Here is a 96844-nt window from a genome sequence, read left to right as displayed (position 1 = left end):
CCGGCAGTGCGGAGATATTTCACATCTTGTTTTATTTCTGCCATCTCCACCGCGGTAATACTGCCATAATCGCTTTTATCCGGAACCTGAACGTTGCTAAGCTGACTTTCAGGAACCAGACCGTTTTCATCCAGCGTAGCAACGCCCCCTGCGGCTCCCTTTTCGCGCGCCATCAGTGTGGCATGCCCGCCTTCAGTCGTACCGTCATGCACACGGAGGTTATTGTTCGTTGTGTCGTGTGTAATTTCACTCATCGCGCCAATGAATGCCTCATGCTGTGCGGCGGTGCCTCGACGCCAACGTACTTCGGTGCTCATGTGAATTCCTTTCGGGCAATAAAAAACCGCCTCATGGGCGGTGAAAAATGATCAGTTGAATTGACGAAATTAGGCGTCTGTCAGCGTTCCGTAATCAATAGTCGTTTCCAGCTGCATAACCTTACTGGGATCAAGCAACTCAAGTCGTTCAGACTCCGCAGTCGTAAACGCCTGATAGCCGTTTGCAAATGCGAATGTCAGAGTTCCCGAGCCAGTAACCGGCTCGCTAGAAACGTCGAAACCATCCGGTGCCGACAGATCAACAGAGGTCACAGTCCCACTACCGCCACCTTCGGGCAATTCATCCAATCTGGCTAATGGAATGCCGCCTTGTGTTGTTCCATCGTGTAAATGCAGCCTGCCAGTTGAGGTGTTATGGGTTACCTCACTTTGTGCGCCAGTAAACGAGGTATGCTCAGCGGTTGTCCCTCGACGTAAGCGTAAAACAGTTGCTTTTGCCATTATTCCAGTTCTCCAAAATCATTCTCGAAATATTCCATTGGCGTTGTTACAGACCCAAAATCATAACTCTCCGAATCTGAAGCTATCTCTCCGGCATCGATGTCCTCTTCCCCTGTCATGAGATACCTCCGAAATCCCTGTCAAAATATGTGCTGGTGTCAGAAGTCCATCCAAAGTCATAAGCTAACCCTGGCTGAAACCCGATAGACCCAGACACGGCAGCCTCCACAAGGTCTTGAGCTGTCTGCGCAGCTGCTTCTGACGAACTGGCCGCAGCCTCAGCACGTGCAACCAAAGCATCAAATTGACTAAGCTGATGGACAATCGCGTCAATCTGGGATTGGAGCTGCCGATCTCCGGCGATGCGTTCAGTGCGCTCCAACGCATCCGCAGCTATGCGCTGCACCCTCTCTAATAAATCAGCCGCAATGCGCTCTAGTCGTTCCCTAACAAGGCCATCGCCAATCAAAGAAATTCGATTGTCCCGATCTTGTATCGCCATTGTCAGGCGATCAAGCTGAAGCTCAACTGCCTTCGCATCATTCCTCTGTTTGTTCTCTAAATCAACGGACTGCTTGGCCTGCGTCATACGGGTGCGGACGACTTTTAGACCGGCAGCGGGCGCATTGTAGAAAGACACAGCGCCGCCATTTGGCCACGAGCTGCCAGCGATTGAGTAATGCTGATTTAAGTATTGCGGCGTGTCTGCACCATCATCACTCCGAAGAACGACAACAATCTCATCCTTTTGTAAAAACCGGCGCGGGTATGAAAACTCTTTGGTAACGCCGTTTCCATCTGAGATGAATTCAAGCTGGTCTGGTACAGGTACAACCATTTAAGGCCTCACATAAAAAAGCCCCGCGTGAGCGAGGCAAAATATTCAGATTGTGAAAAGAATTTAACAATCAGACGCAAAGCGTCCGTATGATCGGCAACCATCTGACATATACGGTTTACCCTTGGGTGCCATGACGACAATCAAAAGACATACAATAAAGATAGCGCCTGATTTTATGGCGAAGTCATATTCCTTTTTGCGGACAGCTGAAATGGTCATCAACCCTGCAAAGATCATAGGAAAAAATGCGAGGACGGCGAGAAGGGTTAGCAAAAACAATCACTTTTTCCTTGTCTCTGGCAGTTTCATCGCATCGCCTGCTTCATCTTCAACTTTATTCAGAAGACCTCGAACATAAAACAAATTTTGAAACGGCAGCAAGCCTCTGATCTTATGCAAATCGGCCTTTGAGGTATCACCTGCGAAGATAGACCCTGACACTTGGAATATGTCCGAAACTGCATCGGGGGTCGGGCCGAGGAATGCGCCAATCACATTACGCGACTGATAGCGGCTCATTTGCTCACCGGTGAGACCGGACAACCCTACCCGCCCACGGCTGGCCTTCTCAGCAATATTATTTACATCCATCATCCAGCCGCTCAGACCAGACCAGTCAAATGCGTTGGTTGCCCAAACCATCGGATTGTCTGAAAGCTCTCGTTCTGCTGTCAGCTGCTTGGCCATATAAGTCATCGCGCCGAGTGAGAGAGCTGTAACAATACCGGCCAATGTATCCGCATCGCGCTGCTGAATAGCTGAGAGGGTAATTTTCTGCATGGCAGACACATTGAAGCTTTTAAACTGGCCAATCGTCTTGCCGAGTTCTGTACTCATCCAGAGCGGCTTATCTTGCCCGGGCGTTACAATGATGCGATCAACATCTCGCACTACGGCCGTTCGAAAGGCTTCTCGCGCCAGACGATCATCCCAATCTCCCGCTTTTGCCAGCAGCACGCCGTCCTGTGTTTCGCCATACTTCTTAAACTGTTTATGAATTCGCTCAGCAAGATCGGTGCTGATGCCAGCAGCGCCAAGTTTCCTGATCTGTTTTGCTGTGGCAGTGCCTCTGGCAATGGCTTCGGTTGCATGAAGCATATTGGTCATAACGATCATACCGCTGAACTGCTTCATAGCGGCGTTCCACGGAGCCATGAGTGACACCACGCCAAATCGCGTCCCGGCAGATTTAACGGCACGTTCAAACTTGCTGCCACGGCCAAAGTCATCGCCAATTTCAGCGAGTGACATAGCGCGACTATCAAGGATCATATCAAGGGCTGTGCCTGCGGCCTTCACTTCCGCTCCGGCTTTTCTGACAAGATTGTCCTTGGCTAGAAGATTCATATTCCGAACAAGCGGCACAAACCCATCACGGAAAGTCGAGGTCAATCCATGTTTAAAAACGATACCGGCCATATCCGGAAAGGCTGAAAGGGTCATGCCTCCCAGCAAGCGCAAGTAATTCAGGTTACGTGCTACGCGACCGGCGCGAAGCACAATGCCATCCGGATTTGATGGCAATGCATACTGACCACGGATACGGTCGCGCATGCCCTCAATGTCCCGCACAGCGCTTTTACGTGCTTTCTCAAGTCGTGCTCGTTCCTTGGCTTTCACTTCGGGAGTAGCTGCCTTCCCCTCTTTATCGAGCATACCGTCGATGGCAGCAATCTTACGATTGGCTTCATCGTTGATCTTGCGGATTTGCTCTGCCATATCCGGTGAACCGAACTTATTGGTCAGTTCAATATCTGCTGACATGGTGCGCACCTGAGCGTGGAGCACCTCTTCAATGTCGGTATTGAGGAACTCCTGTATCTTCTTGCTTTCAATGCGCAGAAGACGCTCTTTCAATGGCCCACGTGGCCCCGAGACAATGCTGTCATATGGGATGCGACCATCAGCATTACCCAGAATTGTATCTATAGTCTGGTCAACGATATCTGTGATCTCATCGTCCGACAGGCGTGAGAATTCATCCGCCTTCTTGGCAGCTGCATCAGCCTTTACATTAGCTTGCCTCGCGACGTTTTCAGCGTCACTGATCCGCGCTGCAGCATCTCGTTTCGACACAAAATAATCATTCAGGATACGCGCAAAATCAGTTCTGTACGCCGCGATTTTATCTTTGTTGTACATGCGAAACAGGTGCGATACATCGCCTGCAGCGGCAATATCCTCGGGCAGCAAGCGGGCCTCAATGGCGGCTCGCTTCATTGTATCATCAATCTGCCGGTAGATTTTTGCCGCTTCCGCAATTTCAGGAACAGCATGCGCATCGCCGCTAAACGCTGCCCGCCCCACTTCCTCTTTAAACTGCTTGAATGTCATCTTATCGCCACCGGTTATGCGCTGCATTTCGGAGCGCATAGGAGCAAGACGGCGCTGCCATCCGGTCGGATCTGGTGCGTTGTGAAAATATTTAGCGTATGTTGTATCGATCTGTTGCAGTGTATCCGCCAGCGGTGCCTGCCACATCTTCATGCGGGTCTCAACAGAACCACCTATTTCTGTCGCAACGCCTTCAGCATTGGCTTTGTATTCCAGCGGGGTTTCTGCAAGCTGCCGTGCAGTCGATCTCGCCTCATCAAAATCTGATAGCTGTGAACGGATAAGAGGGTCTTGAGAGCGTACGCCCCAGAACTTCTTGATCAGTGCTTCATCTTTAATTTCAGTTGGGCCTTTGTTTACGGCCGCAGCACCAGCTGATTGCGCGCTGCCGCCACCAAACACTGCCATGTCAGCTTCTTCAAAAGCTTTATTCTGCTGTTCTATCTTACGACTAAGCCCAGACAGCTCAGTGGATGATAGATACCGGCCTGCCAGCGTTCCAAGCGCTCCACCCAGCAGAACTGAACCACCAATATTAAAGACGCTTTCTTCGCCAGTGCGTGTCTGCTGTGTCAGCTGCAAACCAGCTTCGGACACAGTGGCGTCAATACCAGCACCAATTGCTGCCCCTGCCGCAGTTCCGGCCGCGCTCTTTGCTGCACCAAGCACGCCACCGCCAATAGGTAAAAGCGTTGGAAGGTCAAACACGCCAGCAGCTAGTGAAGCAATTGTACCGTGGATGCCAGCAGCATCCAGAGTTCTGCGATCCGAGACTTCGCGTTGAATTTGGATTTTCAACGCGTCCGCCGCTCTCTGATTAAACACGCCTGAGAAGCGTTCCACATATGGTGCAAAATCCGGATCATCCTTGACATAATCGATGGCATTGAAGCCTTGTTCAATTTCGTAAGGGTCTGACATGCCTCGCGAAGTGATATAAGATGTGACCATGTTATCCGAACGAAAGGCTGCTGCCATTGTCTCGCCCATGGTCGGGTCTTGCGGTACATCAGCAGGCGCAACATTTGTCAGATTTTGCACACGAACTGCAGGTTCATAAAAAGGCATCAGTTCCCACCTGCATTCAGTAAACCGCTAGCTTTAGCGTTTTGGAATAGTTGAGTGCGCTGCTGATCAAGACCGGATTTCACAGTCGGCGTTTGGCTTGCCGGCACAGGAATATTAGGAACTGTTGGCTGAGGTAAAACTTGCTGTGCCTCCGGATTATCCCATGCAGAACTTGCACCCATTGGGATATCACCGCCGTTCATATACTCAGCCATTTCGAGGCCGCTGACTTGATTTCGCGCAGCTGTTTCAAGTCGCTTATCTTGTTGTTTTCGTGCTGCAGCTGACACAACAGACAAGTCTGGTCGCCATTGTTTGCCATAAAGGGTTTGCAAATTTCCCTGCTCATCCTTGTAAAGAACGGCGTAGCCGGGCAATTGATTGGATTTCACTTCTGAGCCGGTTTCAGGTGTTGATACCAGTACAATACGGCTCATGATGCTATCGCGTGTCATTGTGCGATATTCCGTCAGCCCGCCTTCATTACGGATAAAAACTTCGCGCCCTTCAACTAACCCGCGATAGCCATCATTCCCCTTTGTTGGATTGAGCAATTGATCATTCGGAAATGCCTGCGCCAGATCATTGATAAGCTGATCTTTCACATATCCATACGGGTCGCCGTCATTTGGCTTTGCTGGCCAGAATTTTTCCGGCGGGTATTTCATCACGGACTTCGTGCCAGTGATTTCTGTTGTCCCGTACAACCGCTTCATTTCAGCATCGGCGCGATTCTTTGCAAGTTCCGGATTGCCGCCAGATGCGTAAAACTGCTCTTCTGCAATCGCTAGATAATCAGCCGCAATCCCCGCAGCTTGCTGCTCGTTGAAACCTAATTTCGGGTCATTGAAAGGCAACCAGCTATCATCGAAAATTGCGCCAATATCCGTGTTCTCGATCTGCTTCCTGAACTCTTTGGCAGCTGGTTCTAATGCTTTACGCTCACGAATTTTATTCGGATCATTCTGCTCAGCGATGCGCCGCGCTGCATCAGACGACGACAGATTAAGCGTATTTACATAATAGTCAAAGTCATCAACTTTCTTCTGAACTGCACTCCCGCCGTCACGGCGACTAAGTGCAGACGGATTGATCTGTGAAAATCGTGAGGCTGCTTGTAAAGCGGTTTCGACCTCGGCAGGAACCTGACTTTCTGCTCCGGCGCGGAGTTGGTTCATCGTTGATTGCGGCACTGTGCCAGACTGAACCACCAATGATTCAAGCGCTGCCTGTCTATTCTCCGGCGCAACAGCCTGATTGATAACCCCGCCAATTGCATCCACCTTCTTCTTTCCATCCGACGAGTACGGATCAAGGCTGAGCACACCATTCTGGAAGTCAGCCATCGCCTGAGCTGTCATAACCTGATCGCCCTGACGGGATCGCAAAGCCGACAGAAGCGTAGCTTTATCGCTATCATTCATCCGGCTCGATAAGATTTGCTGGGCGCTGGAAATTTCACCCGTCTGGATACCAAGCTGCAAAGCACCTTTCTCGCTATTGTAGGTGGCGGTTGCCTGCGCATCGATAGCTGTCTGCCCCCGCTGTGCGGCGGCATTCATTTGATCATATAGTGATAGACGTTGAGACAGCGACAAATTAGCAAAGCGCGGATCAGCAGGTGTCTGCCCCGCCGAAGAGGCTTTGCCTCCCATCTTGCCTGCTGACCATGCGGCTACATCACCGGCAGACTTACCTCGGAGAAAACCATTCGCCTGAACAACCGCTGGCCCAACAATACTTTCTATTGAAGCATTCGGATCAGCCTTAAGAACTTGAGCAGCGCCGCGTGGCCCCAGAAAATGGGCAAGGTAAATATTCCCTGGGGTTTGCTGAATGCCTTGATTTGCAAGAAATTGAGCGTTTTCCCGTGTATAGGCTGTTGTCATCTCGCGGGAGAGTTGCGGGTTTGTTTTTAGGGCAATGAGTTCCGCATTAGATTTTCCGCCGGCAATATCTGGGCGGTATTTACGCACCATATTGAGCCATGTGCTATCAATGAACTGCCCCAGACCGGCTGCTGATGAGTTCGGATTTTTTGCCTTGGCATTGCCACCGCTTTCAACACCGATGATTTTCCCGACCACAACACCAATCGCATCGCTACCTACTGCAGGCACCCCAAGCCGATCAGCTGCACCAGTAATTGAAGCAGGATTTGCCTGAGCTTCACGCACTTCCCGCTCACCAATGGTCAGCGAAAACATTTCGTCAGCCTGTTTTTTAAGCTTTTCTTTTTCAGTTGGTGACAAGCCAGAAGCATCGATAGTACGGTGGGCATCCTGCTTTGCCGCATCAAACATGGCCGGATCGTTAAAAACCTGATTTTGCAGTGTCTGCTGGCGCTCTGTAATACTTGTGCGATACCAGTTATTTCGCTGATCGATTTCTGCAGCCGCTCCTTTGTCAATCCATTGGTTTCGTGCAGTGGAAACCAGCTCAGCAAATTTGGGTTTGAGGCTGACCGGTACAGATTTCAAAAATGCTTCTGACCGCTTGGTATAGATGCCCGACACATTATCAGTGAACCCTTTACCTGAAGGGGCCATGCCTTCCTGCTGCTTAGCGAAATCTAATGCATTATCATCCTGCCAGCGCTGAAAAGCTTGATTGGTAGCAAAATCATCAACCTGCTGCTCCATCTGCTGACGACGCAAAGCCATCTGGTTCTGCATGTCTGCATGATTGTTGATTGCGTTACCAACCTGCGCCAAGCCCTGACCAATGCTGTTATCTACGCGTGTGTCAGGAATGCCGCCAATATCAATGGTACGGCCAGCTTCAATCGGACGGATTTGAACCATTAAAACATACCTTGGATCGCGCCACTACGAGCACGTTGATATTGAGTATAAGGATTTGAAATCATTGTGCGCTGCTGGTTCGTCTGGCTTACTCCTGTGAAAGCATTAACACCGGTCGCTAATGCCCCCATATACCCGCCAGTCATCGCGCTCTTTGCATTTGACCGAGCGAGACCTGATTGGAACCGGTAATTGTCGCTTTGTACCTGAGCGCCGTAGCGAATAGCCTGCTCATCTAGGCTTGCCTCAGTTGCGCTGTCCTGCAGCACATCTATCGCGGAGCCGGAAAGCGCGATACCGCTTGATAGATATTGCCCCCGCATAGATGCGAGTTGCCGGTCACTGGAGCGGCTTTGAAGGTTCGCATCATAGTTCCCCTTCTCCGCTGCCATTTGCGCCTGACGGTCAGCATATGCTGCTTGTGATTTATATGAGGCAGATTGCGCGCTGGCTCCGGCTACCTGTCCCGCCATGGAGACACCTGCACCTATGAGCGTCATTGAGAGTGGGTCGAAGCACATTAAGGGGTACTCTCCAATTGCAAGACCAAAGATCGGACGAGCAAAGGCAGCGGCTCATCTGTTTCAAAGATAAGTTTGCCCCCACCCTCCATCCATGATCCGGATAAGTCGCAAGGCACAAAGCCCGTATGGAGTTCAATCGCGCTTCCGAAAAGGCTATCACCTGTTTTCAGCAGCTGTTCATGTAAACTCGACTGCCAATTCTCACCGCCAGCTGCTCCGACTTTTGCCGCGCCTGAGTTCAAAACATCTATGCTTGCCGCAATGATAGTGCGGTTACGACCGAATAGTGTGCCATCTTGTTGAGGTCCTGCTACAGGCTGCGTGATCGCTCGACTTTGAAATTTAAGGCCAATGCTAATTTTCGCAGCGGGAAAAGGAAGCGTTACGCTCCCGCCTACAACCTGCAAGTCTTTGACCACGCTGCCATCAGCCAGAGCCACAACTGCTTCACCCTCAAGGTGTCCAAGTCCGGTGATTACACTGATCTCAGTACCGCTATACTTGGCCCCGCAATCGACGTGAAATGCGTTTTCGACAGTATCAATGTCACCATCAAACGGTCGCTCAAGAACTTCGATGTAGCGCTTTAGCTGTCCATTGATTAACCGGCGGACGCAGAGATAAACATCGTCAAAGCCCTCTTCCTCCCCCGGAATAATTGCTAAGCTTTCAACGACGCCGCCAGAGATTTCATGTTTTGCAAAACCGACAACTTTCTGCTCCCTGTCATAAGTGACGGAAACGAGAGAGCCGTCTGCCATCGCACAGTAAATTTGCGGGTCAGGACGCTCACAATACCCCCAGTCGATTATCCCGCTTTTAAACAGATGCTCCCCAAGCAGAGATAATTCCGGTGCAACATACCGGTTTTGGTCACCCAAAACGAGTTCACGTATCTTCGTCGCGCCTACACCGGCATAAATTGTAACGCCACCAATCGACAGAGGCTTGAGAGCTGCAGCACCACTTGTAGGGCCTTTGCGCTGAGATATATTCACCGCCGAGAATGTTTTATTCAGATCAGCGGGGCCAACGGTTCGAATTTGACCTGCTGAGCCTGTTACCAAATCCTCGTCGTCGGCCAACCATAGGATTTCATTCTGATTTGATGAGAGTAGTGTAATAGCTAAACCATCGGTTTCTACATTTGGTTCACTCAATCCATAATCATCAAAGACACCTTGCTTGGAGCCGAATACCGTCACCGGCTGACTATCTGTCCTCGCCCACATCAAACGCTCATTGAACAGCCTGACACAGGCTGGCCAGCCGGAGGACGGTGAAAATGATCCCATACGCCATGATGCAATCGGGGCAGTGTTGAGCAGCTTATGTCCGTACAGTTGGACTAAAACCTGTGTTGCTGAAATATAGCCTGTAATTTTTGCCCACTGCCACCTTGCCGATGGCCCGACATACCGAATTGTGCGCCCTACATCTGTGGCCTGGAATCCATTACCGTTATTGATACCGGCTGTTGATGATGCAGTTAGCGTTGTTGGTACCTGTTCAGTTGCCAACCGATGAAGGCCAATATCACCCCAACGCAGTTCAGTTGAATCATTTCCCTGCGGCCCCATCCAATTGAAACGATACTTTGAAAATGCTCGCTTGTTGTCGGTTTCAAAATAATGTCGTCCACGGCGTGACCAGCCGCTTTCGCCCTCAACGACATGCAACACGACCCAGTCAGTACCGTCCCACCCTTGGAATTCCCAGCCATTCGGACTGTCATACATGAATTCTGAGTTTGCCCCTGTTACCCAGTAATTATCAACGGCTTCCGGACTTGCCAGATCAAACTGTTGGAATCCTGTCCCTGTATTGGTGCTAGAACTGTGTCCCACAATATTAACGCCACCATCACCTCCCGGGCGCAGAGTTGTAGAGACGTTTTCTTTGTCCATGCATGGGCCGTCATTGAAAACGACATCCTCCATTGACCAGTTCACATCACCGGCGCGGAGCAGTTTTTTCGGGCTTACATCTTTGTGGGCAAAATATGCAGCATCATTGAACTGATCGTAGCTCAATCTTTGCAGGCTCGATGCGGAATAAGGATGCGAAATGGTATACGGAGAAGCGCCAGAATATAACTGTGCTCTTTCAGACAGGAAGCGCATCGTCCCGTTTCCGTTTAGCGCAAGGACATATGCTTGTTCTTCTGAAAAACGGAATGGTAGCAATCGCGTTAACTGGTTGCTGTCTGCTACTTCTGCAATAAATACCGTACCAGACCGGCGACGAAGCCCGCCATGTGTCAGTACATTAAAATTCACACAGTACGACAGTGACGATAGCCAGAAATCAACGTCAGACCGAGACCCTAGAAGTGGGGTCGTCCAGCCTTTATCAAATGTAGCCGTATGTGAATAATAAGCCATTAGCGCTGTGCCACCCAATCATCATCAGCGGCACGCGGACTGGTGCCTTCTATTGCATCTATGCGCCATGCTGCATCAATCGCTTCACGGTAGAGGCCTTGGGCTACTTGCACATAGGACACTTTCCCAGTGACCCAGTGGCCGCATTTCATCGCAATGTATGCTGCCAGCGCCTCAACAAATGCGGCTGGATACCGATCATAATCCTCGGTACGTCGAACATACCGAACCTTGAGCGGGCCTTGCGCATCTGTGAGAATCCGAGAGCCTTCAACCTCATGACGGATCGGTGTGCCTTCTGACTTTCCGCAAGCTGTTACCGGCAGCACTCTCAGGCAGTCGTGCGGAACTGTAAAAGCACGTTGCCAGCCAAACGCAGGCGCAACCGTATCGGCAGCCAGTGCGACACGCTGAAGAGCGAAATTCCAATCATAACGAGAGAGCAAGCTATCTCGTGATGTATCAAAGTTGCGCTTCATCCAGCGAACAATTGGCCGATTATCATTCTCAAGACTGGTAATCTCAGCCTCTTTGAGAATGTCGAGAGCCTGATTGCAGATATCAGTGGGGGTCATTCTTCCTCACCTTCCGGCTCTTGTTCAGGAGGCGGTGGCGGCTGGTCCTGCTGTGCGTCACGACGCTGCTTCTGCTTTTTCAGATACCACCATGATAACGAAGGGCTATATGCCGCCATTGCACTATTCCGTCACCGGTGCACGGACGGGTTTCTGCATGCGCTTACCGTCTGGTCTGTGTCTATTCAAAACATCGAGAGTGGCTTTGCCTGCTGCATTAGCCGCCTCGATATTCGTTTCACGAATAGAACGGTCGATTTCGCGCTGCTCCAAATTTAATTCGTGCAGTGTCTTTTCACGATGAGGCTCGATATCTTTGCTCATGGAAATCTCCAAAAAGAAAAGGAGGGCAATTGCCCTCCAGTTCGATTAGCCGTTGGTGACGAGGAAGCTGATCGGAATCTGCTTGCGCTCTGGATAAACGCGACCCCAATTCGCAGCCGTTGCCATTTCGGCGGTTGTCGGGAACTCTCCCGCCACACTGGCATCCGTCCACTTGATGCCGTAAGGGTGCAGTACAAACTGACGGCGCGTATAAAGAATATCACCGCCAACGCCGTTACCCTGTTCAGGCTTGCGGTCAATTTCGATATTCGGACTTGTGCTCATCGCCTGTTCGTTGAAGCAGATTGCTTCATTCCCCAACAGATATGTCACATAGCTGGTTGGGTTGCCCGTACCGTTGCTGATGATTTTTGCAGTATCAGACACAACAACGCGATAGCCGAGATATGTAGGGAAGCGAACTTCGCCGCGCGCATCAGGGATAAAGTCGATGAGGTTCTGTTTCTGCAAACGGGTGTAAATTGCCGAGTGCATAATCAGCGTCGACAAATCTTCCGCCGCATCACCCATTGTCTGCTTTGTATCAAGGATAGCTTCAGCAGAAATCAGATTTGCGTCTGTTGGTGTGCCGGTTGTGATCCCGATATTGTTGACCATATCACCGGAATCGTTGGCCACATTGTCCAGATACACACCATGGAGCGAGGCAACCAACAGCGTATTCAGATTGCGGATCCACCAGTCTGAGACAAGATTACCAATTGCCTTCATTGGGTCATCACCGGCCAATACACCAGACAGACGCATAGATGACCACGACTTGGTGCGAACATGACGAGCTGCCACATCTTTACCGGCTTCGATTTTGCCCGGAACGCTGAGCTGTGTCGGATCATCAGAACCAATATCACTATCAACATCGGTCAGATCACGCCAAAAAGGCACGTTCGACGTCTTGCCCCCACCGATCAGGAATTTAGCCATATTGGCATCGTTCCGAAGAATACCGGACTGGAAGATTGCACCACGCTGTTTTGTGCGCTTGATCATGTATGGATAGAAAACTTCTGGGACGATAACGTCCGAAATGCGGGTAGTAGCCATTGCTATAACCTTTCCTGAATGGCTGCCGTCACTTACAGTCCGTAATCAGCAGGGTTACCACCTGCTGCACGGATTAGTGATCTGGCTTTTGACGGATCGTCACGAACGAGCTGCCCCTGTTGTGTCAGGTTTTCATGCTCGGCTGAGAATGGATTGCTGATTGTGCCACCGGCATTGAGAAAAGTTGTGTCCTCGCCGTACATTTCCTTGCCAACTTTGGAGAGCGCAAAGGCGATCTTCGGGCTGAGTACAGCACCATCGACCGACAAAGCCCCAAGGCGGGTAAGCTCATCCTTCAGACCCAACTGGCCAATAGCTCGGCTCGTGTATTCGAGGTTCTGCTTGTAGCCGTCAGTATCCGGATCGCCCCACTGCATAACGATTTCCCGATGGGTATCGCCTTCGGCTTTTGCCATGGCATCGCGCGCAGCGGTAAATCCTCCGGCTTGCATCCCAACGAATTTGTCATGCAATGTCTGGGCTTGCGCAGGCGTTAAACCGGCTTCATGCGCCCATGTACGGAATTCAATCGCGCTCTTTTCGTCATAAGGGAAACCTTCCGGCACAGCATCAGTATTGAGCTTAAGCTCATACTTATCCGGCGTTTCAGGTCGTCCTAACTTGCCGTAGAACGCATTCCAATCATCAGCCGAGGCATCTGCCTCTGGCACTTTCAAGGCCTTGCTTGCGTGGGTTTCCAGCTCACGATACGAACGGATCGCATCATCTGCCGTCTTCCACTGCTTCGCTTCGACTAAAGTGCGGTTATCTTCGTGTTGAAGGCCAGCCACCCAGTCAACGCTGTTACCATTTGACCCTTGATCAGTAACAACGGTTGCGTTCGGAGCGGTTGTAGGTGTTTCCACCTGCCCATTCTCGTCTGCCATAATGATTATCCTTGTTTAGAGGTGCTCGGCTTCTGCGCGAGCGGCTTCTTCCAAAGCTCTCAATTGTTCATCACTGAGAGACAGGAAATGAAAAAGCCGCCCGAAGGCGGCTCGCTGACCGGCGCTATAACCGGCTTGATAAAGTGAGAGATCGGCATCAGGCGGCTCAACCATGTAAAAACCGGTCTGCGCAGCCAGATCAGCCAGCACAATTTCAACCGCCTCAGTCTGTTTTCCGAACACTTCAAGATAAGCGGCATGAAGTTGCTGCTCTGTTTGTGCCGGAAGTATTTGGCGGGTTTTGGAAACGTTGCGCCACGTCATCCTGGCATCATCCCGTTAGCTTGCGCCATCGCCTGCATCGCTGGCGTTGCATCCTTGGCGGCGGTTGCAGCTCCCTGCATCATGGCAAGAGCTGCTTGGCTTTCCTGCTGCTGTGCCATTGCTTGGCGCTGCTCAGCCACTTCCTCATCACGTTTGAACATCTTACGTGGTGCGCCGTTGATTTCACGGGTTAGTTCGAGCGTTTCGTCACCATCGATTTTCATTAGCGTTGAACGATCGTATTCCCCAACAACAGTTGCCATTTGCAAAACACGTTCGATGCCCTGCATTTCTGCCATGCGGCGCATACGAGCCAGAGGGCCGGTGAATTTCACACCGACATTCTTGCCACCAACAGATGAAGGCGGTTCAAGCGGTGAGCCTTGTTCAAACGCGCCCTTTCGCTGAACGATATCAACCTCACGATCAATTGCACCAGCAATGCCGGTTTCTATCTTTGCACCAGCAGGGCCGAGCAATTCACCCTTCTCATTCGCCCGTAGCAATGCCTCGGTCGCTGTCATCTGAGGGTTATCAACCATTGTCTGGAAAAGGTTAATGTACATGCTCTCACGGACGGACAGGCGTTTGGCTTCGATCAATCGCTCGGCAAATGTCGGGTTTTGCGCCTGAATAATTGGCTGTGCCAGCAAGCGCCCCTGTTCATCCAGCATACCGGCATTAACTGCCCCAGCATTCAGATTGAGACGCTGATTATAAATACCCCGCATAGTTGCCATCGGCGGTTTAATCATCTGCTGCGAGACTTGAGCAACAGTCTTGCCCATCACCTGCAGCATTTTGATTTCAGAGAGCGCAGCCATGACAGGAGACTGGCCATAAGGCGAACCGTCCGTCTGATCCCACCACATCACCTGATACGGGAATGTGAAGAAGCCGCTCGACCGGATCAGATGACGGCTTTCAACCTCTAACCAGAATGAGGCATATGGCTGATGACGACGCTTGTCTTTATGCTCTCCTGCTTCCTCACGCGGCATAACACAATGAATGAACGTGAATGGCTGGTCTGGTTTGTTGGTGAGAGCGGATTTCACCTTTTCCGGCAGGCTGTCGCCTTCTTGTGAGAAATAGCCCTCAGCAGCCCGCGCTGTCAGTTCAAAGACGCGGATACACTTATCAACATCGTCGTAAGCATCAATGCCCAGATATGTTTCAACCACCGGTATAGAGCGGTAGAAAAACGGTACTTTGACCGTATCAATGCCACGGCGGCCGATATTCTCTTCCAGATACAGAACACCTGTGCCAAGTCCGCACGCCCCGCGAATTGCCTTCTGATTAGCCAGCGCGAAATTGCTCTTCGCATCATACCGCGCTGTGAAATGGTAATCCCGCAGCCGGTCAAGCCATTCCTCTTCAAGATCAGTCGGATCTGGTGAAAACGGATCATCAAGCGAGAACGCGTGCCATTTCTGGGCACGCGGTGCAATCAGGCTTTCCATTCCAGCATTCAACCGGTCAAGAGACCATGCTGCGGTTGCATCGAATATTTCTTTGCTCCGCTGAGCTGCTTGCGGTTGTTGCGCTGTACCGGTCAGCGATGAAGCAATGTTCATCCCGTTCAATTCGTATTTATGGGAGGCATAAGGCATGCACAGAGTGACAACATCGCGCCATGTGGCTTCCCAATAATAGCGCTCAACAGCCATTTGCTGCTGCATACGCATGATGTCGTCAGCAATACCCATATTACATACCGCCGATTGTTGTGCGCTTCAGGTTCTTACCGTAATCCTGCGCACCGAGCGGCGTGGTAATGATTGTTGCTGCACGTCCCTGCTGTTGCTCTGCAGCGGCCATTTCATTGGCACGACGAGACTTTGCTGCCTCTGCATCCGCGTCAGGCACTGCCGGTGCATCAGGGATTTTCGGGGTATCAGGTTTAAAGCACATCTTGCCAGTCCTCTTTCAACCACGCCCAAAGCTCGAAAGCCTCACCATTCACGCCATAATTTAGCATGTCAGCTTCTTTTCGCGCTCTGATGCTGGATAACCATTTATGCGCGAGGTCATGATCAGCTATTGATCTGATCTCAACGCGCGTTACGCCCTCAGCGATTAACCGCTCAGGCCATTCATTTAAGCAAAATCGTGTGATTGCAGGCGTTGCCCGCTTGAACTTATCCGTGCCGTAAGCCCACGCATATCGCAGATGCGGCTGATATATGTAATTGCCAATGGATACACCAAAGGCAGCGACCGGTTGCTCATCAATCCAAGCAGTCCAGCACCAGTTAGGCGATGAGAGATAAGACGTTGCGCCTGCCTGTGTGCCGCTTTCCAGCAGCGCAGTTGCGAATATCTCGCGCCGGTCTTGCTCACGCAGGTTTGCCGCCACGAAACAAATGTCTCGCAGCGTTCCGGCTCTGATTTCGATTTTCACCAGTTATCCAGTATGTTTTCGTCAGCGGCTACGAACTGAGGCTCATAATAGCCCACGTTTTGATGTGGCGCTGCCACAGGCTCCGCGAATGTGAGTGACAATGCGTCAGCCAGATCAGGCGAACGTAGCCCTCGCTTCTTCATATCATCCTTCTTTTCCAGCATAATGCGGTTGGAAGGATCAAATTTGTATTGTGGCCCCGTTAATTCAGCGGCGAGATCAATATCCGAACTATGTAGAACGCCACGCTCACGTAACCATTCCCGCATACGCCCCCACATCTCAGCGCGTTTATTGTAATAGCGGTTGTCCTGCCCTGCTTTCGCACCGCCATTTACCTCGATCACATTGAGGCCGAGAACACGCAACCGGTCAACAACACCGCCACCAACGCCGACGCCATCAACGAATATCGCCTGTGGGCCTCTGCTGCGGGCAACTTCAACGATATAGCCGGATAGTTGCTGCGTATCCAATCGTTCCCATTTCATCAGGTCTGTGAGAACATCGCCTTCACGGATTGCCAGCACTGACCGGTCATCACCAAATCGCGCAACATCGATGCCGAACAAAACCGGCTTTGCACCGCGTCGAAACTGTCGTTGCTGCGCCGCGTTCACATCATCCCATGAGATGAATTGCATATCGGCAAGCGTCTGATACTCACCGAGCCAGACATGAGCATATTTTGCAGGATCAGCACGTTTATCGCGCTCCATATCCTCGCGGAGAGCGGAAGGGAAAAACGGATTGTCTGAGTAATTTGCGCGAACCACAACAGCATTGTCATTCGCTGAGTTGCGTAAAAGCTTATCAATCGGATCTGTCGGCTGGTCAGGGTTCCATGAGAACCACAATTCAGAACCGGCAGCGCGAAGTGTAGGAATGAGCAAATCAAGAGATTTCTGGGATACCGTCTGCGCTTCTTCTACCCACGCGCGGTTGAAACCCTCCAGCGATTTGATGGATGCAGCATTATGGCTCTTTAAGCCACGGAAGATTATCAGACTGTCATTTGGCCCGCGTATTTCCTGATCAGTGATATCAAAGTCATCAAGAAGGCCATATTCAGCAATCTTATCCTCAATCAGCTGCTTAACGGAATCCTTGATTGAGTTCTGCACTTCACGAAGACACACAGCACGGATTTGCTGGTTTGCACACTCAAGCACAAGACGGGTTGCGAATGCATGGGATTTACCTGAGCCGCGACCACCCCATGCTCCATAGTAACGAGCGCCAGAACGAAAGAGCGGCCTGAATACCTCAGGTATCCGTATCCGATGTTTTAGATTGCTCGACAAATTCAACCTCAAAGCGTCTCACAGGAATTGGCCCACCATCGGGACCAGAATGCTCATTCATTACCTTGTCGCCGTATTTTTTAGGCGCCATCTTTGACATGAGCCATTTGCGCGTATCGATGCGAAGTTTGGCACGTTGCGTGTCTTCTTCGTTCTCTTCATCTGCGATCGACAAGATATCTTCAGCCATCGCATCCATTTGAGCATCGCGCGCACGTGCGTATTGCGCAGAAAATCCATTACGATTTTCTGTTACCCAAAGTCTAACCGTGCTTTCAGCTGGCATATCCTCGGCAGTGCATATTGATCGCAATGAGCTACCTGATGCCAACTCCATGCAAATGTATGAGGCTAAGGCTTCTGTATATTCTGTTGGCCTGCCGCGCCTTGGTTGCTGCCCTGCTCTTGCCTCAGCCTTATCAGCAATCTGTTTTACGCGATCTGGTGGGATGCTCATGCGTTCACCTTATAGGCTCCAGCCAAAAGCAATACCGAGGATGAACACGACACAGATCATCAGCGTAGCATGCCAACCTGAAAATCCGATTTCGATGTCACGATTGTTGCGTGTGTATTTAACTGCCATCACTTACCCCTTACTGCGGCTGCAATCCATGCAATGCCAGCGAGAGCCATCCACATGAGAATGACTATACCGCTAAAGTGCCAGAATGATTGAAAGGTGAATTCGAGGAAGGACATTACAATCACACACCAAAAGCCCGCGCCAAACGATCAAGCTCTTCCCCTGCGCATTTAATATCACTACGCACATGTCGTGACCGGTCGGCCAGCTGGTTCAGAACACCCGATGCCATTACATTCTGGTCTTTGCTGCAACCGGCGGAGGGAGCACCACCAACAATTGCCGCTATAATCCCAACAACTTTCTCAGAAAGAAAGCGAGCATCTTCAATTAAACAACTGATCTCATCGGCTTCAGAGTGCTTATCTTTTACAAAACCCATTGCCTCGCCAATGGAGCCAATCTGAGAAGCGCTTAGACTGTCAGCTAAATTTCTGTGAGTATGCATTCACACTCTCCAAGTTTGGACAATAAAAAACCCCGCACTAAGCGGGGCACCAAGAATTTCATACATATTTACTTAAGAAGGTTATATTAGTAATATATAAATTCACGGGGTAATTTTTATTACTTTGGAAGGTTGATTATGCATCATTCAAATAATGAAAATCAAACAAATCATTCAACTCCACATCCTATAGAAGATGAATGCCAAAGATCATTGCAGCGCAGCAGCTCAATAACAACAAAATCAATATATATAACCACAGCATTAATTATATTAAACGCAATTTTTTCAATTGTTTATTTAACTGAATAGCAAAAACGACCACTGAATATCATAAAATATGGTTCCGCCTCATGGGATCGAACCGCGAGGAACGGCGGGGTGAAGCCGGCATTACACAAATCTCTGTGCCCGTCCGGATAATATATCGCGCAAGCTGTAGCCCTCAAATGCCCAGATTTTATTTCGTGCATTATCGAAAGCAATCTTACGCCCAAGGTCTGCATCGAAGTTTTCAGGACTGGCGCAAGCACTCTCACCAATCACAGTAAAACCATTGCGCAAGGTAAGGCAGCAAACAGTAACTGTGGTGCCGGTGAATACGTGGTAATCAGCGCTGATGATCTGGTCATCAATATGCTGTGGCGTCAGTCGCGGAGCATTCAAACCTCTACTCTGGATTTCATTTTCAATAGCCGCTTCATCTTTACTCATCATTCTTCCTTTCATGGGGATGATTCTGGACAATAAAAAACCCCGCCGGAGCGGGGCTGATGTTTACTAGTATTATTCACTCTGATGTTTGTCGACCAAAGATGAAGCCAATTGTTGTTGTGATGACCGTGAAAAAACTAACAATTGCCTCCGATAATCTTGCATTAGGGTACGCTGCTGAAAGCCATAGAAGAAAAATTACTGCGACTATACTCAACAACAAGAGAAAACCAGCTATATTAGTCGGGGCGTGCTCTTTGCCTCCAAAAAATTTCCCCAGCATGCCACGCTCCTTGTGCTTATCCTCATAATGAGCTTTAGCCGCCGCTGCATTTTTCGGTATATCTGAGGTGCTGCTCATATTCATTCACCTTTAACCAGAAATGAATATGAGATGCTCCATTGCATACTTTCGCCAGTACCAATAGAATGTAGGACTAATGCTAAAGATAATGTTTTTTCATTAAGCGTACCAATTGTTGATTGCCACGACGCACCAAAACGACTCATAAAGTTAATTAACTGAAGATGTAATGATTTCTCAGTTTTTGCGACTTGGACTACATCTGGCCGGCCATCGTAATCTTGAGCACCGAACTCAAAGACATAAGATAAACCATCTATATCAAAAGAAAATGATTTAGTTTTAGCGGGCAGAGTCGCCGCCCCTGAGCGGACAACTTTATAGACAATCCCATCAACATTAATTGTACTAATACTCATAACACCCCCAACCTTACACCAATGTGCAGGTTAATGGGTATTTCTTAAGTTCTTCTTATTGCAGTAGGAATAGTTGAAACTGTTCTTGAATCAAAAAAGGCAGCCTTTAAGCTGCCTCTCAAATCGGATTTCGCGTTAAACGCAAATCACCACAATACAAAATATAGTATATTCCGCTTAAGCGGGCAACAGCCTATTGTGTTTTATACCCCCAATGCACAGCCAGCGCGTCTAAACCGTCCTTGATATAATCACTATAGGTGGTCTTTTCGCGTTGTGTGATTGCGATGTCTGTAATCTCCATTCCCTGCCCGACGACCTTAATCATCAGGTCAAAGGCTTTACGGCCAAGAACAGGCTTGCATTCATTCAACCGCTGTACCGCATCAATCATGCTGTCCGGCAGCGGATCAATGCCTTTACCGCCGTCCACCTGCTCACGGCCATAATCTATAGCAACCGTGCCTTTAGCACCCGACCGCTCCCAATAATGACGGAACCGGCCGGCAGCCGCCCATTGTGCATCATTGATATGACCACGCGAATAGAGAGTGCCAACAGCACTCTCTTTGATATTCACATAAGCCTTGATCTTTGGTGGGTTCCAGCTCTCGCCTGAGTGATCCGGTGAATAAAACGGATTTGGAACGCGATGCACCCGAATATCGGATTTGAGGGTTCCCACCTCGCCGCGAGAGATTGCTTTTCGCTGTTCTTTTGATGGTGCCGCCATATGTATTTCCCTGCGCTGAATATCTATTGTAACTCTATAAACTACTGCTAATATTGAAACTTGTTGCCACATCATCTGAGGGGTAAACGAGTGCGTATGCAGCGTTTTATGAAGTGGCATTTGTCAGGTGACGACTGGATCGTTATGGATTGCCTGACTGGTGAGGAGGCTTTTGTTGGTGGCGTCAAGTATGGTGCATTAATTGAGGTCGAGGCTGAACGATATGCTGAAACTCTCAATTGGCTACATAGTTATGCACCTCTAAACTCAGCGCCCTGGATTTACGAAGAGCCGTACGAAAGAGAATGACTGCACACGTCTGCAGCGTTAACTCATTCCCAATGCGTCCATATAAAGCTGGATCATCGCTTCTTCTTCCTGACGCTCGTGTGCTTCTTTTTTACGAGCTCGGATGATTGCGCGAACAGCCTTGGTGTCAAAGCCTGAGCCTTTGAGCTCCGCGAACACTTCCTTGATGTCATCGCTGATCGTGGTCTTTTCTTCTTCAAGGCGTTCAATACGCTCGATGAAAGCACGTAACTGCCCAACAGCTATTGCCTGTGCGCTGTCGCCTGTAATGTCGTCACTCATGGTCTGATCCTTATGCTGCGTGTTTCTTGAGAATATTAATGGCGGCGCGTTCTGATGGTGTCCCATGCCCGAAAGCTTTGGCTTTGTGATAGGCGCAATATCTACTGCCGATATTTACGCGTGATCCGCAAAACAGGTGCTCCTCACCCTTGCCGGCATCATTCACTGCCCACCGGCAATCAAAGCTGCTAAGCTCCACAAGAGGTCGACCAACAGTCTGAAAATCTTCGTTGCGCCTTGTCGGGAATGGGATTGGCTTTTGCGATTTTTGCTTCGGCTCGACCTTCACGATTATCGCGTTTTCAGTTTTGGCTTTGCGCTTGGCCTCGCGATATTCACGGGCTTTAGCAGCGCGATAATCTTTGATTTCGTCGGCGGTTTTGGCGGCAGGCTTACTCGCCTGCCTTTTTGAGTTCACCGCCTCAAGTTCTGGGTTCCGCTTAACCAGTCCTATGACTGCATTTTTAGTCACGTTGAACACGCCAGCAATTTTTGAAAACGAAAGCCCTTCGACCATCATCTTGGCGACTTGCGCTTTGTCTTCATCGCTCCAGCTTTTGTGAGGCTCACTCATCTCGCTGCCCCTACCTGTTTGAATGTGTCTCTGACCGGAAGGTCTGGAATTTTGTTGAAGGCGGCTTCGCCAATTTGGCCGATAAGCCGGTCACGCACTTGGTCAGGTGTTTCTGTGATCCCTGATTGGCGTTCAGATGCCTTCGCTTCGTCATGGGCTTGGTTGAACCGTGCCAGCATGGCCGCAACTCGCGCGCGCGCCTCTGGTGTCTTTGTTGCCTCATGGCGCAACCGTTGCTGCTCGTTTTCACTGCGCTGGCGGTGAGGATCTAATTTCCTAGCTCGCTCCTCAGCAAATTTCCGTTGAACCAAATCGCACTCTTTGCGAAGCTCTGCTTGCGAAGGCATGAACGTATGGTCGACGTGAGAGTGACCGCTGTTGAAATTATTAGTGGCAACTTCCAAGCTGTGGATCGTCACGCCATCAAGGGCTTTGAGATAAACAATCTGGATCAGGTTTCGATCAATAGGATCGCGCGTTGGCAATGCGGAGAGGATGTACATTGCTTTCTTGATGTCGGTTTCTGTAACCTTCATCGAGTATGTTTGAGCTGTGGCTATCTGGTTCATTCGGGAAAATCCCTTCTTCGCGGAGGGCATCTGCCCAGATTTCAGTGTGGGAAAGTTTGCGATTGGCTGGCTGACTATCGCGGCGCGGCGCATGCTGACGGTTCTGCAACCATTCCGGTTTGAAGCCCTGCCAGCAGTTCTCAATCATCGCATCGGCAGCGGTGTTCGGGTCTGGGCATTTGGCGAACTGGTCAGCCAGCAGCTTGGCGGCATGCGGGGTCAGTGGTCTTTTGAGAGCCTTACGGTGTTCAATCACAGCCTTGGCGTGATCTTGGTCTAAGACCTTCATCAATTCGCTTTGAACAGATGCTTTTGCAGGCGCTTGCGCCTTAACTTCTGAACGAAGTGAAGAAGTATTAATTGGTGTATTGGTGTCTTTAGTGCGTTTTGTTTGCGTTTTCTCTGCGTTATCATTGCGTTCGACTTCCTGATAATGCGAGTAATTACAGATAGTTACGTGCGTTTTCCCTGCGTTTGATTTTGAGGTGATCATTTCGTGCTTTTCGAGCACTTTCAGAAACGATCTGACGCGGTAATCTGACTTCCAGCGCCACTCTTTTTGAAGCTGGCGCAGGGTCACAAACAGACATCCAGCCTGTACGTCATGCAGATCAATACCGACGCGGTGTTTGGTGTCTTTCCATGCGGCATGAGCAATCAACCATAACCAAGCTTCGCGCTCAGTAAGCGGCTCTGCCTGAAACAGTTCATGTTCAAAGATAGCAGTCTGCATTCTGATCCAGCGGCTCATGCCTGCACCTTTGCCTTTAGAGGTATATTCCAGTCGAGAAGAACGGCTTGCACATCGCCAACAGAACGGCAGACGGCATAAGGAACGGCATTGCGGCCAAACCAGTCTGCCCAGTCCTTCTGTGCTTCGTTCAGGCTGCCTTTTGAGGCTTTGAGTTCAATCAGAGCACTGGCACCACCTTTGGCGATGATCTGAATGTCCGGCACGCCGGCTTTAACCCCTTCCCGCTTCATACGGGCAGCGGTGATTTTGTTTCGCAGTCCACCGTTAGGAATGGCAAAGGCGCGATAGTCAGACGGAAGTGCCAAGTCTAAAAACTTGAACACTTCGATCTGCAATTTGCTTTCGTCTTGCTTCATTCTCTCAACTCCGGACAAATCCATTCAGCTGCACCTGCAGCCCAGGTTCTAAAGCTGACCGCAATCTTGTGCCGCCGACTGAATGACAGCCAACGAAGCAAGACGGGCGGTTTCGGCGCGATATGCGGCTTGTTTTCTTCTCCCATCGAGGATTGCCTTCATTTCTTCGATTTCTCGGTTTTCAATCCTGCTAGCTTCTTTGTTGAAGACAGCCCTCACTCTGCGGCGCGTCCATGCACCGTTGCGCTTACTCAAATCTGAATACGCCCGCTCCAGCATGGACTTGATCGTTTCGCGAACACCGCGCTGACCAATGATTTCGTCCAGCAGAGAAGCGGCCATATCGACATCAGTCATCGTCGGCTCCTTGGCTGAAAAATCCACGTTCTTGGATGAAATTCCCACGTTCATGGGTGACTCCTTTGTTACGTTTCAAATCAGCGACGATTTGAGACGTAACAGGAGCAACCAGTGCATGGAGCCAGTGGGAAAGATTGCGCTGCGCATACTGAACAAAAACAGACATGCGCAGATACACCGCCGTAAAACGGGAATTGATGGCCGAGACGATCAAGCGGGGGCAAAGAGCCGCCTCGGCCTCACCGGCGGGAGGAGTGACCGGTGATATGAAACTGATTGATGGGGTCGCGTGGCTCATGCTGCGCGATCCTTTTTTTGAATAAAATCCTTACTCGTCACACTCCCTTTTGTTGCTGCTTGTATACGCAACATCAGAGACATAGACGGCAGCGAGACCCCGCGCTTAATGCGGCTCACTTGTGACTGAGAGCACCTGACAAGCCGACCAAAGGCATCATCAGATAAACAGTGCTTTGCTAAGTACGCTTTGAGTTCCATAAGGCAATGATATGCATTTCATGCATAAATAGCAATAACAAAATATGCATGACATGATTTTTTATGCATCACCATTAGAGATATAATCATTTGTATGGCACCGGTAACAAAACCAAAGCGACAGAGACGCGCGCACTTTATTAAGGAATGGCGGGAGCATCTTGGATTAAAACAAGATGAAGCCGCAGCACGTATAGGCGTAACTCAATCTAAAATAAGTCGCATCGAAAACGGCACCACGCCGTATGATCAAGATTTTCTTGAGGAGGCAGCGGATGCTTATGGCACTACTGCAGCAGCCCTGCTTACTGGGATACCTGGGCGCGCCGATGATATCACTTCAAAATTCAATCAGCTCAACAATAAAGAGCGGGATCAGATTTTAGACCTCATCGATTTTCTCCTATCGAAAAAATCCTAAAGCATGAAAATGTAGATCGTTTTCATTTCATGATTAAGGCGGCATTCCCATTGGCCGCCATGCATTCGCTCCATATCTTTGGCTATTTCTAAAACCTTTTCATCAATGGTTTTCGCAGCCTGAATTATTTCTGCACTGGCCGCTTTATGATCAACGCCAGCAGTTGCCGCTACGACTCCACCTAAAACGCTACGCCGTGAAAGCATTAGAATCTCCGTTCCCACAAACGCCTATCATTCCAGAAAATTAGAACATATCAAGAACGATTTAGCGCAAGCGAACAGATTTTTAACGGATGGTTAAGGAGACGCTAGATGTGGTGTTGATGGTGTTTGGGTAGCGCAAATAGACATGTGCGGCAATTGAATGTCTAAAAAAATACATGACGCCATACTATATTGGTGTCAGTGTGCTATAGGCACTTGACAATCACAGAATCGAATTGGCCGAAAAGGAGGGCAAATTCAATGTATGACGCTCGACAAACCGCCAACTGGTTCATCCAGAGGGCTGCAAGAGATGGAAAAACATTAACCATTATGCAGCTACTTAAGCTTGTCTATATTGCTCATGGATGGTTCTTAGAGACATCTGGCTCTCCATTAATTCGCAACCGAATTGAAGCTTGGAAGCATGGTCCAGTCATTCCTGACGTCTATAACGCCTTCAGAAAGCAGGGCATCACAATAGGTAGCCCAATTAACGACTTTAATGCAGGTCTTAGTTATCATGCAGAAAACATCGTTGAATACGTCTACAATACCTACAGCGGACTCTCTGCTGGGCGACTATCGGAAATGACGCATGAACGTAATGGACCCTGGGACTTAGCGACCAAAGCCTATGGCTTCTTTGCCCCGATCGATAATGATACAATACTCAGCCACTACCGACAAAAACGTGCACAATACGTAGCAAACCAATAATGTCCACTATCGCCCCTCCGCCACAAGATACGTTTCAATCAGCAACGCCAGAAGTGGCGGGGGCATTGGATGACTTCAGTAAACGAATTTCTGAGTTAGAAGCATCGCGTGAATATCAAGCTCTAACTATAGAGGCACAATATAAAGAGCTTTTAAAAAATGAAATTCAACAACGAATGGAAATTCGTTGGCAAGTTATTGTTATTGCGATTGTTGTGCTGGTTTTTATGGGATTCATACTGGCTCACGGAGCTCATACATTTGCGCAAAAAGATATTTCTGGAATGCCAGCTTCGCTCTTGATTGCTATGTTTGTTGCTCCGATCGTCTCAATTAGCACAATATCAGTAATGTTGTTATTTGGAGCATTCCGCCAATTTAAGGACGAAGATATTAAAACGTCAACATACCATCATTGGCTGGTGAAGCACTCAAATCAGGAGCTGGAAATTAAATCTCTTTATTACAGCGCCACTCACTCCGGCGCTTTTCTCTTGCGCAAATTACAAGAGCGCTATTTAGCGCGAGATTGAACAGCATCGAATAGCTTTTTAAACGTTGCCCATGTATCTGATGCCCTCATGAGAGTAGTCGCGGCCGTTATCTGCCGCTCCAAATGCGGATGCCCGACCTCCTCAGTTAAATATTGATGATTGCGCCGCTTATTCTCTGGATTCTTATTTCTGAGTTCTTCCAAAACTCCATCCGGCAGCGCTTCATAAACGTACTTATTAGTAAATTTTCCAACAACCCCAGGACGGGCTACAGATTTCGGGTCATAATCCCACCCGTGAAGCCTAAACATTTCCTCATAAAAGCTATCTGGGAATCTCTTGCTCCACGGTAGAAGCTCTTTTGCGATATATGCCTCAAGTATTTTATGAAGCTCGCCACGTTTCCTAACCTTCTCGTAGCCGGTAGCCTCATCTACGAGCGCAACGATACCTACACGAGCAAAACCACGAATTAATATTTCACATTGCTGGGCAATCGCGCGTTGCTGCGCCTGAAGCTTGCCTTGTTGGCGCGCCTCTAAGACGGCTTCACACAATTCTGCCAGCACTTCTGCTTCGTACCCGTAAGCCTTCCCGTTTGCTGTAGTTCTGAACAAAATAGGGTTCTGGACTCTCTCGCGTAACTCATTGGAAATAAAAGGAGAAATTATCTTTCCGCTAATAAAAAGCTCTAGGCGACTCACCCCCTTTACCATAGAGCCACCTTGTGCAATTGCCATTGCTAGCTGAACGCTTGAGGAAGTGAGAACCCGTCTTTCATCTTCGAGGACGTAGCAAGGTAATTCTATATCACCGATACGTAGGGGTTGATCGCCCGACCCATAAATAGCCCTAGGTAGAGTCACACCTCCGCCCCACCTTGCATTGGCGGCAATAGTAGCAACTTCAGTTGGTGTTTTCTTCGTTGTTTCATCCATATGCTAGCACTCTACATTAATCATGCTAGCCAATATAGACTAGCAATAATTATTGTCAATGCTAGCCTACTTTAGCCGCCCCATGCGGGCTTTTTGCTGCCCTGATTCTAGCATGGTTGGGGTGTGGGCGCAATAATTATGCATGTCATGCATTTTTATGCTTTACATGTTTATGCATCTCATGCATATTCAATCCATCAACAGCGCGAAGAAGCAAACGCCGATCCGCTAAACGATGGAGAGAACCAATGAGCCTTTATGCATACAGCGCAGAACTGCATGACCCAGTGCTTGGCTTTGTTATTTTTCAGGATGAAGTTGAGCTTGATGTGTCCTTCTCAATGGAAGGCTGCGAGCCTCGCATAACAGTAGAAGGCGTCTATAAAGACGGTATCAGCCTGTTCAACGGTTCTCCTGTCCTCAACAAAATCGCCCATATGGTCGCTGATCAGGCGCAGGATGATGACTGGCTTATCGGTCGCGTAGTTGAAGATTACGCCGAAGAAATGCCGAGGGCTGCGTGATGGACGAGGAACTCATGACACTCGTCTGGAATGCCTATTGGGATGAAGGCAATACCAAGACTGCTTTGGAGCGCGTCGTTCAGATTGTGCGTGATTACGACAAAGCCGCCCTTTCCACTTCCAATTCCAAAGTCACCAAGATCGCTCCACGCCGGAGGGCTGCATAATGGCCGACCACCTCACATCAGAGCAGGCAGACTTATACCTAACCGCCATCAGCACCGATGCACCCACAGCTGATCGCATTAAAGCAGCAGGCGACCTCTTGGCGCGCCCTCTCCCGTACGATGCGCGCAAAGAAATCCGCTCAATTTTTCTCGACCTCACAGACAAGGAACTGGCAGCATGAGCGCCATTAACACATCAACCGATCTGATTATCAATCTGCCTGCTGTTATGACAGCGGAACTGTTCACCGATGATGCAGAATTTGAAAAGCTGTATGCGCAGGTCAAAGAAGCTGTTGATCAGCATGAGCCAAACCTGAAAACCAAGACCGGCCGCGATGCTATCGCCTCTCTTGCCTATAAAGTGTCCCGCACCAAAACAGCCCTAATCGGTCAAGGTAAGAAGCTGACCGAAGGCTGGCGCGATCAGACTAAAAAGGTCAACGCTGCCTGTAACATCATCGAAGGCAAACTTGATGCATTGCGAGATGAAGTTCGCAAGCCTCTCACTGAATGGGAAGCTGCGGAAGCGGAGCGGGTTGAAGGCCATAAATCACGCATGGAATCCCTCATTGCGTTGAGCAAAACAGGCTTTGGTCGCTCATCTTCTGATCTGCGCGAACTTCTCACCGATGCTGAGAAAACACCTCTAGGTGCAGAGGTCTGGCAAGAGTATGCGGATCAGGCAGCGAACGCCCGCAATGCCGCTATTGAAGCGCTCAAAAACTTGCTGGCAGCTGCCGAAAAGCAAGAAGCTGATGCTGCGGAATTAGAGCGCCTGAGAGCGGAAGCTGTTGAACGTGAACGCATCGAGGCTGAACGTCTGGCGGCTGAGGCTGCGGAACGTGAAAAAGCCGAGCAGATTGAGCGTGACCGTATCGCCGAAGAAAATCGCAAAGCGGAATTGGCTAAGGCGGCTGAATTAGCCCGTGAACAGGCCGACCGTGACGCTCAGGAGCGTATTGCAGCCGCAGAACGTGCCGCGAAAGAGGCCGAAGAACGAGCAGCACAGGCTGTTATTCAGGAACGTGAAAAAGCCGAACGTGAAGCTGCTGCAGAACGCCAACGCATAGCAGACGCTAAGGCTGCGGCAGAAGCTGAACAGCGCCGCCGTGATGCCGACAAAGAACACCGCAAGACGATCAATAACGCGATTGTTGCCGAATTGATCGAATGCTCCGGCATATCTGCGGAGCAAGCTCAGAAGATCGTTGTCCACATGGTCAGCGGCTTAGTTCCCAACGTCACCCTCAAATACTGAATTCATTGAAAGGAACTCACATGAGCGCCGCACTTGAAATTCACACGCCTACAGAAACTCAATCTTATAGCGCCGATGCGCCGATGATCTCCATGATTGAGCGTATCGCAATGGATCCGAATATCCCGCTGGATCGCCTTGAAAAGATGCTCGACATGAAGGAGCGCATGGAAGATCGCGCCCGTGAAGATGAAGAGCGTCAGGCAAAGAAGGCATATTTTGCCGCTATGTCTAAATGCCAGTCCGAATTGCCGGTCGTTATCAAGAACCGTGGCAACGACCATACTAAGTCGCGCTATGCTGATCTGGCGGCAATCGAAGAGCAGGCAATGCCAACCATTCACAAGCATGGTTTTGCCGTTTCATTTCAGCCAGACGGCTACAACAACAAGGGCGAACTGCGCATTGTCTGGGAGATTTCCCACGCAGAAGGCCACTCACGCAATGGCGTAGGTGAAATCCCTGTCGATGGTGCAGGCGCACAAGGCAAGGTCAATAAAACCGGCACCCAGGCATTTGGCAGCACTGCCACCTATGGTCGCCGGTATCTGCTTTGCATGCTGTTCAACATCAGTACTGGCGACGATACGGATGGCAATAATCAGCCAGTAAAGCGCGATCCGATTAATTCGGCGCAACGCGATGAGCTTCTCGCCCTTATTGATCAGGCTGGAATGAATATCGCGGTTTGGTGCCAGTTCTACAAAGTCAACGCAGTTCAAGACCTTACCGAGGATCGTTTTGAAGGTGCAAAGAAAAAACTGACTGCAACAATCGAAAGCCGCGCAAATGGATAACATTATTCAAGGTTCTGACGACTGGCATGCTTTGCGCCTTGGCAAAGTCACCGCCTCCCGTGTTTCCGATGTGACGGCGAAGGTGAAAACAGGAGTATCGGCATCACGCGCGAATTACATGGCGCAGCTCATTGCAGAGCGTTTGACCGGCTCCGTCGAAGCAACATTCACAAATAGCTCAATCCAATGGGGCAATGAGCAAGAGCCGGAGGCGAGACTTGCCTATCAGTTCCATGCAAATGAGCTTGTGGAGCAAGTAGCCTTTGTCGCTCATCCATCAATCGAAATGACTGGTGCCAGCCCTGACGGCTTGGTCGGCACGGACGGTCTGGTGGAGATCAAGTGCCCCAACACATCAACGCATATCGAAACAATGCTGAGTGGGAAAGCTCCGGCCAAGTACATCAAACAAATGATGTGGCAGATGGCATGCACCGGTCGCAAGTGGTGTGATTTCGTTTCATTCGACCCACGGATGCCGGAAGAAATGCGCCTCTTTGTAAAGCGCGTTGAGCGTGATGATGAACTGATCGCAAACCTCGAAGCTGAGGTCTCCGAGTTTCTGTGTGAAATCAATGACAAAATCACTGCGCTGCAAAACGTATGCGCCCCAAGTTTGAAGGAAGCAGCATAATGGCCGGCTCAGTCAATAAAGTAATTTTGGTCGGCAATCTGGGTTCTGATCCTGAAATCCGCCGCCTGCAATCCGGTGAGCCGGTTGCAAATCTACGCATTGCCACTTCGGAAAGCTGGCGTGACCGTCAGAGCGGTGAGCGTAAGGATAAAACCGAATGGCACAGCGTCGTAATCTTCAACGAAAATCTGGCCAAGGTTGCTGAGCAGTATCTGAAAAAAGGCGCCAAGGTTTACATCGAAGGCCAGCTGCAAACTCGTAAATGGGCGGATCAGAACGGTAACGACCGCTACACGACTGAGATTGTTCTGCAGAAGTTCCGCGGCGAATTGCAGATGCTCGACAGTCGCGGTGAAGGTCAACAACAAAGCCAATCCCGCCAGTCCGAACAGTCCTATAGCCAGCAATCTGGCGGATATGGCGGTGGCTTTGACGACAATCTCGATGATGACATTCCGTTCTGAGGTGCCTCATGGAAAAGCAGCGTTACACCATCGTAAATCCGCAGGTTCGCCAGAATGCAATCCGAGCGCTTATGGCTCTCCCTGACGGTCACACAGCAACCTTTGCACCACCAACCAGAAGCGGAGGCCAGAATGATTTCTTTCATTCAATTTGTTCTGACATTGCGAAGTCTGGTTTTGAATGGGCTGGTAAACCACGAAAATCGGAAGAATGGAAAGTTCTGCTTGTTTCCGGTCACACAAAAGCAACGCAGGGCGAAGTCGAATTTGTGCCGGGGCTTGAGGGCGAATTCGTAAACATTCGCGAAAGCACCGCCCGCATGTCAGTTAAACGCGCCGCCTCTTTGCTCGAATATGCGCTGGCATGGTGCGCCGATCATCATATCCCCCTCACCGAAACACGTCGCCAAGGCTACCTTATGGAGGCAGTATGATTATTCAGTTCCTCATTTCAAAACTGCGCAAGCTTCTCGGTTTTCAGGATGATCCACTGCCAGAGCTTCGCGCCACCGCTGAAACTCTCAAGGCCACTATCGCCAAAGCCAAGAAAGACAAGAAGCGATACAGCCATCTTGAGCGTGAATTGCTCAGAACCACAGCTGTAATCGTTGCCATTGAGCGCGGCATTCCATATCGCAATGGCTCTCTGGATTGGGGGCGCTGATGGCTCGTTCAATCAAAGAATGGGTTGGCAAGACAGACGACACGAAAATCCCGCCACGTGTGCGCGAAAGGGTTTTTGATCGTGCAAATGGTATCTGCCACTGCTGCAATCTGCCGATCAAAGTCCCGTTTGAAACATGGGATGCGGATCACCGAATTGCACTGATTAACGGTGGCGAAAACCGTGAAAGCAACTTAGCCCCAGCGCATTCTCACTGCCACATTAAAAAGACAAGGCAGGACGTAGCAGAGAAAGCAAAAGTTGCAAGCGTTCGCGGGAAGCATATTGGTGCAAAGCGCCCGTCATCAAAGCTTTCCGGCAAGAAACAACCAAAGCCGCCACTCACAAAAATCGTTCAGCACCGCCGCTCACTTTATGAGCCAATCCAGCCACAGGAGCGCATGCAATGACAGATAAAGATCAGATGAACACCGGTGCACCTGAACCCGCCGATGGGCAAAGTGCCTTTGATAGCGAAGTAGACTTTCTTGAGTGGGCGTATGAGACCCTCGGAGAAATCAATCCGAGTAATTACGGGCACGACGATGTGTGTGAGCTGAATGATAAATCCGTTGAGGTGGTTTTAGCGATTAAAGCTCGCTTGATGTCATTTGGCATATTTCCCAATGCTGCCAGTGGAGGTGCGCTATGAAAGATACACACACCACAGCGCATATACCGGATGAGGCTGTGCAGGCTCGTGAAAAGATCGAGAAGATTGCAAAATACTTCATCAATGAAGGCAGTAGAGATTATACGCAGGAAATTTGCTATGCCTTGAAGAATGTTGGCCTTGAACTTCTTGACGCCTTAAACGATATCCCTCACCTCTCTGCGCCTTGTGCTGTAGAGGTGCCTACGAAAGAAGAGCGCCACGCTAACACATCACGCAATCTCATTATTAATCAAACAAGCACTGATCTTGAGCAAATCATCAATGGTCACGATCCAGAACAAAGTATCCTGAATAATGATGTTTGGGACAGGCTCGATAAAATGGCTTGTGAAATCGAAGCGTTGACCAAGCCCGTTGACGTGGCGGCGGTGCGGAGACAGGCGTTTGAGGAAGGGTTTGAAAATGGCGTTGAGCAATCTCTCAATGCTTTAGATGCCTATGATGATATTACGCGCAATGAAGCTGAACAGGGTATCAGGAAATTGAAGCCAGACTATCGCGCCCTATCTGCCGAACCAGTGCAAGGATGTGGGAGTGAGTAAGAAAGCAACGGATAAACAGACCTGCCCGTTTTGCGGAAGGCCATCAATAGATCAGTGCGCAATGCGTGATTGGGCTTGGTATCCTTGCGATTGGGAGAAATCGCCTGAAAGGACAGCATCATGATAAGTGAATTGAAGCCGTGTGAAGCCTGCAACGGGACAGGTGAAGGTGGACTTAACGCTGTGATGGATATTTTCTGCCGCCGTTGCAAAGGTCTAGGAACACGCGCCGTGCCAGACGTGCCGGAGTTGGTGCGCTGGAAGCACTGCGAATATCCGAACCAGCATAAGATGATGGAGCACACAGAGGGCAAATACGTCCTGTACTCGCAAGCCGCTGAAATCATTGATGAACTGTCGTGCCTTCTTAATGACAAACAAGCAGACCTTATGCAGAAGGACGAAATCATCGCCGCGAAGAATAATCAGATTGATGTTAGCAATGCAGCATTCAAACAAAATGCGTTGCTATGGAAGCGCATCGAAGCCGCAGAAGCCAAACTCGCGCAGTATGAAGCGCAGGAGCCGATTGCGTATCGCTATAGACATAGCGAGAATGAAAATTGGTATTACGGCGAAACAGACCAGTATTGGTGGGAGCATCAACCCCTCTACGCAGCACCAACCGCTGACCTGAAAGCGGAGAATGAGAGGTTGCGAGAGGTTTTGACTAAAATATCAAGCCCTACACAGGCTACCGGTCTTCTTTGGTGGCAAGTTGAAGCCCGTGCCGCCCTCAACGTGGAGGCCAGCAATGACAAGGGATGAGCTGATTGAGGAAGCCGCACGTATCATTCATGCAGACTGCGCGCGCGGACTTGCCGTCTATCCGATGCACACCGCGAGAAAGATTGCAGACTTGTTTTACGGCGCCCTGAAAGAGCCGACAGAAAAAATGGTTATAGCTGCAGGTAAGGCGTGGGGCATCACCGTTACAAGCAATGAATACGAAAATATGGAAGATGAATGGCGTTTGATGCTCGCCGCCTCACCACTCGCACCGGAAGGAGGTGGAACATGAAAAACCAGCCTTACTGGCCTGCTGCTATGCCCTTAAATCAGGCTGCAGCATATTGCGGCCTCTCCACAGAAACCTTCAAGGAAGTCTGCCCTGTCAGACCGGTGGCACTCACACCTTCAACGCGAGGACAAAGGTTTTTACGGTTACGCCTTGATGAATGGTTGACTTCATTGGATCGCAATACCGATTATTCTACAATGTCAGCCTTAGAGGCATGGAAAGCACGAAAACATGCGCGTACCACTTAAAGGGCTGCATAAAGTCAAAAAGCGTTTGTCCGGTGGCAAAACGCAAACGTATTACTATGCATGGCGAGGCGGCCCGCGTCTTATGGTAGACCCGACCATAGACCCTGCGGGATTTGTTTCTGAGTTTCACGCAATTTCCAAGACAGCCGTGCAACCTGATAACGACAGCCTTGCTGGCTTGATTGTCCAGTATAAGACTTCACCGGCCTACACGGATCTCAGCGCAGTCAGCCAAAGGGATTATGATCCTTTTCTGGCTCAATTGTCATCCGAGTTTGGTGATATGCCGATCATCGCACTTAATGAGCATGGTGCAAGATCTGTCTTTAAGGACTGGCGAGATACCATGGCACAGACACCACGCAAAGCTGACAGGGCATGGGCGGTGGTGAAGCGCGTTTTTTCGTGGGCGCTTGATATGGAGCTGATTACACGGAATCCGTGCACTGGTGGCGGCAGGCTCTGGAAAGGCACTCGCGCTGATATCATTTGGACAGATGAACAGATCGAACTTGCAAACAAAGCACTCAGCGACAACCTGATCCATGCCCTAATGCTGGCCTTATGGACAGGCCAACGACAAGGCGACATCCTAAACCTCACGTGGTCAGCATATGACGGTCAACACATCCGGCTAAAGCAATCCAAAACAGGAAAGCGCGTAACAATTCGCGTGTATTCAACCTTAAAAACAATGCTTGATTCTATGGACAAACAGTCTGTGACAATACTCACGAGCAGTCAGGGGACACCATGGACAAGCGACGGGTTTAAAACCTCATGGGGTCGCGCCATTAAAAGAGCTGGGATCAGCGGCGTAACCTTTCATGATCTGCGAGGAACTTTCATCACAAAGGCACGTAGAAGCGGAGCCACTGTTGAGGAAATTGCTGCAGCTTCCGGCCATTCTATCAAAGACGTGACAAGAGTGCTGGAAGCCCACTATCTCGCGCATGATGAGCAAACGAACGATGCAGTAATCCTAAAAATGGAGAAAAAGGGGCAGTGATTTTAGTTTACAAAATCACTGTAACCCATTGATCTTCTAGCGACCTAAACAGCCTCATTTTACATTTAAAGCATTGTTTTAATTAAATTAGTTTCTGCCTTCTAAGCCGTAGGTCACTGGTTCGAATCCAGTCGGGATCGCCATTCATTTCAATCATTCTCTTTTCAACTTGAAGCCATTTCCCGCACGTATTCGCATGCGGTTTTCAGCGCCGTACTTTCGTCCCGCCTGCCCCGCTCATCTGCAATTCATCTATTCTCTGCGGGTGCTTTTAAAAAGCGACAACCGGATTTTATGCCTGAAGCAGCTTTTATGTTTCCGGAAAATGAAATTCCCCGCACCATTGCGCCATCTAAACTTTCAAAAACTATGAATTACTCAGCAAAACAAGCTGGCATGCTGCTGCACGCTTATTTCTCTCAGTATTAACTATCGGCAATAGCTGCATCCCGTGTTAAGAGACACGCGCCGTGAATTTTTTGAATAGTCTTTAAAACTTTGAAGCTACGGGTCATGATAAATTATTGGCGCATTTTTCTTAAAGCAGTTTTAACCGGTGCGCTGGCGTTAACACTGACACTCATCATAACCAGTATCTTTGTACCCATGATGGGCGGGCAACTTGCCGGTGCAGGCCTGATTATGACAATCGTCTGCCCGCTGGCGACTGCAATCCCCATGTCCGCACTGCATTATTTAAACTCTGAGCGCCTTCGTATAGCGAAAGATGAGGCGCTCCGTATTCGGGATGAACTGCAAAAAGCAAATGCGCTCTTGCGTAAACACTCGAGAGAAGACAGCCTTACCGGCGTACTCAACCGCGCTACATTTCTGGACGAACTGATAACCGTAAGCGAAAACCAACAATCCGGCGGTCTGCTGTTTATTGATCTGGATCACTTCAAGACGATAAATGACACCTATGGCCATGCGACCGGCGATGCCGCGCTCAGGCGCATCGGACTTCTTCTGATCCGGTTGACGGACAAGAAGGGTTTTGTAGGCAGGCTCGGCGGTGAAGAATTCGGCGTTTTTATCAAAAATCCGGATTTGAATTTCATCTATAAATATGCAGAAAATATCCGCCGCGAAATAAGCACTCTGCGTCTTGTTGCATCTGATAATAAAATTGTCAGCATCACGGCCAGTATCGGCGTAACGCTATGCAATGCAGGCTTCAATATTGATCAGTCACTGCTTGAAGCTGACGAAAAAATGTACATTGCCAAACGGCAAGGGCGCAATCTGATCGTTGCGTAACATCTTCGCTTTGCTGGCGTTTATGTTTTCAAACTGCAGATTGTCTTGCTTTTAGCCTGAGACTCAAGATTTATGCATGCCTTTACAACATCAAAAGGCAGTCTTTATGGCTCAAGCAAACACCGCATCCCGCTCCATCCTTCTATCCGGTCTTGGAGTTCTGGCTCTTGCAGCAGGCTTATATCTTCAATTCAACACCAATTCTGTGCCAACTGCAGATCAGCAAAGATGTGAGAAAATTGTACTTGATAACTATGGTGACAGTCCAGAGGCTAAAGCCTCGCTGCTGCCTAAGTGCAATGAGCCTGGCATGGTTGCGATGATGGATGCGAAAGCAAACGGCTCCGATGCTACCACCGCAGCTCAATCCATCGCCTCTGCCAATCAATCGGACATCGGCTTCACTGCCCTAAGTTTTGGTTTAATCGGTGCCGGTATCGGCCTTATGTTCAGTGGCGTTGCCGCCAGATTGCGTGCCAAAAAAGCAAAGTAAGTTTGGCACCGGATTACAACACATGTGATCCCCTATTATATGAGACACCCCATCAACCTGACCGGCTGATGGGGAGAAGCGTCATAGTACGCGGTGCATAATGTCGGGGGCATCAATGCGCATTCTTGTGTTTGGCTTATCTGTATTTTTAATACCGATCACATCAGCAACTGCTCAAGCATCACCGCAGGCATGTTCCCTCATTGAGGATGAAGCACAAAGACTGTCCTGCTTTGACACGCTGTTTCCTAAAATACCCCCCGCAATACCCGTTGAGAACTGGGAAATATCGGAGACAAGTTCAGCAACTGATGACAGCCTTCAGATATCTGCGCTCTTATTCCCCAAAGGCAGTGAAAACAAAATTGCGATGCTGGATTCAGTGGCACTTGGATTACGCTGCAAGAATGGCATAACCACAGCCATTATTTCCACCGGCACCTCCAGTGCTGCAGAAAGTGCAAAAGTTACATACAGTCTGAATAATGAACCGGCACAAACCGGCATATGGGAACGCTCCGCCAACTTTATGTCTGTCGGATTATGGTCTGAGGAAGATGCCACTCCGTTTATCAAAAAGCTGAAGAACAACGGAACATTGTTTGTCCGGCTTGATAATCCGCCTATGGACGCTGTCTTTGATCTGGCAAATGTTGAAGATGTAATCTCCAGAATTTCAACAGCCTGCCGATGGGATTAGGTTACACGCAGATGTAACAAAAAACCTGCGTATCAATGCGTCAGTGTCAGTCATAACAACACCGGAGATTTGACGACAATGACAACAGCTCTTCTGATTATCGACGTTCAAAACGCAATTATTGCGGATAAAGCATCACCGGAACGGCAAGCTGTGCTTGATGCCGCTCTGGATGAAACTGTATCGCGACTGCAAAATCTCAAACAGAAAGCACGAGCCGCCGGTATTCCCGTTATTTTAGTTCAGCACGATGGCGACAATGACCACCGACTGGCAACAGGCACAACCGGTTGGGCGCTACGTTCTGAAATTGCTGAGGAAGCAAGTGACATTATTGTTCACAAACGAAACTCCGACTCATTCTTTGAGACAGAGCTTGATGCGCAGCTAAAAGCGCATTCCGTAAAACATCTTATAACCGGCGGGTGCATGACACAGTTCTGCGTCGATACAACCATCCGGCGTGCAGTCTCGCTCGGCTATGATGTCACACTTATTGCGGATGGCCACACCACTGCAGATTCCGGCAGTTTGTTTTTTTTAGATATTATCAGACACCACAATGAAACGCTTGATGGCTTTGACGCGGGCAATGCAACCGTTACGGTTAAGCCTGCCTCGGAAATTACTTTCTGAAGATATAAGTAAAACCGCTTGCCTGAGGGGTCAGACAAGCGGTTTCTTTTATGAAATCAAGCGGCGATCAAAATACCAGCGACACACCGGCAACAGGGCCATGTTGTGTTACGTTCCACTTAAATCTGTGCCCCAATACATCACCACCATCATAATCCTGATACAGAGCCCTGTATCCGAAGCGCAGCAAAGCCGGTTGATTAAAGATGTGGGTGCGGTAGCCGAGATATGCCTGCCCCTGCGCGCTCATATCTGAGCCCACGCCAAACCCGCCGATATCGGCCTCAGCAAACAGATTCCAACGATCGGTCAAATCCGCATTGATACGGGCGCCGATAAAAGGATCCGTCCATTCCATTTTGCGACGCACTGACCAGCGATCCAGCATGAAATCTGCCTCAAGCTTTGTCCAGCGCAGCCCCGCAGTTGGCTCAATTGCAAAAACACGCTGTGAGCCGAAAACAGTCTCCCCGTTCAAAGGCACCTCAACCGCCCTGAAAAAAGCCCCTGCGGAAAGTGAAACAGAGGTAATGTCAGCTTCCAAAGTCATAGAATGAAAACTTTCATCCTGACTGGTTTTTGTATACTGGCCATCGAAATAAGCACCATAAAGGCCGTTTGTGACTTCCACATTGCCCATCGCACTGAAATCGAGATTTTCAAATATATCCGAAAAAGGCACATCAATATTCGTGCGGCGTCCGAGAACTTTGGAATGTCCGTCCAGCGATGCCGCCCAGATATACGGGCTGACAATCACCTTCCAGCGCCGCTCATCAAACTTGACAGCAGGCTGCTGAACAACTGTATCTGCCGCGAAAGCTTTGCCGGTCATCAGACTTGCCATCCCGAGACAAGCAGCAAAAACAATTTGCTTAGTACTGATTCCTGATAAAAATCTCATATTTTTGCTACGCCTCAATAAGCAATACCTGCAAAACGATATAATCATAAAATCTATATTTACATCTTGTAAAAACACACAAACAAAATCAAGGTTAAACTATATTTCTCAATAGGTTTATTCATAGCTGATTTACAAATTGCATGTTAAAAGGCTTCACCCACTTTTCCTGGAAGGAGCATCCTTTTGAAACCACGTCTTCCGCATTTTCTTGAGCGCAAATTTGTCAAATCAGCAACAGCGCTGGCTGTGATTGCGGCTGTATCCGCCCCGTATGCGGCGGCTGCCTGCACCAGCTTCCTGCTTCAGACAACAGACGGCAGTGGTATCTATGCCCGCACAATGGAATTTGGCATTGAACTGAAATCCAATGCACTGGTTATTCCCCGCACCTACACATTGCACACCACCGGCGCTGACGGCAAACCAGGGATGAACTGGAAGAGCAAATATGCCGCTATTGGCATGAATGCTCTGGGAGAAACCACGCTCGTTGACGGTATGAATGAAAAAGGACTTGCAGGCGGCGTTCTGTATTTTCCTGAATTCGCGGGCTATGCGGACGGCTCTAAAACAGATGCAGCCAAATCACTGGCGCCTTGGGACGTTTTGAGCTGGGTTCTGACCAATTTCGCAACGGTTGAAGAAGTTAAAACCGCAATTGCGGATATGAGCGTCATCAATCTTGTGCAGCCGCAAATGGGCTTTGTCCCGCCGCTGCACTATACAATTCATGATGCCAGTGGTGCTTCGATTGTCATCGAACCTGTTGACGGCAAATTGAAGATTTATGACAACCCTGTCGGCGTCATGACAAATTCGCCTTCGTTCGACTGGCATATGACCAACCTCAGAAATTATCTGAAAATGTCTGCACTCAATGCAGATCCGTTGAAAATTAACGGCACAACATTTTCACCGCTTGGTCAGGGCTCCGGTCTGGTCGGCATTCCGGGCGATTCAACACCGCCATCACGGTTTGTGCGTGCCGTTGCCTATACTCAGACTGTAGCCAAACAGCCAAGCGGCGCAGAAGGTGTGCGTCTGACCGAGCATATTCTGAATAATTTTGACATTCCTAAAGGCTGGATTCAGACCGGAGATGACTCAAAAGTCCCACTGGAATTCACCCAGTGGTCAACCATTGCAGATCTGAAAAACCAGAAATACTATGTCAAAATGTATGATGATCAGGTGCTGCGCGGCATTGATATCAAAAGCTTTGACCTCAACGCAAAAGAACTGAAAAAAGCACCGCTGAGCCCGCAAATTACACCGCCGGCCGTCGAGTTTGCCAAGTAAAACAATAAAAAAACCGGAGCCCTAAAGCTCCGGTTTTTTGTTCGATTATGAAGATTTTCATTCTTTAATCAAGAACATAGCAACTCTTGGAAGTTCCTCTGTCAGGATCACCGAATGTGCGGTTATCACAGCGGACACCACCGCGGAATACACGTTCTACAAAGCGATCCTGTGTGCCATAACGGACGCGCTTGCGACCCTGAAAATCACAATACTGACCTTCTCGTGCACAACGCTGCCATTCGCCACGATCATAATCCCGTCCGCGATCACGGCCATAGCCGTCACGGCCGCGGCCGTAATCATCGCCATCATCATAACGATCGCGATCACGGCCATAGCCTCCGCGACCCCGTCCCTCGTCGCGCACCACATAGGAACAACTCTTTGTAGAACCACGCGCAGGATCGCCGAATACTGAGTTTGAGCAGCGTATCTGCGGCTGATTTACAAAGCGGGATGTTGCCCGTCTGCCGCTGCCGTAAATGACTTCTGTCGGATAAGGAATGCGGCAGACCCCGCCTTCAGTGGCACATTGACGAACTTCCTGAGCCGATGCGGCTCCGGTATCTACCGTATAAATTCCGGCAACAAACGCCAGAAACAACAGGATACGAGACAAATTAGTCGTAACCGACGCTGCGCTCATATGATTTTCCTTCTTGTATAAGCCGATGCTCATGATGAAGATTTTCAGTTTCGGACAACGTAGTCAGACAGCTGAAATTTCTGTATCAATATACGCTTTCAGCGCTACTTCTAGAATAGTGAAATTGAACAGGAAATGAACAATCTCATCACTCTGTATTCCCGATTGAAATGATTATGAGATTGTTTAACCCGGCATAATTATTATGATGCGCAGCATTTTTACCCGAACAGGAAAACCCAGCCGGAATGAAATCAATGTCGCAATTCTTTATCTATGCCCTTGCCGCACTGGCAGAAATTGCGGGTTGCTTTGCTTTCTGGGCATGGTTGCGCATGGACAAATCCGTGTGGTTTTTGCTGCCCGGTGTCGCCTCACTGATATTATTCGCAGTGCTCCTCACTTTTATCGACACAGAAGTCGCCGGTCGTGCCTATGCAGCCTATGGCGGTATTTACATCATTGCCTCCCTGCTTTGGCTACGCATGGCAGAAAACTATATGCCCGACCGCTGGGATATCGCCGGCGGATTGGTGACGCTTGCCGGTGCCGGAATAATTTTACTCGGCCCGCGCGGATAATCTGCGATTTTTTTGTCAAATAATCTTCAAGGACATAAAATAATCTGCATGTCAGCGGCAGATGGTAAGATCATTCCAGTGATGATTGTCCTGCTTCAGAGCATTTTCCAATCTGGTTGAATCAAACCAGTGCTCTAAATGCTTCTTTAAACGCATATCCTGTCCATAAAGCATTTCATCGTTTTCAGGATATGCTCTCATTATTTCGCAGTGAATACGTCTATATTCACGCATAACAGGTAATGCCTTATGCAATCTATGAAAGAAATGAGCCGTTATCAGGCACGCCGTCGTCTCGCGGTCGCTCTGATTATCGCCCTGTTGCTCCTCGCTTTGCTTTTTGTTCGTTCCGCATGGCAACGCGGTGTTCACGAATATATTGAAGCTTTCGGTCTTGGCTTTATCATGATGGCCATTCTCGGTCGTATGTGGTGCACACTACATATCGGCGGCCATAAAGGCGCAACAATCATTCGAAGCGGCCCTTACTCCCTGAGCCGTAACCCGCTCTATGTGTTCAGCACGATCGGCGCTTTTGGCATCGGCTGCATGACCGGCAGCCTTGTTATTGCCCTGCTTCTTGCCGCTGCCTGTTACATCACCTTCCTGTTCGTTATTCTTGCAGAGGAAGGCTATCTCGAAAACACTTTCGGTCAGCCTTACCGCGATTACAAAGCTGAAGTTCCACGTTTTTTCCCGCGCTTCTCCGGCTATCAGGATGTGGAAACCCTGACGATTCGTCCGAAAACCCTGTACAATACATTTTTTGACGGTCTGGTTTTCTTCATCGCTTATCCGATATTTGAACTTGTAGAGTATCTGCAAGGAGCGGGCATTATTCCCGTTCTGCTGCACGTCTACTGATCTCATTTTCAAAACCGGAACAAACAAAAACCCGCCATTTCAGATGGCGGGTTTTTGGTAAATTCCGTCACAGTGATTGCTCTGCCTATAACGCAGAGACCCTGCTCTCAGGCCATTAATGACAATCCGGACAGTTCTTTAACGCCAACACGCTGGCCGGAGTTACATTGCCGCTTTGCCGTCTTTTTCTTCTTCAAATGTGATTGCAACATCAGCATTTGCAGAAAGACGCACTTTATTGCCTTCAATATCGGCAACAAGCCCCAATGAAATATAATGATGGTGCTTGTGATGCGCTCTGTCGCCACCGTCATTTTTGGCGAGTTTGATACGGTCACCCTCAACATGATCTACCGTGCCGACATGAACGCCGTCCGCTCCGATAACTTCAAAATGCTCTTTGATTTTTGCAGTATCGACCATTGCTGTATCTCCTGTTTGACTCTTATATCAACGCGGAAGACGCATATTCGATGCAAGCGATCTGCAAAATATTTTACAAAGCGAGCTTCATACCGGCATGGCTAGGTTTAAAGCCGAGCTTTTCATAAAACCGTATCGCATCTGTGCGCGTTACATCCGTGTGCAATTGCACCAGACCACAATTTTTGTCCCTGCACTTTGTGATTGCCCATTGCAGCATTTGCTCGCCAAGTCCCTGCCCGCGATAGTCTCGTGCTATCCGCACACTCTCTATCTGACCACGCCACATACCGAGCCTTGAAAGACCGGGAATAAAGCTCAGCTGCAGGCACCCCGCGATTTGGCTGTCACTTTCGACAACCAGTAAAAACTGGTTTTTATCCCGCGCGATGGCAGCAAAGGCCTCAAGATATGCTGCGTTCAAAGGAGAAGACTGATCCTCGCGTGCAGCACCCAGCACATCATCAGCAAGCATCGCTACAATTGCCGGAATATCCCGCTCTTCAGCCTGCCGGAAAATATGCCCCATCATCGCCCCCACAATTCAAAACACACTGCACAGCATAGCTCTCAGCACCGGCTTTAGTTTTCAACCCGATGCTAATTGTTTTCCAGACCTGACGGCGCACAAGCAGAATAGCTTTCCGCTTGTGCGTCGGAAATCTGAACCCCTATCAGGAGACAGGTTTAACCTATCACTTTATAACGTGCCAGTTACCACCAACACCATCGCCTTCCACATCACCGGCTTTTTTATCCTTGATATAGGTATAAACCGGCTTGCCGTTATAAGCCCACATTTCCTTGCCGTCAGAAGCCTTGACTTTGGACCAAGGCATAACGGCCTTTACTTTGGCAGAGGCATGATAGGCAGGCCAGATTTTCAGGCATGAGGCATCGCAATTTGACATGCCGCCGCTATCTTTGTCGAAGGTATAAAGCGTTAGTCCGGCAGCAGTTGTCAGAACTTTTCCGCTGGCAGTGTCGCTCATTTTACCAAGGCCGCCAGCCATATTATCCATTGCATGCTGCATCTTGCCTTCAGTTTTTGTGGCGGATGCTGCTGTCTGTCCTGCGAAAACCGGCACAGCTGAAAACCCCAGAATACTCAAGGCCAAAACAAGCTTTTTCATTTTGTTTCACTCGCTCCATATTTTCTTCTGCGCATTATCTGAGACCGCAAGGGGCAGATTTGACAATCGCCACTGGGTTCAAGCGCAGATAAGAGGTTGATCTCGCAGCGGCCGGAATTGGTCGCGGCAAAAATGGTGCGCCCGCTTCAGGACTGTTTCTGGCCGAATTTGTGCCTAAAATAAGTTATTTCACGATGGCCATACGGAACAAAAGGTGAGCACAGTAACCAATTACGAAGATTCAGGCGGTAGCTTAAGCTCAGCAGATTCGAAATATTCAGTTGAGATCAGTGTTGCTGAATGCTGACCCGTATAAAGGCGCAGGCAAATGGCTCCGAGAAAAACCACCACCCGCAAGAAACGCTCCACACGCGGCAAAAGTTCCGGCCAGTCCGCAACTGCAGTCATGACAGTCGGTGCTATCCTTGTTATCGGCGCAGCAGCACTCTGGGCAACATCGCAGAATAAAACACCATCAGAGAGCGTTTCAGGCCTGTTCCGCAATGCAATGAGCAACACGGCCTCACGCACAAATCCGGATAATACGAAAGCACCTGAGCGTAAAACTGCGCAGGCACAAAGCAGTGCGCCGCAAACAAGTGTGACACCGGTAGCGCCAGTGCGCAGACCACCGCTCAATGTCGGCCAGAGCAACACCGGAGAGCAGAAAACTACGCCGCAACAAGTTGCTGTATTATCACCACGCATTGAGAGCAAACCGGCCCCCCAGATCACCCCGCCGAAACCTGCGCCGCAGCATGCTATGCCAGCTCTGCCGCCGGTGGGTAAAACTGCACCTGATGATAACAGCCGCCATGCCAGTGGTGCCTTTAAAATCCCGAAGGCGATTATCGCCAAACAGTCTCTCGTTATTCGCGAAAAGGCATGGGACAAAGCCAAAACTGTCGGCAGTGTGGAGAAAGGGCGCGAAATGCGTTCCTATGCCAAAGTCGGTCGCTGGCACCGCGTGGTTGTTCCCTCCACCAATATTATAGGCTGGGTGCAGGAAGATCAGCTGATCTTTAAAAACAAGCCAAGACAGGCAAATGCGTTCCGCGCTGTTTCCGCACCGCAAGCGGTAATGACAACCGGCTCAATCCGTCCTGTTCCAGAAAAACAGCCCGCCAAGGCTGCAACTGCACCTGCCGCCAAGCCGCACAATACCGGACTGGTCGCACCGGTCTATCCGCAGCAGCCGGTCGGCAAATAAAGAAACCGTAAAATCAGTCGTTAGAAGAGCTGTCAGGCAAGGCATTCGCCATTGCCTGAAAAGCCTGCATCGCAAGTGCCTTGGTAATCCGGCTTTTTTGCTGCAAAGCCATATGATCCAGCAGATCGACCAGCACAATCACACTATCCAGCGAGCGCTCAACACGGCTGACAATATAGCTGATAACCGCCGGATCAACACTCACCTGCCGGTCGGCAAACAGCTTGTAGATCACCGTGCTCAGCAGATAATCATCCGGTTCGGAAATATCAACGATCGTCACAGCCTTCAGGCGTGAGATCAAATCCGGCAGCGTTACATTCCACTGCGAAGGCTGCAATTGCGACGTCATCAGCAAGGATGCCTGTGACTGGCCCTTCTCACAGCTACCGGCAGTCTGACGGATGGTATTGATCAGATGAAACAGACCGGTTTCATCAAAATCTTCTGCACCGATATCATCAATCAGCACCGGACGCTGCGCCGCAATCTCAAGCGAGGCTGCATCAATATCATGCGGGTCTAAGATTGCTGCATCATTCTGGCTGCGCCAGATGGCCGCCAGATGGGTTTTGCCTGCACCGGCAGGTCCGACAAGCAGCGCCACAGGCGACGGCCAGTCCGGCCAGCGATCAATCAGATCGACAGCCGCACGGTTCGATCCGGTAACAACCAGATCATCGCGCGTAAAGCCCGGCTCATGCTGAAGAATGAGCGGCATTTGTCGGTGCTCAGCAGACATAGTTATCCAAAATTCCGGCCCGCATCACGATCACATGATTTCTCACTGACGTTCAGGGCGGCGTGCAAGCTTGTTCAATTCATACTGACCTTATCCGGTACATTCCGGTACACAAGGTCTTATTCATGCAGTAGCTGCTTTTCCCTTATGATAAAAGCGCAACCGGCGTGATTACGCCGGTTGCAGAAGCTTATCCCCGTGACACACAAGCCTGTGGACAGACCTGTTGAAAACTTTGTGTCAGTTCTCGCCGTTGCTGCTCTTATACATCGGGGATTCCAGATAACGGCCGATAGCAAAGCGTACCAGAACCCCGACCGCCGCCGCAGCAGGCACGGCAATCAGCATCCCTGTAAAGCCAAGGAATGAACCAAACGCGAAGAGCGCAAACATCAGCCATACCGGATGCAGGCCAACAGACTTGCCTACCAGTTTCGGCTGCAGAATATTGCCTTCAATAAACTGGCCTGCAAAGAACACGCAGGCGACAATCACAACCATCACCCAATCCGGCCAGAACTGCACCAGCGCCACACCAATTGCCAGCACCAGCCCGACAATCGAACCGATATAAGGAATGAAGCTGATAAGACCGGCAAAAAGGCCGATCAGCAGGCCGAAATTCAAACCGGTCAGTGTCAGGCCGATCGCGTAAAAAGTTCCGAGGATAAGGCATAATGTGCCCTGTCCGCGGATAAATCCGGCAATCGCATCATTCATCTCTCGGGCGATCTGGCGCACCGTCTTTACATGGTCGCGCGGCACCCATGAATCGATCGTATTGACCATACGGTCCCAGTCGAGCAGCATGTAGAATGCAACCACCGGCGTCACCACAAACAGGCCTGCAATATCAATAAGCGACTTGCCTGAATTCCAGAGCGATTGCAGCAACGTGGTGAGGAAACCGGCACCCTGTTTCAGAAACCCGCTCAGATTATCCTGAATGACAGAGCTGTTAATGCCGAGATATTTTTGCAGCCACTCGGAATCCTGATGGGCAATCAGCGCCTGAAGCTGTGTGAAATAGCCGGGGAATTTCGAGATAAACTCGGCCATCTGTGTCACCAGTACCGGCACGATGATAATCAGCCCCAGTACGAGGATCACAACAAAGGTAATCAGAATAACGCAGGTAGCCACCAGACGTGACATGCCAAAGCGTTCCAGCCTGTCTGCCACCGGATCAAGAAAATAAGCAAGCGCAAGACCTGCCACGAAAGGCAGCAAGATAGAGCTGAATACCGTCAGGAACAGAATGAAGACGATTGTTGCAAACATCCAAAAAAAGGCCTGCTTGCGAACCGTTGCGCCAAGGGCATTCACCTGTACATCCAGATGAACCTCTCTGCTGTCAACCGGAACAATCACTTGTCCTGTGGTCGTTTCAGCCCGTACGGCACGGGAGGATGGCGATTTAGGGGGAGTCGTACCGGATTTGCTCATATAAAACCGCCGTTGAAATAAAGATTTTCAATATGTCGCATTCAGGCAGGCGGTCAAGACCTTGTGTTATCAAACAATTCTGTTCTTAACGCGCCATTCTGCGAGCCGCTCTGATTGTATCAGCCGAACAAACTGGCTGCGACATATGCTCTGCTGTTCTCATAACATGGTGTTTATCAGTTAAAAATGACGAAAGATGCTTGCGGATAAAGCGTTCTCGTGTCATTGCGCCTGCTTGAAGCATTAACCGCAGCCTCCCTGCCGTTCTTCCCAAGGCACAAAGGCTGCGCCGTGTATCGGGAGCCATCCATGCCAGAGTCGAAAACCCCATCCACTTCAGCCATTGATCCAAAAAACAACGGATTAACCTATGCCGATGCCGGCGTGGATATTGATGCAGGCAACAGCATGGTCGATAAGATCAAGCCGCTCGTGCGCTCCACACGTCGTCCGGGTGCTGATGGTGAAATCGGCGGCTTCGGCGGCTTGTTTGACCTCAAGGCCGCAGGCTTTAAAGATCCGGTTTTGGTTGCCGCCAATGACGGCGTAGGCACAAAGCTGAAAATCGCTATTGATGCAGACCGTCATGACACGGTTGGTATTGATCTGGTTGCCATGTGCGTGAACGATCTCGTCGTACAGGGCGCGGAACCTTTGTTCTTCCTCGACTATTTTGCAACCGGCAAACTCAATCCTGAACAGGGTGCGGCTATCGTTAAAGGTATTGCTGAGGGTTGCCTGCAGTCCGGCTGCGCGCTGATCGGCGGTGAAACCGCTGAAATGCCGGGCATGTACCGCGATGGTGACTATGATCTGGCCGGTTTTGCCGTTGGTGCCGCCGAGCGCGGACAGCTGCTGCCTGCCGGTGATCTCGAAACCGGCGATGTTATTCTCGGTCTTGGCTCCTCCGGCGTCCATTCCAACGGTTTCTCGCTGGTGCGCCGTATTGTTGAACTGTCCGGTCTTGGCTGGCAGGATGCAGCACCTTTTGCTGCTGATCAATCGCTGGGTGAAGCCCTGCTCACACCAACCCGCATTTATGTGAAGTCCCTGCTGTCGGCTATCCGCTCAACCGGTGCGATCAAAGCACTGGCACACATCACCGGCGGTGGCTTCCCTGACAATATTCCGCGCGTTCTGCCGGAAACTCTGGCTGCTGAAATTAATCTTTCGGCTATTCCGGTTCCGGCTGTTTTCTCATGGCTGGCAAAAACCGGCGGTGTTGAGCCGCATGAAATGCTGCGCACATTCAACTGCGGCATCGGCATGATTGTTGTGGTTGCAGCCGATAAAGCTGAAACAGTTGCACAGGCGCTGAAAGCTGAAGGCGAAACTGTTGTCACCCTCGGCCGTATGATTGCGCGTGATGCAAACAATAATCAGGGCGTTGTTTATCAGGGCACACTTTCCCTATGAACCAGACCCCGTCAATGCCACGCAAACGCGTGGTCATTTTCATCTCCGGCGGCGGCTCCAATATGGAGACGCTGATCCGGGCTGCTCAGGCACCGGATTATCCGGCGGAGATCGTTGCGGTCTTTTCGGATAAAGCACAGGCAGGCGGACTGGCGAAAGCGCAGGCAGCGGGCATAAACACCTATATTTATACCCGCAAAGACTATGCCTCCAAAGATGCGCATGAAGACGCCATCCTTGAAAAACTGGCAGAAATTGCACCTGATATTATTTGTCTTGCAGGCTATATGCGCTTGCTTTCCGGCCGGTTCATTGCGCCTTATACCGGCCGCATCCTCAACATCCACCCTTCCCTGCTACCGCTATTTCCGGGACTGCACACGCATCAGCGCGCACTTGATGCCGGCATGAAGCTGGCAGGATGCACAGTGCATCTGGTGACAGAAGGCATGGATGAAGGCCCGATCCTTGCACAAGGTGCCGTTGCTATTGATACCGGCGATACAGCTGAGACTGTGGCAGCCCGTGTTCTGATTGCCGAGCATCAGCTTTATCCGTTGGCTCTGTGTCGCTTTGCCGGAGACGCAAAGCCTGAAAATCATGACATATGCGCAACACAAGCTCTCATTAGTGTTTAACGAAATAACAAATTGTTAAATATCTCTTAACGTGCCACGATATTACCCTAAATAGCCACGTATCACATTTGTACTGCTTGTTCAGCTATCAGATGATTCCCGTCATTATGGTTCGTTTTTCAGGCAGAGATTTCGAGCGGTCAAACGCTTTAACCTGTTGAATCAACGCGTATCTTATCCGAAACTCATTTTACACTTTCGAGGATGCGTCTAAAATAAGAAGAGGAAGATATCATGTCTCTCCGTAACTCTGCTGCTCTTATCGCCGTTTTTGCTGCCGGTACTTTCGCCGTTTCAGCTTCTGCTGCTGACATGGCTACTTCCCGCAGCGCAGTCACTCAGCCACGCTCTGAAGTTGGCGTGCTGACCTGCGATTTCCAGCCGTCCATCGGTGTCATCATCGGCAGCCGTCAGGATCTTGATTGCGTATTCCAGCCTGCACAGCGCGGTGCGCCTGCTGAGCGTTATACCGGCCAGATCACCAAGATCGGTGTTGACCTCGGCTTCTACAATGCCGGCCAGCTCGCATGGGCTGTATGGGCACCAACTGTTCGCCCTGAAGGCGCTCTGCGCGGCAGCTATGTCGGCGCTTCGGCCAATGCCACAATCGGCATCGGCGCAGGCACCAACATTCTGACCGGCGGCACATGGAAAAATATTTCCCTGCAGCCAATTTCCATTCAGGGCCAGAAGGGCCTGAATGTTGCAGTTGGTCTTTCCAACTTCCGCCTGAAATATCAGGGCTGATATTCAGCAAAATAAATTGAAAGCCCGCGCTGTTCTCCAGCGCGGGCTTTTTTATTGGCGTGATGTACCAGTCACCGGCGCTAAGAATGCGCGCAATGCCTGCCGGTAACGCTCCGGGTTTTCATGCCAGCCCTGCAAATGGTCTGCATGTGTTTTGAGATAATTGGTAAGATTATAGCGTGTTGTCACCAATCTGTCGCTGATCTCAACAGGCACGATACGATCACCGCTGCCATGTGAAACAAGCAATCTGCCGTTAAAATTCGCCACGGCATTCAGGCTGTCAGCCTGTGTAAAATCTGTGCCATGTTTATAGGCAAACAGCTCCAGCGCGACAGGCTCTATCAATCCGCTAAGAGGCAGACGCAGATTACGGATCTGATAACGGACAATCATCGCAAAACTGAGTGCCGGTGAATCAAGAATAACCGCCTCAATGTCATAGGGCGGAATACGATCCTGCAATTCAATATTCTTCAAAAATGCACCGGTGATTGCCCCGCCCAGCGATTCCCCGACAATGATCAGTCGCTTGAAACCACGTTGGCGCATATAGATGGCTGCGGCATCAAGATCGCGCCATTCGGTCAAGCCGAAACTATAGAGCCCGTCAGGCGATTGAGGAACATTGTCATCGTTGCGATAGTTGATCAGCAATACCGGAATGCCAGCCTCACGCAGAACCGACATGTGGCGATAACCATCCTCCCGATGACCGGCAATACCATGCACATAGATTGCAGCAATGTCTGATGAGACCGCAGCATCTGCCGGTGGTATGAACCATGCAGGCATTTCGCCCAACTCACTCTGATAGCGAACAGTCTCGAACGAAAATCCGAAAGCCTGCTGCGGATCACCGCGATAGCCCAGTTGATAAGGATCATGGGTCTGGGTCGGAAATGACAGGTTTCCGACAAACAAAACTTTTTCCAGCACGGAGCGCACAAAGAAAGCCGCGCCGACAATATAGGCACAGACTAACAAGAGCAGGATCAGCAAGCCATGCAGCCACCAGCGTCGTCGCGGAACAGCTATTTTCGCACGCATCTTTTTGCCCCCCGCACTTGTTGTTAACGCCTATGCAGCCTGCGCCGTACCTTCCTCACAAACCCGCACCCAGACTTTAATATCGTGAAAAGCAGTGCCGCCATGCGGTGCTGCCGCATCCGCACCGGTCAGAATATTAATGCCCTCGCCGCCTTCAAAAGCGGAATTCGGGAACAGCCCTTCTGACACCACAACGCCACGCCGCAGCTTTTTGCTTCCGCTCATTTTATCACCGGCCAGCTGGATTTTGACATGCAGAACCAGACTGCCGCGCTCATTGCCGATCTGCACACGCGCGCCGTCCTCAAGCCCGAGTTCTGCTGCATCATCATCGCGCATCAGCAATTGCGGCCGGACTTCTTTCGCCAAAGACGTCGGCGTTTCGGTGAAAGTCGAGTTCAGGAAATTATGCGCCGGTGATGTGGTGAGCTTAAACGGATGCTGCGGGTCGGCAAGTTCATTGACTGCCCAGTAATCCGGAAATTCAGGCATCTGCGCATAAGGCCCCTGAAGCCCCATCGCTTCCGGCGGACGATCCGGCGATGTTTGTTTTTGCCAGTCCACACGGAAACGGAACTTGCCGTCATCCCAGGCGAATCCATCCAGATAATGTGATGTTTCAAAATCCGGTTGCTTATCCAGCCAGCGCTGCTGCTGCATCGCCTCAAAATCCGGCATATTGCTTTTGACTAAAAGATTATCAACCAGTTTGCGAGCTGGCAGATTGAAACCATCCAGATGGCCAACGCCTAAGCGATTTGCCAGCTCATTGATCACATAGATATTTTCACGCGCTTCGCCGACCGGTTCGATCAGCTTGGCTCCCAGCAACACATGCTGCTGACCGCCACCGCGATAAATATCGTCATGCTCCAGAAATGTCGTTGCAGGCAGCACCAGATCAGCCATTTTGGCCGTATCGGTCATGAACTGCTCATGCACAACAGTAAACAGATCTTCCCGCATAAAGCCTTGGCGCACCAGTCGCTGTTCCGGTGCCACATTGGCCGGATTGGTATTCTGAATGAGCATCGCCATCACCGGCGGTCCGCCGTAAAGCGCCTCGTGGTCACCATTGAGAATACGCCCGATTTTCGACTGATCCAGCGACCGAATGGACGGATCAGCAAAAGCCGTTCCTTCAATCTCCGACTTGTCCATGCCGAATATACCGGAGTTGGAATGAAAGGCTCCGCCGCCTTCATATTTCCATGCGCCTGTTACCGCGGCCACGCAGGAAGCCGCATGCATATTCACTGCGCCATTGCGCTGGCGGGAAAACCCGTAGCCCAAGCGGAAATATGTGCGTTTTACCGTTCCGACCAGATGCGCAAAGGCTTCAATATCTTCGACCGACACACCGGTAATAGCCTCCGCCCATTGCGGAGTACGGCTTTGCAAATGGCGTTCCAGCTCTTTCGGCGCATCCGTATAGCGGTTGAGATAATCCCAGTCGGCTAAGCCGTCACGAAACAGCACATGCATCACGGCACAGGCAAAAGCGCCGTCTGTGCCGGGTTTCAGCACAATGCCGATATCCGCCTGCCGCACGGTTGCTGTTTCATAAACATCAATCGCGACAATCTTTGCCCCGCGCTCTTTGCGGGCGCGCGCAGCATGGGTCATGACATTGACCTGCGTGGCGGCAGCATTGGTGCCCCAAATCACAACGCAGTCAGATTTAGCAATCTCGCGCGGATCAGGCCCGCGCAATGCGCCGGTACCTGCCACATAGCCTGTCCATGCCAGATTGGTGCAAAAACTGGAGAACATATCGGAGTATTTTTTGGCGTAACGCAGACGATTGATGGAATCGCGCTGCACCAGCCCCATTGTTCCTGCATAGTAATTTGGCCAAATGCTCTCCGAGCCGTATTTTTCTTCAGCCTGTTGAAACTTATCCGCAGTCAGATCCAGCGCATCTTTCCAGGAAATTTCCTGCCAGTCGCCGCTCCCTTTCGCGCCTTTACGGATCAGCGGTTTCAGCAGCCTGTCAGGGTGATGAACACGCTCAGCATAACGGGCAACCTTGGCGCAGATCACACCGGCCGTATAACTGTTGTCCTTGGCACCGCGAATACGCCCGATTGTGTGGCTGTCCAGAATTTCCACATCCAACGCGCAGGTGGACGGGCAATCATGCGGGCAGGCTGAATGGCCGATTTGAGGGGAAACACGCAGCGTCATAAGGCAATTCCTGAAAGATATATTTCAACGGCAAAAAACGGACTAATCCGGTATAAGGCAAAACGGCATAGTTGTAAGCCGGTTTTCAACCCGCCTCAGACACGTTTTATACAAGCCGCATCAGCACTGTGCCACAGACAATCAGCAACGCACCGGCAAGACGCTTGCGGCTGATATGCTCACGCAGCAGCACAAGCGACAGAACCATACCGAAGAGAATTGAGGTTTCCCGCAAGGCCGCGACCATAGCAACCGGCGCCATTGTCATTGCCCAGAGTGCCAGACCGTAGGAACCAAGTGTGCCGACCCCGCCGACCAGCGCCAGATGCCCGCGCTGTTTTATATGTCCGAATAACCGGCCACGATATTTCCAGACGCCCCAGCTAACCACTGGGATTGCGTTAAACAGAAATGCCCACAATGTGTAAGAAACCGCATTGCCGGACACACGCACGCCGATACCGTCAACCAGTGTATATCCGGCGATAAACACAGCATTGATCAGCGCGATGATAATCGTGCGGGTGGTGTTTTGCGCTGTTGTTGTTTTCTGAGTATCGCCAAGAGGCCCTGCCGCCACTTTCTGGCGGCTGCCAAGTGCCATTGTCAAAACACCGCTGGAAATCAGACCGATAGCCAGCCACTGGCCTCCGCCCAGCACTTCGCCGATCAGCGGCCCCGCAGCCATAGCCACAAGCAAAGGCGGTGTTCCGCGCATCAGCGGATAGGCCAGACTCATATCGCCGTTGCTATAGGCCGCAGCAACCATAAACAGGTAGCAGACCTGAAATATGGTGGACGTAATCATGTAAGGCCAGCTGGCAGCAAACGGCAGCGGCATAAACGGAATTAAAACCAGCGCAATAAGACCCGCCGCCCCGCAAACCAGAACGGCATTGAGGTATTTATCGGAGCCTGATTTAACGATGACATTCCAGCTTGCATGCAGCAAAGCGCCAAAAAGGACGATCAGAACGACAAAACCAGACATCATGTCACCGGACTGTTACATAACCGGTCTAAAAGGCAGAATCAGATTGACTGCACATCCGGTATACTGGTTATGGCATAATCATCCGCGAACCGATATATGGCTGTAATCGGCCATCTTTACCTGCCTGACTACGCCAACCGGAAATAACTGATTATGAATTATCGTCACGCCTATCACGCCGGAAACTTTGCCGATGTGTTCAAACATATCGTTCTGACCCGTGTGCTGCTTTATATGCAGCGCAAAGAAGCAGGCTTGCGCGTGATTGATACTCATGCCGGTATCGGGCGCTATGACCTCGGCGGTGTGGAAGCAGGCAAAACGCTAGAATGGCGTGGTGGCATTGAGCAAGTTATCGACGCCAAGGCCAAAGACGCAATTCCTGCACCGGTGCTGGAACTGATCGCGCCTTATCTTGACGTTATCGAGCAGGAAAACAGCGCTAATAATGGCAAGAACCTGCGCTTCTATCCGGGCTCTCCCCTGCTTACCCGCCACCTGATGCGCCCGCAGGATCGTCTCTCAGCGCTGGAACTGCACCCTCAGGATGCCAAAACACTGGCAGCCCTGTTTGAAGGCGATTATCAGACCCGCGTGACCGAGCTCAATGGCTGGCTGGCACTTGGTGCGCATCTGCCGCCGAAGGAAAAACGCGGTCTGGTGCTGGTTGACCCGCCGTTTGAAATCGCCGGAGAATTTGACCGGCTGGTGGACGGGTTGATGAAAGCCCATCGCCGCTTTGCCACCGGCACCTATGCTCTGTGGTATCCGGTTAAAGACCGGCGTGAAGTCAACCGCTTTATCGCCGGTTTAAAAGAGAGCGGACTGCCAAAAATTCTGCGGCTGGAATTGTCTGTTCGTGCGCCGTCTCAGGAAGAGCGCTTTGACGGTACAGGCATGATTGTGGTTAACCCGCCTTATCTCCTGCAAGAAGAAATGGCCAAAATTTCTCCCTGGCTTGCCAAGCTGTTCGGCGAGAATAATCAGGGTAGCTACCGGATTGAGTGGATCACGGGCGAAGAGCGCACAGAAAAATAAGCGCTCATTTATCAAGGATCACTCTCTTGTGCGCTGTTGAGGCTTGACCCGCAACAGGAATATGGCAAAAACTATGGTCAAGGCAGTTCCGGTGATACGGAATCATCGGCACTGCATTCTCTTTTTGGACGCATTTCCCGACGCAAACCGGTATCCGCTTTTGCCCCGGAAATGCTCAGTGTTTTAAAACAGGGACAGACTCATGTCATTTCGCTCCGCTTTTGCTTTCGCGCTGTTTGCAGGTCTGTCGGCAGGTTCTTTTTCTCAGGCGCAGGCTGCAGATTATATTGCAACCGCGCCCGCAGCAGGTGCTGACACTGTCTGCCATGAGCAGAGTGTTATTAACAGCGCTGTCGCCCAGTTTGACCGCCTCGTGCGTGGCGTGCCGGAAATGCCGGCTGTCAGCATCAACGCTGTCAGCAACGTGAACACCACCCGCTTTGATGCTAAAACCTATCCGTCAGGCATTGAGCGTCATTATTGCCGCGCTACCGCCGTTCTCTCCAACGGTGAAAACCGGAATATGTGGTATCTGGTAGAAGAACGTCAGGGACTGGCTTCTATGGGACGCAATGTGGAATCCTGTGTAGACGGTTTCGACAAATGGTTTGTCTATGACGGCCGCTGCCGCGTTCTCCGCTGATTTGCAGAATGCTGAAATCTTCATTTAAAAAGCCCAGCCCGTATGCGCGTTGCATGACGGGCTGTTTTTCTGCCTCCGCCATACTGCTCGTGCTGACATGCGCTTTCACTTCACCTGTGAACGCTCAGCCGCTCAACGAAAAGCTGTTGCAGGGCATGGGCAATGATCTGCGCAAGCTCAGCCCTCTTGGTAATCAGGAGCGTCCGGCGCTAAGGCCGGAAAATAAAATTCCGCAACGCGCACCGGTAAAGCCGCAAAACACCCCTGCGCCTTCTGTGCCTTCTGCTAATGCGAATTTTGATTTCTATGTTTTGTCGCTCAGCTGGTCGCCAAGCTATTGTGCGGATAATGGCAACCGCGCCAATGCACGCCAGCAATGCGGCACCGGACGCAGCTACGGCTTCATCGTTCATGGTCTCTGGCCGCAATATGACCGTGGCTTTCCTGAAAGCTGCGACCACAGGCAGGCGAATGATCTGGTGCCCCGCGATCTGGTTTCCGAACTCTCGGATATCATGCCCTCAGCAGGTCTGATGCGTCACGAATGGCGCAAGCATGGCACCTGTGCGGGCATCAGCCAGCGCGATTATTTTTCAACAGTGCAGAATGCCTATCAGGCCGTGACTGTACCTCCTGCTCTGCGCAATGTCACCAGTCCGCGTACGGTTGATCCGCAACTCATTGAAAAGGCCTTTATCGCCGCTAATCCCGGCCTGCCCGCAGATGCCATTGCTGTGACCTGCAATCGCAGGCGCATACAGGAAGTGCGTATTTGTATGGATAAAGGTCTTAAATTCCGCTCTTGCGGCGAGGTTGATCGCAACTCCTGCCGTAGCCGTTCTGTTACTCTTCTGCCCAATCGCTGATCACTGGAGCATTTCCGGTTTATTTTTAACCACAGGAAATGCTTCATCTCTTAGTTTTACGCATATCTTAACGCAAAACCGGTTTCCACTTTTACTGGAAATGCTCCAACCTCAGGCTTTCAAACATGCATAAGCTTTACACATCACCGACCTCACCTTTCAGTGCCAAAGTACGCCTCGCGGCACTTTATACCGGTATTGAGCTTGAGAAACATATTGTTGTCACCAGCGATGAACCGGCAGAACTGATTGCCGCCAATCCGCTCGGCAAAATTCCGACGCTGGTTACGCCGGAAGGCAAAACTGTTTTCGACAGCCGCGTTATCACGCAATATCTCAACCGCCTTTCCGGCAACAAGCTGTTTCCCCGCAATGCCGAGAAACGTCTTGATGCAGAAAAGTTTGAGGCCATTGCTGACGGTCTTTGTGATGTGCTCGTTGCACATGTTTATGAACGCCGCATGCGGCCTGAAGAAATCGTGCATCAGCCGGTGCTGGACTGGTACTGGAAAAAAGCAGAACGCACGCTGGATCTGCTGAATGAAACCGCGCCGCGTATCGGCGCTAAAATCAACGGCGGACATATCGCGATTGCCGCAGCACTCGGCTATCTGACATTGCGTTTCGGCAATGGCTGGGAGCGTGGCCGCCCGAAGCTGAAGCGCTGGGCCAAACGCTTTGCAGATCTGCATCCTGAGCTGGCTGCACAGCTGCCAAAGGCATAATTGATAAAATACAAAAAAAGCCGGGAATTGCTTCCCGGCTTTTTTACTAAATCCATACGGATCAGAACTTGTAGCCAACACCCAGACGCAGATCATGGGTCTGAAGACCACCGTCATTCACTGTGCCGCTATTCAGCTGGTAGTCTTTCTTACCGAAATCGGAATAACGGTATTCCAGACGGGCAGTAATATTTTCCGTCAGGAAGGTTTCAGCACCGGCACCGGCTGTCCAGCCAACGCGGAAATTATCCTGCGATGAGGTTGCATCGGAGAATTTCACCTGCGTACCGGCCACACCGGCTGTCACATAAGGCATAACCGGCCCCATATCGACACCAAGACGGGCACGCAGCGAGCCTTCAAAGCCGCTTTTTGCGGTCAGACCCAGCTCTTCCTTTTTCGCCCAATTGTAGCCGGCGTCACCTTCCACACCGTAAACGATGTTATCGTTCTGGAAGTTCCAGCCAGCATAACCACCGAACTTGGCATTGTTGTCTTTCAAATCACCGACAGCATTGTCGGTTTTGAATTTGTTGATGCCATAGCCCAGATACAGACCTGTATAACCGCCAGCCCAGCTATTCTGCGGAGCAGTGTCCACAACCGGAGCAGGCTCATATGTCTGCGGTTGAATCGCATCTGCGGCAAAAGCTGTGGCCGAAAGCGGCAACAACGCAACAGAAGCAAGTGCCAGAGATTTGATAGTGCGCATACGCCTTGTCCTTATAAATTTAAATAACCTGTTTGGCATTGAACTTCAAAAAGAGCCTCTGTGTCTTACAGAGGAGCCCCTCTTTCTTTTTTCGTACGGAGAAAAGAAAGTTGCCCGACGTGATAAAAGATGCAGGGACAATACGGCAGCACAAATGCAGAGTGATGGAAAAATACCGGCCATATTATGTTTAAATGGTGTCGGCCGGTTCAAATCTTCACAATCACTTACACCGATAACTTTAGCCTTAGATTCAAAAAAGGCCGGTTCGAAAACCAGCCTTTTCAGTATGTTAGAAACTCGTCAAATATCAGTCTTTCCGGCAAAGCAGATCATTTAATGACCGCCCTTTTATCCGGTACGGGGTCGCATACAGTTTTGTACACGGTCCGGTCAGATATTTTCAGAACTTGTAGCCGACGCCCATACGGATTTCGTGAGTCTTGAATGTTGAAGCCGGAATATAGGCATCTTGTGACAAGGTAATATTCTTTTTGCCGAAGTCAGAATAACGATACTCCACACGGGCAGTAATGTTATCCGTCAGCTTGGCCTCTGTCCCGACGCCAGCTGTCCAGCCGGTACGGAATGTTTTCTTCGATCCCGCGTCACCGCCGTTATATTTAATCTGCGTACCGGCAACACCAGCTGTCACATAAGGCATGAACACGCCCATGTCGTAACCCAGACGGCCGCGCAGAGACCCTTCAAAACCGGTTTTTACAGAGGCTTCGTTTTCACTGACTTTACCAGCCTTAGCCGTGTTGTAGCCGACGTCACCTTCAACACCGTACACAATATTGCCATTCTGGAAGTTCCAGCCGCTATAGGCACCAAACTTGGCAGCATTCTTATGAAAATTACCCCCATTAACTGTAGCCCCAAACCGGTTTTTTGCACCACCGAGATAAAGACCGGTATATCCGCCTGCCCAACTATCCTGCGGAACGACCGAAGCAACAGGCGCCGGAGCCACAGGCTGTGCACGAACGATATCGGCTGCCGAGGCAGGTACTGCGAATGAAATGGCCGCGGTTGAAACAAGCGCCAGAGTTTTAAAATGTTTCATAAAATTTCCTTGTAGTATTCCAATTTTAAAAATGAGAACCGGCACAACAAAAAACCGTTGTGTCCGGCTTATGCCCCTGTCAACATCAACAGGAGACACAGGCTAAAATGCATAAAAGTGATCGAAAAACGGCAGAAAAATGAACGAAAAAAGATGGTGCAATACCGCAACATTTTCTTTAATATTAATTAGTTAGCGCAATTTTTTATTATAATTATATTCAATGGAAATTTTCAGCTACATCAGTCTGGAATGTGCCGCCTGCGGAATTTTTCTAATCCGTATTTTTGTATTCCGGTAAAACAGATTATTCCGTGATACTGTTATTTCATTGCACCTGATTTGCATCACCATAATGCCGGATACAAACGGCAGGAGAAGGAGCCTGTTACCAATGACTGCCAAGCGGACAGAGTCTGAAACCTTACCTGTTGCCCTGATTACCGGTGGTGCAAAACGCATCGGCAGTCATATTGCACAGGACCTGGCAGCCCGTGGTTATCCGGTTATTATTCATTGCAACCGCTCCGCCACACAGGCTCAGGAACTGGTGCAACGTATACGCGACAGCGGCGGCAAAGCTGCAATTGTAACAGCAGACCTGTCTGACGCTGCGCAAGTGGCCGGTCTCATCAATGATGCGCAGCAGCATTTCGGCCCTGTCGGCCTGCTGATCAACAATGCCTCGCTGTTTGAAGACGACCGTATCGGGTCACTCTCTCATGACCTCTGGGACAGGCATTTTGCTATCCATCTTAAAGCGCCGGTGTTTCTGGCGCAGGCAATGGCCGAGGCTCTGCCCGAAGGCGATCAGGGATTGATCATCAATATTACCGATCAGCGGGTGTGGAAGCTCAATCCGCATTTTCTTTCTTATACATTGTCTAAAACCGCTCTGTGGACAGCTACGCGCACGCTTGCGCAGGCGCTGGCACCTGCAATCCGCGTTAATGCCATTGCTCCTGGCCCAACTCTGCCGAGCGAAAGGCAAAAGGTCGAAGACTTTGAAAAACAGGTTGATGGCGTATTGCTAAAAAAAGCCCCGCATCTAGATGAATTTGCCGCCACGATTGACTATCTGTGGAAGACACGCTCCATCACAGGGCAAATGATTGCTCTGGACGGCGGACAGCATCTGGCATGGGAAACGCCGGATATCGCAGGTATTTCGGAATGACACAAAGCATAAACAGCAATGGCACTCTCCCATCTGGTAACAATCCGGATGAAGATACACTGCTGCTTGATGATATGACTGCTGACGAACAGGACGATAGCATTGATACGGAAGACGGCTTCACCGAAGAGGTCAGCTCTGCAGCTACCTTAGCCAGCAATATTCGCTGGGATTCCGCATTAGATGAATTTGACGCTGCCTCTGAAGGGTTAAGCGGCGCGGAGGTTATCAACGCTTTTGTCAAAAAACTGCCGAACAGTCCCGGCGTTTACCGCATGTTCAACCGTGAGGGCGACGTGCTCTATGTCGGCAAAGCCCGCAGCCTGAAAAAACGCGTCAGCAATTATGCCCGCGGACAGGGGCACAGTAACCGTATTGCCCGTATGATCCGTGAAACCACGACGATGGAGTTTGTGGTCACGCGCACAGAAACAGAAGCGCTGCTGCTGGAAGCGAATCTGATCAAACGCTTACGTCCGCGTTTTAATGTTCTGCTTCGTGATGATAAATCTTTTCCCTATATTCTGATTTCCGGCGACACGCGGGCACCGGGTATTTTTAAACATCGCGGTGCACGTTCCCGTAAGGGCGAATATTACGGCCCCTTCGCCTCAGCCGGTGCTGTTACCCGCACGATCAATGCACTGGAGCGCGCATTTCTGTTGCGCAGCTGCGCTGATTCCATGTTCGACAGCCGCTCTCGCCCCTGCCTTCTGCATCAGATTAAGCGCTGCTCAGGCCCTTGCACCCATGAAGTCAGTGATGAGGATTATGCGGCGCTGGTACGTGAAGCCAAAGCCTTTCTCTCAGGCCGCAGCAAAGCCGTGCAGGAGCATATGCGCGATGCGATGAGCGCGGCTTCAGATGAGCTCGACTTTGAACGCGCCGCAATTTATCGCGACCGGCTTTCAGCGCTTTCCCATATCCAGTCTCATCAGGGTATCAACCCGCAAACGGTTGATGAGGCAGATGTCTTCGCCATTCATCAGGAAGGCGGACTGGCCTGTATTCAGGTGTTTTTCTTCCGCACCGGACAGAACTGGGGTAACCGCGCCTATTTTCCGAAGGCTGATCCGTCTCTTTCAGCGGCAGAAGTGCTCGGCGCATTCATCACCCAGTTTTACGATAACAAGCCCTGCCCTAAACTGATCCTTTTGTCTGAGATCGTGGAAGATCAGGAACTGCTCGGCGATGCACTGTCAGCCGGTTCCGGACACCGTGTGCAAATTAATGTTCCACAGCGCGGCGAAAAGAAAGATCTCGTTGATCATGCCATGACCAACGCCCGCGAAACGCTGGGGCGTCGTCTGGCAGAAACCTCCTCGCAGGCGCGACTGCTGAAAGCCATGACAGAAACCTTCAATTTGCCGCGCGTACCGCGCCGGATCGAGGTTTATGATAACTCCCATATTATGGGTACCAATGCCGTTGGTGGCATGATCGTGGCAGGACACGACGGGTTTGTAAAAAACCAGTATCGCAAGTTCAATATCCGCTCCACAGAGATCACGCCAGGTGATGACTTTGGCATGATGAAAGAAGTGATTGAGCGCCGCTTCGGTCGTCTGATTAAAGACCACATGAAAGATCTCACAGTAGCGGAGCCAAAAGCTCCTGCAGAAAATGATGCTGATGCACAGGATATTGCGGATGACACTTTCCCTGCATGGCCGGATGTTATTCTGATCGACGGCGGTCAGGGGCAAGTGGGTGCGGTGCGCGAAATTCTCACGCAGCTCGGCATCAACGATCAGGTCATTTCCATTGGCATTGCCAAGGGTGTCGACCGCGATGCGGGACGCGAGCGCTTTTTTGTCAGCGGCAAACCGGCTTTTACCCTGCCCCCACGCGATCCGGTTTTGTACTTCATCCAGCGTATGCGCGATGAAGCCCACCGTTTTGCCATCGGCACCCATCGGGCGAAGCGCAAAAAAGAAATGATCAAAAGCCCGCTGGATGAAATTGCCGGTATCGGCCCATCGCGCAAAAGGGCTTTGCTGCATGAATTCGGCACGGCCAAAGCGGTTTCGGGCGCGGCTCTGGCCGACCTGATGAAAGTTGAGGGGATTTCAGAAGCTCTTGCTCAAAGCATTTACGACCATTTTCGTGATCAATAATGCTTTACCCGACGCAATATACACATAATAAGGCTTAAACTGCCCGTCAGAGTGTTGCTTTTTACCGTATAGAGAGATTGATGGTAACAGGCTGACACTGATTTGTTGTATAGCTTAAAACAGATTGTTCTTTGCATGAGCCGTAAGGTTCAACTTCTCCAGTCATGGGCTTCCGGCTCATGCTTATCCAGAATACGGGTTATAGGGGACTATGAGTAAACACACATTATCACTGCCCAACATCCTTACATATGCACGTATCGCTGCTGTGCCCCTCGTGGTTCTGTGCTTCTTCCTAGAAGGACATCTGAAAAGCAGTGACAGCGCGCGCTGGTGGGCACTTGGCATTTTTGCTGTTGCCAGTATTACAGATTTCTTTGACGGCTATCTGGCAAGGATGTGGAAACAGACATCCAATATCGGCCGCATGCTCGATCCGATTGCCGATAAATTGCTGGTTGCCGCTATTCTCCTCCTGCTGGCCGCTGACGGTACCATTGCCGGTTGGTCTCTCTGGGCTGCAATCATCATTCTCTGCCGCGAAATTCTGGTTTCGGGCCTGCGTGAATATCTGGCTGACCTCAAAGTCAGCGTACCGGTATCACAGCTCGCAAAATGGAAAACCACTGTGCAGATGGTTGCGCTGGCCTTTCTGCTGGCCGGCCCTGCCGGTGATAAAATTCTGCCCTATACAACAGAGATGGGGCTGGTTCTGCTGTGGATCGCTGCTCTTCTGACGCTCTATACCGGTTGGGACTATTTCCGCGCCGGTATCAAACATATGATCAATTAAAGCTATGACAGTTAAACTGGTCTATTTCGCATGGGTACGGGAGCAGATCGGCAAATCCGAAGAGCATCTCGATTTGCCGCAAGAGGTTGTAACCGTATCTGACCTGCTGAAATATCTGGCAGGGCTTGGCGAAAATTATGCTCAGGCTCTGCGTTTTGCTGATGTGATCCGCGTGGCGATCAATCAGGAGCATGTTGAGCATGATACAGCTGTGGCCGGTGCAAGTGAAATAGCTCTGTTTCCGCCGATGACCGGAGGCTGAGGCAATGCAGCCGTATATTCTCGTCTCTCAGGATGATTTTGATGCGGCTGACCTCACTGCCCGTATGACTGCGGGGCGCACGGATATCGGCGCTGTCGTCAGTTTTACCGGCTATTGCCGCGATGAAAACAAAACGCTTCTGGCATTGGAGCTGGAGCATTATCCGGGAATGGCAGAAGCGCAGCTTGCACACATTGCTGCGGATGCGCTCAAGCGCTGGCCGCTACAAGCGGTTACCATTGTGCATCGCAGCGGCCTGATTAAAGCAGGCGAACAGATCGTTTTTGTCGCCACCGCCAGCCAGCACAGACAAGCTGCGTTTGAAGCCGCAGAGTTTCTGATGGATTATCTCAAGAGCGATGCGCCGTTCTGGAAAAAAGAGCATCTTATTACCCCTGCTCCCACCTCTGAAAAGACGGATCCGCAATCGGGTTGGGTAAAAGCTAAATCCAGCGATACAGAGATGAAAAAGCGCTGGCTGGACAATTAATTCCCTCCGGCTGTGTACGACAATTCAGCTTTTGACTTTAAAACGCCCTATGGTAATTATTGACGCTATAATTGCCCGCTTTCGCATTCTCCGGCACATAGCGCCTCCCGCTTTGCCCTAAATGCTCTTGTTATGAGTTTTCGCATTTTCCGAACACAAAACGGTTTTCGTTTTTGCCCTAAATGCTGAGGCACTGCCTTAAGTAAACCATAAAACCCAGTCAGACATTGACCAGTGATTCATTGATATGCACTTTTTGCTGAATATTCGGATTTAGTCTTTCAGCAGCCAAACAGTACGAACATAACAGCAGGTTTCAGTCTTTTTTCAGTGGTAGATTGCTTTACAACACAAGTTAAGGTTAATTCTTAACTTAAATAAAGTCTTTAGTCATACACCGTTAATATACGACCGGTTAAAATGCCCGTTCACTGGCAGTGCAACAAACAGGACGAAATATGTTGATTGGTAAAGCCCGTATTATTGCAGCATCCCTACTCGGCCTTGCCGTTTTTGGCGGCAGTGCAATGATCCTATCTTCCACCCTGTCAACGCAGAGCATTGCATCTGAAAAGACCGTGCGCGGCAGCGTCATGTATCGTGAGCGTATTGCGCTCCCGCCGGAAGCAACGCTGAATGTGCAGTTACTCGACGTTTCGCTGGCTGATGCGCCTGCGCAGGTTATTGCCGAACAGCAGCTCAGCAATATTCCTTCTGCGCCAATTCCGTTTGAACTGAAGTTCGATTCCTCCAAGCTCATTGCCAACCATACTTATGCGCTGCAGGCACGGATCAGTGCCGGTGACACACTCTGGTTCATCAATGATACGCGGCACGAATTCAATCCGGAAAAATTTGAAGGACCTTATGAAATCCGCGTTGTGAATGTGCGTAAATCCACCGCGGTTCAGGCTCCGCTGTCGCTCGAAAACCATGAATGGCTCACAGAGGATATTCGTGGCGCAGGCGTCATTGATTTCGCGCAGACAACATTATCCATTGCCGCAGGCGGCGAAGTCACAGGCTCCGGCGGCTGCAACCGTTATTTCGGCAAAGCTACCGTTACCGGTGAAGCCCTCAATTTCGGCACGATCGGCTCCACATTTATGCAGTGCCCGCCGGCGCTGATGGATCAGGAAACCAAATTTCTTGATGTGCTGAAGCAGACACGCCAATTCAGCATCAACAACGGCAAACTCTATCTGCTCGGTGAAAACGGGCTTGAGCTCGCGCGTCTCGCCAGCAATAGCTGATCTTATACCAGAAGCGTATCCCGAAAAATATGAAGCGCCTTCGCGGGATAGGATACACGTAAGAACAAAAGATCGAGCATTTCCTCTTATTCAATCAAAACAGGAAATGCTCTGGTTCTGACAATACTTATAAAAAAACCGCCGATCCGGTTCCAGCCGGATCGGCGGTTTTCATTTATGTACAGCCATAAAAAAAGCGCCGCATTGCTGCAGCGCTTTTCTTTTTAAAAATCAGAAGTCAAAGTATTTCAGAAAATACTCTGACTGTTTTTGCAAGCGCGCATCTTATCCGAAAACCGCTTCACACTTTTCGGGATGCGCTTAAAATTAGCCTACAACTTCAGTCGAAGAGAACCAGTAGGTGATTTCCTGAGCAGCAGTTTCAGGAGCATCTGAACCGTGTACTGAGTTTTCGCCGATCGACAGAGCGAAAGTCTTACGGATGGTGCCTTCAGCAGCATCAGCAGGGTTGGTAGCGCCCATAACTTCGCGGTTTTTCAGAATGGCGTTTTCGCCTTCCAGAACCTGAACGATTGTCGGGCCGGAAGTCATAGTTTCAACCAGTTCACCGAAGAAAGGACGTGCTGCATGCACTGCGTAGAAGCCTTCAGCTTCGCGCTTGCTCATCCATACGCGCTTGGAAGCAACAACACGCAGACCAGCTTCTTCAAGCTTAGCGGTGATTGCACCGGTCAGGTTGCGCTTGGTTGCATCTGGCTTGATCATGGAAAAGGTACGTTCGATGGCCATCGGTAATCCTGTTTATATTTTGAGAAAAGGTGCCGTTCTATACCCTCAGAGCCTTTTACAGTCAAATGCGATCATGAAACTTGCCGTAAATCGGAGCAGAAAACAGAGAACAAAAACGACTTTGTTCTGAAAGATTTTGAGCGGGAACGCTGCCTCGCCCTGTCAAAGCTCTTTCAGCCGCGACCAAAATAGCGAGCCGATACTGCAATAAAATGACAAGACACTGATAATACAGCTATTTACCCTGCTATAACTTCACAGACAGGTTATAGTTAACGAAGATCATGAGCATTGCAGCGATTCTGTGCTGCCGCACGATCCCGCGCTGCAGTTTTTACGGCTTTTGATGAGAGTTTGATGATGAAGCAACATTTCCTGATGCTTGCTGCCTATAATGGCTGGGCCAACAAACACCTTTTCGATGCTGCCGCCCGTTTAAGCGAGAGCGAATACAGGCAGGATGCCGGATTATTTTATAAATCCGTGCATGCAACGCTCAATCATATATTGGGTAATGACAGACTATGGATGAAGCGTTTCACCGGCGAAGGCGACCATCCGAAAACACCCGATACCATTCTCCATCTGGCGCTCGCCGATCTCCGCGTGGCACGTTTACAGGAAGATACGCGTATTCTTGAGTGGATGGAAGGTTTATCCCCTACAGATGTCTCCGGTCGCTTTGTATTCCTCAATATGAGCGACATGCGCACCATCAGCCAGCGCCTTGCCCCTGCCCTTGCACATCTGTTCAACCATCAGACCCATTATCGCGGACAGGTTCATGCAGCCCTCACCATGCTGAAGCATGAGGCGCCGGATCTTGATATGATGAATTTCCAGAAATCCGAAACCGGTCGTCGCTTCGTCTGAAAGTTTTACCGCCAGTATAAATACGAAGCGCAGACAAACGATATTATCCGTAAAATCTTCATAAACCGGACGGTTTTTGCCTCTTGCGTAATTGCAATATCCCGTGCAAAACCGGCTTATGTTGATCCTTAATGATATCACCGTCCGCATGGTCGGACGCGTCCTCATCGACCATGCCAGTGTCACGCTGCCATCTGGTTCAAAGACCGGTTTCGTCGGGCGCAACGGCACCGGAAAATCGACGCTGTTCAAGGTTATTACCGGCGAACTGTCATCTGACACCGGCGATATTTCCATGCCACGCAATACCCGCATCGGGCAGGTTGCGCAGGAAGCGCCAGGCACGGAAGAATCCCTGATCTCAATTGTTCTGAAAGCGGACAAGGAACGGTTGGCACTTCTGGAAGAGTCCGAAACTGCCACTGACCCCGAGCGGATTTCTGAAATCTATATCAGGCTTGCAGATATTGATGCCCATTCGGCGGAAGCGCGCGCCAGTGCTATTCTCTCCGGCCTTGGTTTTGATGCGGAAGCGCAGTTGCGCCCTGCCTCTGCCTTTTCAGGCGGCTGGCGCATGCGCGTGGCTCTGGCTGCCGTGCTGTTTGCCCAACCGGATTTGCTGCTGCTCGATGAGCCGACCAACTATCTCGATCTTGAAGGCGTTTTGTGGCTGATCGACTATATCAAGCGCTATCCATACACCGTCATCATCATCAGCCATGATCGCGATTTGCTGAACTCGGCCACAAACTCCATTCTGCATCTTGAGCAGAAAAAGCTGAGTTTCTGGAAGGGCAATTACGACCAGTTCGAACGCCAGCGTGCTGAAATGCTGGAATTACAGCAGAAGCAGCGTGTTAAGCAGGAAGCCCATCGCAAGCATATGGAATCCTTTGTGGAGCGGTTCCGTGCCAAGGCTTCCAAAGCACGTCAGGCACAGTCACGCCTCAAAGCCCTGCAAAAGCTGAAACCGATTGCCGCGCATTATGACGAGCATGTGCAGCCATTCCGCTTTCCTGAGGCTGAAAAAGCAGCTGCCTCGCCGATCATTGCGCTGGAAAATGCCGATGTCGGCTATGAAACCGGCAAGCCGATCCTGCGTAATCTCTCTTTGCGGATCGACAATGACGACCGCATTGCCCTGCTCGGTTCTAATGGTAACGGTAAGTCCACACTGGCGAAGCTGATCTCTGGGCGGCTAAAACCGGAAAATGGTACACTCACCCTTTCCCCAGCCCTCAAGGTTGCCTTTTTCGCCCAGCATCAGCTTGATGATCTGGTGCCGGAAGACAATGCGATTGAGCATGTGCGCAAGCTGATGCCGGATGCGCCGGAGGCGAAAGTTCGCGCCCGTGTCGCCCAGATGGGACTGGCAACGGAAAAGATGCTGACCAAAGCCAAAGAGCTTTCCGGTGGTGAAAAAGCACGTCTTCTGATGGGGCTTGCAACATTCCACGGCCCTAACCTGCTGATCCTCGATGAACCGACCAACCATCTGGATATCGACAGCCGCGAAGAGCTTGTGCATGCGCTGAATGATTTTAAAGGCGCTGTTATCCTCATCGCCCATGACCGTCATCTGATCGAAGCGACAATGGACCGGCTCTGGCTGGTGCGTAATGGTACGGTCAAACCTTATGACGGTGACCTTGATGATTACCGCTCGCTGGTCTTGAGCGACAAAAGCACACCGAGCAGCACATTTGAAACCGTGTCAGATGTTGCGGTCGCGGATGAAGGGCCAAAACTCAACAAGGCCGACCAGCGTAAACTCGCCGCACAGAAGCGCGAGCAGCTTAAGCCGCTTCAGAAAAAGATTAATGATTCCGAGTCTTTAATGCACAAACTGCAGAAAGAGATTCAAGGTCTGAAGGGCATGCTGGAAGATCCTGATCTCTACACAAAAGATGCGCAGAAATCCGTAAAGCTGAACATTGATCTGAAAGCAGCAGAAACAAAGCTGGCCGATACGGAAGAGAAATGGCTCAATTATTCTGCGGAATATGAAGAGGCTATGGCTGAATAAGCCCTGCATTTTTGCTAAAAACACAATTAAGCCCGCCGTTTCAATGAACCGGCGGGCTTAATTATTTTTAGACCATTCAAACTTTTTGGCGTCTGCGCAGTCGCATAAATCCGTAGAGTCCGGCGACCATTGCCACCACACCAGCGGTTACAATATTTTCATCAACAGGAGGCGCGCTGCGGCGCAGCACGAGATCAGCGCGTGTCAGCGATAAACCGTCCTCCACAGCCCGCACGCTGAAGTCATATGTTCCGGCCTGTACAGTTTCCATATCTTTGGCACTTTGACGGATAACGGCACCGCTCTGTGGCTGATCGCGCTGTTCGTTGCCGCTTTTTGGGCTGTAGCTGAGGCGATCTGCCAGCACCGGCACACCATCGCGCAATACAGCAAGATTAAGCACGGATGGTTTTTGTCCGCTGGTTGCACCCTGCATTGGCGTTGCATCGACAAAGATACGCAAAGGCGCATCTTCAGGCTTCAACTGCACTTTCGCAGACTGATAGCCACCCTCGCGCTGATAGAGCACCCATGTGCCGATTTCTTCACCGCCGAAATGACGCTGCGCCCAAGGCCAGATCACTCCGGTTGCCAAACCAACGAGAAACAGCAGAATACAAAAAATACGCATCAGGCTTTTTTCTCCCAGCGGCGGTCAGCATTCTGCTGCCAGTATGTTAGCTGATGGCCGGCAGCTTTAAGGGTTTTCCATTGTCTCCGTGCGGTTGCCAGTTGCGTCGCATCATGGCCGTCAAACATCACCACCAGCCGCTCATAGCCTTCGGCTCCGGACACTTCCGCGCCCTCCACCACAAAGCGCACTGTTGCTCCGTTCGGATTGGCGTTTGTCGTGGTCAGCAAAGCGGGTTGATGCTCCGCATAAGGTTGCGCATCGGTACCATGAGCGAGAAACGACGCATTGCTCCATGTCCACAGCAAGCGATCCAGCTCGTCGCGGCGCTCTTCAGATGTCATCTGGATAACCACGCGCCAGCCACGCTCCAGTGAGCGGTCAACCAGCCCCGGCAGCGCTTCATCCAGCACGGATTCAGTCAGATGATAAAACAGGATTTCCGCCATCTGCCAATGCGGGGAACAATGCCCCTTACCTCTCACTTTTTTAAAATACAGATTAAGACCTTAAACCAGAAACAAAACGGCCTGTCGATCAGACAGGCCGTTTCATACATAGAAACCGGTCAGATTATAATCAGGCGGTCGCTGAACGTGGCGCTTGTTGCGGAGCAGTGATACTGCGCACGCCTAGGCACAACAGTGTAAAATAGCTCAGGCTTTCCAGAACCTCTTCCAGAAACTCATTAAAGGCGAGCCCGTGCATTTTCTCAAAAACTTCGCCGAGGGCAATGAGCACAGCCGCCAGATAAAAAGGCCATGCTTTGCGGCTGAAAACAAAATTCAGAACCGGGCGCACATAATCTGAATGACGGAAAACATAAATAACAGTGAAAGCGATGACGATAATCGCCTCATGCCAGCGGAACGCATGGGACTTGATATAGTTGCTCACCGGTCCTGTCGGCTCAACTTCAAACTCACGGAAGAAGAAAATCCACATCAGTACAGACATGCCGATTGCGAACATTCGCGCCGGTCCCTCACTGCGCAGACCACCAATGAAAAAAGCGATCGCGGCAAGACCGAGATAAACCAGCTGCAAATTTTCAAGCAATCCAGCCTCTCCCATTTCGACGACAAGATTATCAAAATCCGTCACGAAGAAAAAGAACAGAGCATTCAATAAAAGCAGCACCAGCACTGCACTGATGAAACTGCGCGAAGCATAAGATGGAAACACAATATTATCCGGAATAAACAGCCAGCCCTTCCCTCAGGGGTGCCAAAACTGGCGGACACAGCATCTCAATGAACATATTATGACATCTTAACAAGTTCTTGTTGCTGCGCACAATTAAAATTCATATTCCGGAGGTCAATTTTTATTGAGACATGCACTGAGCCTGAAATACAAAAAAGCCGGCGCAAGCACCGGCTTTTCAATCTTGTGACAAGAAAAGGTCTTATCAGCCTTCGTAATGGTCACGAACGAGGCGATCCAGAACGCGGACACCGAAGCCCGAACCCCAGGATTCATTATACTCGCTGGCAGGTGAATCCATCGCAGTACCGGCAATATCCAGATGCGCCCAAGGTGTGTCACCGACAAAACGCTTGAGGAACTGTGCGGCAGTGATCGAACCCGCAGGGCGACCGGCCGAGTTGCGCATATCCGCGAATTTGGAATCGATGATCTTGTCATATTCCTTGGTCAGCGGCAGACGCCACAGTTTTTCACCGCTGGTCTGACCTGCATCAAACAGCTGTTCAGCCAGTTCATCATCATTGGAGAACAGGCCTGCATGCTGCGTGCCCAGTGCAATCACAATCGCACCGGTCAGCGTTGCCAGATTGATCATGAAGCGCGGCTTATGGGTTTTAGCTGTGTAATACAGTGCATCGGCCAGAACCAGACGGCCTTCCGCATCGGTATTGATCACTTCGATTGTCTGACCGGACATGGTGGTGACAATGTCACCCGGACGCTGTGCATTGCCATCCGGCATGTTTTCCACAAGACCGATAACGCCAATAACATTTACCTTGGCCTTACGGCCAGCCAATGCGCGCATCAGACCGGTAACCGCAGCTGCACCGCCCATGTCACCCTTCATGTCTTCCATGCCGAGCGCAGGCTTGATGGAAATACCGCCGGTGTCGAACACCACGCCTTTACCAACAAAGGCAACCGGCTTGTCTTTAGCCTTGCCGCCATTCCATTCCATAACCACCAGACGCGGCGGTCGCACGGAACCCTGAGCCACGCCGAGGAGCGAGCCCATACCGAGCTTTTTCATTTCTTTTTCAGTGAGCGTGGTGATTTTAACGCCGAGCTTTTCAAGCTTTTCAGCTTCCGCAGCAAATTCCACCGGTCCGAGCACATTGGCAGGCTCATTGACCAGATCACGCGCCAGCAACACGCCTTCACCAACCTCTGCCGCAGATTCATAAGCTTTTTCAGCAGCAACCGCATCGGCAACCTGAATTGTCAGCTTAACGTCTTTAGCGTCTGCTTTATCGTCATTTTTCTTGGTCTTGTATTTATCAAAGCGATAGGCACGCAGCTGTGCGCCCAGTGCAAAATCTGCCGCGGCTTCTGCTGTTACATCCAAACCGTCAATTGCCAGAATAGCATTGGCTTCAGCGGCCTTGCCGATTTTGGCAAATGCCGCGCCGCCGATTTTCAGCCAGTCGTCATTTTTCAGCTTTGCAGGATCACCAATACCAACCAGAACCAGACGCTCAGCGCCTGCGCCGTCAGCAAGATATGTTTCAAGCGTAGCACCAAGTTTGCCCTTGAAGCCTGCCTTGGCAATCAGACCGGAAACGAAACCTTCGCCGCCGACATGGCTTGCCTGTGCGGCAACAGAACCATCTTTGTTCACAGGGACAATCACGACATCTTTCAGCTTTTCTGAAAAATTCGAAAACTTGATGACTGGATTTTTGGACATAATAACTCCAATAGATGAAAACAGAGTCGCATAACTTATTCCTTGTGTGGCGCTATCATGACCAAACCACAAGATATAAATTACCACCTCTGACGAATAAGTGTTTTGTTAACCTAATTTCTTTGTCTCTTTTTAGCCAAGACGGCTCTATGATAAACACTAAAATGATGACAACTGTTTGCCCCCAGTCATTAACCGTTTATAGAACACCGACAACATTGTTCGTTAAACAGGTTTTGACAGGTTCAGCCCTAAGGTTCAGGATGTAAATTCAGCGTATGAAACTGATTGAGCGATACATCCTGCGTCGTGTGGGAATAATGTTTCTGGCCGTGTTTTGCGCGGCCATTGGCATTACCTGGACTGTGCAGGTGCTGCAGCGCATCAATTTTCTGACGTCAAGCGGTCAGTCTCTGGCAACGGCCATTCAGTTTTTCTCGCTGTTCATCCCTTCAGTTATTCCGCTGGTTATGCCTTTTGCGCTGGTGATCGCGATCACACAGACGCTTTCCACCATGAACCAGGATTCGGAGCTGGTGGTTATCAACGCTTCCGGCAGCCCGCGCACAGCTGTTATTCGTCCGATTCTGATGCTTGCGGCAGCGCTTTCAGTCGCCTCGTTTCTGGTTGCCAATTTTGTAGATCCGTATGCGCGTTATAATATGCGCTCCATGCTCGCCAATGCTAGCGCGGATCTGCTTAATGTTGTTGTGCAGGAAGGCAGCTTCCGCAAACTGTCAGACAATCTCTATGTGCAGATTGCCGAGCGCAAACCTGACGGCAGCATCGGCGGGATGTTCATCGCCGATTCCCGCGATGCCAATACGGATCTGGTATACTATGCTCTTGACGGCGCCATCGCTAATAATAACGGCAATGATGTTCTGCTCATGAATAACGGGGAAATTCAGCGCCGCGATGTCAAAACCGGTAGCGTGTCGATCATCAAATTTGATCAGTATGCGTTTGATCTGAGCCAGTTTACTGACTCGAGCGGCGACATGGTTCTCTATGCCAAGGATCGTCACCTGTCCTATCTCATCAATCCGGACAAAAATGACCCGATCTTTCAGACAAAACCGCTGCAATATCGTGCGGAATTGCATAAACGTCTGACAAACTGGGTCTATCCGTTTGTTTTTGCTATGATTGCACTGGTTCTTGCCGGTGATGCCCGCTCACACCGTGAGGCGCGAATTTCTGCTTCTTTCTCGGCAATTTCGCTGTCGCTTATTGTGTATTGGGCCGGTTATTTCATTTCCGATCGTGCCGAGAAAAATTTAAGCTACATACCGGTGATGTACATTATTCCTCTCGGCGTTATTGCGGTCTGTCTCTACGCATTGTTCAGCGGTCGTTCGCTCGCTCTGCCTATATCATGGTCTGACAAACTGCAGGATATGACAGAACAACTGAACCTGCGTTTACGCAGTATTTATGAGCGTTTTTCAGGGAAAAACGCGTCAGGAGGTCAGTCATGATCGGCTGGACACTCGGGCGCTATTTCTTCATGCGCTATGTCAAAACCACTCTGTATTTTCTGCTCGGGATTTTCGCCTTATCCCTGCTGCTGGATTTCACTGAAAATGCCAGCAAACTGGCCAATCTTCCGGATTATTCGGTATGGGCAGCGCTGGGACTTTCAGCGATGCGCATCCCTTTTATCATGCAGCAGATTATTCCGTTTGTAGCGCTGTTTTCCGCTATGGCCACACTCATTGCGCTGAACCGCAAATATGAACTGGTTGTTGCGCGTTCTGTCGGGGTTTCCGCATGGCAGTTTTTGCTGCCGGCCTGTCTTGGTGCATTTCTGTTTGGCCTTGTTACGATTTTTATCATTAATCCGCTGGCGGCCTATGGCTTCGAAAAGTCGATGGAAATCAGCACTCAATGGCAGAACGGCAATGTTAATCAGGTTTCCGCAATGCGCGATCCGTGGCTGCGTCAGAAGTCTGACGGACAGGAAACCATCATTGGCGCAAAAGGTATTCTCGCTCAGGGAACACATCTGACAGATGTCAGCTTTTTCGTGTTCAATGAAGACAAAACTATTAAAGAGCGTTTCGACGCCCGTAATGCCCATCTGGAAGACGGATACTGGAGCCTGACCAATGTGACCCACATTGTTGAGGGACAGGAACCTAAAGAGCTGTTATCCACAAAAATTCCGACGCAGTTAAAAGCGGAATTTCTCGAAGAGAAACTTTCTTCACCCGATACGATTCCATTTGTTCAATTGCCCCGCAAGATCGAAGTCGCACGTTCTTTCGGCTTTTCGGCCACAGCTTTTGACATGCAGTTCCAGTCTTTGCTGGCCTTGCCTGCCCTTCTGATGGCCATGACGCTGATTGCAGCAACAGTCTCATTAAAATTTGTGCGTTCTGGCCAGTCCGGAACAATGATTCTGGGTGGCATCATCGCCGGGTTCGTGCTTTATGTCGTTACTGTACTTGCCAAAGCCTTTGGCACGGCAGGATTCGTGCCGCCTTTTGTGGCGGCATGGGTACCGGTATTGATTGCAACATTTTTTGGAATCTCCTTTTTGCTCCATAAGGAGGATGGTTAGTGGGATTGAGTAGCCCCCGCACGGTAGTTTCTGAGTATTTCGCGCGTCTTGCACGCGGGACAGCTCTTGCGTGCATTTTTTCCACCTCTATGATGATTTCCCTGTCTTCTGCTGCTCACGCGCAGGATGCAGCAGGTTCCGCTGAGTTCGGCAGCCAGTATCAGACCAATCCTGATGCCAAAATGCTGTTGCAGGCTGACAATCTGATTGTCGACAAAGATCAGAACACCGTCACTGCCGCCGGCAATGTGCAGATCGAATATGATGGTAATCGTCTGGTTGCGCGTCAGGTTGTTTACAACCAGAAAACAAAGCGCATGGTTGCGAAAGGCAATGTTGAAATTGTCGAACGCGATGGTAACCGCATCTATTCCGATGAAATGGATGTTACGGATGACTTCCGTGATGGTTTTGTAAACGGCCTGCGTGTTGAGACTGTTGACGACACCCGTTTTGCTGCCGAGAGCGCCGAACGCAGCCTCGGTGAAATTACGACATTCAATAACGGTGTTTACACCGCGTGCCGGGCTTGTGAAAAAGATCCGAGCAAACCGGTTCTCTGGCAGGTTAAAGCCAAGAAGATCATCTGGAACGGCACCAAGAAAACCGTACGCTTTGAAGGCGGCCGTTTTGAAATGTTCGGCAAATCGCTATTTGCTCTGCCCTCTTTTGAAATTGCTGACCCGACCATCAAACGTAAGAGCGGCTTCCTGTTTCCGAGCTTTCTTTATAAAGATGAACTCGGCTTTGGTGTGAGAGCCGGTTATTTCTGGAATCTGGCACCAAATTACGACATTACCACCTATGGCACAGCTCTGAGCAAACAGGGTTTCCTGAGCGAGACCGAATGGCGTCACCGCCTTGAAAACGGCTCATATAATATCCGCGTTGCGGGTATTTATCAGGCAAAACCGGGTGAATTCGGCTCTACAACTGTTGATGCGCAGGAACGCTTCCGCGCAATGGCCAGTTCCAAGGGTGATTTCAAAATTAATCCGCGTTGGAGCTTCGGCTGGGACGTAATCGCCCAGACGGATAAAAACTTCAGCCGCACCTATAAGATCAGCGGCTACAGCGATGAAACGCTGACATCCAACGTCTATTTGCGTGGCATTAACGGCCGCAATCATCTTGATATCAACTTTTATAAGTTCAAGGTTCAGGAAGATGTGCTGAATGGCAGTACCAATGCCGTCGACACCAAGCAGCCTTGGGTTCTGCCAAGCGTTGATTACCTCTATACAGTGCCGGGTTCGGTCTATGGCGGCGAGCTGACAATTACCAGCAATCTGCAGGGCATCTATCGTGAAACGTCAGATATCTTCAGCCTGAACAATAACGGTAATATTCGTGACTTCATTCGTGGCGTGAAAGGCAGCAGTGCCCGCCTGACCACAGAAGCAGAATGGAAGCGGACATTCATCAGCGAACAAGGGCTTGTCATCACGCCTTTGCTGGCTTTGCGTGGCGACGCTATCGGCATTGATACCAGTGATACATTCGGCACAGGCAATGAAATCCGTTCACAGGCATTTCGTGGCATGGCAACCGCCGGTCTTGAAGTGCGCTGGCCGATCCTGTTCTCATCCACAAGCATGACGCAGATTCTGGAGCCAACAGCCCAGATTTTCGTTCGCAATGATGAGCCTTATGCGGGGCGTCTGCCGAATGAAGATGCGCAGAGCTTTGTATTCGATGCGACCAGCCTGTTCCAGCGTGATAAATTCTCCGGCTACGACCGTGTTGAAGGCGGCACCCGTGCTAATCTGGGGCTTCGCTATTCCGGCAACATGAATAATGGCTGGTCTATCCACGGTTTGGCAGGTCAGTCCTTCCATCTGGGTGGCCTGAACTCCTTTGCGACAAGCGACTTTGTCGGCGCGGGTGCGAATTCCGGTCTTGAAGGCAAGCGTTCTGACTATGTTGCAATGCTTGGCTTATCCAACAATACCGGCCTTGCCTTTGCCGCTCGCGGACGCTTTGACAAAGATAATTTTGATATTCAGCGCGGTGAGCTGGAAGCAAGCCATACCGGACAGGTTGTGCAGGCTTCTGTTAAATATGCCTATATCGCTAAGCAGCCTGACTACGGCTACGATCAGGAACGTCAGGAAGTCAGCCTGAGCGGATCAACACGCTTTAAGGAAAACTGGCGTGTGTTCGGCTCCGGAACCTATGATATCGTATCAGAAACACTGGTAAAGGCGCAGTCTGGTCTGGCTTATGACGATGAGTGCTTCACTTATTCAATGGCCTATATCCAGTCACGCAGCCCGGGTCAGGATAAGATTTCTCACTCGGTCGGCTTCAATATTTCCTTCCGGACACTTGGTGATCTTGGCAGTTCATTCTGACGCTCATCAGATCATCAGAGACTTCATTTTTACAAATAAATTTACGGCTCGCTTCATGCGGGCCGTAAATTATTTAAAGTCAGTTTAGACAGTCATAAAAGTTACCGCGGTGAATTTCCGCATAATCAACTCAATCACATCATAAATTCGTACTAATTTCAGCTTATGGACAAGCTGAATTTCTCTGTCGCCCGTAGTATGAGAGCTTGTTTCACCGCATCTGCTCATTTATACAAGAACGGAAACCCTGACAGGATGTGGCAATACAGATCATTTATCTATCATTTACTCCGGATACGGAGATGATCGCGTCCTGAAGCGCGTAACGGGAAACCAGGTATGAACTTTACCACCATGAGCATGAACTTTAACAAGCGTATTTTTGCTGCACTGATTGCCGGTACTGTTGCCATGACTGCACTCGGCACAACAGAACTTACCGGTGTCGCCCATGCAGCCGAGATTAAGGTTATCGTCAACAACAATCCGATTACTAATGTTGACATCGCTAACCGTGCTGCATTTTTGAAACTGCAGCGCCGCAGCGGCAATCTCAGCAAGATTGCGCAGGATGAACTTGTTGAAGAGATGCTCAAGCGCGTAGAAATGAAATCACGCGGTATTGTTGTTTCCGATCAGGAAGTTGAAACTGCCTTTGCAGGCTTTGCTTCCCGCAACAAGATGAGCGTTGCGCAGCTTAACCAGTTGATGAATCAGGCAGGCATTACACCTAAGCACTTCAAAACCTTTATCATGGTACAGATGGGCTGGAGCCGCGCAATCGGCGCACGCTTCCGCTCAGAAGGTATGATGAGCGAGCAGGATGCAGTGCAGCGTATGCTCAAAGAAGGCGGTAAAAAACCTTCTTCCAGTGAATATACATTGCAGCAGGTGATTTTTGTTGTGCCTGCCGCCAGCCGCTCAGCAGGCACTATGGCCAAGCGCCGTCAGGAAGCCACAGCTTTGCGCAATCGGTTCTCCGGTTGTGATGCTACCCGTGCGCAAACCAAAGGCATGCTCGATGTGACTGTGCGTGATCTTGGCAAACATCTGGAACTGCAGCTGCCGCCGGAATGGTCAAAGCAGCTGAAAGAAACAGCCGTCGGCCGGCCTACTGCTGTACAGGATACCGACAAAGGCGTTGAGTTTCTCGCTGTTTGCGCCAAGCGCACAGTATCGGATGACCGCGTTGCACAGCTGACTTTCTCTATGGAAGGTACAGGCAGCAATTCCGATCAGGAAAAGAAGGCTGAAGAAATCAGCAAGAAGTACCTGAAAGAACTGCGCGAAAAAGCGAAAATCGTTAATCGCTAAACCTTATTAGTCACGCAAGGTCTGACCTTGCGTGACTATACTATCTTTAATTCGCACCCTGCGAACAGCAGAACCGGAGCATAAAATGGTTTTTCCGCATCATGGAGAGGCTCCTCTCGCTCCGGTTGCCCTCAGTGTCGGTGATCCGTCCGGTATTGGTCCGGATATTGCTCTTGCCGCATGGGCTTCTCGCGAGAAATATTCTCTGCCACCGTTCTTCATTCTGGCAGATCCCGCGCTTTTAACCGCAAGAGCCAGACAACTCGGCCTCGATATTCCGCTCAGCATCTGCCAGCCTTCAGAAGCCGTGCAGCGTTTTTGTCATTACCTGCCTGTTGTACCACTGGCGAACCGGCTGTCCGATAAACCCGGCATTCCGCAAGCAGATAATGCCGCCGGTATTATTGAGGCAATTGAGCGGGCAACATCCTATGTGCTGAATGGTCAGGCAAGTGCGGTTACGACCTGCCCTATTGCCAAGAAACCGCTCTATGAAGCAGGCTTTGGCTTTCCCGGTCATACGGAGTTTCTTGCGCATCTGGCCTCACGCCATCTTGGGACTGAAGTGCGCCCTGTCATGATGCTTGCAGGCCCGCAATTGCGCGCCGTTCCCGTGACCATCCATATTCCGCTGCATAAAGTACCAGAGCAGCTCACCACCGATGCCATTATCGAGACAATCCGCATTACAGAGCATGATCTGCGGGTACGCTTCGGCATCAGCCATCCGCGTATTGCCGTCTCAGGTCTCAATCCGCATGCAGGTGAAGGCGGAGCGCTCGGCCATGAGGATGATGCAGTCATCCGCCCTGCCATTGAGCTGCTGAAGTCTGAAGGCATCAATATTCGCGGACCTCTGCCTGCGGATACAATGTTCCACAAACAGGCACTGACGACCTATGATGCCGCTATTTGCATGTATCATGATCAGGCGCTCATTCCGGCGAAGGCGCTGGCTTTTGACGAAACAGTCAATGTAACGCTCGGCATGCCATTCATCCGCACCTCGCCTGACCACGGAACGGCATTTGATATTGCGGGGCGGGGCATTGCCCGACCGGACAGCCTGATCGCCGCCCTCAAACTTGCAGCAGAACTGGCTGCGAACAATCAACGGACAAAAACAACGAATGAGCATTGATAATCTGCCGCCCCTGCGTGACGTGATTGAACGTCATGAACTGAATGCCAAGAAATCCCTCGGCCAGAACTTTTTGCTCGACCTGAACCTGACTTCAAAAATTGCACGGCAGGCCGGTAATTTGCAGGATCAGCCTGTGATCGAAGTTGGTCCCGGTCCCGGCGGCTTAACCCGTGCAATTCTTGCCCAAGGCGGCATTGTCACAGCAATTGAGCGCGATGAGCGCTGCCTGCCTGCACTGGCAGAAATTGCAGCAGAATATCCCGGACGTTTAAAGGTAATAGCCGGTGATGCGCTGGAGCAGGATTTTAAAGCACTGTTTCCTGATACAACACAAAAGCCGAAGATCATCGCCAACCTGCCTTACAATGTCGGCACACAGTTGCTGATCGGCTGGTTGCTGAGTGATCCGTGGCCGCCTTTTTACAGCTCCATGACCCTGATGTTCCAGAAGGAAGTGGCTGAGCGTATTGTTGCCCACGCCGGTGACGATGCCTATGGCCGTCTTGGTGTACTGGCCGGATGGCGCACACAGTCTAAAATTGCGTTTGATCTGCCGCCGCAGGCATTCACGCCACCGCCAAAAGTAACATCTGCCGTTGTGCACATGATCCCGCGTGATGAGCCGCTCGCCTGTCCTCCGCAACTTCTGGAACGGGTGACACAGGCTGCCTTCGGCCAGCGCCGCAAGATGCTGCGCCAGAGCCTCAAGCCGCTTGGCGGTGAAGCCCTACTCAATAAAGCAGGCATTGATCCGACCCGCCGCGCCGAGACTTTAAGCGTGGAAGAATTTGTGCATCTGACGAACCAGCTCTGAGCATTTTTGAGCCAAAAGCTGAAGCCGGTTGTGTCACGGAAATACGCGAACCCGATAATTCTGCAAGCCATAAAAAACCGCCTCACGGCGGTTTTTCTTTTTAAGTAATCAAACGCTCAGGAAGGCTGCTCTTCCAGCAATCCGTTGACGAATTCAAACAGACCCGGACGACGGTCACGGCGCAGACGCTCTGCCATCACAATAGACTTTACAGCCGCATAGGACTGGTTCAGATCTTCATTGATAACAATGTAATCGTATTTGCTCCATTTCTGGATTTCAAAACGCGCATTGTTCAGACGCGTTTCGATAACTTCAGCAGTATCTTCCGCGCGGCGGTTCAGACGCATCTGAAGCTCTTTCATGGTCGGCGGCAGAATAAAGATCGACACCACATCGGCAGGCATTTTGGCCTGAAGCTGCTCTGCACCCTGCCAGTCAATATCGAACAGCATGTCGCGGCCATCTGCCAGCGCATTTTCAGCTGTTTCGCGCAACGTGCCGTAATAATTACCGTGGACTTCTGCCCACTCAATCAGTGCATCACTGTCGCGCAGACGCTCGAATTCGCGCACGCTTTTAAAGTGGTAATGGATACCTTCAATTTCGCTTGCGCGGCGCTGGCGGGTGGTCACACTCACAGAGAGAGAAAGATCCATTTCCCGATCTTCCAGCAACAGCCGTGCGATGGTGGATTTACCAGCACCCGATGGTGAGGAAATGACCAGCATAAGGCCGCGCCGTGCGACAGCATTTTCCACGAAGGAGATGGCCATGATCTACTCTGCTCCAGATTCTTTATTCACTGATATGTTTGATATCATTGTGCCGTACTGATGTCTCTTTTGTTCTCAGCGATCCGTGTGATCGCTGAGTTTTTTAGTTATCAAAATATTACTTGTTCTTAAATATACGCCGCACAGAAACGCTTTCCAATACGGACTATTCCAGATTTTGAATCTGCTCACGAAACTGATCAACCACAGCTTTCAGTTCAAGACCGATGGCTGTAATGGAAGCCGCATTTGACTTTGAGCAAAGCGTATTGGTTTCGCGGTTAAATTCCTGTGACAGGAAGTCGAGCTTACGCCCCACAGGCCCGCCATCGGCCAGCAATTTATGCGCGGCATCCACATGCATATCCAACCGATCGAGCTCTTCCTGAATATCTGCCTTGGTGGCCAGAAATGCCGCTTCCATATGCAGGCGCTGCTCATCCAGTGCAATTGCTGAAGCACGATTATTATTCACAGCCTCCAGCAACAGAGCCACCTGACCGGCAAGGCGCTCACGAATAGCCTCAGGACTGCGCGATACATCCTGACGTGCCTGCCCTGCCAGCTCTGCAATCCGGTCTACATGACCGCTCAGCAGATCAGACAGACGTTGCCCTTCTTGTGAGCGCATCAGTTTCAATGCAGCCAGCGCCTCATCAAAAGAGGACAGCAAGACGGCCTTTAAAGCCGCCTTGGCATTTTCATCTGCCTCTGTTTGTGGCGGCTCAAGAATACCTTTAAGGTTGAGCACTGCATCAACACTTGCCGGTGCAAGGCCATATTGGTTCTGTAATTGCTGTGCGGTCTGCATGACCTTGCTCAGCAGTGCTTCATTGATAACCAGCTTGACCTGCGCTTCCGGTTCTTCGACTGTCACATTGACCTGAAAAGACCCGCGCGAGAACACACGCCCCAACGCCGCACGTAATAATTGCTCAAGATCATCAAAGCCATTGGGCGTGCGAAAACGTGCATCAAGGCCTTTGCCGTTGACGCAGCGGATTTCCCAACTGATCCGCGTCTCCGCACCACTCTCCGGTGTGAAAGTTGCCGTATGGCGGGCGAAGCCGGTCATGCTCTGTACTGTCATTACAAATTCCATGTCTGGAGCCGTTTTGTTTTCCAAAACTGCTTTGAAAAATGCCGCCCGGATAACCGGACGGCATCATATTTTAATTCTATATCTGAACACAAGCCTTACGGAGAAGGTGGCGTTACCGGTGCTGCGCCGTTACCACCAGTGGACGGATTTTCCTTACGCTGGCGTTCAACTTCACGCCATTTGCGTACATTTTCATTGTGGTCTTTCAAAGTCGCCGCGAATACGTGCCCGCCGGTTCCGTCAGCCACAAAATACAGGTCTTTCGTATCCAGCGGATTGGCAACAGCTTCCAGAGCATCACGCCCCGGATTGGCAATCGGTGTCGGTGGCAAGCCTTTGATAATATAGGTATTGTAGGCCGTGTCTTTTTCGATATCCGACTTGTAAATCGGGCGGTCAGCCGGTTTGCCACGTCCGCCGAAAATACCGTAAATAATCGTCGGATCGGATTGCAGGCGCATACCCTGATTAAGACGGTTCACAAAAACAGAGGCAACATGCGGACGCTCAGATGCCACGCCGGTTTCTTTTTCAACGATGGAAGCCAGTGTTACGAATTCGTTTTTGTCTTTGACCGGCAGACCTTCACGGCGCTTTGCCCAGACTTCATCCACCAGCTTGCTTTGCGCAGTTTTCAGACGATTGACGACTTCTTCACGGGTTGTTCCGCGCGTGAAACTCAGCGTATCAGCGACAAGACTGCCCTCGGCAGGCTGTGTTTTCGGCAGGTCGCCGGTGAGCAGCTCACTATTGGCAACGCGATCAAAAATCTGCTGTACGGTCAGCCCTTCAGGAATGGTCACTGAGTGCATCAGCGATTTACCTTCAGCGAAGATATTCATAATATCGCGCATGGAAGCATAGGCCGGAATAGCATATTCACCGGCTTTCATGCTCTTTTCCATGCCATAGGCACGGGCACCATAACGGAAAATACGCGCATCCGTGATCAGATCAGCCCGTTCCAGCTGATCGGAGATTTCAACAATGCCGCTGCCGCGTTTCACGAAAAAGGTTGAATCCTGCGCAAGCGGACCTTCGGATGTGAACTGAACTTTACCGAAGTAGAACAGCGCGCCCATGCCGATAACGAGAAATACCAGCAAAGACAGCATAAAATTAGCAAAAACAACGATCTGGCTGCGGGCATGCCGTGAGCGCTTACGCTTTTTCGGCGCCGGCGGCGGTGTGCCCGGCTCAGGGCGCAAAGCCTCACTCGCCGATTTCAGAACGATAGGACCGGTTGCAGCTTCCGGTGTATTTTGCACAGGCGCAGCACTGGCTTCCGGCTGCGTAACCGGCGCAGGTGCCTGCACTGGTGCTGCAGGCTCAGGTGCAGCTGGCGCAGCAGCGATTTCCGGTGAAACCGGTGCAACAATGCCTTTTTCATCCGATGTAACAGGCTTATGAGCGCTCGTAGAAGCCGCGCTCTCCGCGTGAGATGGTGACGCACTATTCTGAGCAGCACTATCAGAAACGGCAGGCTGACCAGCAGATTTATTTTCAGATGATTGGTCTGACGTCACACTTTCACTCCGGTTCAACTCAGCCTGATGGTAATCACCACCAATGGCCTGAGCCGATTAATCTGTATTTTTGTTTCTTAACTCAGTGGGCACAATAATTGCGGCAAAAGCACGAATGCCGCAACCCGTGAACAAAGCTTTCGACAGAAAGAATCCATATTTAAGAGTGTATTCCGATCTGAAATACGGATTGCTTACGTCTGCTATTCAAAAACGGCTTCACCCGTCCCGGTACAAGCTCTTAGTAAAAGGCCGCCTTCACAGAAAGCGGCCTTCATAAATTCAGTTTTCAGAACCGTATCAGGCCTGATAACGGCGCATTACCAGCGATGCATTGGTACCGCCAAAGCCGAACGAATTCGACACAACAACATCAATCTGACGCGCGCGCGGCTTATGCGGCACGAGATCAATCTTGGTCCGTACCGACGGATTATCCAGATTGAGTGTTGCAGGCGCAATATTATCGCGGATAGCAAGTGTCGAGAAAATTGCTTCTGCCGCACCGGCTGCACCCAGAAGGTGACCGATCGAGGATTTGGTCGAAGACATGGAAATCTTCGATGCAGAATCGCCGACAACGCGTTCAACAGCAGCCAGTTCGAGTGTATCAGCCATAGTGGATGTACCATGCGCATTGATATAGTCGATGGCATCAGGTGCCAGTTTGGCGCTGCGTAACGCAGCTTCCATGCAGCGCTGTGCACCTTCACCGTTCTCGCTTGGTGCTGTGATGTGGTAAGCATCGCCGGACATGCCGTAGCCGATGACTTCCGCATAGATTTTCGCACCGCGAGCCAGAGCGTGTTCCAGTTCTTCCAGAACCACAACACCGGCACCCTCACCCATTACGAAGCCGTCGCGGTCATCGTCATAAGGACGCGATGCCGCTGTCGGATCGTCATTGCGCTTGGTGGACAAGGCCTTACAAGCGGCAAAACCGGCCAGAGAAATACGGCTCACAGGCGATTCCGTACCACCGGCGACCATCACTTCAGCATCGCCGAAAGCGATCATGCGGGCAGCATCGCCGATAGCGTGCGTACCTGTAGCGCAGGCTGTCACCACCGAGTGATTAGGACCACGCAGCTTGTGCTTGATCGACACATGACCGGAAGCCAGATTGATCAGACGACCCGGAATGAAGAATGGCGAAATACGACGCGGACCTTTGTCGCGCAGCGTCAGACCAGCTTCAACAATACCTTCGATACCGCCGATACCGGAACCGATCAGCACGCCGGTGCGGATTTGGTCTTCATCGGTTTGCGGATGCCAGTTTGCATCGTCCAGTGCCTGATCGGCAGCGCCGACCGCATAAACGATGAAAGGATCAACTTTACGCTGTTCCTTCGGTTCCATATAAAGATCAGCATTGAAAGTGCCGTCTGTGCCGTCGCCGACAGGAATGCGGCAGGCAATCTGACAAGCAAGGTCGTCAACTTCGAATTCGGTTACCCGACGTGCTGCGCTTTGACCAGCGAGCAAACGCTTCCAGGTTTCTTCAACACCGTTTGCCAAAGGTGACACGAGGCCAAGACCGGTAATGACGACTCTTCTCATATGTATCCTTCCCCACGCCTCATCCTGTTTGTCTCTGATCTCTCATCAGCAGCAGGCAGCGCAGATTAATCAACCGCGTAATATCTCGACCGGAATCGATCAAGGGTTAAAATTACGCAGAATTATTAGATTGTTACAGCGCTTTTGTGGAGTATTTAATTATCAACCCGCATAATCGCGCCGTTTTGTCGGAACTCATGCTGCATATCGGCACCGGAACTTTGCCCGGGAGCATATATTTTCCGATACTTCAAACGATAAGCTCTGGTCAAACGATAAGGGCCGGAAGATATTATCTTCCGGCCCGATATCTGACTGCTATTCAAACCCTATCGCAGTTTCGGACGGAAAACCGGTTACCACTTTTCCTGAAACTACTTAGAATAATTAAGCAGAAGCTTTATCGATGAACTTAACAGCATCGCCGACCGTCAGGATGGTTTCAGCTGCATCATCAGGAATTTCTACACCGAATTCTTCTTCGAAAGCCATTACCAGCTCAACGGTGTCCAGGCTGTCTGCGCCCAGATCATCAATGAAGCTTGCGCCTTCAGTTACTTTTTCGGCATCTACGCCCAGATGTTCAACAACGATTTTCTTGACGCGTTCTGCGGTGTCGCTCATGTCGGACCTCGACCTGTTAATACCATAGCCTTGGTAGCGGCATGGCTGATTGTAATCAAGTGTTAAGATAACTTGCCTTTGCAACGAATGTCACATCGAAAAGCATCCTGTGGATATTCCTACTGCATAATGCCTGAAACAGAAATGCGCTACAGACAGATTATACAATATATTTCAGTTGCTGCGATTTAACTGCTGCGCACTTCAAGCGCAATCATATTTTATCACTGCAAGTGCCGCGATACACAAAACATGCAGTGCGGCAATATTCGGGGCATTATCATGGTTCTGCTGTTTGGCAAAGTCCAATTCGACAATCCGTCCCCGTGAAACAGCACAGAAAAGAGCATATTTCTGAATAATCAGCTTTTTATGCTCTTCTCAATCTTTAAAATCCGCCGGAAACCATACCGAAACCGGCGAGATCTTCATCAGATCATCGCCATACCGCCATTAACATGCAGGGTCTGACCTGTCACATAGGCGGCTTCATTACTGGCCAGATAAACCACAGCAGATGCGATTTCCGAACCCTGCCCCATGCGGCGCATCGGGATGGCCGACATGATTGTGTCTTTTTGCTTCTCATTGAGCTTATCGGTCATAGCCGACTCAATGAAGCCAGGCGCAACGCAGTTTACAGTCACATTGCGTGAAGCAATTTCCTGTGCGAGCGACTTGGAGAAACCAATGATACCGGCTTTCGAAGCGCAATAATTGGCCTGTCCCGGATTACCGGTCACACCAACGATCGACGTAATATTGATGATACGGCCAAAGCGGCGGCGCATCATCGGATGAGTCAGCTCGCGGGTCAGACCAAATACAGATGTCAGGTTAACCTCGATCACCGCATCCCAGTCTGCATCGCTCATACGAACGAACAGACCATCACGGGTGATACCGGCATTGTTGACCAGAATATCAACGCCTTCGAGCTGCTTTTCCACAGCCTGACCAAGCGCTTTCACTTCTTCGCGGTCGGACAGGTTGGCAGGGAAGATAAATGCACGTTCGCCAAGTTCATTGGCCAGTGCTTCCAGCTTTTCCACGCGGGTGCCGTGCAGAGCTACGATTGCACCCTGCGCATGCAGTGCGCGCGCAACTTCTTCACCGATTCCACCGGTTGCACCGGTTACGAGAGCCTTACGGCCAGTCAGATCAAACATAAAATCCTCTTGAATCTGATATGCGGACAATCTTATCAGCCCGCTTTATAACATTATTTTTAGCGCTTCAAAATCTGGACACTTACGCCAACAACACCTGAAGGGCAGCATCAATCTCTTCAGCAGTGCCGACAGTTACGCCGGTCACATCTTTGGAGATGCGGCGTGCCAGACCTGTCAGCACTTTGCCTGAGCCGATTTCATAAAGCGTTGTCACTTCATGGGCAGCAAACCACTCAACAGTCTCGCGCCAGCGCACCTGACCTGTCACCTGCTCAACCAAAAGATCAGCAATTTCAATCGGATCCTTAACCGGAGCAACGCGCACATTGGCGATGACAGGCACAACAGGTGCCTGCTTATTCACAGTTGCCAGCGCTTCACGCATCGCATTGGCAGCAGGAGCCATCAGGCTCGAATGGAACGGAGCAGACACAGGCAACATGATTGCGCGTTTTGCACCGCGTTCTGTCGCCAGCTTGGCAGCAAGCTCAACCGCAGCTTTGGAGCCGGAGATAACCAGCTGTCCGCCGCCATTATCATTGGCGATCTGGCAGGAACCTTCAGAGGAAGCCTGCTCGCAAATGGCAAAAACATCGGCATGTTCAAGGCCGATAATCGCAGCCATAGCGCCTTGACCGACCGGCACGGCTGCCTGCATGGCATTGCCGCGAATGCGCAGCAAACGCGCGGTGTCAGAGATAGAGAATGTACCGGCAGCACACAGAGCCGAATATTCACCGAGCGAATGGCCAGCCACATAGGCAACTTTATCCTGAAGCTTCAGGCCCTGTGATTCCAGAACCCGCATAACAGCCATAGAAACGGCCATCAGTGCCGGCTGCGCATTTGCTGTCAGCGTCAACTGATCATCCGGCCCTTCAAACATCAGGGCAGAGAGCTTTTCGCCGAGCGCATCATCAACTTCTTCGAAAACAGCGCGCGCTTCCGGATAAGCCTCAGCCAGAGCCTTGCCCATACCAACAGCCTGACTACCCTGTCCCGGAAATGTAAATGCTACAGTCATCAATGCCTCTTTGTTTCTGTATCTGTGTTTTGGCGTTCCGCACACATATATAATATATTGCTTCTGCGGATACGATAAAATTATCTATAACTGCAAAGCCCTGTGCCTTTCAGCTGCATGCAAGTCAAGTCTTGCCCCTGAAAAGCCGTGCACACATCTGCTACAATCAGCATTTATGCGGCATATCCGGTGCAATACACACTGCTTTGCTTTTGCCGGTTGCAAAATTTGTAAAAAGCCACTAATAGGCACTCGTCATCGTCCGGTATCAGCTGGGGGCTGAACGGAGGCCGGATTTCAGTATCCGGAGAAATACTAGCTATTTCTTCCTCCCGTGTCCCCGCTCTCGATCGTCTCGACCCGCGTCCTTTCTTCTCCGTTTAACGGATATAGAGAAGTCGTTGAGGCTTAGCCGTTGATACGGACAGTGTGAATTTGGAAGAAAGGCAAAGACAATGGCTCTTTATGAACATGTGATCCTTGCCCGACAGGATATCTCGCAGCAGCAGGTTGACGCACTGGTAGAACAGTACAAGGGCGTTCTTGAAGCTAACGGTGGTAAAGTCGGGCGTATCGAAAGCTGGGGACTGCGTCCTCTGACTTATCGTATCAAGAAGAACCGTAAGGCTTATTACACACTGGTAAACATCGACGCTCCTGCTGCTGCAGTTGCTGAAATGGAACGCCAGATGCGTATTAACGAAGACGTTCTTCGTTTCATGACCATTCGCGTTGAAGAACACGAAGAAGGCCAGTCGGCTATGCTGACCCGTCGTGATGATCGCCGTGAACGTGAAGACCGTTTCGGCCGTGACGACGATCGTCCACGCCGTCCGCGTCGTCCACGTGACAATGAAACTTCCGGCGAAGGAGAAGAATAATGGTTGATATCAATCAGATCCCGACCCGTCGTCCATTCCATCGTCGTCGTAAGACCTGCCCTTTTACAGGTCCTAACGCACCGAAGATCGACTACAAGGACATCAAACTCCTGCAGCGTTACATTTCTGAACGCGGCAAGATCGTTCCTTCCCGCATTACAGCTGTAAGCCAGAAGAAACAGCGCGAACTCGCAAAAGCGATCAAGCGTGCACGTTTCCTCGGCCTGCTGCCATATGTAGTGAAATAAGATTTTTGATTCGGGGTGTGTCCGCACACCCCGGCTCATTCCTTCGAAAAGAATAATTTAAGTGACCGCAAGGTCAGGTTGGGACTGCAGCGTTTTTAAAACGGCTTTCTCTAACTGCATCTGAGATATCTCTTGAGACACTCAGGCAGGACAGCAGGATTAAGATGAATTACAATAGCAAACATATTGGTACCGGAATTCTGGCGGGGCTTGCAGCCGCGCTGCTCGCGTTCGGCGTGCTGGTTCAATCCGGCCTTGCTATGCTTCTCTATGTCCTCACCCCTCTTCCTATTTTCATTGCCGCTCTTGGCTGGGGCACTGCCGCCGGTCTTATCGCTGCCGGAATTGCCACTTTTATTGTAGCATTCTTCGCAGCCCCGATGGTTGCTGTACTCATCGCCCTCACCAGCCTCATCCCTGCTGCAACCGGCGCTTATCTTGCCGGTCTTGCGCGTCCTGCTCAGGAACTGGGCGGGCCAAAAGATGCACTGGTCTGGTATCCGCTGCCGGATATTATGTTCCGCCTTGCCCTTCTGATTGCCGTCAGCTTTGTCATTGTCGGATCGATTATCGGCTATGGCGAAGATATGATTCGCGAAATCACCGGTGCAATGATCGCGAGCCTTCAGGCATCTGATCCGGAATTCAGCGCCAGCGATGATTTCCGTGCAATGCTGCAACAGTTTCTGCTGTTTGGTCTGCCTGCCATTCAGGCTGCAACCAGCCTGATGTTCCTGACTGCTAATTTCTATCTCGCACTGCGCATCACAGAACGCTCCGGCGTACTGCGCCGTCCGCGCGACAACTGGCCTGCAACTCTGCGTATGCCGCGCCCTGCACTGCCGGTGTTCGCTCTGGCTTTTGCCGGCTCTATGTTCCTGTCCGGCCCTGCCAGCATGATTGCCACCACTTTTGCCGGTGCAATGGCCGCAGGTTTCATCATGGCTGGTCTTGCCATCATCCACTGGCGCACACGCGGAGCCACATGGCGCCCGTTTGCACTGTGGCTCGCCTATTTTCTGCTCATCATCTTCGCATTTTCTGCGGTGATCTTTCTGGTATTCGGTCTGCTCGATACATCGCGCGGCGCTCCGCTTTCCAAAGATCCAACTCAGAATTCATAACATAACCAAACATTCAGAACTAAAACTAAAGGAATAGTCCAATGAAAGTTATCCTGCTTGAACGCATCGCCCGCCTCGGCCAGATGGGTGAAACTGTTACTGTTAAAGACGGCTTCGGCCGCAACTTCCTGCTTCCGCAGGGCAAAGCACTGCGCGCCAACGAAGCCAACATGGCTCGTTTTGAAGCCAAGCGCGCTCAGTACGAAGCACGCGATCTGGAACGCAAAACTGAAGCACAGTCCATTGCTGACAAGCTGGACGGCAAAAGCTTCATCGTTGTTCGCTCGGCTGGTGAAACCGGTCAGCTGTACGGTTCAGTTTCCACACGCGATATCGCTGATGTTGTGACTGCAGAAGGCTTCTCGGTAAACCGTAACCAGGTTGACCTGAACCACGCCATCAAGGCAATCGGCATCCACACAATCTCGATCGTTCTGCATCCGGAAGTATCGGTTACAATCACAATCAACATCGCTCGTACTGCTGAAGAAGCTCTTCGTCAGGAAAAAGGTGAAGATCTGTCGACCGCTGCTGCGATCTACGGCATTGAAGAACAGCCTCTGGCTGACGAACCAGAAGACGAAGATTTTGACGAAGAAGAAAACGCATAATCAGCGTTTACTTCGGACTTATTGTCTGATGAGCCGCACCGGAATTCCGGTGCGGCTTTTTTCATTAAAACCTTTCGCCCATCACAAGAAAATGATTGCGCTGAAGCGCTAATTTTCCTTCTCAGCCTTTCCAGAAACAGAAAACACGCTATTCTTATGCTGTCGTACCGTGATTTAAGCGGATACAGGCACGAAGATTTTGCCGCTTCATCCGCTTTTCCACTGGTTTCGCTAGAGCAGTGTACGTCCGGATTGCATCATAGCGCTTGCTCTAGATTCTTTGTTGGGTCGCATTATCACGATCGTCAAGTCGATCCGACTTGACTGTGAAATGCTAGGCTGAGGAGGATGAGCAATGAGTGGCATGCTGCATTCAGTCCTGAACAAGCTGATCACCAATGGTGATCTCAGCGTCCAATATGCTGACGGGCAGACACAGACTTACGGCGACGGTTCCCCACCCCATATCACTCTTGTTTTTCACAAAAAATCTGCGGAGAGAGCAATCGCCCTCGATCCGGAGCTGAAGCTTGGCGAATGCTTTATGAGCGGTGAGATAGACTTCCCGCAAGGCGATCTTTTCGGTTTTCTCCGGCTTGTTTTTGAAAATACCGGTGCGACTGCCGCCAAAGAACCGTGGATGCGGGTCTTGAGCAAATTACGCAGATTATTCAGGCCGCTACAGCAAATGAACACGCTGGCGCGCTCTTCCCGAAATGTGCAGCACCACTATGATTTAAGCGGCGATCTTTATGATCTGTTTCTTGATCCCGACAAGCAATATTCCTGCGCCTATTTTGAAACACCGCAGACCAGCCTCGCTGAAGCACAGCTGGCAAAAAAGCGCCATATAGCAGCCAAGCTGCAAATCCGCCCAGAGCACACATTGCTGGACATCGGCTGCGGCTGGGGCGGCCTTGGTCTCTACTTTGCGGATCTTCTTGAGGCGGATGTAACAGGTGTCACCCTGTCTCAGGAGCAGTTCCAGATTGCCAATCAACGGGCGCACGAGCGCGGCCTTGCACATCAGGCACGCTTTTTGTTGCAGGACTACCGCAAGCTCGACCAGCAGTTTGACAGGATCAGTTCTGTCGGTATGTTCGAACATGTGGGTGTAACGCATTATTCTGAGTTTTTTGAACAGGTTGCGCGGCTGTTGAAACCGGACGGGTCCATGCTTTTGCATGCCATTGGACGCAGCGACGAACCATCCGCTACCAACCCGTTTATCCGTAAGTATATTTTCCCCGGTGGCTATATTCCTTCTCTTTCAGAGGTTCTGCCGCATATTGAAAACTCAGGCCTGATCATTACCGATATTGAGATTCTGCGTTTGCATTATGCGGAAACACTGAAAGCATGGCGCGAAGCCTTTATGGCGAACCGTGACAAAGCAAAAGCACTCTATGACGAGCGTTTTTGCCGGATGTGGGAGTTCTATCTTGCCGGTTCAGAATCCGCTTTTCGCTGGCAAAATATGATGGTTTTTCAAATCCAGCTGGCGCACAGGCAAGATGCCGTGCCTTTGACCCGCAGCTATATTGAGCAGGAAGAGAAACGTCTGAAACGGCTGGAAACGCGTAAATTCAAAGTCAGCAATGACAGTATGAAAACGCAAACGCCCTCTAAGCATCTGGTTTATTAAGACTTCACACTCACCAGCTGATGTGTTTGTGATAAATTAAGAACACAGCGCGCTTCATGAAGGTTATATCAAGAGATTGTGAAACTTTACCGATTGCACGCCATTGCGGCTTAGGACATTTATTCCTCACATTTAGTCTGAAGGAATAATCAAGCCGATGCCCAGCGTGCAAAACAAGCTGCACCCCCGCCTGAATAAAGCAACCCTCCTTGTTATGTTTGCAGGCTTGCTGGTTCTTATTGCATCCTATCCGCTGTCTTTGGTTCTGCCTTCATGGACATCATGGGAAAACGGCCCTGTTGAAAATCTTCAGGTCGTTGTGCTGTTTCTGGGCATGATACAGGCCATATTCTTTCAAAAGACTGGCACACCGGACTGGAAATGGCTGTGGCGCGGTGCGGCACTGATCTGGTTTATCTGCGCGGTGCGTGAGCTCAGCTGGGGTGCGGTCTTTCTTGAGCCCCTCAGCATGTCTGATAGCGGGCCATTTTTCTCGTCCCGTCAGCTCTGGTATAAACCGGCTGTCATGCCTGCTCTGATCGCATCCACTCTGCTTTTTGCTATGCTGATACTGCGGAACGGCTCACATAAGCTGCTCAACCCCTTGCAGCGCTCCGGCGGACTGCCGTGGACAGAGTTTTTGCTGGCCACTCTCTGCATGATGATTTCTACCGCCGCGGAAGAGCATCTCGGCCTCACCACAGGGCTTACTGGTGCGGCAGCGCAGAATCTGGAAGAACTGAGTGAACTTGCGGCCTATATTTTCCTGCTGACCGGCCAATTCCGCATCCGTCACCATCAGTCCGTTTTATCAACCACCCTTTGATAGTGCGGTCAAAACAGCACACGGATTTCACATCACAGGCAGTTCGCACAGCTCCCGCCTGTGAATCGCTGTGAATCATGGTATAGCCGCTTCAACTGCACCGGCAGATTGTTTACACTCATATTTTAACAGACTCTGATGTCTGGCTTATTGCCAGACAATTCCCGCTGATTGCGGCAAAGGATTCAGGACTTTATGGCTGACGCGACCGTTCACAAACTTGAAGATACACGGGACATGCAAAATTCGCTTTACCGCGAAGCCCCGAATAACATCGAAGCGGAACAGGCTCTTCTCGGCGCGATCCTGATCAACAATGATGCTTTTTACCGTGTTTCAGATTTTCTGAAACCGCCGCATTTCTATGATCCGCTGCATCGCCGTATTTATGAACTGGCGTCTGAGTTGATCCGCGTTGGCAAGATGGCCAATCCGGTGACCATGAAAACCTTCCTGCCGGCCGATGATAAAGTCGGTGACATGACGGTGTTTCAATATGTGGTCCGTCTTGCGGCCGAAGCCGTGACCGTTATCAATGCTGAAGATTACGGCCGCGCGATTTATGATCTGGCCACACGCCGCTCGCTGATCGGTATCGGCGAGGAAATGGTCAATGTTGCCTATGATGCGCCGGTGGATATGGCTCCACGAAGCCAAATCGAAGATGCCGAGCGCCGCCTGTTCGAACTGGCAGAAACCGGTCGTTATGACGGCGGCTTCCAGCCGTTTAATGAAGCGGTGAAAACTGCGATTGATCTGGCAGGGGTTGCCTTCCAGCGTGACGGGCATCTCTCCGGCGTTTCCACCGGCATCCACTCGCTAGATGGTAAAATGGGTGGCCTGCAGTCTTCCGACTTGATCGTTCTGGCCGGTCGTCCGGGTATGGGTAAAACCTCGCTTGCCACCAATATCGCCTTTAATATTGCAGCCGCCTATCAGGGCGAGCAGCAGGCCGATGGTTCTATGAAAGCCCTGAATGGTGGCGTTGTCGGCTTCTTCTCGCTCGAAATGTCGGCCGAACAGCTGGCTACGCGTATTATTTCCGAACAGACTGAAGTGTCGTCCTCGAAAATCCGCCGTGGTGATATTTCTGAAACCGATTTTGAAAAGCTGATTGCCTGTACGCAGACCATGCAGCGCATTCCGCTCTATATCGATCAGACCGGTGGTATCTCCATTGCGCAGCTTTCTGCCCGTGCCCGCCGCCTCAAGCGTCAGCGCGGCCTCGATTGTCTGGTGATCGACTATATTCAGCTGATGACCGGTTCTTCCAAAGCATCGGCACAAAACCGTGTGCAGGAAATCACGGAAATCACCACAGGGCTGAAAGCCCTTGGTAAAGAGCTGAACGTGCCGATCATTGCGCTGTCACAGCTCTCCCGTCAGGTGGAAAGCCGTGAAGACAAACGCCCGCAGCTCTCCGATCTTCGTGAATCGGGTTCCATCGAGCAGGACGCCGACGTTGTTATCTTCGTGTTCCGTGAGGAATATTACGTCAAGAACCTTGAACCGCGGGATGAATTCGATCCGAAATATGACGAATGGAAAATGCTCTTTGAAAAGGTCAAAGGCACAGCTGACGTGATTATTGCCAAGCAGCGTCACGGGCCTACCGGTACTGTAAAGCTCGCTTTCCAGTCGGAATTCACCCGCTTTACTGATCTGGCCGAAGGTACTTATCTGCCAGAACAATATGACGATCACTGAAAGAGCATAACTTGGCTAAAAACCGGATTCAATTCATCTGCCAGAACTGCGGTTCCACGCATTCGCGCTGGGCGGGCAAATGTGATGGCTGCGGCGAGTGGAATACACTCGTTGAAGAAGGCACATCCGGTGGCATTGGTTCAGGGCCCGGCAAAATGGCGATGCGCAAAGGCCGTGCTGTGGCGCTCACCACCCTGTCCGGCGAGATTGAAGAGGCACCGCGCATCCAATCCGGCATCAGCGAACTGGATCGCGTGACCGGCGGCGGCTTTGTCCGTGGCTCTGCTTTGCTTGTCGGTGGTGATCCGGGCATTGGTAAGTCGACTTTGCTCACACAGGCCGCCGCAGCACTGGCACGCCGCGGCAACCGGATTATCTATGTTTCCGGTGAAGAAGCGGTGGCGCAGATCCGCTTGCGCGCACAGCGGCTGCACGCAGCCGACACATCTGTCGAACTGGCGGCGGAAACCAATGTCGAAGATATTCTCGCGACCATTGATACCAAACCGCGCCCTGATCTGGTGATTATCGATTCCATTCAGACGCTGTGGACAGATTCAGCAGACAGCGCACCGGGCTCAGTCACGCAGGTTCGCGCCGGTGCGCAGGCGATGATCCGCTATGCGAAATCGACCGGTGCCGCAGTGGTACTGGTTGGCCATGTGACCAAAGAAGGCCAGATTGCTGGCCCTCGCGTGGTCGAACATATGGTCGATGCGGTTCTGTATTTTGAAGGTGAAGGCGGTCATCATTACCGCATCTTGCGCACCGTGAAGAACCGTTTTGGCCCCACCGATGAAATCGGCGTGTTT

The 96844-nt window shown here is 50.6% G+C and carries 114 protein-coding genes and 1 pseudogene (1 of these 115 only partly in view); 58 read left to right on the top strand and 57 right to left on the bottom strand.

What is annotated here, in order from left to right; translation table 11 throughout:
• The 24 genes and pseudogenes from P8H26_RS12845 to P8H26_RS12735 all read right to left on the bottom strand — a co-directional run.
• Positions 1 to 317, bottom strand: a 317-nt coding sequence (locus tag P8H26_RS12845) for a hypothetical protein (protein ID WP_289633437.1), incomplete at its 3' end; no start/stop codon positions are given.
• A gap of 69 nt (positions 318 to 386) precedes the next feature.
• Positions 387 to 626, bottom strand: a complete 240-nt coding sequence (locus tag P8H26_RS12840) for a hypothetical protein (protein WP_289633436.1) — start codon at positions 624 to 626, stop codon at positions 387 to 389.
• Positions 627 to 662: 36 nt separating this feature from the next.
• A pseudogene (locus P8H26_RS18165) lies at positions 663 to 779 on the bottom strand (hypothetical protein); the annotation flags it as partial.
• 115 nt (positions 780 to 894) lie between these two features.
• Positions 895 to 1617, bottom strand: coding sequence for a hypothetical protein (locus tag P8H26_RS12835; protein WP_289633434.1), 723 nt, complete (start codon positions 1615 to 1617; stop codon positions 895 to 897).
• Positions 1618 to 1899: 282 nt separating this feature from the next.
• Entirely contained in the window at positions 1900 to 5022 is a 3123-nt protein-coding gene (locus P8H26_RS12830) for a hypothetical protein (RefSeq protein WP_289633433.1), read from the bottom strand.
• Positions 5022 to 7826, bottom strand: a complete 2805-nt coding sequence (locus tag P8H26_RS12825) for a hypothetical protein (protein ID WP_289633432.1) — start codon at positions 7824 to 7826, stop codon at positions 5022 to 5024. Before P8H26_RS12825 ends, P8H26_RS12830 begins: the two co-directional genes overlap by 1 nt.
• A complete protein-coding gene (locus P8H26_RS12820; RefSeq protein WP_289633431.1) occupies positions 7826 to 8299 on the bottom strand; it encodes a hypothetical protein in 474 nt (157 codons plus the stop codon). The genes P8H26_RS12825 and P8H26_RS12820 overlap by 1 nt, the downstream gene beginning before the upstream one ends.
• A gap of 47 nt (positions 8300 to 8346) precedes the next feature.
• Positions 8347 to 10734, bottom strand: coding sequence for a hypothetical protein (locus tag P8H26_RS12815; protein WP_289633430.1), 2388 nt, complete (start codon positions 10732 to 10734; stop codon positions 8347 to 8349).
• Positions 10734 to 11309: a hypothetical protein gene (locus tag P8H26_RS12810; protein ID WP_289633429.1), complete on the bottom strand. Its 576-nt coding sequence runs from the start codon at positions 11307 to 11309 to the stop codon at positions 10734 to 10736. Before P8H26_RS12810 ends, P8H26_RS12815 begins: the two co-directional genes overlap by 1 nt.
• Positions 11306 to 11428, bottom strand: coding sequence for a hypothetical protein (locus P8H26_RS12805; RefSeq protein WP_289633428.1), 123 nt, complete (start codon positions 11426 to 11428; stop codon positions 11306 to 11308). Before P8H26_RS12805 ends, P8H26_RS12810 begins: the two co-directional genes overlap by 4 nt.
• Before the next feature lie 4 nt (positions 11429 to 11432).
• Positions 11433 to 11633 carry a hypothetical protein gene (locus tag P8H26_RS12800; RefSeq protein WP_289633426.1) on the bottom strand — a complete coding sequence of 67 codons (201 nt, stop codon included), beginning with the start codon at positions 11631 to 11633 and terminating at the stop codon, positions 11433 to 11435.
• Between the two features lie 45 nt (positions 11634 to 11678).
• Positions 11679 to 12698 (bottom strand): major capsid protein, encoded by a 1020-nt coding sequence (locus P8H26_RS12795; protein WP_289633425.1) that lies wholly within the window; start codon positions 12696 to 12698, stop codon positions 11679 to 11681.
• Positions 12699 to 12730: 32 nt separating this feature from the next.
• Entirely contained in the window at positions 12731 to 13585 is an 855-nt protein-coding gene (locus tag P8H26_RS12790) for a hypothetical protein (RefSeq protein ID WP_289633424.1), read from the bottom strand.
• A gap of 15 nt (positions 13586 to 13600) precedes the next feature.
• Positions 13601 to 13909 (bottom strand): hypothetical protein, encoded by a 309-nt coding sequence (locus P8H26_RS12785; RefSeq protein WP_289633422.1) that lies wholly within the window; start codon positions 13907 to 13909, stop codon positions 13601 to 13603.
• The gene (locus P8H26_RS12780) at positions 13906 to 15621 is read right to left on the bottom strand and encodes a portal protein (protein ID WP_289633421.1); all 1716 of its coding nucleotides are present in this window, start codon (positions 15619 to 15621) and stop codon (positions 13906 to 13908) included. Before P8H26_RS12780 ends, P8H26_RS12785 begins: the two co-directional genes overlap by 4 nt.
• A 1-nt stretch (position 15622) precedes the next feature.
• Positions 15623 to 15826 (bottom strand): hypothetical protein, encoded by a 204-nt coding sequence (locus P8H26_RS12775; protein WP_022710425.1) that lies wholly within the window; start codon positions 15824 to 15826, stop codon positions 15623 to 15625.
• Positions 15816 to 16316, bottom strand: coding sequence for a hypothetical protein (locus P8H26_RS12770; RefSeq protein ID WP_289633419.1), 501 nt, complete (start codon positions 16314 to 16316; stop codon positions 15816 to 15818). The genes P8H26_RS12775 and P8H26_RS12770 overlap by 11 nt, the downstream gene beginning before the upstream one ends.
• Positions 16313 to 17620: a PBSX family phage terminase large subunit gene (locus P8H26_RS12765; protein WP_289633418.1), complete on the bottom strand. Its 1308-nt coding sequence runs from the start codon at positions 17618 to 17620 to the stop codon at positions 16313 to 16315. Before P8H26_RS12765 ends, P8H26_RS12770 begins: the two co-directional genes overlap by 4 nt.
• A complete protein-coding gene (locus P8H26_RS12760) occupies positions 17583 to 18077 on the bottom strand; it encodes a terminase small subunit protein (RefSeq protein ID WP_289633417.1) in 495 nt (164 codons plus the stop codon). The genes P8H26_RS12765 and P8H26_RS12760 overlap by 38 nt, the downstream gene beginning before the upstream one ends.
• 250 nt (positions 18078 to 18327) lie before the next feature.
• A complete protein-coding gene (locus tag P8H26_RS12755; protein ID WP_289633416.1) occupies positions 18328 to 18654 on the bottom strand; it encodes a hypothetical protein in 327 nt (108 codons plus the stop codon).
• 393 nt (positions 18655 to 19047) lie between these two features.
• Entirely contained in the window at positions 19048 to 19371 is a 324-nt protein-coding gene (locus P8H26_RS12750) for a Gp49 family protein (protein WP_289633415.1), read from the bottom strand.
• 73 nt (positions 19372 to 19444) lie between these two features.
• Positions 19445 to 19729: a hypothetical protein gene (locus P8H26_RS12745; RefSeq protein WP_213597363.1), complete on the bottom strand. Its 285-nt coding sequence runs from the start codon at positions 19727 to 19729 to the stop codon at positions 19445 to 19447.
• A 2-nt stretch (positions 19730 to 19731) separates the two neighbouring features.
• Positions 19732 to 20091 carry a DUF6864 domain-containing function gene (locus P8H26_RS12740; RefSeq protein WP_213597361.1) on the bottom strand — a complete coding sequence of 120 codons (360 nt, stop codon included), beginning with the start codon at positions 20089 to 20091 and terminating at the stop codon, positions 19732 to 19734.
• Between the two features lie 193 nt (positions 20092 to 20284).
• Positions 20285 to 20824, bottom strand: coding sequence for a hypothetical protein (locus P8H26_RS12735; protein WP_213597359.1), 540 nt, complete (start codon positions 20822 to 20824; stop codon positions 20285 to 20287).
• Positions 20825 to 20914: 90 nt separating this feature from the next.
• Between P8H26_RS12735 and P8H26_RS12730 the strand changes: the two genes are divergently transcribed.
• Positions 20915 to 21133 (top strand): hypothetical protein, encoded by a 219-nt coding sequence (locus tag P8H26_RS12730; RefSeq protein ID WP_139316432.1) that lies wholly within the window; start codon positions 20915 to 20917, stop codon positions 21131 to 21133.
• A gap of 18 nt (positions 21134 to 21151) precedes the next feature.
• On the opposite strand, the gene P8H26_RS12725 is transcribed toward P8H26_RS12730, so the two are convergent.
• The 7 genes from P8H26_RS12725 to P8H26_RS12695 are packed head-to-tail and all read right to left on the bottom strand — an operon-like array spanning position 21152 to position 24326.
• Positions 21152 to 21415, bottom strand: coding sequence for a DUF2312 domain-containing protein (locus P8H26_RS12725; protein WP_289633414.1), 264 nt, complete (start codon positions 21413 to 21415; stop codon positions 21152 to 21154).
• A gap of 10 nt (positions 21416 to 21425) precedes the next feature.
• Positions 21426 to 21989 (bottom strand): GcrA family cell cycle regulator, encoded by a 564-nt coding sequence (locus P8H26_RS12720; RefSeq protein ID WP_289633413.1) that lies wholly within the window; start codon positions 21987 to 21989, stop codon positions 21426 to 21428.
• Positions 21986 to 22525 (bottom strand): hypothetical protein, encoded by a 540-nt coding sequence (locus P8H26_RS12715; RefSeq protein ID WP_289633412.1) that lies wholly within the window; start codon positions 22523 to 22525, stop codon positions 21986 to 21988. The genes P8H26_RS12720 and P8H26_RS12715 overlap by 4 nt, the downstream gene beginning before the upstream one ends.
• Positions 22452 to 23309, bottom strand: coding sequence for a hypothetical protein (locus P8H26_RS12710; protein ID WP_289633411.1), 858 nt, complete (start codon positions 23307 to 23309; stop codon positions 22452 to 22454). The genes P8H26_RS12715 and P8H26_RS12710 overlap by 74 nt, the downstream gene beginning before the upstream one ends.
• Positions 23306 to 23668 (bottom strand): VRR-NUC domain-containing protein, encoded by a 363-nt coding sequence (locus tag P8H26_RS12705; protein ID WP_289633410.1) that lies wholly within the window; start codon positions 23666 to 23668, stop codon positions 23306 to 23308. The genes P8H26_RS12710 and P8H26_RS12705 overlap by 4 nt, the downstream gene beginning before the upstream one ends.
• A 48-nt stretch (positions 23669 to 23716) precedes the next feature.
• Positions 23717 to 24025: a hypothetical protein gene (locus P8H26_RS12700; protein ID WP_238481584.1), complete on the bottom strand. Its 309-nt coding sequence runs from the start codon at positions 24023 to 24025 to the stop codon at positions 23717 to 23719.
• Positions 24018 to 24326: a hypothetical protein gene (locus P8H26_RS12695; RefSeq protein ID WP_289633409.1), complete on the bottom strand. Its 309-nt coding sequence runs from the start codon at positions 24324 to 24326 to the stop codon at positions 24018 to 24020. The genes P8H26_RS12700 and P8H26_RS12695 overlap by 8 nt, the downstream gene beginning before the upstream one ends.
• Before the next feature lie 294 nt (positions 24327 to 24620).
• On the opposite strand from P8H26_RS12695, the gene P8H26_RS12690 reads away from it, so the two are divergent.
• Positions 24621 to 24947, top strand: coding sequence for a helix-turn-helix domain-containing protein (locus P8H26_RS12690; RefSeq protein ID WP_289633408.1), 327 nt, complete (start codon positions 24621 to 24623; stop codon positions 24945 to 24947).
• Here the strand turns inward: P8H26_RS12690 and P8H26_RS12685 are convergent.
• Complete coding sequence (locus tag P8H26_RS12685) at positions 24944 to 25153, bottom strand: hypothetical protein (RefSeq protein WP_289633406.1); 210 nt, start codon at positions 25151 to 25153, stop codon at positions 24944 to 24946. The genes P8H26_RS12690 and P8H26_RS12685 overlap by 4 nt on opposite strands.
• A gap of 261 nt (positions 25154 to 25414) precedes the next feature.
• On the opposite strand from P8H26_RS12685, the gene P8H26_RS12680 reads away from it, so the two are divergent.
• Together P8H26_RS12680 and P8H26_RS12675 are read left to right on the top strand one after the other, a co-directional pair.
• Positions 25415 to 25873: a Panacea domain-containing protein gene (locus tag P8H26_RS12680; RefSeq protein WP_289633405.1), complete on the top strand. Its 459-nt coding sequence runs from the start codon at positions 25415 to 25417 to the stop codon at positions 25871 to 25873.
• Positions 25873 to 26406: a hypothetical protein gene (locus tag P8H26_RS12675; RefSeq protein ID WP_289633404.1), complete on the top strand. Its 534-nt coding sequence runs from the start codon at positions 25873 to 25875 to the stop codon at positions 26404 to 26406. Before P8H26_RS12680 ends, P8H26_RS12675 begins: the two co-directional genes overlap by 1 nt.
• Here P8H26_RS12675 and P8H26_RS12670 read toward each other — a convergent pair.
• Positions 26388 to 27305 carry a P63C domain-containing protein gene (locus P8H26_RS12670; protein WP_289633403.1) on the bottom strand — a complete coding sequence of 306 codons (918 nt, stop codon included), beginning with the start codon at positions 27303 to 27305 and terminating at the stop codon, positions 26388 to 26390. The genes P8H26_RS12675 and P8H26_RS12670 overlap by 19 nt on opposite strands.
• A 248-nt stretch (positions 27306 to 27553) precedes the next feature.
• Between P8H26_RS12670 and P8H26_RS12665 the strand changes: the two genes are divergently transcribed.
• The 21 genes from P8H26_RS12665 (at position 27554) to P8H26_RS12565 (ending at position 38401) form a co-directional block, all read left to right on the top strand.
• Positions 27554 to 27829 (top strand): hypothetical protein, encoded by a 276-nt coding sequence (locus P8H26_RS12665; RefSeq protein ID WP_220159419.1) that lies wholly within the window; start codon positions 27554 to 27556, stop codon positions 27827 to 27829.
• Positions 27829 to 27996 carry a hypothetical protein gene (locus P8H26_RS12660; RefSeq protein ID WP_289633402.1) on the top strand — a complete coding sequence of 56 codons (168 nt, stop codon included), beginning with the start codon at positions 27829 to 27831 and terminating at the stop codon, positions 27994 to 27996. Before P8H26_RS12665 ends, P8H26_RS12660 begins: the two co-directional genes overlap by 1 nt.
• Positions 27996 to 28178 (top strand): hypothetical protein, encoded by a 183-nt coding sequence (locus P8H26_RS12655; RefSeq protein ID WP_289633401.1) that lies wholly within the window; start codon positions 27996 to 27998, stop codon positions 28176 to 28178. The genes P8H26_RS12660 and P8H26_RS12655 overlap by 1 nt, the downstream gene beginning before the upstream one ends.
• Positions 28175 to 29257 (top strand): hypothetical protein, encoded by a 1083-nt coding sequence (locus P8H26_RS12650; RefSeq protein WP_289633400.1) that lies wholly within the window; start codon positions 28175 to 28177, stop codon positions 29255 to 29257. The genes P8H26_RS12655 and P8H26_RS12650 overlap by 4 nt, the downstream gene beginning before the upstream one ends.
• Before the next feature lie 20 nt (positions 29258 to 29277).
• The gene (locus P8H26_RS12645; protein ID WP_289633399.1) at positions 29278 to 30054 is read left to right on the top strand and encodes an ERF family protein; all 777 of its coding nucleotides are present in this window, start codon (positions 29278 to 29280) and stop codon (positions 30052 to 30054) included.
• Positions 30047 to 30688: a lambda exonuclease family protein gene (locus P8H26_RS12640; RefSeq protein ID WP_289633398.1), complete on the top strand. Its 642-nt coding sequence runs from the start codon at positions 30047 to 30049 to the stop codon at positions 30686 to 30688. Before P8H26_RS12645 ends, P8H26_RS12640 begins: the two co-directional genes overlap by 8 nt.
• Entirely contained in the window at positions 30688 to 31152 is a 465-nt protein-coding gene (gene ssb / locus P8H26_RS12635) for a single-stranded DNA-binding protein (RefSeq protein WP_289633397.1), read from the top strand. The genes P8H26_RS12640 and ssb overlap by 1 nt, the downstream gene beginning before the upstream one ends.
• Before the next feature lie 8 nt (positions 31153 to 31160).
• A complete protein-coding gene (locus P8H26_RS12630) occupies positions 31161 to 31586 on the top strand; it encodes a recombination protein NinB (protein WP_289633395.1) in 426 nt (141 codons plus the stop codon).
• A complete protein-coding gene (locus P8H26_RS12625) occupies positions 31583 to 31816 on the top strand; it encodes a M3 family oligoendopeptidase (RefSeq protein ID WP_151157915.1) in 234 nt (77 codons plus the stop codon). The genes P8H26_RS12630 and P8H26_RS12625 overlap by 4 nt, the downstream gene beginning before the upstream one ends.
• Positions 31816 to 32226, top strand: coding sequence for an HNH endonuclease (locus P8H26_RS12620; RefSeq protein WP_289633394.1), 411 nt, complete (start codon positions 31816 to 31818; stop codon positions 32224 to 32226). The genes P8H26_RS12625 and P8H26_RS12620 overlap by 1 nt, the downstream gene beginning before the upstream one ends.
• Positions 32223 to 32468 carry a hypothetical protein gene (locus P8H26_RS12615; RefSeq protein ID WP_289633393.1) on the top strand — a complete coding sequence of 82 codons (246 nt, stop codon included), beginning with the start codon at positions 32223 to 32225 and terminating at the stop codon, positions 32466 to 32468. The genes P8H26_RS12620 and P8H26_RS12615 overlap by 4 nt, the downstream gene beginning before the upstream one ends.
• On the top strand, positions 32465 to 33034 hold the full coding sequence (locus P8H26_RS12610; RefSeq protein ID WP_289633392.1) for a hypothetical protein: 570 nt from the start codon (positions 32465 to 32467) through the stop codon (positions 33032 to 33034). Before P8H26_RS12615 ends, P8H26_RS12610 begins: the two co-directional genes overlap by 4 nt.
• Positions 33035 to 33154: 120 nt before the next feature.
• The gene (locus P8H26_RS12605) at positions 33155 to 33802 is read left to right on the top strand and encodes a hypothetical protein (protein WP_289633391.1); all 648 of its coding nucleotides are present in this window, start codon (positions 33155 to 33157) and stop codon (positions 33800 to 33802) included.
• On the top strand, positions 33789 to 34055 hold the full coding sequence (locus P8H26_RS12600) for a hypothetical protein (RefSeq protein WP_075654664.1): 267 nt from the start codon (positions 33789 to 33791) through the stop codon (positions 34053 to 34055). Before P8H26_RS12605 ends, P8H26_RS12600 begins: the two co-directional genes overlap by 14 nt.
• Entirely contained in the window at positions 34052 to 34303 is a 252-nt protein-coding gene (locus tag P8H26_RS12595; protein WP_075654663.1) for a hypothetical protein, read from the top strand. Before P8H26_RS12600 ends, P8H26_RS12595 begins: the two co-directional genes overlap by 4 nt.
• Positions 34287 to 35312: a tyrosine-type recombinase/integrase gene (locus P8H26_RS12590; RefSeq protein ID WP_289633390.1), complete on the top strand. Its 1026-nt coding sequence runs from the start codon at positions 34287 to 34289 to the stop codon at positions 35310 to 35312. The genes P8H26_RS12595 and P8H26_RS12590 overlap by 17 nt, the downstream gene beginning before the upstream one ends.
• Before the next feature lie 294 nt (positions 35313 to 35606).
• The gene (locus tag P8H26_RS12585; RefSeq protein ID WP_289633389.1) at positions 35607 to 35741 is read left to right on the top strand and encodes a hypothetical protein; all 135 of its coding nucleotides are present in this window, start codon (positions 35607 to 35609) and stop codon (positions 35739 to 35741) included.
• 84 nt (positions 35742 to 35825) lie between these two features.
• The gene (locus P8H26_RS12580) at positions 35826 to 36572 is read left to right on the top strand and encodes a GGDEF domain-containing protein (protein WP_289633388.1); all 747 of its coding nucleotides are present in this window, start codon (positions 35826 to 35828) and stop codon (positions 36570 to 36572) included.
• A gap of 106 nt (positions 36573 to 36678) precedes the next feature.
• A complete protein-coding gene (locus P8H26_RS12575; RefSeq protein WP_289633387.1) occupies positions 36679 to 37065 on the top strand; it encodes a hypothetical protein in 387 nt (128 codons plus the stop codon).
• 115 nt (positions 37066 to 37180) lie between these two features.
• Entirely contained in the window at positions 37181 to 37765 is a 585-nt protein-coding gene (locus P8H26_RS12570) for a type VI secretion system-associated protein TagO (RefSeq protein WP_289633386.1), read from the top strand.
• 78 nt (positions 37766 to 37843) lie between these two features.
• Complete coding sequence (locus P8H26_RS12565) at positions 37844 to 38401, top strand: cysteine hydrolase family protein (protein ID WP_289633384.1); 558 nt, start codon at positions 37844 to 37846, stop codon at positions 38399 to 38401.
• A gap of 67 nt (positions 38402 to 38468) precedes the next feature.
• Here the strand turns inward: P8H26_RS12565 and P8H26_RS12560 are convergent, their stop codons facing one another.
• The gene (locus tag P8H26_RS12560) at positions 38469 to 39236 is read right to left on the bottom strand and encodes a hypothetical protein (RefSeq protein WP_289633383.1); all 768 of its coding nucleotides are present in this window, start codon (positions 39234 to 39236) and stop codon (positions 38469 to 38471) included.
• A gap of 255 nt (positions 39237 to 39491) precedes the next feature.
• On the opposite strand from P8H26_RS12560, the gene P8H26_RS12555 reads away from it, so the two are divergent.
• Positions 39492 to 40607, top strand: coding sequence for a linear amide C-N hydrolase (locus P8H26_RS12555; RefSeq protein WP_374708296.1), 1116 nt, complete (start codon positions 39492 to 39494; stop codon positions 40605 to 40607).
• Between the two features lie 64 nt (positions 40608 to 40671).
• On the opposite strand, the gene P8H26_RS12550 is transcribed toward P8H26_RS12555, so the two are convergent.
• Positions 40672 to 41256: a hypothetical protein gene (locus P8H26_RS12550; protein ID WP_289633382.1), complete on the bottom strand. Its 585-nt coding sequence runs from the start codon at positions 41254 to 41256 to the stop codon at positions 40672 to 40674.
• Positions 41257 to 41513: 257 nt separating this feature from the next.
• On the opposite strand from P8H26_RS12550, the gene P8H26_RS12545 reads away from it, so the two are divergent.
• Together P8H26_RS12545 and P8H26_RS12540 are read left to right on the top strand one after the other, a co-directional pair.
• The gene (locus P8H26_RS12545; protein WP_289633380.1) at positions 41514 to 41837 is read left to right on the top strand and encodes a YnfA family protein; all 324 of its coding nucleotides are present in this window, start codon (positions 41514 to 41516) and stop codon (positions 41835 to 41837) included.
• A gap of 249 nt (positions 41838 to 42086) precedes the next feature.
• A complete protein-coding gene (locus P8H26_RS12540) occupies positions 42087 to 42701 on the top strand; it encodes an isoprenylcysteine carboxylmethyltransferase family protein (RefSeq protein WP_289633379.1) in 615 nt (204 codons plus the stop codon).
• A gap of 162 nt (positions 42702 to 42863) precedes the next feature.
• Here the strand turns inward: P8H26_RS12540 and P8H26_RS12535 are convergent, their stop codons facing one another.
• The 3 genes from P8H26_RS12535 to P8H26_RS12525 all read right to left on the bottom strand — a co-directional run bounded on the left by P8H26_RS12535 (position 42864) and on the right by P8H26_RS12525 (position 44257).
• The gene (locus P8H26_RS12535; RefSeq protein ID WP_289633377.1) at positions 42864 to 43124 is read right to left on the bottom strand and encodes a DUF2171 domain-containing protein; all 261 of its coding nucleotides are present in this window, start codon (positions 43122 to 43124) and stop codon (positions 42864 to 42866) included.
• A gap of 73 nt (positions 43125 to 43197) precedes the next feature.
• Entirely contained in the window at positions 43198 to 43656 is a 459-nt protein-coding gene (locus P8H26_RS12530; RefSeq protein WP_289633375.1) for a GNAT family N-acetyltransferase, read from the bottom strand.
• A 163-nt stretch (positions 43657 to 43819) separates the two neighbouring features.
• Positions 43820 to 44257, bottom strand: coding sequence for a hypothetical protein (locus P8H26_RS12525; RefSeq protein WP_289633374.1), 438 nt, complete (start codon positions 44255 to 44257; stop codon positions 43820 to 43822).
• A 328-nt stretch (positions 44258 to 44585) separates the two neighbouring features.
• On the opposite strand from P8H26_RS12525, the gene P8H26_RS12520 reads away from it, so the two are divergent.
• Positions 44586 to 45467, top strand: coding sequence for a hypothetical protein (locus tag P8H26_RS12520; RefSeq protein WP_289633373.1), 882 nt, complete (start codon positions 44586 to 44588; stop codon positions 45465 to 45467).
• Positions 45468 to 45480: 13 nt separating this feature from the next.
• On the opposite strand, the gene hdaA is transcribed toward P8H26_RS12520, so the two are convergent.
• Both hdaA and P8H26_RS12510 read right to left on the bottom strand, forming a co-directional pair.
• Positions 45481 to 46209, bottom strand: a complete 729-nt coding sequence (gene hdaA, locus P8H26_RS12515) for a DnaA regulatory inactivator HdaA (protein WP_289633372.1) — start codon at positions 46207 to 46209, stop codon at positions 45481 to 45483.
• A 240-nt stretch (positions 46210 to 46449) separates the two neighbouring features.
• On the bottom strand, positions 46450 to 47490 hold the full coding sequence (locus P8H26_RS12510) for an AI-2E family transporter (protein ID WP_289633447.1): 1041 nt from the start codon (positions 47488 to 47490) through the stop codon (positions 46450 to 46452).
• 474 nt (positions 47491 to 47964) lie between these two features.
• Here P8H26_RS12510 and purM point away from each other — a divergent pair, with 474 nt between their 5' ends.
• From purM to P8H26_RS12495, 3 genes are all read left to right on the top strand, one after another.
• Positions 47965 to 49071, top strand: coding sequence for a phosphoribosylformylglycinamidine cyclo-ligase (gene purM / locus P8H26_RS12505; RefSeq protein ID WP_289633371.1), 1107 nt, complete (start codon positions 47965 to 47967; stop codon positions 49069 to 49071).
• Positions 49072 to 49085: 14 nt separating this feature from the next.
• On the top strand, positions 49086 to 49709 hold the full coding sequence (gene purN / locus P8H26_RS12500) for a phosphoribosylglycinamide formyltransferase (RefSeq protein ID WP_289633446.1): 624 nt from the start codon (positions 49086 to 49088) through the stop codon (positions 49707 to 49709).
• A 234-nt stretch (positions 49710 to 49943) separates the two neighbouring features.
• Positions 49944 to 50456: a DUF992 domain-containing protein gene (locus P8H26_RS12495; protein WP_289633369.1), complete on the top strand. Its 513-nt coding sequence runs from the start codon at positions 49944 to 49946 to the stop codon at positions 50454 to 50456.
• 51 nt (positions 50457 to 50507) lie between these two features.
• Here P8H26_RS12495 and P8H26_RS12490 read toward each other — a convergent pair whose 3' ends face one another.
• The 3 genes from P8H26_RS12490 to P8H26_RS12480 all read right to left on the bottom strand — a co-directional run bounded on the left by P8H26_RS12490 (position 50508) and on the right by P8H26_RS12480 (position 54684).
• Positions 50508 to 51506 (bottom strand): alpha/beta hydrolase, encoded by a 999-nt coding sequence (locus P8H26_RS12490; protein ID WP_289633368.1) that lies wholly within the window; start codon positions 51504 to 51506, stop codon positions 50508 to 50510.
• Between the two features lie 30 nt (positions 51507 to 51536).
• Positions 51537 to 53693, bottom strand: a complete 2157-nt coding sequence (locus tag P8H26_RS12485; protein WP_289633367.1) for a molybdopterin oxidoreductase family protein — start codon at positions 53691 to 53693, stop codon at positions 51537 to 51539.
• Positions 53694 to 53799: 106 nt separating this feature from the next.
• Positions 53800 to 54684, bottom strand: coding sequence for a DMT family transporter (locus tag P8H26_RS12480; RefSeq protein WP_308446671.1), 885 nt, complete (start codon positions 54682 to 54684; stop codon positions 53800 to 53802).
• 156 nt (positions 54685 to 54840) lie between these two features.
• Between P8H26_RS12480 and P8H26_RS12475 the strand changes: the two genes are divergently transcribed.
• The 4 genes from P8H26_RS12475 to P8H26_RS12460 all read left to right on the top strand — a co-directional run bounded on the left by P8H26_RS12475 (position 54841) and on the right by P8H26_RS12460 (position 57959).
• Positions 54841 to 55725 carry a 23S rRNA (adenine(2030)-N(6))-methyltransferase RlmJ gene (locus P8H26_RS12475; RefSeq protein WP_289633366.1) on the top strand — a complete coding sequence of 295 codons (885 nt, stop codon included), beginning with the start codon at positions 54841 to 54843 and terminating at the stop codon, positions 55723 to 55725.
• A 202-nt stretch (positions 55726 to 55927) separates the two neighbouring features.
• On the top strand, positions 55928 to 56368 hold the full coding sequence (locus tag P8H26_RS12470; protein ID WP_308446670.1) for a phage portal protein: 441 nt from the start codon (positions 55928 to 55930) through the stop codon (positions 56366 to 56368).
• Between the two features lie 53 nt (positions 56369 to 56421).
• Positions 56422 to 57234 (top strand): ribonuclease T, encoded by an 813-nt coding sequence (locus P8H26_RS12465; RefSeq protein ID WP_289633365.1) that lies wholly within the window; start codon positions 56422 to 56424, stop codon positions 57232 to 57234.
• Between the two features lie 125 nt (positions 57235 to 57359).
• On the top strand, positions 57360 to 57959 hold the full coding sequence (locus P8H26_RS12460) for a glutathione S-transferase family protein (protein ID WP_289633364.1): 600 nt from the start codon (positions 57360 to 57362) through the stop codon (positions 57957 to 57959).
• Positions 57960 to 58020: 61 nt separating this feature from the next.
• Here P8H26_RS12460 and P8H26_RS12455 read toward each other — a convergent pair whose 3' ends face one another.
• Both P8H26_RS12455 and P8H26_RS12450 read right to left on the bottom strand, forming a co-directional pair.
• Positions 58021 to 58671, bottom strand: a complete 651-nt coding sequence (locus P8H26_RS12455) for an outer membrane protein (protein WP_289633363.1) — start codon at positions 58669 to 58671, stop codon at positions 58021 to 58023.
• 403 nt (positions 58672 to 59074) lie between these two features.
• Positions 59075 to 59740, bottom strand: a complete 666-nt coding sequence (locus P8H26_RS12450; RefSeq protein WP_289633362.1) for an outer membrane protein — start codon at positions 59738 to 59740, stop codon at positions 59075 to 59077.
• A gap of 394 nt (positions 59741 to 60134) precedes the next feature.
• On the opposite strand from P8H26_RS12450, the gene P8H26_RS12445 reads away from it, so the two are divergent.
• From P8H26_RS12445 to P8H26_RS12420, 6 genes are all read left to right on the top strand, one after another.
• Entirely contained in the window at positions 60135 to 60917 is a 783-nt protein-coding gene (locus tag P8H26_RS12445; RefSeq protein WP_289633361.1) for an SDR family oxidoreductase, read from the top strand.
• A gap of 74 nt (positions 60918 to 60991) precedes the next feature.
• Positions 60992 to 63034 carry an excinuclease ABC subunit UvrC gene (gene uvrC / locus P8H26_RS12440; protein WP_289633445.1) on the top strand — a complete coding sequence of 681 codons (2043 nt, stop codon included), beginning with the start codon at positions 60992 to 60994 and terminating at the stop codon, positions 63032 to 63034.
• A 211-nt stretch (positions 63035 to 63245) separates the two neighbouring features.
• Positions 63246 to 63827, top strand: a complete 582-nt coding sequence (pgsA, locus tag P8H26_RS12435) for a CDP-diacylglycerol--glycerol-3-phosphate 3-phosphatidyltransferase (RefSeq protein WP_289633360.1) — start codon at positions 63246 to 63248, stop codon at positions 63825 to 63827.
• 4 nt (positions 63828 to 63831) lie between these two features.
• Positions 63832 to 64089, top strand: a complete 258-nt coding sequence (gene moaD / locus P8H26_RS12430; RefSeq protein WP_289633359.1) for a molybdopterin converting factor subunit 1 — start codon at positions 63832 to 63834, stop codon at positions 64087 to 64089.
• Positions 64090 to 64093: 4 nt separating this feature from the next.
• Positions 64094 to 64579: a molybdenum cofactor biosynthesis protein MoaE gene (locus P8H26_RS12425; RefSeq protein ID WP_289633358.1), complete on the top strand. Its 486-nt coding sequence runs from the start codon at positions 64094 to 64096 to the stop codon at positions 64577 to 64579.
• 458 nt (positions 64580 to 65037) lie between these two features.
• Positions 65038 to 65832 carry an META domain-containing protein gene (locus P8H26_RS12420; RefSeq protein ID WP_289633357.1) on the top strand — a complete coding sequence of 265 codons (795 nt, stop codon included), beginning with the start codon at positions 65038 to 65040 and terminating at the stop codon, positions 65830 to 65832.
• 327 nt (positions 65833 to 66159) lie between these two features.
• Here the strand turns inward: P8H26_RS12420 and ndk are convergent, their stop codons facing one another.
• On the bottom strand, positions 66160 to 66582 hold the full coding sequence (gene ndk / locus P8H26_RS12415) for a nucleoside-diphosphate kinase (protein WP_289633356.1): 423 nt from the start codon (positions 66580 to 66582) through the stop codon (positions 66160 to 66162).
• A gap of 360 nt (positions 66583 to 66942) precedes the next feature.
• Between ndk and P8H26_RS12410 the strand changes: the two genes are divergently transcribed.
• Positions 66943 to 67455, top strand: a complete 513-nt coding sequence (locus P8H26_RS12410) for a DinB family protein (protein ID WP_289633444.1) — start codon at positions 66943 to 66945, stop codon at positions 67453 to 67455.
• Between the two features lie 118 nt (positions 67456 to 67573).
• Positions 67574 to 69481, top strand: a complete 1908-nt coding sequence (locus P8H26_RS12405) for an ABC-F family ATP-binding cassette domain-containing protein (RefSeq protein ID WP_289633355.1) — start codon at positions 67574 to 67576, stop codon at positions 69479 to 69481.
• A 76-nt stretch (positions 69482 to 69557) separates the two neighbouring features.
• Here the strand turns inward: P8H26_RS12405 and P8H26_RS12400 are convergent, their stop codons facing one another.
• The 4 genes from P8H26_RS12400 to P8H26_RS12385 all read right to left on the bottom strand — a co-directional run bounded on the left by P8H26_RS12400 (position 69558) and on the right by P8H26_RS12385 (position 73011).
• A complete protein-coding gene (locus P8H26_RS12400; RefSeq protein WP_289633353.1) occupies positions 69558 to 70112 on the bottom strand; it encodes a hypothetical protein in 555 nt (184 codons plus the stop codon).
• Positions 70112 to 70561 carry a DNA polymerase III subunit chi gene (locus P8H26_RS12395; protein ID WP_289633352.1) on the bottom strand — a complete coding sequence of 150 codons (450 nt, stop codon included), beginning with the start codon at positions 70559 to 70561 and terminating at the stop codon, positions 70112 to 70114. Before P8H26_RS12395 ends, P8H26_RS12400 begins: the two co-directional genes overlap by 1 nt.
• Before the next feature lie 130 nt (positions 70562 to 70691).
• A complete protein-coding gene (locus P8H26_RS12390) occupies positions 70692 to 71297 on the bottom strand; it encodes a hypothetical protein (RefSeq protein WP_289633351.1) in 606 nt (201 codons plus the stop codon).
• A 226-nt stretch (positions 71298 to 71523) separates the two neighbouring features.
• Positions 71524 to 73011 (bottom strand): leucyl aminopeptidase, encoded by a 1488-nt coding sequence (locus tag P8H26_RS12385; protein WP_289633350.1) that lies wholly within the window; start codon positions 73009 to 73011, stop codon positions 71524 to 71526.
• A gap of 278 nt (positions 73012 to 73289) precedes the next feature.
• Between P8H26_RS12385 and lptF the strand changes: the two genes are divergently transcribed.
• The 6 genes from lptF (at position 73290) to rsmA (ending at position 81203) form a co-directional block, all read left to right on the top strand.
• Positions 73290 to 74492, top strand: coding sequence for an LPS export ABC transporter permease LptF (lptF, locus tag P8H26_RS12380; RefSeq protein WP_289633349.1), 1203 nt, complete (start codon positions 73290 to 73292; stop codon positions 74490 to 74492).
• A complete protein-coding gene (gene lptG, locus P8H26_RS12375; protein WP_289633348.1) occupies positions 74489 to 75577 on the top strand; it encodes an LPS export ABC transporter permease LptG in 1089 nt (362 codons plus the stop codon). The genes lptF and lptG overlap by 4 nt, the downstream gene beginning before the upstream one ends.
• Entirely contained in the window at positions 75577 to 77931 is a 2355-nt protein-coding gene (locus P8H26_RS12370; protein WP_289633347.1) for an LPS-assembly protein LptD, read from the top strand. Before lptG ends, P8H26_RS12370 begins: the two co-directional genes overlap by 1 nt.
• 360 nt (positions 77932 to 78291) lie before the next feature.
• Complete coding sequence (locus P8H26_RS12365) at positions 78292 to 79245, top strand: peptidylprolyl isomerase (RefSeq protein WP_289633443.1); 954 nt, start codon at positions 78292 to 78294, stop codon at positions 79243 to 79245.
• An 85-nt stretch (positions 79246 to 79330) separates the two neighbouring features.
• Positions 79331 to 80386: a 4-hydroxythreonine-4-phosphate dehydrogenase PdxA gene (gene pdxA / locus P8H26_RS12360; RefSeq protein ID WP_289633346.1), complete on the top strand. Its 1056-nt coding sequence runs from the start codon at positions 79331 to 79333 to the stop codon at positions 80384 to 80386.
• A complete protein-coding gene (gene rsmA, locus P8H26_RS12355) occupies positions 80376 to 81203 on the top strand; it encodes a 16S rRNA (adenine(1518)-N(6)/adenine(1519)-N(6))-dimethyltransferase RsmA (RefSeq protein ID WP_289633345.1) in 828 nt (275 codons plus the stop codon). Before pdxA ends, rsmA begins: the two co-directional genes overlap by 11 nt.
• Before the next feature lie 116 nt (positions 81204 to 81319).
• Here rsmA and gmk read toward each other — a convergent pair whose 3' ends face one another.
• The 7 genes from gmk to fabD form a co-directional block, all read right to left on the bottom strand.
• Complete coding sequence (gene gmk / locus P8H26_RS12350) at positions 81320 to 81979, bottom strand: guanylate kinase (RefSeq protein ID WP_289633344.1); 660 nt, start codon at positions 81977 to 81979, stop codon at positions 81320 to 81322.
• 166 nt (positions 81980 to 82145) lie between these two features.
• Positions 82146 to 83069: a YicC/YloC family endoribonuclease gene (locus tag P8H26_RS12345; protein ID WP_289633343.1), complete on the bottom strand. Its 924-nt coding sequence runs from the start codon at positions 83067 to 83069 to the stop codon at positions 82146 to 82148.
• Between the two features lie 107 nt (positions 83070 to 83176).
• Entirely contained in the window at positions 83177 to 84397 is a 1221-nt protein-coding gene (gene mltG, locus P8H26_RS12340; RefSeq protein WP_374708297.1) for an endolytic transglycosylase MltG, read from the bottom strand.
• Positions 84398 to 84907: 510 nt separating this feature from the next.
• The gene (gene fabF / locus P8H26_RS12335; protein WP_289633342.1) at positions 84908 to 86170 is read right to left on the bottom strand and encodes a beta-ketoacyl-ACP synthase II; all 1263 of its coding nucleotides are present in this window, start codon (positions 86168 to 86170) and stop codon (positions 84908 to 84910) included.
• Positions 86171 to 86557: 387 nt separating this feature from the next.
• Entirely contained in the window at positions 86558 to 86794 is a 237-nt protein-coding gene (locus tag P8H26_RS12330) for an acyl carrier protein (RefSeq protein WP_121992836.1), read from the bottom strand.
• A gap of 431 nt (positions 86795 to 87225) precedes the next feature.
• Entirely contained in the window at positions 87226 to 87963 is a 738-nt protein-coding gene (fabG, locus tag P8H26_RS12325) for a 3-oxoacyl-[acyl-carrier-protein] reductase (RefSeq protein WP_289633341.1), read from the bottom strand.
• Between the two features lie 82 nt (positions 87964 to 88045).
• Positions 88046 to 88990: an ACP S-malonyltransferase gene (gene fabD, locus P8H26_RS12320; RefSeq protein ID WP_289633340.1), complete on the bottom strand. Its 945-nt coding sequence runs from the start codon at positions 88988 to 88990 to the stop codon at positions 88046 to 88048.
• A 455-nt stretch (positions 88991 to 89445) separates the two neighbouring features.
• Between fabD and rpsF the strand changes: the two genes are divergently transcribed.
• The 8 genes from rpsF to radA form a co-directional block, all read left to right on the top strand.
• On the top strand, positions 89446 to 89871 hold the full coding sequence (rpsF, locus tag P8H26_RS12315; protein WP_289633339.1) for a 30S ribosomal protein S6: 426 nt from the start codon (positions 89446 to 89448) through the stop codon (positions 89869 to 89871).
• Positions 89871 to 90119: a 30S ribosomal protein S18 gene (rpsR, locus tag P8H26_RS12310; RefSeq protein WP_022712184.1), complete on the top strand. Its 249-nt coding sequence runs from the start codon at positions 89871 to 89873 to the stop codon at positions 90117 to 90119. The genes rpsF and rpsR overlap by 1 nt, the downstream gene beginning before the upstream one ends.
• A 164-nt stretch (positions 90120 to 90283) precedes the next feature.
• Complete coding sequence (locus P8H26_RS12305) at positions 90284 to 91243, top strand: DUF2232 domain-containing protein (protein ID WP_289633338.1); 960 nt, start codon at positions 90284 to 90286, stop codon at positions 91241 to 91243.
• A gap of 41 nt (positions 91244 to 91284) precedes the next feature.
• Positions 91285 to 91854: a 50S ribosomal protein L9 gene (gene rplI, locus P8H26_RS12300; protein ID WP_289633337.1), complete on the top strand. Its 570-nt coding sequence runs from the start codon at positions 91285 to 91287 to the stop codon at positions 91852 to 91854.
• Between the two features lie 355 nt (positions 91855 to 92209).
• Positions 92210 to 93499, top strand: a complete 1290-nt coding sequence (locus tag P8H26_RS12295; RefSeq protein ID WP_289633336.1) for a cyclopropane-fatty-acyl-phospholipid synthase family protein — start codon at positions 92210 to 92212, stop codon at positions 93497 to 93499.
• Positions 93500 to 93656: 157 nt separating this feature from the next.
• A complete protein-coding gene (locus P8H26_RS12290; protein WP_289633335.1) occupies positions 93657 to 94325 on the top strand; it encodes a hypothetical protein in 669 nt (222 codons plus the stop codon).
• 195 nt (positions 94326 to 94520) lie between these two features.
• Positions 94521 to 96032 carry a replicative DNA helicase gene (locus P8H26_RS12285; RefSeq protein WP_289633334.1) on the top strand — a complete coding sequence of 504 codons (1512 nt, stop codon included), beginning with the start codon at positions 94521 to 94523 and terminating at the stop codon, positions 96030 to 96032.
• 11 nt (positions 96033 to 96043) lie between these two features.
• Positions 96044 to 96844: the 5' portion of a DNA repair protein RadA gene (radA, locus tag P8H26_RS12280; RefSeq protein WP_289633333.1), read on the top strand. 603 nt of this gene lie beyond the right edge of the window; the window shows 801 of its 1404 coding nt (coding positions 1–801); its start codon is at positions 96044 to 96046; its stop codon lies beyond the right edge, outside the window.

This window comes from Pseudochrobactrum sp. sp1633, assembly GCF_030376605.1.
GTDB lineage: Bacteria > Pseudomonadota > Alphaproteobacteria > Rhizobiales > Rhizobiaceae > Pseudochrobactrum.
The sequence above is the reverse complement of the archived record's forward strand: the minus strand, read 5'-3'. Positions and strand labels throughout refer to the sequence as shown.

Bases quoted from the DNA above. Each gene is read 5' to 3' on its own strand.
- rpsR (WP_022712184.1), top strand. From the start codon at position 89,871: ATGGTTGATATCAATCAGATCCCGACCCGTCGTCCATTCCATCGTCGT.
- P8H26_RS12720 (WP_289633413.1), bottom strand. From the start codon at position 21,989: ATGAGTGAGCCTCACAAAAGCTGGAGCGATGAAGACAAAGCGCAAGTC.
- P8H26_RS12485 (WP_289633367.1), bottom strand. From the start codon at position 53,693: ATGACGCTGCGTGTTTCCCCTCAAATCGGCCATTCAGCCTGCCCGCAT.
- P8H26_RS12620 (WP_289633394.1), top strand. From the start codon at position 31,816: ATGGCTCGTTCAATCAAAGAATGGGTTGGCAAGACAGACGACACGAAA.
- P8H26_RS12525 (WP_289633374.1), bottom strand. From the start codon at position 44,257: ATGAAAAAGCTTGTTTTGGCCTTGAGTATTCTGGGGTTTTCAGCTGTG.
- P8H26_RS12510 (WP_289633447.1), bottom strand. From the start codon at position 47,490: ATGTTTGCAACAATCGTCTTCATTCTGTTCCTGACGGTATTCAGCTCT.
- P8H26_RS12810 (WP_289633429.1), bottom strand. From the start codon at position 11,309: ATGACCCCCACTGATATCTGCAATCAGGCTCTCGACATTCTCAAAGAG.
- P8H26_RS12285 (WP_289633334.1), top strand. From the start codon at position 94,521: ATGGCTGACGCGACCGTTCACAAACTTGAAGATACACGGGACATGCAA.
- P8H26_RS12830 (WP_289633433.1), bottom strand. From the start codon at position 5,022: ATGCCTTTTTATGAACCTGCAGTTCGTGTGCAAAATCTGACAAATGTT.
- P8H26_RS12655 (WP_289633401.1), top strand. From the start codon at position 27,996: ATGGCCGACCACCTCACATCAGAGCAGGCAGACTTATACCTAACCGCC.
- P8H26_RS12400 (WP_289633353.1), bottom strand. From the start codon at position 70,112: ATGCGTATTTTTTGTATTCTGCTGTTTCTCGTTGGTTTGGCAACCGGA.
- P8H26_RS12290 (WP_289633335.1), top strand. From the start codon at position 93,657: ATGCCCAGCGTGCAAAACAAGCTGCACCCCCGCCTGAATAAAGCAACC.
- P8H26_RS12815 (WP_289633430.1), bottom strand. From the start codon at position 10,734: ATGGCTTATTATTCACATACGGCTACATTTGATAAAGGCTGGACGACC.
- P8H26_RS12735 (WP_213597359.1), bottom strand. From the start codon at position 20,824: ATGGCGGCACCATCAAAAGAACAGCGAAAAGCAATCTCTCGCGGCGAG.
- P8H26_RS12750 (WP_289633415.1), bottom strand. From the start codon at position 19,371: ATGATGAGTAAAGATGAAGCGGCTATTGAAAATGAAATCCAGAGTAGA.
- P8H26_RS12645 (WP_289633399.1), top strand. From the start codon at position 29,278: ATGAGCGCCGCACTTGAAATTCACACGCCTACAGAAACTCAATCTTAT.
- P8H26_RS12330 (WP_121992836.1), bottom strand. From the start codon at position 86,794: ATGAGCGACACCGCAGAACGCGTCAAGAAAATCGTTGTTGAACATCTG.
- P8H26_RS12745 (WP_213597363.1), bottom strand. From the start codon at position 19,729: ATGAGCAGCACCTCAGATATACCGAAAAATGCAGCGGCGGCTAAAGCT.
- hdaA (WP_289633372.1), bottom strand. From the start codon at position 46,209: ATGTCTGCTGAGCACCGACAAATGCCGCTCATTCTTCAGCATGAGCCG.
- rsmA (WP_289633345.1), top strand. From the start codon at position 80,376: ATGAGCATTGATAATCTGCCGCCCCTGCGTGACGTGATTGAACGTCAT.
- P8H26_RS12670 (WP_289633403.1), bottom strand. From the start codon at position 27,305: ATGGATGAAACAACGAAGAAAACACCAACTGAAGTTGCTACTATTGCC.
- P8H26_RS12460 (WP_289633364.1), top strand. From the start codon at position 57,360: ATGCATAAGCTTTACACATCACCGACCTCACCTTTCAGTGCCAAAGTA.
- P8H26_RS12385 (WP_289633350.1), bottom strand. From the start codon at position 73,011: ATGTCCAAAAATCCAGTCATCAAGTTTTCGAATTTTTCAGAAAAGCTG.
- P8H26_RS12615 (WP_289633393.1), top strand. From the start codon at position 32,223: ATGACAGATAAAGATCAGATGAACACCGGTGCACCTGAACCCGCCGAT.
- P8H26_RS12680 (WP_289633405.1), top strand. From the start codon at position 25,415: ATGTATGACGCTCGACAAACCGCCAACTGGTTCATCCAGAGGGCTGCA.
- P8H26_RS12715 (WP_289633412.1), bottom strand. From the start codon at position 22,525: ATGAAGGTTACAGAAACCGACATCAAGAAAGCAATGTACATCCTCTCC.
- P8H26_RS12725 (WP_289633414.1), bottom strand. From the start codon at position 21,415: ATGAGTGACGACATTACAGGCGACAGCGCACAGGCAATAGCTGTTGGG.
- P8H26_RS12595 (WP_075654663.1), top strand. From the start codon at position 34,052: ATGAAAAACCAGCCTTACTGGCCTGCTGCTATGCCCTTAAATCAGGCT.
- P8H26_RS12560 (WP_289633383.1), bottom strand. From the start codon at position 39,236: ATGACCGGCAAAGCTTTCGCGGCAGATACAGTTGTTCAGCAGCCTGCT.
- P8H26_RS12685 (WP_289633406.1), bottom strand. From the start codon at position 25,153: ATGCTTTCACGGCGTAGCGTTTTAGGTGGAGTCGTAGCGGCAACTGCT.
- pgsA (WP_289633360.1), top strand. From the start codon at position 63,246: ATGAGTAAACACACATTATCACTGCCCAACATCCTTACATATGCACGT.
- uvrC (WP_289633445.1), top strand. From the start codon at position 60,992: ATGACTGCTGACGAACAGGACGATAGCATTGATACGGAAGACGGCTTC.
- P8H26_RS12780 (WP_289633421.1), bottom strand. From the start codon at position 15,621: ATGGGTATTGCTGACGACATCATGCGTATGCAGCAGCAAATGGCTGTT.
- P8H26_RS12650 (WP_289633400.1), top strand. From the start codon at position 28,175: ATGAGCGCCATTAACACATCAACCGATCTGATTATCAATCTGCCTGCT.
- moaD (WP_289633359.1), top strand. From the start codon at position 63,832: ATGACAGTTAAACTGGTCTATTTCGCATGGGTACGGGAGCAGATCGGC.
- P8H26_RS12540 (WP_289633379.1), top strand. From the start codon at position 42,087: ATGCAATCTATGAAAGAAATGAGCCGTTATCAGGCACGCCGTCGTCTC.
- P8H26_RS12425 (WP_289633358.1), top strand. From the start codon at position 64,094: ATGCAGCCGTATATTCTCGTCTCTCAGGATGATTTTGATGCGGCTGAC.
- P8H26_RS12755 (WP_289633416.1), bottom strand. From the start codon at position 18,654: ATGCATACTCACAGAAATTTAGCTGACAGTCTAAGCGCTTCTCAGATT.
- lptF (WP_289633349.1), top strand. From the start codon at position 73,290: ATGAAACTGATTGAGCGATACATCCTGCGTCGTGTGGGAATAATGTTT.
- P8H26_RS12800 (WP_289633426.1), bottom strand. From the start codon at position 11,633: ATGAGCAAAGATATCGAGCCTCATCGTGAAAAGACACTGCACGAATTA.
- P8H26_RS12535 (WP_289633377.1), bottom strand. From the start codon at position 43,124: ATGGTCGATACTGCAAAAATCAAAGAGCATTTTGAAGTTATCGGAGCG.
- P8H26_RS12480 (WP_308446671.1), bottom strand. From the start codon at position 54,684: ATGTCTGGTTTTGTCGTTCTGATCGTCCTTTTTGGCGCTTTGCTGCAT.
- P8H26_RS12465 (WP_289633365.1), top strand. From the start codon at position 56,422: ATGACGGGCTGTTTTTCTGCCTCCGCCATACTGCTCGTGCTGACATGC.
- P8H26_RS12690 (WP_289633408.1), top strand. From the start codon at position 24,621: ATGGCACCGGTAACAAAACCAAAGCGACAGAGACGCGCGCACTTTATT.
- P8H26_RS12565 (WP_289633384.1), top strand. From the start codon at position 37,844: ATGACAACAGCTCTTCTGATTATCGACGTTCAAAACGCAATTATTGCG.
- P8H26_RS12570 (WP_289633386.1), top strand. From the start codon at position 37,181: ATGCGCATTCTTGTGTTTGGCTTATCTGTATTTTTAATACCGATCACA.
- pdxA (WP_289633346.1), top strand. From the start codon at position 79,331: ATGGTTTTTCCGCATCATGGAGAGGCTCCTCTCGCTCCGGTTGCCCTC.
- P8H26_RS12420 (WP_289633357.1), top strand. From the start codon at position 65,038: ATGTTGATTGGTAAAGCCCGTATTATTGCAGCATCCCTACTCGGCCTT.
- ssb (WP_289633397.1), top strand. From the start codon at position 30,688: ATGGCCGGCTCAGTCAATAAAGTAATTTTGGTCGGCAATCTGGGTTCT.
- P8H26_RS12740 (WP_213597361.1), bottom strand. From the start codon at position 20,091: ATGAGTATTAGTACAATTAATGTTGATGGGATTGTCTATAAAGTTGTC.
- P8H26_RS12660 (WP_289633402.1), top strand. From the start codon at position 27,829: ATGGACGAGGAACTCATGACACTCGTCTGGAATGCCTATTGGGATGAA.
- rplI (WP_289633337.1), top strand. From the start codon at position 91,285: ATGAAAGTTATCCTGCTTGAACGCATCGCCCGCCTCGGCCAGATGGGT.
- P8H26_RS12365 (WP_289633443.1), top strand. From the start codon at position 78,292: ATGAACTTTAACAAGCGTATTTTTGCTGCACTGATTGCCGGTACTGTT.
- gmk (WP_289633344.1), bottom strand. From the start codon at position 81,979: ATGGCCATCTCCTTCGTGGAAAATGCTGTCGCACGGCGCGGCCTTATG.
- P8H26_RS12775 (WP_022710425.1), bottom strand. From the start codon at position 15,826: ATGTGCTTTAAACCTGATACCCCGAAAATCCCTGATGCACCGGCAGTG.
- P8H26_RS12710 (WP_289633411.1), bottom strand. From the start codon at position 23,309: ATGAGCCGCTGGATCAGAATGCAGACTGCTATCTTTGAACATGAACTG.
- P8H26_RS12665 (WP_220159419.1), top strand. From the start codon at position 27,554: ATGAGCCTTTATGCATACAGCGCAGAACTGCATGACCCAGTGCTTGGC.
- P8H26_RS12835 (WP_289633434.1), bottom strand. From the start codon at position 1,617: ATGGTTGTACCTGTACCAGACCAGCTTGAATTCATCTCAGATGGAAAC.
- P8H26_RS12675 (WP_289633404.1), top strand. From the start codon at position 25,873: ATGTCCACTATCGCCCCTCCGCCACAAGATACGTTTCAATCAGCAACG.
- P8H26_RS12475 (WP_289633366.1), top strand. From the start codon at position 54,841: ATGAATTATCGTCACGCCTATCACGCCGGAAACTTTGCCGATGTGTTC.
- P8H26_RS12825 (WP_289633432.1), bottom strand. From the start codon at position 7,826: ATGGTTCAAATCCGTCCGATTGAAGCTGGCCGTACCATTGATATTGGC.
- fabG (WP_289633341.1), bottom strand. From the start codon at position 87,963: ATGTTTGATCTGACTGGCCGTAAGGCTCTCGTAACCGGTGCAACCGGT.
- P8H26_RS12345 (WP_289633343.1), bottom strand. From the start codon at position 83,069: ATGACAGTACAGAGCATGACCGGCTTCGCCCGCCATACGGCAACTTTC.
- P8H26_RS12455 (WP_289633363.1), bottom strand. From the start codon at position 58,671: ATGCGCACTATCAAATCTCTGGCACTTGCTTCTGTTGCGTTGTTGCCG.
- P8H26_RS12450 (WP_289633362.1), bottom strand. From the start codon at position 59,740: ATGAAACATTTTAAAACTCTGGCGCTTGTTTCAACCGCGGCCATTTCA.
- P8H26_RS12630 (WP_289633395.1), top strand. From the start codon at position 31,161: ATGGAAAAGCAGCGTTACACCATCGTAAATCCGCAGGTTCGCCAGAAT.
- P8H26_RS12605 (WP_289633391.1), top strand. From the start codon at position 33,155: ATGATAAGTGAATTGAAGCCGTGTGAAGCCTGCAACGGGACAGGTGAA.
- P8H26_RS12695 (WP_289633409.1), bottom strand. From the start codon at position 24,326: ATGAGCCACGCGACCCCATCAATCAGTTTCATATCACCGGTCACTCCT.
- P8H26_RS12585 (WP_289633389.1), top strand. From the start codon at position 35,607: ATGCCTGAAGCAGCTTTTATGTTTCCGGAAAATGAAATTCCCCGCACC.
- P8H26_RS12795 (WP_289633425.1), bottom strand. From the start codon at position 12,698: ATGGCTACTACCCGCATTTCGGACGTTATCGTCCCAGAAGTTTTCTAT.
- lptG (WP_289633348.1), top strand. From the start codon at position 74,489: ATGATCGGCTGGACACTCGGGCGCTATTTCTTCATGCGCTATGTCAAA.
- P8H26_RS12395 (WP_289633352.1), bottom strand. From the start codon at position 70,561: ATGGCGGAAATCCTGTTTTATCATCTGACTGAATCCGTGCTGGATGAA.
- P8H26_RS12610 (WP_289633392.1), top strand. From the start codon at position 32,465: ATGAAAGATACACACACCACAGCGCATATACCGGATGAGGCTGTGCAG.
- P8H26_RS12600 (WP_075654664.1), top strand. From the start codon at position 33,789: ATGACAAGGGATGAGCTGATTGAGGAAGCCGCACGTATCATTCATGCA.
- P8H26_RS12580 (WP_289633388.1), top strand. From the start codon at position 35,826: ATGATAAATTATTGGCGCATTTTTCTTAAAGCAGTTTTAACCGGTGCG.
- P8H26_RS12545 (WP_289633380.1), top strand. From the start codon at position 41,514: ATGTCGCAATTCTTTATCTATGCCCTTGCCGCACTGGCAGAAATTGCG.
- P8H26_RS12760 (WP_289633417.1), bottom strand. From the start codon at position 18,077: ATGAGCATCCCACCAGATCGCGTAAAACAGATTGCTGATAAGGCTGAG.
- P8H26_RS12805 (WP_289633428.1), bottom strand. From the start codon at position 11,428: ATGGCGGCATATAGCCCTTCGTTATCATGGTGGTATCTGAAAAAGCAG.
- P8H26_RS12495 (WP_289633369.1), top strand. From the start codon at position 49,944: ATGTCTCTCCGTAACTCTGCTGCTCTTATCGCCGTTTTTGCTGCCGGT.
- P8H26_RS12550 (WP_289633382.1), bottom strand. From the start codon at position 41,256: ATGAGCGCAGCGTCGGTTACGACTAATTTGTCTCGTATCCTGTTGTTT.
- fabF (WP_289633342.1), bottom strand. From the start codon at position 86,170: ATGAGAAGAGTCGTCATTACCGGTCTTGGCCTCGTGTCACCTTTGGCA.
- P8H26_RS12490 (WP_289633368.1), bottom strand. From the start codon at position 51,506: ATGCGTGCGAAAATAGCTGTTCCGCGACGACGCTGGTGGCTGCATGGC.
- P8H26_RS12820 (WP_289633431.1), bottom strand. From the start codon at position 8,299: ATGGCGGGACAGGTAGCCGGAGCCAGCGCGCAATCTGCCTCATATAAA.
- P8H26_RS12470 (WP_308446670.1), top strand. From the start codon at position 55,928: ATGTCATTTCGCTCCGCTTTTGCTTTCGCGCTGTTTGCAGGTCTGTCG.
- P8H26_RS12640 (WP_289633398.1), top strand. From the start codon at position 30,047: ATGGATAACATTATTCAAGGTTCTGACGACTGGCATGCTTTGCGCCTT.
- rpsF (WP_289633339.1), top strand. From the start codon at position 89,446: ATGGCTCTTTATGAACATGTGATCCTTGCCCGACAGGATATCTCGCAG.
- P8H26_RS12575 (WP_289633387.1), top strand. From the start codon at position 36,679: ATGGCTCAAGCAAACACCGCATCCCGCTCCATCCTTCTATCCGGTCTT.
- P8H26_RS12785 (WP_289633422.1), bottom strand. From the start codon at position 13,909: ATGACGTGGCGCAACGTTTCCAAAACCCGCCAAATACTTCCGGCACAA.
- P8H26_RS12790 (WP_289633424.1), bottom strand. From the start codon at position 13,585: ATGGCAGACGAGAATGGGCAGGTGGAAACACCTACAACCGCTCCGAAC.
- P8H26_RS12530 (WP_289633375.1), bottom strand. From the start codon at position 43,656: ATGATGGGGCATATTTTCCGGCAGGCTGAAGAGCGGGATATTCCGGCA.
- P8H26_RS12700 (WP_238481584.1), bottom strand. From the start codon at position 24,025: ATGACTGATGTCGATATGGCCGCTTCTCTGCTGGACGAAATCATTGGT.
- P8H26_RS12625 (WP_151157915.1), top strand. From the start codon at position 31,583: ATGATTATTCAGTTCCTCATTTCAAAACTGCGCAAGCTTCTCGGTTTT.
- P8H26_RS12520 (WP_289633373.1), top strand. From the start codon at position 44,586: ATGGCTCCGAGAAAAACCACCACCCGCAAGAAACGCTCCACACGCGGC.
- ndk (WP_289633356.1), bottom strand. From the start codon at position 66,582: ATGGCCATCGAACGTACCTTTTCCATGATCAAGCCAGATGCAACCAAG.
- P8H26_RS12445 (WP_289633361.1), top strand. From the start codon at position 60,135: ATGACTGCCAAGCGGACAGAGTCTGAAACCTTACCTGTTGCCCTGATT.
- fabD (WP_289633340.1), bottom strand. From the start codon at position 88,990: ATGACTGTAGCATTTACATTTCCGGGACAGGGTAGTCAGGCTGTTGGT.
- P8H26_RS12410 (WP_289633444.1), top strand. From the start codon at position 66,943: ATGAAGCAACATTTCCTGATGCTTGCTGCCTATAATGGCTGGGCCAAC.
- P8H26_RS12590 (WP_289633390.1), top strand. From the start codon at position 34,287: ATGCGCGTACCACTTAAAGGGCTGCATAAAGTCAAAAAGCGTTTGTCC.
- purN (WP_289633446.1), top strand. From the start codon at position 49,086: ATGCCACGCAAACGCGTGGTCATTTTCATCTCCGGCGGCGGCTCCAAT.
- P8H26_RS12305 (WP_289633338.1), top strand. From the start codon at position 90,284: ATGAATTACAATAGCAAACATATTGGTACCGGAATTCTGGCGGGGCTT.
- purM (WP_289633371.1), top strand. From the start codon at position 47,965: ATGCCAGAGTCGAAAACCCCATCCACTTCAGCCATTGATCCAAAAAAC.
- P8H26_RS12405 (WP_289633355.1), top strand. From the start codon at position 67,574: ATGTTGATCCTTAATGATATCACCGTCCGCATGGTCGGACGCGTCCTC.
- P8H26_RS12705 (WP_289633410.1), bottom strand. From the start codon at position 23,668: ATGAAGCAAGACGAAAGCAAATTGCAGATCGAAGTGTTCAAGTTTTTA.
- P8H26_RS12295 (WP_289633336.1), top strand. From the start codon at position 92,210: ATGAGTGGCATGCTGCATTCAGTCCTGAACAAGCTGATCACCAATGGT.